Raw genomic sequence first — 115,343 nt, 5'->3', positions numbered from 1 at the left:
TATAATCTGCATCCAGGAATTTGTCCAGTTCTTCATTGGTGATCTCCTCACCCAGGTTATAATCTGAAGGCGTAAACACGGGGATTTCTACAGCGACAGCATGCTTAATCAGATTTTCAAGGTTTTCAAGATAGGACGCAGCTATTGCGATCAGCGCATCGGCCGTGAAATGACGCTTGCTAAAACTCCAGCTCATCCGCAATTCACCACCCTGGATAAAACTGTTGACCGATAGCAATTCTCTGATCGGATGACTCTCGGCAGTGGAACGCCCGGTAGATTCAGCAGCACCTGATAAAAGTGTGTTTCCTTCTTCCTGAACCAGGTTATCCAGCTGCCCCAAATAGTTGAATTCTACTTCCCATGGATCAATACCCTGTAAAGCACTGGCTTTATCTATATATTTTAAAACACCATATCCCAGACCTTTATCTGGTATTTGGCGAAGTTGTTCTTTAATATGCTTCAATTGTAAACCATAATCAGCGTCAGGATCAACAGACAGCATAACCGGGTATAAACTAGTGAACCAGCCAACGGTACGGCTGATATCAATACCCGGAATAAAGTCTTCCCTGCCATGACCTTCCAGACCAACAACTACCTGCGCGTGATTGTTCCATCTGGCTAAAGTCAATGCCAGTGCAGTTAACAATACATCATTAATTACGGTATGATACGCACGCGGTACATCCTGCAGTAACTGGCGGGTAAGTGTAGCATCCAGAACAGCGGTATGCTGCTCAATGTCTGCAATGGTCAGTGTTTCTGACCAGGCATGAACCGTACGCATTGGCCTGGCCGCTGCGACAGCTGTTTCCCAGTAACGGCGCTGATGCTGTACAGCTTTGCGTGCAGCATAGCTTTCCAATGCCTGGTACCATTGACGGTAAGAAGCAGTTTTATAAGGTGGAAGCGGTTCTTTTGACAAGAGTAATTCCAGATCTTCGAGCAGTATACGCCACGAGACCACATCTACAGCAAGATGGTGTACAATAAGCAACAATCTGTTTTTTACTTCCGTATCAGGGGTTAACAGCAATACAGTACGCAAAACAACGCCAGCAGTCAGATCCAGACTGCTTTGATATTGTTCATTGTTTGAAGCAATTGCAGCTGGCAGGTCTTCGGATGATACCTGACGTAAATCGCTTATTTCAAGCGTTCCGGTATGGTTACCATAAGCCTGTTTCCAGCCTTCTGCTGTTTGCTCATAAGTAAAACGCAATACATCATGTGCAGCAACTAACTGACTGATCGCAGAAGAAATGGTCTCTGTTGACACACTTTTATCAATGGAAAGCAGTATATCCTGATTGTAATGAGAAATTGCGGTAGCGCCAGATTCAAAATAGTGTTGCTGAATAGGCAGTAAACCACTCTCCCCTTCTAATAAACCTTGTTCACCAGAAGAAGCACTCTCTGCTTCGGTTAACAGACAAGCCGATAAACCAGCTATGGTCTGATGCACAAATAAATCACGCGGATGCAGACTGAAACCGGCACGACGCGCACGGCTAACTACCTGAATCGTAATAATGGAATCTCCTCCCAGCTCAAAGAAGTTATCATAAATACCCACTTTAGGGATATGCAACAGCTCTTGCCAGATTTCAGCCAGGATAGCTTCCTGCCCGTTACGCGGAGCGGTATAAGCACCCGTCTGTAAAGAACCCATATCAGGATCGGGTAAACCTTTACGGTCTATTTTACCATTTCCTGTTAACGGTAATTCATCAAGCGCAACAAAAAGCCCGGGGACCATATACTCCGGTAAATGATTTTTTAACCAGCTCACAGTCCCTTCACGGTCAAAAACACCTTCTGCTACTACATAAGCGACCAAACGTTTATTCCCACTCTCATCTGTTTTTACAATGACAGCTGCCTGTACGATAGCCTCGTTCTGCTGTAAGACATTTTCGATCTCTCCAAGCTCGATACGGAAACCACGGATTTTAACCTGGTCATCCATACGGCCCAGATATTCAACTGTGCCATCAGGTAACCAGCGGCCTAAATCTCCGGTACGGTACATCCTGCCTGTTTCTTCAAATGGCGTATTTACAAAACGCGAGGCAGTCAGATCAGGCCTGTTCAGATAGCCTCTGGACACACCAATCCCAGCTACGCAGATCTCACCTGGTACACCCACAGGGCAAAGCTGATCGCCGGAAGATAACACATAAATACGCATATTCTGTACCGGTTTACCCACAGGAACACTGATCCGTAATGGCGTCTCATACATGATATGATGACAGATATCATCCGATGCTTCGGTTGGTCCGTAAGCATTCACAACAGGGATACGGCCATAGTGAGGATGGGCAAACCAATGTGCCAGTAAAGGCTGACTGACTGCTTCACCAGTAACCAGTAAGTAAGATAATTTGTTGAGGTGAACTGATATATTCTCCTGTAAAACAGCATTTAAATAAGACGGAACCAATTCCAAAATTGTAACCCCATCAGTTTCAACTGCATCAATCAGTAGCGCTGGCTCCAGGATTCCTGCCGAAGAATAGATCACTGTTTTACCACCGCAAAGCAATGCTGAGAACAACTGCCAGACGGAAATGTCAAAAGTATAAGAAGCGGTAAAAGCAACTACCGTTTCTGCTGTTAATTGTAAATCATTGATTTTAGCATACAGGTGATTCAGCATCCCTGCATGTTCCACCATAACCCCTTTAGGTTTGCCGGTTGAACCAGAAGTATAAATCACATAAGCCAGGTCTGCGGGTTTGGCAGGATTCAATGGTGCGGTAACCGCCCAGGTGCTGATTTTCTCCCAATCAGTATCCAGTAAAACTGTATCTGCTGAAGCAAAAGCCCCGATACTTGTTTTCAGGTCGCTGGTTGTAATTACAACCGAAGCATTCGTATCTTCAAGCATGAAGCTGATCCTGTCTTCAGGATAACCCGGATCAATCGGAACATAAGCCCCTGCTGCTTTGAGAACACCCAAAATCGCTACGGCCATTTCTAACGAACGATCCAGACAAATAGGCACTAATGCGTCAATTGTAATTCCTTTGCTGCGCAGATAGCCCGCAAGCTGGTTAGAACGCTCATTTAATTCCTGATAAGTATAAACCTGATTTTCAAAAACCAGGGCAGGCGATGCAGGGCTTCTTAAAACCTGTGCCTCAAAAATACTGACCGCTGTTTGTTCATGCGGATAAACAGTGGCTGTGTTGTTGAACGTTTTCAGCAATTGCTCCTGTTCTGCACTGCTCAGCAACTCTATATCTGCCAGCGTACCTGTTTCATGGACAAGCAGTTGCCTGAATACCTGTTCTATATGCGCAGCAATAGCAGCTACGTAATTATCTTCCAATAATGTGCTGTTATAACTCAATACCACATTAATTGATGCACCAGAAGAAACAATCAGGCTTAGCGGATAATTTGTCTGTTCACGCATCTGTGCATTTTGCAGCTCAACATTGTCCTCAGAAGAATCTGAAACTACTTTACTGGCCGGATAATTCTCAAATACTAATAAACTATCAAAAAGATCACCCTCTGCCATTGCCCATTTCTGAGTCACGTTTAAAGGGGTATGCTGATACTCTCTGCTTTGCAACTGACTGATCTGCAACTCCTGTAACCATTGTATAATACCCGCAGAACCCTCTACTACGGTATATAAAGGCAGTGTATTGATATACATCCCTACCGCACGTTCTACTCCTGGCAGATCTTCCGGACGGCCGGATACGGTAACGCCGTAAACGATATCCGGACGGCCTGTATAACGGTACAGTAAATAAGCCCATACCCCTTGTATCAGCGTATTCACTGTTACACGGTGTCTTTGTGCAAAACGGGAAAGCTGTGCAGAGAAGGCCGCATTTAAGATTAAAGGCAGTTGACGGTACTCACCGATCCCCTTATTCCGGTTCACAGTTGTGCTGACAAATGGAAGCAAACACCCTTCGCTGATGCCTTTCAGATAACCGCGCCAATACAATTCTTCCTCTTCTTTATCACGGCGCTCCGTGTAACGGATATAATCTTCGTAATTATCTTTAGCAATTACCGGCAATGGATTGCCAGCCACAAGTGCCTCATAAGCAAGCAATAGCTTTTCAAGCAATACCGGCGATGACCACCCGTCCAAAAGCATGTGGTGGAAATTCCAGAGTAAACGGTAACGGTTATCATCCAGACGTGTCAGCGTAATCCGCATTAACGGAGCGACTGTAAAGTCAAATCCATCCAATTTTGCATTTGCTTCAAACTCCTGAATTGCAAGTAACTGTTCAGCTTCATCCAAATGACGATAATCCAGCATGGTTACAGGCAATTCAACTTCATGATAAACACATTGTACCGGAACTGAGAACACATCATAATAAAAACCGCTTCTCAGAATACTGTGATGAGCTAACAGATATTGCCAGCTTTGCAAAAATATTGGCACATTTAAACCCGTCAGTTCACCTGTAAACTGCTCTACATAAGCACTTGCCTGACCATCATAGATACTATGGAACAACATTCCCTCTTGTAAACTGCTTAACCGGTACATACTTTCCAGTTGCGTTCTGCGCGGCATTCCATTAAAATCTTCTTCCAGAAAAACATCCAGTTCCTGGCTGGTAACCACCCCGCTAAGGTTATAATCCGCTGGCGTATAAGAAACATGTACCTGGTTAATACAATGTTCAACAAGATTTTCCAGATGAGACATATACGCATCTGATAACCCGGCAATCGCTTCTGCTGTAAAATGCCTGGTGCTATAGGTCCAGGTGACCAGCAGTACGCCTCCCTGAATCACACTATTGACAGCCAGATTCGTTCTTAAAGGATAAGCCTCATCAATTGCAGCCCCGGTATTTTCGATAGCACCGTCTAATGAATCTTCTGCATTAACCAGATTATCCAGCTGCCCTAAATAGTTGAAAGTAATATCCCAGGGCTCTGAGCCTTGCAAAGTGTCAATTTTGTTGATGTATTTCAATACGCCATACCCAATTCCCTTATCGGGAACCTGACGCAACTGCTCTTTAATAGTTTTTAACAGCGAAGCTGAATCCTGATCCTCTTTAACTTCCAGCAATACCGGGAAAAGACTGGTAAACCACCCTACCGTACGGCTGGTATCTATATCTTTTAAAATATCCTCACGGCCATGCCCCTCTAATCCAATAGAAACCTGACTGTTACCATTCCACTCTGCTAATGTAAGCGCCAATGCACTTAATAAAAGATCATTGATTTCGGTATGATAGGCACGGTTTGCATCTTGTAATAAACTTCGGGTAACCCCGCTATCCAGTTTTGAGGTATAATCAACTGTATCTGCAATCGTAACTATTCCTTTTTCTTCTTTTTCGGTTTTCAGCGGATGAAATGCAGCAGTGATCCTTTCCCAGTAACTTTGCTGACCCATTAAACGGCGACGCTGGCTGTAACTTACCAATGCACTATGCCACTGACGGTAAGAGCTGCTTTTATGCCCTAAAACAATAGTTGCCTGCTGCTCAGGATGTGCAATCAGTAAACCTATATCTTCCAGCAGGATACGCCAGGACACACCATCCACAACAAGGTGATGGCCCACCAGTAAAAGACGGTAATGCACATCTGTTTCAGGAGTCAGCATTAATACTGCACTAAAAAGTATTCCCTGCTCAATATCCAGACTGCGCTGAGTCTGATCACAAACCGCTTCTATCTCATCCTGCAATTGATGAGCTGATAATTTTTGCAGATCAACAATTTTCAAAGCACCGGCAGACTGCCCGTAGTGTTGCTCCCAGCCATGTCCTGTGGATTTATAAGCAAAACGCAAAGCATCATGGTAAGTAACCAGCTGCTCAACTGCTGCAACCAGAGTTGCAGGCTCAATATCCTTATCAATACTCAATAATACCTGCTGATTGAAATGCGATGGATTTGGCCCGGTCGCCTCAAAGAACCATTGCTGAATAGGTAATAAACCTGCTGTTCCAACCAGCTGTCCCTGTTCGGCAGTAACTTCATTACTCTTTCTGGCCAGTAATAATGCAGATAGTTTCTCTACAGTCTGGTAAATAAACAAATCCTTTGGATGAAGATCATAACCAGCACGTTTCGATCTGCTTACAACCTGTATAGTAACAATAGAATCACCACCTAACTCAAAGAAATTATCATGAATACCCACTTTCGGCACACCCAATAAATCCTGCCAGATTGCAGTCAATGTCTGCTCCATCGGGTTTCTCGGAGCAACATAATCACTCGCAGAAACCATCACATCTCCAGGCTCAGGCAGGGCTTTCCTGTCAATTTTACCATTAGGGGTAAGTGGTATACTTTCTATCGGAAGCAAGATAGAAGGAATCATATAATCCGGTAATTTATCTTTCAGATAAGCCACAATTCCTTCTCTGTCAAAAGCACCTTCAGGGATGACATAACCAATCAGCCTGTGAGTTCCATTCTGATCTGACTTCACAGCAATAACAGCTGCATTTACCAGGTCACACAATTGCAATTCGGCTTCAATTTCACCGGGTTCAATACGGAAACCCCTGATTTTTACCTGATCATCAATACGGCCAAGATATTCAATATGTCCGCCAGGCAACCAGCGGGCAAGGTCACCCGTACGGTACAAGCGTGCGCCCGGTTTAGGGAGATAAGTATCCCCGATAAATTTCTCAGCAGTAAGTTCAGGACGGTTCAGATAACCACGGGCTACCCCCGGACCACCAACACATAATTCTCCTGCAACCCCCACAGGGCATAATCTCCCCTGTTCACTCTGAATGTAAACCTGTACGTTTTCTATCGGCTTACCGATAACAACTGTATTATTTTCTAGTATGGGTTCGTCTGTTAAACTTGTACAAACTGTATTTTCAGTAGGGCCGTATGCATTAATTACACGAACACCTTTAGCTTTAATATAACGGGCATCTTCACGGTTTAATGGCTCTCCGGCGGATACCACGGTCGTAACCGGCCCCAGTACATCCTTAACCAGATGCTGATAAGAAGGTGGTAAAGTAACGACTTCGACCTGATGCCTTTTAACCATCACCCCAAAACTTTCAGCCGATAGCAGGTCTTCTTTTTTTGGCAATACCAGTACCCCACCACTCAATAAGGTATTAAATACTTCATAGCAGGATGCATCGAAACCAAAAGAAGCAAACTGCAGGAATCTTGTTCCATGGGTTAAACGGAGTGCATTCCGCTGGCTTACAGCCAGGTTGACCACCCCATTATGTTCAATCAGCACCCCTTTTGGTTTTCCGGTCGAACCAGAAGTATAGATTACATAAGCCAGGTTTTCGTCTGTTAACGAGGTGTTAACAGGCCCTTTGGCATGCGCACCTATTTCATGCCATTCTTCATCCAGTGCAATCACTTCAATGTGACCTGCCAGAGCCGGTAATTTTGGTTTACTATTCCCATCCGTAATAATTACGCTGGCCGCGGTATCTTCTAAAATATAACTGATTCTTGATGCCGGATAGTCCGGATCGATAGGCACATAGGCTGCCCCTGCTTTCAGGACACCAAAAATCCCTATAATCATTTCCAGAGACCTGCCTAAACAGATAGGAACCAGGGTCTCTGTGGTCACCCCTTTAACAGCCAGATAATGTGCAAGCTGGTTAGCCTGCTCATCTAATTCTTTATAACTCAAAGACTGCTCTTCAAACACGATCGCAATCGCGTCAGGCGCATGTTCAACCTGTATCGCAAAGGCATCCAATAAAGTAGTCCCGGGTTCAAGCCCATGATCAGCAGCTGTTTCATTAAAAGAAAGCAGTAATTGTTCTTCAGTTGTACTCAGCATTTCCAGATCGCAAATCCTGGTGACCGGATTCTCTGCTATTGCGTTCAGCAATAGCTCAAGATGACCAACCATACGGGAAATCGTTTCTTCCCGGTAAAGATCTGTACTGTATTCAACTGCCCCCGAAAGGCCTTCTGCAGTTTCTCTGAGCGTAAGTGTAAAATCGAATTGTATTTTGGTCAGCTCCATTGGTTCTGCAGAAAGTTCTACCTCCTGAAGTTTCAAATCACCATCACCAGAGGTATTCACCAAAGTGAAACATACCTGAAACAATGGATTACGGCTCAGATCACGCTCTTTTACAACAGCTTCCACTATCTTCTCTAAGGGAAGGTCCTGATGCTGGTAAGCACTCAGTGTGGTATCTTTGACCTGTTGTAATAAAGCTTCAAACGATGGATTTTCACTCAAATCACTGCGCAATGCCAGTGTATTTACAAAAAAACCAACTAAACCTTCTAATTCCTGCTGTGTCCTCCCCGCAGTAGGTGTACCTACACAAATATCATCCTGCCCGGTATAACGGTATAACAAGACCTTAAATGCAGTCAGTAAGGTCATAAACAAGGTCGTATCATGACTGCGGGACAAGGCCTGCAGTTTTTCTGCCAGTGCTAAGCCAAAACTGAACTCACTTACCGCACCTTTTGAACTTTGTACTGCCGGACGAGGGTAATCAGCAGGTAAAAATAAGGTAGCTACCCCATTTAATTTCTTTTTCCAGTAATCCAGGTGGAATTTTTCTATCTGCGGGGAAACCTTTTCCCGCTGCCATACGGCGTAATCTGCGTACTGTATTTCCAGCACAGGCAATTCTGCCTGCCTTTTTTCTGTACCGGCATTATAAAATTCGATCAGTTCATTCACAATAACCCCCATAGACCAGCCATCTGAGGCAATATGGTGCATCGTAACCAGTAGCACATATTCTTCTTCACCAAGCACAATCAGATAAGCGCGTAACATATGGTCAGCAGCCAGGTTAAACGGTGCATCTGTGAGTTCTTTAATCCCTGCACGCAAAGCTTCCGGATTGTTCTTATAGATCAGATCATCAACAACAGACAGGTTCCAGCCATTTTCAGGCAAAATATGCTGATATGGTTTCCCGTCTTCTGCCAGTATTACGGTTCTTAAGACTTCGTGGCGGTTGACAATCCCGTTGAGCGCAAATTCCAGTGCCTGCTGATCAAGCTTCCCTTTAAGCCTTAAGACCGTTTGGAGATGATAGGCCGTACTGCCTTCCAGCTGATCCAGAAACCAAAGACGTTCCTGGCCAGAAGAAAGCGGGATATGTTTGATTGTACCCCTTTCAAAGGGTACAATTTTATTTTCATCAGCAATAACCGCGGCAGCGCTATGCTTTTTGAAATAAGTAATCAGATGTTCTTTCCTCAGTTTCAACTCATCCATCAAACTGCTATCTATCACCTGATCTTTGTGCATCTTAATTTTTAGCTTGTCGTCATCCAGAGTAATCTTGATACCGACATTATTCGCTTTATTTAGCAGCTCTACTACATCAATTAAATTAAAATTGGGCATAATTATGTTTTTTATGAGGTAAGGGTTCTTAGGTTTATAATTCTATTGTTGTGGAATCTTCATCGTCCAGGTCGTTGTTATTGATCTGGATATATTTAGCCAGTGCATCGATCGTTGTGAGTTCAAATAGCGTCCTTACAGACACTTCTACCTGCATTTCTTTACGGATAGCTGAAATCATACGCATGACCTGCAACGAATGCCCGCCCAGTTCAAAGAAGTGGTCATGAACACCAACCCGCGCTAATCCAAGCAGTTCCTGCCAGATCACGGCCAGATTTTGTTCCAGTTCATTTCGCGGAGCAACATATTCATTCGCCACCATCGCATTCATATCAGGATCAGGAAGCGCCCGCTTGTCGATTTTACCATTGCTGGTTAATGGAAGCTGATCCAATACAACCCATATGGCCGGGACCATGTAGTCGGGCAACCTGCTTTTCAGGAACAGCATTACAGCATCCTGATCAAATGCCACATTTCCAGGAACAACATAACCAACCAGGCGTTTATTTCCATAATCATCCTGTCTGGCGATTACAATTCCCTGGGCCACCAGCCCACTCTGTTCCAGCGCATTAACGATCTCACCCAATTCAATTCTGAAACCACGGATTTTCACCTGATCGTCGTTACGGCCTACATAAGTCAGGTTACCGTCGGGCAGTAACCGGCAGACATCTCCGGTTTTATACATGCGTTCTCCGCTTACAAAAGGATCTGCACTAAAGCTCGCCGCTGTTTGTTCGGGAAGATTCAGATAACCCCTGGTCACCTGTACACCAGCGATATACAGCTCCCCTGTTACCCCTGCCGGAACCAAACGCAATTGATCATCCAGCAGATAAGCCCGCGTATTGCCTACAGGACGGCCAATCGGCACTCCCTCCTGATGCGGTACATCATTTTTCGGATATTCATATCTGAGGGCTGCAATTGAAGTTTCTGTAGGCCCGTAGTGGTTGTAGAATGCTACATAGGGTTTCCATTTTTCTGCCAGTGAAACACGGCAGTATTCTCCACCTGAAATGACGCGTCTAAGCCCGCCATAGCTTCCCGCATTCATGGTCTCCAGGAACCCGGGACTCGCAGCAATCTGGGTAATTTTCTCACTAATCAACAGATTTTCAAGTGCTGAGGGATCTAAACGCGTTGCTTCATCCAGCTGTACCACTGCAGCACCGTTGAATAAGGCAAGGAAGATCTGCTCTACCGAAGCATCAAAATTATAGTTAAAGAACAGCAAAACTTTATCCCTGCTGTCCATACTGTTTTTCTCGCTCAGATAGCTCACCAGATTGACTACTCCGCCATGCTCTACCAATACTCCTTTTGGCAGGCCTGTTGAACCGGAAGTATAGATTACATAAGCCAGATCAGCAGATGAACGCTTAACTGACGGTGCCGTTAAGGCGTATTCCGCCAATAGTGATTCGCTGTCATCCAGTAAGATAACAGGTAAACCTGTTACCGGTAAGGAAGCTGCACTTGCTGTACTGCTCAATACCATCGTTGCGCCTATGTCCGAAAGGATATAAGCAGTACGTTCTGCCGGCGAATCCGGAAGAATTGGCACATAAGCTGCCCCTGCCTTCATTACAGCAAGTATGCCCACCAGCATTTCAGGAGATCTTTCTATAAACAACGGGATCAGCGTATCGTGTTTTGCACCCATACCCACCAGGTGATTAGCCAGTTTATTGGAAAGCTCATCCAATTCACAGTAAGTAAGCTTTCTATCTTCAAAAATCACCGCAGTTGCCGAAGGCAGCCTGAATACCTGTTCTTCAAAAAGATCAGTTATTGTTTTATCAGCAGGATAAGCAAATGAACTACCGGATGAACCTTTTAATAGCTTAGACTTTTCGGCCTCTGATAGTATCTCAACATCGTTTAACGTGGCATTTTCTTGCGCTATAATGTATAGTAATGCCGTTTTAAAATGTCCGGCAATAGCTGCTGCAAAGGCGGTATCCAGCAGCGTACTGTTGTAATTAAAAGTAATATTGGTCACTTCACCACTTCCTATGATCAAACCGAACGGATAATTGCCCTGTTCATTCATGCTCACATCTTCAGTTTCAAGCTTCCATGATTTTGTCGAAAGTGCTTTATCTACAGGATAATTCTCAAATACCAGCAGCGTATCAAATAATTCTCCTGATACCGCAGACCACCTGCGGATATCATTTAATGTGGTATACTGGTAGTTACGGCTGCTGATCTGATCGGACTGTATGTCCTGTAACCAGGCTGAAACTGGCTTTGAGGTTTCTGTAGAGGCACGCAATGGCAGGGTATTGATATACATCCCTACCCGTTGTTCTACTCCTGCCAGATCATCAGGGCGGCCTGAAACAATCACCCCATATACCACATCTTTATTTCCGGTATAACGGGATAACAGGTATGCCCATACCCCTTGCATTAACGTGTTTACGGTAATGTGGTTACGCTGTACATAACGGGTAATTTCGGTGGTCGTTTCCCGGTCAAAGTGAAGCTTTTCATTTTTATACAAACCAATTCCTTTGGTACGGTCTGCGGTCACACTGATAAAAGGCAGTAAGCCCGGCTCGTCCAGACCATTCAGATATTTCTTCCAGTAGGCTGTTGCTTCTTCTTTATCCTGACGTTCTATATACCGGATATAATCTTCATAACGGTCTTCAGCAAATGGTAACGCGGTTTTTCCGGTAAACAGTTGCTCATAAACCTGAACCAGCTCCATCATCAATACAGCAAGCGACCAGCCGTCCAGCAGCACGTGATGATAGGTCCAGAATAACCTGTAACGGTTCTCTTCTAAACGGATCAGATAAATACGCATCAGTGGCGCAGCGGTCAGATCAAAAGCTTGTAAACGGTCGGCCTGTTCATAATTATGAATGTATTCCTCCTGTTCTTCTTTGCTCATTCCTCTGCAATCCACTATATTGACAGGTATTTTCACGTCACGGTAAACGCATTGTACAGGTATTTTGAATTCATTGTAATAAAACCCACTGCGCAGAATGCTATGGTTACGTAGTAGCTGCTCCCAGCTTTTAGTAAAAATTTCTGGTTCAACGCCCGTAAGGACTGTTGTAAATTGTTCAATATAGGCACCCGCATGATCATCATACAGACTATGAAAAAGCATACCTTCCTGTAAACCACTCAAACGGGACATACTCTCCAGCTGCAATTTCCGCGGTGCCCCATGATGGTCTGCATCCAGGAATTTATCCAGCTCCTGGCTGGTGATTTCTTCACCCAGATTATAATCTGACGGAGTGAATACCGGAGTCTCTACTGTGATACAATGTGCAATCAGGTTTTCCAGATTCTCCAGGTAAGCCAATGACATTTCTGCAATGGCATCCGGGGTAAAATGACGGCTGCTAAAACTCCAGTTTACCTGCAATTCCCCATCCTGTACCACACTGTTTATCGACAATAGTTCCCTGACAGGATGACTGTCGGACATGGCTTTACCCGAAGACTCAGAGGCGCCTGACAGCAATGAACTGCCTTCTTGCTGAGCCATGTTATCCATTTGCCCAAGGTAGTTAAACTCAACTTCCCACGGATCGGCCCCCTGTAAGGCAGGAATCTTATCTATATATTTTAAAACTCCGTAACCCAGCCCCTTATCAGGAACTAAACGAAGTTGTTCTTTAATATGTTTCAGCTGTAAACCAGGATCTGCATCTGCAGTAACGGACAACATAACCGGGTATAAACTGGTGAACCAGCCAACCGTACGGCTGATGTCAGCACCCGGAATAAAGTCTTCCCTGCCATGACCTTCCAAACCAATCACCACAGTGGAATGTTTATTCCAGTCCGCTAAAGTTTGTGCTAGTGCGGTTAGTAATAAGTCATTGATTACAGTGTGGTATGCACGGGGTACATCCTGCAATAACCGGCGGGTATGCAAGGCATCTAATTTCGTCGTATGCCGTTTTATTTCTGCTCCGGTTATCACTCCCGGCCAGACATGAGAGGTACGCACCGGGCTGGCAGATGCGGCTACTGTTTCCCAGTACCCGCGTTGATTCTGCACCGTTTTTTTGGCGCTGTAATTCACTAATGCCTGATGCCACTGACGGTAAGAAGCAGTCTTATACTGAGGTAATGGTTTGTGTGCCAATAACTGTTCAAAGTCTTCCAGCAGGATACGCCACGAAACGCCATCTACCGCAAGGTGATGGATCACCAGCAATAAGCGGTTTTGTGGTGTGGTCTGCGGAGTAAGAATATGTACGGCACGTAAAAGTGTGCCCTTTAAGATATTCAGACTGGCCTGATATCTGTCATTATGTGCAGCAATAGTTTGTGCCAGTTCTGACGATTTTAAGCTCCTCAGATCATTGATCTCAAGTGATCCGGATGATATGCCGTAAACCTGTTTCCAACCCTCTCCTGTCTGCTCATAAGTAAAACGCAGGGCGTCATGTGCGGCAACCAGCTGATTGATAATTTCATTTAGCCTTGATGAAGTGACGGTTTTATCGATACTGAAGAAAACGCTCTGGTTATAATGAGACAGTTCCTTGTTTCCAGATTCAAAATAATGTTGCTGAATAGGCAGTAAACCACTCTCCCCTTCTAATAAACCTTGTTCACCAGAAGAAGCACTTTCTGATTCTGCCGCCATACAAGCCGATAAACCAGCTATGGTCTGATGGATAAATAAATCACGCGGATGCATACTGAAACCTGCGCGGCGTACACGGCTAACTACCTGAATCGTAATAATGGAATCTCCTCCCAGCTCAAAGAAGTTATCATAAATACCCACTTTAGGGATATGCAACAGCTCTTGCCAGATGCCGGCCAGGATAACTTCCTGCCCGTTACGCGGAGCGGTATAAGCACCCGTCTGTAAAGAACCCATATCAGGATCGGGTAAACCTTTACGGTCTATTTTACCATTTCCTGTTAACGGTAATTCATCAAGCGCAACAAAAAGCCCGGGGACCATATACTCCGGTAAATGATTTTTTAACCAGCTCACAGTCCCTTCACGGTCAAAAACACCTTCTGCTACTACATAAGCGACCAAACGTTTATTCCCACTCTCATCTGTTTTTACAATGACAGCTGCCTGTAAGATAGCCTCGTTCTGCTGTAAGACATTTTCGATCTCTCCAAGCTCGATACGGAAACCACGGATTTTAACCTGGTCATCCATACGGCCCAGATATTCAACTGTGCCATCAGGTAACCAGCGGCCTAAATCTCCGGTACGGTACATCCTGCCTGTTTCTTCAAATGGCGTATTTACAAAACGCGAGGCAGTCAGATCAGGCCTGTTCAGATAGCCTCTGGACACACCAATCCCAGCTACGCAGATCTCACCTGGTACACCCACAGGGCAAAGCTGATCGCCGGAAGATAGCACATAAATACGCATATTCTGTACCGGTTTACCCACAGGAACACTGATCCGTAATGGCGTCTCATACATGATATGATGACAGATATCATCCGATGCTTCGGTTGGTCCGTAAGCATTCACAACAGGGATACGCCCATAGTGCGGATGGGCAAACCACTGTGCCAGTAAAGGCTGACTGACTGCTTCACCAGTAACCAGTAAGTAAGATAATTTGTTGAGGTGAACTGATATATTCTCCTGTAAAACAGCATTTAAATAAGATGGAACCAATTCCAAAATTGTAACCCCATCAGTTTCAACTGCATCAATCAGTAGCGCTGGCTCCAGGATTCCTGCCGAAGAATAGATCACTGTTTTACCACCGCAAAGCAATGCTGAGAACAACTGCCAGACGGAAATGTCAAAAGTATAAGAAGCGGTAAAAGCAACCACCGTTTCTGCTGTTAATTGTAAATCATTGATTTTAGCATACAGGTGATTCAACATCCCTGCATGTTCCACCATAACCCCTTTAGGTTTGCCGGTTGAACCAGAAGTATAAATCACATAAGCCAGGTCTGCGGGTCTGGCAGGATTCAATGGTGCGGTAACCGCCCAGGTGCTGATTTTCTCCCAATCAGTATCCAGTAAAACTGTATCTGCTGAAGCAAAAGCCCCGATACTTGTTTTCAGGTCGCTGGTTGTAATTACAACCGAAGCATTCGTATCTTCAAGCATGAAGCTGATCCTGTCTTCAGGATAACCCGGATCAATCGGAACATAAGCCCCTGCTGCTTTGAGAACACCTAAAATCGCTACGGCCATTTCTAACGAACGATCCAGACAAATAGGCACTAATGCGTCAATTGTAATCCCTTTGCTGCGCAGGTAGCCCGCAAGCTGGTTAGAACGCTCATTTAATTCCTGATAAGTATAAACCTGATTTTCAAAAACCAGGGCAGGCGATGCAGGGCTTCTTAAAACCTGTGCCTCAAAAATACTGACCGCTGTTTGTTCATGCGGATAAACAGTGGCTGTATCGTTAAACACATTCAGCAATTGCTCCTGTTCTGCGCTGGTGAGCATAGAAAGTTGTCCCAAAAGACTATCTGGTGAAGCAATAACCGCATTCAACAAAGTTTCGAAGTGTATACTTAATCGCTTAATAGTAGCTTCACTATACAGATCAGTACAATAAGTGATATACCCGTTTAACTCTCCGTTGCTTTCCAGCATGTTTACAGTCATGTCAAACTGAGCAGTAGCCGAATCAATGTCTTCTTGTGAGACCATAACTTCTCCCAAACTCAATTCAGGCATTTCAGGTGTATTATGTAATTCAAACATCACCTGGAATAAAGGCGTACGGCTCAGATCTCTTTCTTTCACAACCGCTTCTACTATTTTTTCAAATGGCAGTTCCTGGTTTTCATAAGCATCCAATGTAGTTTCTTTGACCTGCTGAATAAATGTTTTGAAAGAAACATTCATATCAGGGTGACTGCGAAGGGCCAGTGTATTCACGAAGAATCCAATCAGGTTTTCAGTTTCCTGCTGTACCCTGCCTGCAATAGAAGTACCTACACAAACATCTTCCTGTCCGCTGTAACGTGACAACAATACTTTGAAAACAGCCAGCAAAGTCATAAATAGCGTTGCATCCTGTTTACGTGAAAGTAAATGAAGCTGCTCCAGTATCTCAGGTTTAATCACGAAAGCATAGCTGGCGGCATTTTTACTCTGCATTGCCGGGCGTTGAAAATCTGCCGGCAATTGAAGGGGCTCTGTACCACTCAATTGCTTTTTCCAGTAAGCCAGCTGTTTATCCAGTACTACCGGAGTCAGCTGTTCTCTTTGCCAGATCGCGAAATCTGCATACTGGATAGCTAATTCAGGTAATTCAAGCACTTTACCAGAAGTAAAAGCCTCATAATAAGCTGCAAGCTCATTAACCAGGATACTTACCGACCAACCGTCAGCAGCAATATGGTGCATGGTCAATACCAATACAGAATCTTCAGTATCCAGTAAGATCAGATTTGCCCGAAGCATATGGTCTGCAGCCAGATTAAATGGCGTCATAATCAGCTCACGGATATTATCATGCAAGGAATCCTGCTGCTGATTTGTTAAATCTGTTACTTGTAATTGCCATAAATATTCTGCCAGTACATGCTGCCGGGCCTTTCCATCTTCTTCCAGCATCACAGTCCTCAATACCTCATGCCGATTAATCAACTGACGTATAGCCTGTTCCAGAGCTACTCTATTGAGCTGCCCTTTTAATCTCAATGCAGCAGGAATATGATAATGTATACTTCCTTCTAACTGATCAATAAACCATAGTCTTTCCTGATTGAAAGAAAGCGGGATATAATCAGGTCTTATTTTTTTCTCAATAGTTGTTCTGGCTGTGTGCGGAGCCTGTCCGCTGATATGAACAGCTAATTCTGCTATTGTTTTATGTGTGAATAAGGCTTTAACCGTTATTTCGACCTGCAATGTTTTACGAAGTGCCGAAATAACCCGCATAGCAAGCAGGGAATGACCGCCAAGCTCAAAGAAGTCATCATATATACCAACTTTTGATACAGACAGTAAATCCTGCCAGATGAGTGCAAGGTTTTCTTCCAGTATATTTCGCGGGGCAGTATAATTACCTGTTGTTAAAGTATTATTATCCGGCTGCGGAAGGGCTTTCCTATCGACCTTCCCATTAGGGGTTAAAGGTATTTTTGCTATTGGCAACAGCGTAGCAGGTATCATATATTCCGGAAGCTTTTCTTTCAGGTAAGCGATAATAGCTCCCTTGTCAAAGTCACCCTCAGGAATAATATAACCTATTAATCTGCTGTTTCCATTCAGATCAGGCTTAACAGCAACAACCGCTGCATTAACCAAACCGCAGAGTTGCAGTACTGATTCAATTTCACCCAGTTCGATACGGAACCCCCTAACTTTTACCTGGTCGTCAATACGTCCCAGATATTCGATATTACCATCCGGCAAGAAGCGTGCAAGGTCACCTGTACGGTATAAACGGGCACCGGCATGAGCTGAATAAGGATCTGCAATGAATTTTTCGGCTGTTAGTTCCGGGCGGTTCAGATAACCGCGGGCAACACCAATACCACCCACACAAAGTTCACCGGCAACACCTACCGGACATAATTGTCCGTTTTCAGACCTGATATAAGCCTGTACATTTGCTATGGGTTTACCGATCACCACCACATTATCTTCCTGTATAGGCTGATCGGTCAGCGTTGTCACTACTGTATTTTCTGTAGGGCCGTAGGCATTAAGCACACGTACCCCCGTAGCACTGATATAACGTGTATCTTCTCTGTTTAATGCTTCCCCTCCCGATATGATTGTAGTAATCGGCCCTAAAACGTCTTTAACAATATGCTGATAAGACGGCGGTAAAAGAACCACCTCTACACCATGTCTTTGGACGAAAGCACCAAAACTATCCTCAGAAAGCAAGTCTTCTTTTTGTGGTAAAATCAATATCCCTCCGCTCAGCAGGGTATTAAATACTTCATAGCAGGATGCATCAAAACCAAAAGAAGCGAATTGCAGACACCTGGTCCCCTCAGTAAGATGCAGTGCATTTTTCTGACTTAAAGCCAAACTAACCACACCTTTATGCGCTATCAGCACACCTTTTGGTTTACCTGTAGAACCGGAAGTATAAATCACATAAGCCAGGTTATCTGCACTTAAAGGGACATTGACAACCGTGTCATATTTGTTGATCTGCTCCCATTCTGCATCCGGCCTGATCACATGAAGCCCTTCTGCCGGCAATGAATCTGCAGACTGACTGCTGCTGATCATTACAGTCGCAGCAGTATCTTCAAGCATGAAACGGATTCTGTCTTGTGGATAATCAGGATCTATTGGCACATAAGCTGCACCTGCTTTGAGGATGGCCATAATACTGATCACCATTTCCGGAGATCTTTCCAGACATAACGGAACCAGTGTTTCTGCGCCAACACCCCGGTCAAGCAGGTAATTTGCCAGACGGCCCGCCTGCTGATCCAGTTCCTGATAGGTCATTGTGACCTGATCTGTAATAAACGCAGGGGCATTTGGTGTTCGGGCTACCTGGGCATTGAACTGATCGATAATTGTATTTGATTCAGGGAAAACTGAGGCAGTATCATTGAAAGTATGGATCAGTTGCTGTTTTTCAAAGGCAGAGAGTATTTCAATGTCTTTCAACAAGAGATGGTCTGCACTGGTCATAGCCAATATAGCTTTTTCAAAATGACCGGCAATCGCTTCCATATACCCCTGAGCGATCAATGTAGTATTATAACTAAAATGAACTGTGATTTCTTCTGCAACCATTACAGCTATACCAAGCGGATAATTTGTATGCTCTTCTTTTCGTGCATGATCAACCTGTAAACTTAGCGATTGACTTGCTACCGGACTGCTTGGATAATTTTCATATACCAGTAAACTGTCAAAAAGATCTCCCGGAATACCAGCTTTGCGCTGAATCTCATTCAATGCCATATGCTGATATTCACGGCTTTCCAGCTGCTCACCCTGGATCGTTTGCAGCCATGCGGCCACAGCCTGTAATTCGTCCATACGGGCATGGAACGGCAACGTATTGATATACATCCCTACTGCATGTTCCACACCTGCTAAATTATCAGGCCTTCCGGATACGGTTACCCCATAAGTGACTTCAGTACGACCGGTATATCTATACAAAAGGTAAGCCCATACACCCTGTACCAGTGTATTCATCGTGATCCGGTGACGCTGTGCGTATCCCGATAAACGGGAAGCCGTTTGCGTATCCAACACCAGGTGATGCGTACGGTATGCGCCTATCCCTTTGTTACGATCTGTATTTGCACTGATAAATGGCAGCAAAGTACCTTCACTCACATTTGCCAGATAATTGCGCCAGTAATCTTCTCCTTTATCTGAATCACGGCTTTCGATATAACGGATATAGTCTTCATAACGGTCAGTTGCCGGAACAGGCAATTGTTTACCTGCCTTTAGTAGTTCATAGGCTTTCAATAATTCCCCCATCAATACTGACATAGACCATCCATCTACTAGAATGTGGTGATAAGTCCAGCAAAGGTGGTATTTGGTTTCGCTTAGCTTCATCAGGAAGATGCGCATCAGCGGAGCCCCGGTAAAGTCAAATCCTTGTTTCAGATCTGCTTTTTCATAGTTCCTGATAGCTTTCTGTTGTTGTTTAGCGGTCTTATCGCTGTAATCAACCAGTGTAACCGGCATTTCAATTTCCCTGTAAACACATTGAACAGGGATTGCAAAAGCATTGGCATAGAAACCACTTCTGAGTATAGAATGTTGTTTCAGTAAGTAATTCCAGCTTTGGATGAAAGCCTCAGTATCCAGATCGGTTAACTCTCCTGAAAACTGCTCAACATAAGAAGAGCTGGTCTGCTCATCAAATATCCCGTGAAACAGCATTCCTTCCTGTAAACCGCTTAATCTATAAATACTTTCTATTTGTTCCCTGCGCGGTTTCCCTTTGAAATCCAGGTCCAGGAACTGGTCCAGTTCTGCAATACTCACTGATCCTGCCAATCCAAAATCAGCAGGGGTATAATGATTTGTTTGCTGCTGTGCACTGCAGTGATTGATCAGTGACTCCAGGTTTTTCAGATAAGCCGCAGCCATTTCTTCTACGCTTTCGCTGTTAAAATGTTTGTTGCTGTAACTCCAGTATAACGCTAGTTTATCATCCTGAATAATCCCTAACACAGAAAGCGGCTGCGAAACAGGAGTCTGACCGCCTATGGCCGAACCGAATGTTTCCCATTGAGGGTGAGCAAGTTTACCTGTAACTTTGCCCGCACCAGCTTGTCCCAGGTAATTGAATTGCACATCCCAGGGATCATTAGCCTGTAAGGGCTTGTTCTGACTGATGTATTTCAACACCCCATAACCCAATCCTTTATCAGGGATTTGTCTTAATGTTTCTTTTACCTGTTTAATTAACAGGACATGATCATTTGTGGTTTCCAGCAGCACCGGGTAAATGGTGGTAAACCAACCCACAGTACGACTGGTATCGATATCCTGTGTAATTTCTTCACGGCCATGACCTTCCAGTCCGATAGAAATTTTTGAGGTTTTGTTCCAGTCAGCTAAAGTAAGCGCCAGAGCACTTAACAGCAGATCATTGATTTCTGTATGGTAAACTGATGAAATATCATGAAGGAGTTTGCCGGTAGTTAAACTATCCAGCTGAACCACCACAGTATCCATGTCTGAAATACTGATCACCTCTTCTGTTTGATGATCAGTCCTTAAAGGCACGTATTGTCCTGAAACCTCTTTCCAGTAATCCTGCTGACGCTGTAAACTACGGCTGTCGCCATAAGCTGCTAAAGCTGCATACCATTGACGATAAGAACTTGTTTTAGCACCCAATACTGCTACTGCCGGTTGTCCCGGATGCTGCAACAACAATTCAAGGTCATCAGAAAGGATACGCCATGAAACCCCATCTACCGCAAGGTGATGAATAATAAACAGTAACTGATGTTCTGCCAGTGGCGACAGGAATAACACCGCACGGAATAAAATGCCTGTTTCCAGCTCAAGACTTTCCTGATAGCGCGCTGTTTGTTCAGCAAGTGCTAAACTGAATTCCCCTGCATCCTTATCTTGCAGGTCAATAACCTCAAGTCCCGCAGCCTGAGCAGTATAAACCTGCTCCCACCCTGCTGCTGTCTGCTGATAGGCGAAACGAACCGCATCATGATAATTTGCAAGATCAGCGACTGCTGCAGCTAATACCTCAATAGCAACCTCTTTATTTATTGCATACGTGATATGGTGGTTATAGAATGATTTGACAGGATTAAGACCATTCAGGAATTTTTGCTGGATGGGCAGTAACCCACTATTTCCAGAAAGGGTTTCCTGCTCTGCATTTACTTTATTGCTTTCCTGTACAGCAAGCTGTGCCGATAAACGGGCAACAGTCTGACAGGTAAATATATCTTTAGGTGATAACACGTAACCGCTTCTTCTGCTTCTGCTTACTACCTGAATGGTAATAATAGAATCTCCCCCCAGTTCAAAGAAGTTATCGTGCACACCTATTTTATCCAGACGTAATACTTCTTGCCAGATCGCAATTAATGTATTTTCTGTTTCGTTACGCGGCGCTACATAATCATTAGCTATTAAGGTATTGACATCAGGCTCAGGTAAAGCACGTTTATCAACCTTTCCATTAGCTGTCAGCGGAATTTTTTCCAGTTCCACAAAAAGTAACGGGATCATATAATCCGGCAACCTGTTTTTCAGATAAGCGACAATTGCATCTTTGTTATAATCACCCTCAGGCACAATGTAACCCACTAAACGCTTATTACCCGCATCGTCTGGTCTTGCCAGTACAACAGCCTGATGAACATATTCTACGCATCCGGCCAGTGCAGTTTCTATTTCTCCCAGCTCTATCCGGTAACCTCTGATTTTAACCTGGTCATCAACACGTCCGATAAACAGAATATTACCGTCAGCTAAATATTTAACCGTATCTCCTGTACGATAGAAACGGATACCGCTAGTCTCAGAGAATGGGTCATTGATGAACTTCTCTGCTGATAATTCTGTATTGTTCAGATACCCGGATGCAACCCCGTCTCCTCCGATGAGTAATTCTCCGGGTACGCCTACCGGACATAATTGTCCGCTGGCATTCACAACATATACTTTGGTATTAGAGAATGGTTTACCTACCGGGATATTTTCCTGGTATGGATAACCGGCTTTCACTATATGTAATAGCTTACCAATTGTAGTTTCTGTAGGCCCGTAATGGTTAACAACCGTACAATTACTTCCATAATCCCTGATTTTATTAATCAATTCTACTGAAAGTGCCTCTCCTCCAAAAATGAGCAGTTTTTCCGGCAACAATAAGAAATCAGGCATTGCAAGCGCTTTCCAATGCGACGGAACAATTTTAATACAGTCTACCGGGTTTTCAGAAAGATAGCTTTTCAGTTGATATGGATCTGTAATTGCTGCTTTAGAGAATAGATGTAAAGCCCCTCCATTCAAGAATGCAGTAAACAATACTGTATTCCCCAAATCGGTAGCGATACTGGACATCAGACCGAATGAACGGCATTCTGCTATTGGAAGTGCATCCTGTAAACCTGCTAAATAATCTGCAAGATTCCGGTGGGTAAGGATTACTCCTTTTGATTTGCCTGTACTGCCAGAAGTATAAATTACATATACCGGACCGGAAGCATCAACAGATTCCTTTACCGCGGTAACCGGATATTCTCCCAATATAGCCTTATCCAGGATAATTGCCTCAGCATTGCTTTCGATCAGCAAATTCAGACAAGTACTACTGGTTACAATTATAGTAGCAGCGGTATCGGCCAGCATATGGTTAATTCTGTCCTGCGGAAAATCAGGATCAACAGGAACATAGGCAGCACCTGCTTTCAGTATCCCGATAAGCCCGACAATCATATCCAGAGAGCGTTCGATACATAAAGGTACAAATGCCCCTGCCCTTATTCCTTTACTTTGCAGCTGATGTGCAAGCTGATTAGTGCGTTCATCAAGCTCCTGATAAGTAACCGAATCCTTTTCATAAACCAGCGCAGTCGCATTTGGCGTACGGATAACCTGTGCGGCAAATAAACTGACAAAGGTTTCTTCCTCTGCATAAGGGACAGTTTTACTGTTAAATAAAGCAAGTTCACCGCGTTCATTATCCGTTAGTAAAACAAGATCTCCTGGTGTAACCACATCCGGATTTGCCAGTTGTAATAAGACCTGGTCAAAATGACCTGCAATCCTATTCACCTGGTCTTCATTCAGTAACCCGGTATTGTATTCAAAACGGATTGTGATTTCCGCTCCGGCCATAATAACCAGCCATAAAGGATAATTGGTTTGTGAAGTAACCTTCACATCATCCAGTTGCAATTTCCAGGTACGTGCAGCCAGAACCTCACTAACCGGATAGTTTTCAAAAACCAATAAAGTATCAAACAATTCTCCTTCTGCAGCAGCCCAGCGTTTCACCTCGTTCAATGGGGTATACTGGTATTCACGGTTATCCAGTTGGGTCACCTGTAAGGACTGTAACCATTCTGACAGCGGGGATTCAGTTATAGTAGCTGTGAGTATTAATGTATTGATATACATACCTACGGCCTGTTCAATTCCCGGTAATGCTTCCGGACGGCCAGATACGGTTACCCCATAAGATACTTCGTTACGCCCGGTATACTGTGCTAATAAATAAGCCCATACACCTTGCATTAAAGTATTTAAAGTAATATGATTCCGTTGCGCATAAGCAGCTAATAAAGTAGTTGTTTCTGCACTGACAAAGAGTTGTTTTAAACTGGAAGCCCCGATCCCTTTGGTACGGTCAGCGGTAGTATTTACAAAAGGAAGCAAACTACCTGTTGTAATATGCTGTAAGTATTTTTTCCAATGTGCTTCTGCCTTTCCATTATCGTCCTGACGGATATAACGGATATAATCTTCATAACGGTCTTCAGTCAATGCAGGTGTTGCCTGATCTGTCACTAAAGCTTCATATATTTCGAGCAGTTCCTGTAATAAAATTGGCATAGACCAACCATCCAGTAGGATATGATGGAATGTCCAAAGCAGATGTGTGCGGTTATCGTCCAGTTTTGACAGACAAACACGCATCAGCGGAGCTGTTGTAAAATCAAAACCCCCTAAACGATCGGCAGCAGCATATTCCTGAATCGCTGTTTCTTGTGCCGTATCATCCATATGGCGATAGTCAAAAACCGTTAACGGCATAGCTACCTCTTTATAAACACATTGCACAGGGATATTAAAAGTATTCGCATAGAAAGCACTGCGCAGAATCGTATGTCTCTGCATCACCCAATTCCAGCTCTTTATGAAAATTGCTTCATCAACAGCATTCAGTACTGAGGTAAATTGTTCTACGTAGTTACCCGCTTCACCGTCATAAAGACCGTGGAATAACATACCAGACTGTAAACCACTTAATGGATAAATCCGTTCTACCTGATTTCTGCGTGTTGTCTGAAGATAATTTTCATCCAGGAAGCTGTCCAGCTCCTGATAAGTAACTGAGTCACCAAGCCCATAATCTGAAGGCGTATAAATAGTTGTATCCTGAGTTACGCAATGATCAATCAGGGTTTGTAAATAGGACAAATAAGACTCACCCATTTTCTGAATTCCTGCTGCGGTAAAGTGTTTAGCACTATATCCCCAGTCAATAACCAGTTCGCCATTGCGAACCGAACTATTGATAGCGAGTTTATCACGGAAAATGAAGTCATCTCCTGCAGCAGCCCCGGTATCTTCTTTAGCAGCAGACAAATGCCCGTCTCCACCCGCAGCATTATCCCATTGTCCAAGATAATTGAACACCACATCCCATGGGTCTTTGCTTTGCAGCAAAGGAGATTTACTGATATATTTCAAGACGCCATATCCGATACCTTTTACAGGGATCCGGCGTAATTGTTCTTTAATGTTTTTGATTACGCTAGCTGATCCTCTTGCTGTTCCAACTTCCAGTAATACCGGATAAAGCGTCGTGAACCAGCCAATAGTATGACTGGTATCGCTATCTGCACCAATATCTTCACGGCCGTGACCTTCTAAACCAATTGACACCTTACTTTGCCCATTCCATTCCGATAAAGTTAACGCCAGTGCACTTAACAGGATATCATTGATTTCGGTATGATAGGCTTTTGGAACTTCCTGTAATAAACGCTGTGTTTGTTTACTATTTAAAGTAACCACATAGTTTGCAGTATCAGCAGCACTGATTTCACCCGCATCCTGCTGCTCTGTTTTTAAAGGGATAAATTGTTGTGCAGCTGTTTTCCAATAAGCTTCCTGAGCCAATAAACTGCGGCTGGTACTGTATGCCACAAGTGACTCCTGCCATTGTCTGTAAGAATGAGTTTTAGCAGCAGTTAATTCCTGTTTCGGTGACTGAAGTAATAAAGTCAGGTCTTCTAAAAAGATCCGCCACGACACGCCATCTACCGCAAGGTGATGTACCACAACCAATAAACGGTTATAAGGTTCATCTTCCGGTGTCTGCATCAAAACAGCCCTGATCAATATACCTTTTTCGATATTCAAACTCTGCTGTGCAAGATTACTTTCAGTTGTAATCGCATCAGCCAATAAATCAGCAGGTGTTTCTGTGAGATCTGTGATCTTCAATTCTCCTGCATAATCTCCATAACGCTGTTCCCAGCCATTTGCTGTCTGCTGATAAACAAAACGCAGCGCATCATGGTATTCTACCAATTTTTTGACCGCATCAGCAAGTAAAGCTGCAGCTGTATTCTTCGCTATATTTAATAGAATCTGCTGATTGAAATGAGAAGTTACCGTACCGCCATCCTCAAAGAACCATGACTGTATAGGCAGCAGCCCGCTGTTTCCACATAAAACCCCCTCTTCTCCTTTGATCAGCTGTGCTTTAGCAACCTGTAAAAGTGCAGCTAAACGGGCAATAGTCTGGTTTACAAATAAGTCTTTAGGCTGAAATTCTAAACCAGCCCATTTTGCACGGCTAACAGCCTGTATGGTAATAATTGAATCACCACCCAGCTCAAAGAAATTATCATGGATACCTATCTGCTCTATGCGCAGCAAGTCCTGCCAGATTTCTGCCAGTGTTTGTTCTGTTGCATTTCCTGGTGCAACATGGTTCAAACTACGCATGCTGCTTATATTTGGTTCAGGCAGTTTTTTTCTGTCCACCTTACCATTACTGTTCAATGGCAGTTTTTCTAAAGAAACCCATAGCGCAGGAATCATATAATCAGGTAACCTGCCTTTCAGATAGCTGATGATGCTTTCTTTTTCAAAAACATGTTCCGGTACAATATAACCTACCAATTGTTTATTACCTCTGTCGTCAGTTTTAGCCAATACCACAGCCTGTTTCACTGCTGCGTTTTGCTGTAATACGTTTGCGATCTCCCCTAACTCGATACGGTAACCACGGATTTTAACCTGATCATCTATACGGCCCAGAAATTCAATATTCCCATTGGGTAACCATCGGGTCAAATCACCGCTCCGATACATTCTTGCTCCCCAATTTTGATGGAATGGGTTAGCTGTAAATTTCTCATCGGTTAGTGATTTGCGGTTCAGATAACCTGTAGATACACCGATACCACTAATACACAGTTCTCCGGCTACACCAACAGGACAGAGTTTATTTTCTGCGTTTACAATATACAATTGTGTGTTGCTTACCGGGATACCAATTGGAGGCGAAGTTTCTCCATCCGCAGCCCTGAGCACGTAACTGGTAGTGATGACACTATTTTCTGTAGGTCCATAAGCATTCACAACCTGATAACCTAAACCATCCAGGTTGACAGCCGCTAATTTATCTCCGGCCGCAAGCAGGTATTTTAAGGCTAATGAACGATTTCTGCTTGCTGCTACAAATTCGGGGATTAAAACAGTTGAAAGGAAACTATGTGTGATACTTTCCTCCAGGTAATAAGTTACTAAACCTGATGGCGACAATCTTTGTTCATCACTGATTATATACAATGCAGCACCTGCATTCAGCGCAGGCCATATTTCCCAGCCGAAAACATCAAAACCAATTCCCGCTGTTGCGGTCATTCTACTTTCGCTGTTCAGTTCGAAACATTCCAGATGCCAGCTCACCAGGTTGGAAAGTCCGGCATGGGTACTTTGTACACCTTTAGGCTGCCCGGTTGATCCGGAAGTATAAATCACATAAACCAGATCTTCTAAAGTAACAGGAATAACCGGTGCGACGGTAGCATAAACATCCAATTGTAAGTTTTCAGGGTTAATTAACTCCAGATCAGGCATAATTGCAGATAAACCTGTCAATAAGGTTTCGTTAGTGATCAGTAACCCTGCACCGGTATCGGTTAACATATACTGAATACGTTCGGCCGGATAACGCGGATCAATCGGAACATATACCCCTGCTGCTTTTACAATAGCGAGGATAGAGATCACAATACTGGCCGATCTTTCCTGACAAACAGGAACGAAATCCCCTGGTTTTACTCCTTTTTCAATCAGATAATGCGCAAAACGAGACGATTGCTCATCCAGTTCACGGTAACTCCATGAATCTGCTCCCATAATAATAGCCGGGCGGTCATTTTGCAGAATCACTTGTTCAGCAAAACGGGCAATAACAGTTCTGTCAGGTAATGGTGAAATGCCTGTTGCATTGAAATCATTTAACAACTGTCCCTGCTCGGCCGTTGTCAACAGGTTAAGATCGCTAAAATTCAGCTTTCCTGAAGAAACTACCTGGTTCAGTACATTCTTAAAGTGACCAGCTATGAGTTTGATATAGTTCTCCTCTAATAAATCATTATAACTGAAATGGACAGCTATCTCTTTTCCGGCCATTACAATGATACTCAGCGGATAATTGGTATGCTGTTCTCCAACATCCAGGTTTTCGATTTGCAAACTCCATTGTTGCGCGGCCAATGCCTGACTAACCGGATAATTTTCAAAAACCATTAATGTATCAAACAGGTTTCCTGTGATACCTGATAATCGCTGTACTTCGCTCAGGCTGGTATATTGATAAGCTCTGCTTTCTAGTTGTTCTGCCTGTATTTTCTGTAATCCTGCTGCAATATCCTGTGATAAATCAATTTTTCCATGTAGCGGCAAAGTGTTGATGTACATACCTATTGCACTTTCTACCCCTGGCAAATCTTCAGGACGGCCAGATACGACAATACCAAAGGCAACATCTTTCCTGCCCGTATAGTTGTAAAGCAGGTATGACCAGACTCCCTGCATCAGGGTATTGATAGTTACCCGGTTTTGCTGTGCATAACGTGTTAAACGCGTTGTGAATTCAGCATCAAGCTGCAGGATTTCTTCCAGGTATTCTCTGTTACTTTTTGTACGGTCCGATGAGCTATTGATAAAAGGCAGTAAGGTTGCTTCTTCCAGCCCATCAAGATAATTGCGCCAGTAAGCAGTTGCCTGTTCTTTATCCTGACGCTCTATATAACGGATATAATTTTCATAACGGTCTTCTGCAACAACGGGTATAGCCTTTTTACTAATCAGATATTCATAATTAGTCAGCAATTCTTCCATTAATACTGGCATAGACCAGCCATCTAATAAAATATGATGATGGGTTAAGCAGAATTGATAACGGGTTTCATCCAGCTGAATCAGACAGATACGCATCAGCGGAGCGGATACAAAGTCAAAACCTTTTAAAAGGTCTTCTTTTTTATACTCCTGAATAGCTAATTCCTGTTCCTCAGCACTTAAGCCCTGTAAATCCAGCTGGATCACCGGTATTTGCGCTTCTTTGTAAATACATTGCACCGGAATCCGGAATACATCGTAATAAAATGCGCTTCTTAAAATACTGTGCTGTTTCAGCAAATGCTGCCAGCTGTCTGTGAAAGCCAGAATATCTGCTTCTTTCAGTTCACCTGTAAACTGCTGAATGTATGAACCTGCCTGCTGATCATAAAGACTATGGAATAGCATACCTTCTTGTAAACCACTTAAACGTAAAATGCTTTCCAGTTGCAATTTCCTTTGTTTGCCGTTATAATCATCATCCATGAACTGATCCAGCTCATTATAACTGATTACATCACCCAGCCCATAATCAGATGGGGTAAATGAAGCAGTACTTCTTCCAATGCAATGTTTAATGATATCTTCGAGATGGGACAGGTAATCAGCAGCCAGCTGATGGATAGTCTCTGCATTGAAATGACGGTTGCTATAGCTCCAGTACAATACCAGTTCATGATCAATGATCATACTGTTCACAGCAAGTTTGCCTTCAACCGGGAAATCACTGCCTGCTGATGAACCAAATAATTCCCATTGCGGTACGGTATATAATCCTTCAGCTGTGGTATGACCTGATTGTCCGAGGTAGTTAAATAATACTTCCCAGGGATCTTTTCCCTGTAAGGATTCAGTTTTATTGATATATTTTAATAAACCGTAACCAATTCCTTTACCCGGTACCTGTCTTAATTGTTCTTTAATGTTTTTTAGCTGCTGTCCTTTGCCTGCCCCTGTTTCTACTTCGAGTAAAACAGGGAACATGCTGGTCAGCCAGCCAACGGTACGGCTGGTATCAGCGTCTGCGGCTAAATCTTCACGGCCATGTCCTTCCATTCCCACCAATACTTTATTGCTTTTATTGTGTGCAGAAAGTGTGAGTACCAGTGCATTTAACAGGATATCGTTAATTTCGGTATGATAAGCTTTAGGCACATCCTTTAATAAGTTTGCGGTTGAATTACTGCCTAGTTTTATTGTATAGTTTTGTATATCGGCTATGGTTACCGCTTCGTTAAATACATGATCAGTACGAAGCGGGGCCGGCTCTTGTTTAGTTTTTTTCCAGTATGCTTCCTGATTCAGCAAATCTGCACGCTGGCCATAGGCCAACATGGTGTGATACCATTGACGGAAAGAACTTGTTTTATTACCTAATACAGTTAAAGCTGGTTTATCTTCCTGCTGAAGCAGTAATTCAAGATCATCTGTCAGGATACGCCATGATACACCATCCACTGCCAGGTGATGAATAACAAGTAATAACTGATTAACCGGTACATTGGCAGGAGCAATTAATAAAGCTGCCTGTAACAGGTTTCCTTTTGCAATATCTACCTGAGACTGTAAAAGATTCAGATTGGTCTGAACAGCTTCTGTCCATTCATCTGTGTTTTGCGTATAGTCAAATACCCCTATTTTTGATTGAAACCCACTATAGTGCTGTTCCCATTGCGTACCTGATAAATGATAAGCAAAACGCAGCGCATCATGGTGGTTAACCAGTTTATCTATCGCAGTCTGCAATTGTTCAGTGCTGATATTTTTAGCAACAGTTAAAACAATATGCTGATTATAATGTGAGAGGGAATTGGTTTCCGTTTGCAGGAACCATTGCTGAATAGGCAATAAACCACTTCCACCGGTTAAAGTCCCTTGTTCGGCAACAGTTTTGATTTCCTGTTGTAAATCCATGAATGCCGCAAGACGCGAAATGGTCTGACAGGTAAATAAGTCACGCGGATTTAATCCATATCCCGCACGTCTGGCACGGCTGACTACCTGTATTGTAACAATAGAATCACCTCCCAGTTCAAAGAAATTATCATGGATACCTACTTGCGTTAATCCCAATAACTCCTGCCAGATCACAGCCAGTGTTTGTTCTAACTGATTTCCAGGGGCAACGTACTCCTGTGCAATCAAATCGTTTGCGTCAGGATCAGGCAGTGCTTTTTTATCTGTTTTACCATTGCCCGTAAGTGGTAGCTTCTCTAAAATTACCCACCATCCCGGAACCATATATTCTGGTAAACGGGTTTTCAGGAAAACAATCAGTTCTTCTTTACTAAATATTTCTGCATCAGCAGGCACAACATAACCTACCAGACGTTTATTGCCCTGTTCATCGGTTCTCGCCAGGACTACCCCCTGAGAAACCTGGCTATTTTGCCCCAGTACATTTTCTATCTCACCAAGTTCGATACGGTAACCACGGACTTTCACCTGCTCATCATTACGACCTATATAAGTAAGGTTTCCATCAGGTAATAACCTGCAGATATCACCCGTTTTATACATCCGTTCTCCACTTACAAAAGGATCTGACAGGAAACTTTGCGCGGTTTGTTCAGGACGATTCAAATACCCTCTTGCCACCTGTACACCTGCTATATATAGTTCTCCGGCAACTCCTGCTGCAACGGGACGCAATTGTGCATCCAGCAGATAAGTACGTGTATTACCTAAACCACGGCCAATCGGCACTCCTTCGAGCAGATTTTCTTCTGAAGAGACAGGGTATTGATATTCAAGGGCTGTTACGGTAGTTTCAGTAGGCCCGTATTCATTATAAAATGCTGCAAATGGTTTCCATTTTTCTGCCAGCGCAACACGGCAGTATTCACCACCTGATATGACGCGTCTTAAACCACCGTAATTGCCTGCATTAATAGTTTCCAGAAAACCCGGAGTGGCATGGAGATGAGTAATTTGCTCTTTTAAAAGCAATTGCTCTAATGCCGACGGGTCCAGACGGGTTGTTTCATCCAGCACAACCAGTTTTGCCCCATTCAATAAAGCAAGGAAAATTTGTTCTACCGAAGCATCAAAATTATAGTTCGAGAACTGAAGAATTCTATCGGTCTGGTCGATACCAAATTTCTTTCCCTGGTAACTGATCAGATTAACTACACTCCGGTGTTCTATGAGCACACCTTTTGGCTGACCTGTAGACCCCGAGGTATAGATCACATAAGCCAGATCAGATGGATAATATTCCATAACAGGCTCAGTTGAAAAACCTTCGGATAGTAACTTGTTATCGAGCAATATAACCGGCAACTCGGTTTCAGGAAGGAAACCGGAGCTTTCACGGCTGCTCAGTACTAATGGTGCAGCAATATCCGACAGTATAAAAGCTGTTCTTTCAGCAGGGTAATCCGGATGAATGGGTACATAGGCCGCGCCCGCTTTCAGGATACCCAGAATACCAACAGTCATTTCAGCAGACCGCTCTATAAATAATGGAATGAGTGTACCTCTTTTAATACCAAAACTAATCAGTTTATTAGCCAGTTTGTTAGAAAGCTCATCCAGCTCAGTATAGCTTAAAGTTTGATCTTCAAAGCTCAGCGCAGCTGCTGCCGGAGATTTCAATACCTGTGCCGCAAAGAGGCTAACCATAGTCTCCTCAGCCGGATAGGCAAATTTATTGGTATTCAAACCTTCTACTAACCACTGCTTTTCTTCGGTAGTGAGTATATTTATATTTCCAATTTTTGGTACTTTTTGTGTAATGATATGAAACAAAGCAGTTTCAAAATGTCCGGTCATTCTGCTTACATCAGTACCACTCAATAGCTCTGTATTATATTCAAAACGGATATTGATCTCCTCTGCTGCCATGACGGTAATACTGAGCGGATAATTTGTCTGCTCTTTTACATCTGCTCCTGATAATTGTAATTTCCAGGACTGGGCTAATAAAACCCCGTCAACCGGATAATTCTCAAAAACCAGGATGCTATCAAATAATTCGCCTGAAACTGAACTCTGACGCTGAATCTCGTTCAAAGCAGAATATTGGAACTCACGGCTTCGCAACTGATCAGCTTGCAATTGCTGTAACCATACAGAAACCTCCTGGGCCGGATCAATCTGCGTAAATAAAGGAAGTGTATTAATATACATACCTACCGCACGCTCTACCCCTGCCAGGTCTTCGGGACGACCAGATACAGTTACCCCATAAACTACATCAGCACGGCCGGTATAGTGATTTAATAAATATGCCCAAACACCCTGCATCAATGTATTCAGCGTAATCCGGTTGCGCTGAGTATAAGCAGTAAGGCTCGCAGTAATTGCTTTGTCCAGCTGTATTGTTTCTATTTTAAACTGTCCGTTACCCTTTTTCTGTTCCGCAGCTGTCTTGATAAACGGTAATCTGCTGCTCTGTGTAAGCGGCGCCAGGTAATTAGACCAATGTTCTTTTTCTTCCTGTTTATTGCGTCGGTTTATATAACGTATATAGTTTTCATAACGATCTTCTTCTGCACTTAGAACCGGCTGAGCATTGATCAATGACTCATAAGTCTGTAAAAGCTCTTCTATCAGGACAGGTAATGACCAGCCATCCAATAAGATGTGATGGAAACTCCATAATAATCTATATTCATTATCGGCCAGACGGAACAGACAGATACGCATCAGCGGTGCTTCTGCAAAATCAAAACCACGTATACGATCTTTAGCCGTATATTTCTGAATGGCTTTTTGCTGTGCCTTTTGACTAAGTTCACGATAATCCTGTACCTCAATTGGTATTTTTACATCTTTCAATACACATTGTACCGGAATATTGAACACATCATAATAAAAAGCACTGCGCAATATAGTATGCTGCTTCAACAAATATTCCCAGCTCTGAGCAAACACCTGTTCATCTAAAGCGGCAATATCAGCTGTAAGCTGTTCTACGTATGAACCAGTCTGAGTATCTGCTAATCCATGAAAAAGCATACCTGCCTGCAATCCACTCAGTGGATAAATGCTTTCAATCTGATTTCTTCGGATTCCATCCCCGCTATCTAAAAATGCATCCAGCTCCTGGTAACTGATTTCATTCCCAAGTCCATAGTCCGAAGGCGTGAAAGCAGTTTCCGCAAGAGACACGCAATGGTCAATCAGCGTTTCCAGATTAGCCATAAAAGCGGCTGACAAATTCCCGATACCAGCTGATGAAAAATGGTGGTGACTGTATCTCCAGTCTACTTCCAGCTCATCATTTTTAATGATACTGTTGATATATAACTTATCAGGCATCTGGAAAGCATGGCCAACTGAGGTTCCAGCCTCTTCTTCAGCTGTTCCCAGAATTCCATTACCATCCAGCATATTGTTCATCTGGCCTAAGTAATTGAATACGATATCGCCATTAGCATGTTGTAAAGATGGTTCCTTGCTGATATATTTCAGGATACCATAACCAAGTCCCTTTTCTGGAATCTGACGGAGCTGTTCTTTCACACTTTTTACCACATCACCTGCAGGCAGTCCTGAGGATATTTCAAGTGATACCGGGTACAAACTTGTAAACCAGCCAACTGTGCGGCTGGTATCAATATCTGCTGCAATGTCTTCACGGCCATGCCCCTCCATTTTAATGGTAACGGTTTCATTTTCGTTCCATACAGCTAAAGTCATAGCTAATGCAGACAGTAATATATCATTAATCTCTGTATGATAAGCTTTTGGTACCTCCTGTAAAAGGCGGCGTGTTTGTGTACTGTTTAATTTCAATACCTGATTAGTGGTATCAGCATAATTAACTGTACCGGAATATTCAAATTCCGTTTTTAACCTGCCCGCTTGCTGTACTGTTCTTTCCCAATAACCTAATTGAGTAGTTAAAGCACTGCTTTTTGAGTAAACAGTTAAAGCATCATACCATTGACGGACAGAACTGGTTTTCTTACCCAGCACTTCTTCTACCGGCTTATCCATTTTATTTTCGAGAAGTAACTGCAGGTCTTCAACCAGTATACGCCACGAAACACCATCAACAGCAAGGTGATGTACGATAACCAATAAACGGTGTTGCTGCACTTCTTCTGGTGTAAGGATCAGAACTGCACGCAGCAATATTCCTTTTTCAATATCCAGACTGCGCTGATACTGTTCGGCAGTCATCAAAATGGCTTCCTGTAATTTGTCAGGAGCAACTACTTTTAAATCTGCAACACCAAGCTGACCTTCATAACTACCATATTCCTGCACCAGTTCATTTTCATTTGAACGGTAGGTAAAACCAAGGGCATCATGATACTGCATTAATGCACGGACAGCTTCGGTTATTGTATCCTGAGCTATATTTTTATCTATGGTCAGTAAAACATGCTGATTGAAATGAGATTCTTTTTGATCTGCTATTTCAAAAAACCACTGCTGGATAGGGAGCAGACCACTTTTACCAACCAAAACTCCCTGTTCTGCAACCGAACCAGCCTCAGCGGCACCTTTGGTTAGTACAGCAGCTAATACTGCAATAGTCTGGCAGACGAACAGATCACGCGGGTGCAGGTTATAGCCCATGCGTTTAGCACGGCTGACTACTTGTATGGTAATAATAGAATCACCACCAAGTTCAAAGAAGTTATCCTGGATGCCGACTTTTGGAATGCGCAATAAATCCTGCCAGATAGTTACAAGATCCAGTTCCATTGCGTTGCGCGGAGCCTGATAGTTTTCCGTAAACAGTGAACCGGTATCTGCATCAGGCAAGGCTTTTTTATTCACCTTACCGTTATTGGTCAGCGGTAATTTATCCAGCTCTACCCATATAGCAGGGATCATGTATTCTGGCAAACGGCTTTTCAGGAAGACCACTATACCATCTCTGTCAAATTCACCTTCGGGCACTATATACCCGATCAGGCGCTTAGTCCCATTTTCTTCTTTGACGATTACAACTGCCTGATTAACCTGCTCACTCTGTTGCAGGATATTTTCTATTTCCCCCAGTTCGATACGATAACCACGGATTTTCACCTGATCATCTATACGTCCCTGGTATTCGATATTTCCATCGGGAAGCCAGCGGCCAATATCTCCGGTTTTATATATTTTCTGTCCTTTATTAAAAGGATGATCAATGAATTTTTCTGCAGTAAGATCAGGACGGTTCAGGTAACCAAGTGACAAACCAGCACCCCCCAGATATATTTCACCAGGTACCCCTGCAGGCAATAACCTCAATTGCGCATCTAATATATAGGCATTACGGCTATCCAGTGGTTTTCCGATCGGAATAGAACCGCTGTCATCAATTGTAAAAGTAAGCGAGAAAGTAGTATTTTCCGTAGGTCCATACCCATTAATGACTGTTAATTCAGGATATGTTTTCCTGATTTTAAATACATGTTCATCTGATAACTTCTCTCCTCCGGCCAATACCACTGAAAGCCCTTCAAAGACAGTAATATCGGTATCGATCAGCTGATTGAACCAGCTTGAAGTAAACCACATTTTTGTCACCTGGTGTAAACGCACCTGTTCTTTTAACAGAGCGATATCCAGCAGGCTGTCATCAGGGCAAAGGACCAGTTTCCCTCCATTCAGTAACATCCCCCAGTATTCAAAAGTAGTCGCATCAAAAGAAGGTGATCCCGTTGACAGTAATACATCATGCTCATTTAATTCAACATAACTAATATCTTTGACCAGACTGACTACATTACGCTGAGTAACCAGTACCCCTTTTGGCTGCCCTGTAGAACCCGAGGTATAAATCACATAAGCAGGACTATCAGCTGTAATTGTATCCAATTGAATCGTATCATTTACAGCACTTAATTCCAGTTTATCCAGACAAACGAATTCCAGATCAGGAGCCAGTGCGGTAAACAGGGAAAGCCATTCACTATCTGTGATGGCTATTTTACCTGCTGTATCTTCCAGCATAAATGAAATTCTTTCTTGCGGATAATCTGGATCTATAGGTACATAAGCAGCCCCTGCTTTCAAAATGGCCAGGATACCAACCATCATGTTTATACTGCGTTTCGCAGCGACAGGAACTAATGTTCCAGGCTGTAATCCCTTAGCAATCAAAGCATGCGCAAGCTCCTGCGAACGTTTGTCCAGTTCGCGGTAAGTCAATGAAACTGATCCATAGACAATTGCCGTATTTTCAGGAGTCAGGATAACCTGCTCGTTAAAAGCATCTATAATAGTAAGAGGTTGCAGGTATTGATCTGAACTATCATTGAATACATCCAGTAATAAACTACGCTCACGGTCTGATAATATTTCTACGGATGATAATAAACCTTGTCCGATCTTAGTAAACTGCTGTAATACCTGCTCAAAATGTGCTGAAACAGCTGCAGCATATTCAGGTAATAATAAACTTGAATTATAACCAAAATCAATCTGAATAGTATCTGTGGCCAGTATAACTATATTGAGTGGGTAATTGGTATGTTCATGTAATCCGATATTTTCTAAACGTAAAGCCCATGGCTTCTCGTTCAGCACTTTACTTACGGGGTAGTTTTCAAAAACAAGTAAACTATCAAAGATATCACCCGAAATCTCTGATAAATGCTGTATTTCATTCAGTGTGGTATACTGATGTTCCCTGCTTTCCAGCTGATTGATCTGCAGCGCCTGTAACCAACTGGTTAAAGACTGATTTTCATCAACTGCAATATGTAATGGAAGTGTATTGATATACATACCCACTCCTCTTTCTACTCCCGGCAGATCTTCTGGCCTGCCCGATACGATTACACCATAAGTAACCTCACTTTTCCCGGTATAACGGTGTAACAGATATGCCCATGCCCCTTGCATTAAAGTGTTCAGGGTAATGTGATTGCGCTGTGCAAACTGTATCAGAGAAGCTGTAGAATCACTATCAAGGTGTAATTTCACTTTTTCATAAACACCTTTTCCTTTATTACGGTCGGCAGTAGAGTTGATAAAATTGAGTAAGGTTCCCTCAGTCACCCTTTCCAGGTATTTACGCCAGTAATTATTCGCGGCATCTTTATCTTTGCGATAAATGTATCTGATATAATCGTCGTAACGTGTGTTAGGTAAAATAGTCAGGGCTGTTCCTTCTACCTGAGCTTCATAGGCACGTAGCAGTTCTTCCAGGATAATTGGAAGTGACCAGCCGTCTAAGAGAATATGATGATAACTCCATATCATATGATAGTAGTTATCACGCAGCTGGATTAAACAAAGACGCATTAGTGGTAAAACCGTAAAATCAAAGCCTTCTAAACGATCAGCTGCTTCAAATTCACGGATTGCATTTTCTTGTTCAGTACTACTTAAATGGCGGTAATCCAATATAGTTACCGGTATTTCTGCTTCCTTATAAATACATTGTACAGGTACACTAAATACATCATGGTAAAATCCGCTGCGCAAAATGCTGTGCTGGCTAATCAGTTTCTGCCAGCTCTTTATAAATTTGTTTTCATCAAGATTCTCCAGTGTACAATAAAATTGCTGGATATATGTACCTGCCTGACCGTCGTAAAGACCATGAAACAACATACCTTCCTGTAAACCACTCAATCTGGCCAGACCCTCAATCTGATTTTTTCGCAGCGAACCATTAACGGTTTCCCCTAGAAATCCATCCAGTTCGGCCACACTGATTACCTCTCCCAATTCATAATCAGACGGCGTATGTGCTGCTGCTTTCTGAGCCACACAGTGTACAATAATTTCTTCAAGAGCAGAAACAAAAGCTGTCGCTAGCTCTTTAACACTCTTTTTATTAAAATGCAGCGTACTATAGTCCCATTGAATTTCCAGCACCCCTTCCCTGATAATAGCATTTACAGCTATTTTCTCTCTTAAAGGATAATTGGTGGAAACAGAAAGTCCGAATGTTTCCCATAAAGGGCTGATTACCGCTTCTTCATTTATATGATTATCCAGTTTACCCAAATAATTAAACACAATATCCCATGGGTCACGGCTTTGCAAAGTGCCGGCCTGATTGAGATATTTCAATACGCCAAAGCCAATTCCTTTTTCAGGAACCTGCCTTAACTGTTCTTTTATATTTTTAAGGATAAAACCTATATCAGTACCTTTTTTGACATCCAGTAAAACCGGGTATAAACTAGTAAACCAGCCTGTAGTGTGGCTGGTGTCTATCTGGTCTGAAATATCTTCCCGGCCATGACCTTCCAAACCAATTGAAACAATCTGATGATCGTTCCAGTCTGCAATTGTAATGGCAAGTGCACTTAATAGGATATCATTGATCTCTGTATAATAAGCCTGAGAAACTTCCTGCAATAATTGTTTAGTATGTTTTTTATTCAGGCTTACTTTAAAGACACCAGTATCGGCAATGTTTGCAGTCTGTAAGTTATCTTTATTGGTGCGTAGAGGTATATATTGCTGCACTGCATTTTCCCAGTAAGATAACTGGTTTAACAAGCGTTGTTCTTTACCGTATTCTACTAATGCATTGTGCCATTGATAATAAGCACTTGTTTTATCCCCTGTGATTTCTTTAAGCGTTTTAGTCGTCGCCGTCTGTTCTAAAAGTAAAGAGAGATCATCAAGCAGGATACGCCACGATACACCATCAACCGCAAGGTGATGGATGACTAATAACAAGCGGTGATGTGATTCATTTTCAGGAGTCTGTAAGAACACGGAACGCAATAAAATACCTTTTTCCAGATTTAAGCCCTGTTGATATTCGGCAGTGATTGCTTCGAGGTCTTCGTCCGATCCGGAAAAATCCGCTGTTTCAAGCAAACCTTCGTAATCACCGTAAACCTGTTCAATCTGTCCTTCTTTTGTTTGATAGGCAAAGCGAAGGGCATCATGGTATTTCACCAGCTCACGAATAGCCTCAGCTAATTTGTCCTGAGAAATTTCTTTATTCACCTTTAATAAAAGGTGTTGATTATAATGGGAGAAATCTTTGGTATCAGCTTCAAAAAAATGCTGTTGAACAGGCAGTAAACCGCTGCCTACAGTTAAAAATTCCTGCGCTGCCCTGGCAGTTGAAACTACTTGTAAGGCCAGTAAAGTAGATAGTGAAGAAATTGTATAGTTCATGAACAAGTCACGTGGCTGCAAACTTATTCCAGCCCTTCTTGCACGGCTTGATACCTGTATAGTTGTAATCGAGTCTCCCCCAAGTTCAAAGAAATTATCATATATACCCACACGCTGTATACCTAATAATTCCTGCCAGATATTAGCCAGCTCCTGCTCTGTTTCATTTCTTGGTGCTGCATAAGCGGTAGTTAACAATGCTGCTGCATCAGGGTCCGGCAATGCTTTCTTGTCAACCTTTCCATTATCTGTCAATGGCAGGGCCTCCATTTCCATAAAGAAAGTAGGGATCATGTATTCAGGCAATTTTTCTTTCAGACGTAATACTATACGCTCTTTATCAAAATCACTGTTTGCTACAACATAACCAACTAAACGCTTATTACCGTTATCATCAGTTTTCACTAATACTACAGCCTGGTTAATCTCTTCACATTGTTGTAAAGCAGCCTCTATCTCACCTAATTCGATACGGAAACCCCTGATTTTCACCTGATCGTCAATACGGCCAAGATATTCTATATTACCATCAGGCAACCATCGGCCAAGATCACCGGTACGATACATCCGGTACTCAGAAGTGGGGTCAAAAGGGTGCTTAATGAATTTTTCTGCGGTCAGATCAGGACGGTTCAGATAACCTCTTGATACACAAATACCAGAAACACCAATCTCTCCTGCTACCCCAACCGGGCATAACTGCATGTCATTATTAACGATATATAATTGCGTGTTTTGTATCGGTGAACCTAAAGGTACATTTGTACTTACCGGAGTGTCATACATGATATAATGACAGATATCGTCTGATGCTTCTGTTGGCCCATAAGCATTAACTACCGGGATCCTGCCATAAAAAGGATGCTCAAACCAGGACGCCAATACCGGCTGACTTACAGCCTCACCAGTTACCAGCAGATATTTCAGCGCAGTTAATGATGCCACAAACTGCTCCTGCAATACTGCTGCAAGATAGGAAGGTACAACTTCCCATATCGTAACTTTGTCTTTATCAATGGTACGGATCAGTTCTGCAGGCTGCAGGATAAGCGCCGAAGTATAAATAATAGTAGTCCCGCCGCATAATAGTGCAGAGAACAATTGCCATACAGAGATATCAAAAGTATAGGATGCTGTAAAAGCAACAATAGAACTGCTATCGAGTTCCAGGTCATTGACTTTCGAATAAAGGTGATTTAGCATTCCCCCATGTTCAACCATTACCCCTTTAGGTTTACCAGTAGAACCTGAGGTATAAATCACATAAGAAATATCACCCGGCTTAATCTGGCTTGCCGGACTAAAAGGTGATTTTCCGGCTATAGCCTCAGCATCTGTATCGAGCCGGATAATATCGATAGCAGAATCAAATTTCTCCGCCAGTGCAGCTGTAGTTACAACGATTCTGGCTCCGGTATCTTCCAGCATATAGCTGATCCTGTCTTCGGGATATCCAGGATCAATTGGCACGTAGGCACCACCTGCTTTCATAATTCCCAGGATCGCTACAACCATATCTGGTGAACGGTCAAAACAAATAGGTACCAGCGTATCTGTCGTTACCCCTCTTTGCTGAAGATAATGAGCCAGCTGATTAGCCTTTACATTGAGTTCTTCATAACTATATTGCTGATTTTCTAATTGAAGCGCTATTGATCCTGGTGTAGCTATAGCGTGTTCATTAAAAATCCCCACTAAATTCTTTGTATCCGGATAAGCTACGCTGACCTCATTGAAACGCTCCAGAATTTGCAATTCTGATGGCGGGATGATTTCAATTTCACTTGATTTACTATCCAGCTGCGAACTAAACTGTTTCAGAATAAACAGCAGCCTTTGTGCAACAAGCTCCATTTCTTCGGCAGAGAAAAACTGGAGCTGATAATCAATAGTTAATTGTAAAGGCTGCTGTTTTCCATAGTCTTTCCACCAGATCTCAATCGGATAGCGGCCATAGCCACTCGGAAGTTCATAAAATCCGGCTTGCATGCCCTCTCCAAAATCAAGTGCAAAATCTATAATTGCATAATTGATCACGACTTCCAGCAGGTATTCTTCTGCTGCATTAATTTTAAAATAACGGCTTAAATCACCTATCTGGTAATTACTATAACGGTAATCTTCACGCTGAGAGGTCGTGATATGTTTAATTAATTCTTCTACAGAAAGCTCTGGCTGATACACTCCTTTAAAAGGAAGAATACCAGTAAACATCCCAACTATATCACGAACTTTTTTATTTTTTCTTTTATGTAAAGGAGTACCAAAAATGAAATCCTGCTTATCGGAAGTTTTACCAAAGTAAATCATTAAGGCAGCAATGGTTAGTTGCTGGATACTCGATTTCGTTTTTTTCTGTAAATCTTCAAGCAGCGTAATATCTTCGGGTAACAGATTTACCGTTACAGTTTCACATCTCTTTTGCTCCTGACTGCTATCCAGAAATCTTCTTTGCAATAACTGCTGTGGCTTTTTCTCAATCTTATCTTTCCAATATTGTCCTTCTTCTGCATATTCATCAGAATGATAATATGCATCAGCTTTTACAGCTTCATCTTTATAAGACAGATAAGAGAAATCTTCTTCATGGTTATTGATCAGTGCATTATATTTTTTAGCTATATAACGGTTTTGTGAACCCAGGCCAAATCCATCAGATATTAAATGGTGATATCTGAAGAAATACAAATGTTCTTCGTCTTTTAATTTAACCAGATAATGCTCAAAAAGGACGTTGTCTTTTTTAATTTCAAATGGTTTACTGAATTGCTCTTTCATCCAGATCTGTAACAATTCCTCTCCGTTCTGATACATACTGTAATCAAGTTCTTTGATTTCCAATTGCTTATAGGAGTCATCAAAATAGATTTGGGGAGTGTGTTCATCAATATCAAACCTCATCCGGTACGCATCAAATACTTCGGGTACTGAATTGACCGCAGCAATAAATATTGTCTTGATCAGTGGTCCTAAGATTCGGGTGTATCCTCCAATATTATAATAAGGATTACTTACGTTTATCAATTGATCCAGATAAACATCTTTTTGTGCCGGGTGAAGCGGAGATTTATTAATTAGCATAATTTACGTTAATTTTTAAGAGGCAACTGTGTTTTTGTAAATGACAGTTAGCAATAAAATAATGAACATAATAGTTCCATCAGCACGGCATTTAATTACAGCACGCCGCCCCAGAACCTTAATAACATTATTTAGTTTAGGAGTAAATAGATGAGAGACTTATTTGAAGAGTATAAGTTATCGGCGATACTTGAAACATCACAGATAACTTATACTATTTTATTAATCAGGCAGTGAAAAGCCCATATTCTGATGCAAAGCTTCGCGGTAATAATATCCGCCTACTGCAATATCAAAAATGGCCATTCCCATTGGATTGAACATGACTACATCCGTAGCTGCTCTTTTTTCCAAAATACCCTTATTGATTACTTCGGCTATGGTTACTGTATCATTTTCCAAAAGCCCTTTTTCTTTATGCATATTTTCAATGTCTGTATTTTGTCTGCAGACTTCTTCCCAGTTATCTACTATAATAACATCCATAAAATCTTTCATGTCAACGGTATAATCTCTTAAAGAGACATTAAGCTGCAGAGATCCCTTTTTAGGAGAGATATTGATATAGGGCGCATCAGATACTGTACAGGTAATAAATATATCAGCATCCTGATAACTGTCTTCCCAGCTGGCAGCAACTGATACCCGGTCCTGAATTTCGCCGAGAATTGCATTCCGGTCAATCGGATTGAGGTCATGGATCAGGACTTTATCAATTTCATCTCCCAAAATTGAAGTAATCATTCTCAGGTGCATCTGACCAATAGGACCAAAACCGTTGATGCCCACAATTAATTTGCGGTCATTATTCCAGCCTTTCATAAATTCTTTGACTACCAGACCTGATACAGCAGCTGTTCTGATTGCACTGACTGTAGCTGTATTAATTATACAGCGGGGTATTCCGGAATCATGTTCATTCAGAATGGTCACAGAGTTTGCCCTTAATTTATCTTTATAAATATTATCAGGAAAACTGGCAATCCATTTTATACCTGCCCATGGATTATCCCCACCGATATATGCTGGCATAGCAATAATTCTGTTTTTAGGATCTCCGAATCTTAAATAAGGCTTGATTGGCTGTGAATAGTCATTCGCATGAAGCTGCACGACTGCATCTTTGATTACTGCTGTTAATTGTTCCCAATTAAAACCAATCTCTTTAATATTATTCGCATTCAGGTATAACATGTTTTCTATTTTTTCAGCTTAAAAATTAGTGGAAAGAACTTCTTCATTTAACTTAGCCGCCAACTGGCTGCCCCATTCCTGGTTATAAATTGTATCTAAATAAGTGTGACCTTTATCTGGAAAAATCAGCAGAGATGTAGCTTTTGATTCTTCAATATCATTAAATCTGAAATAGTTTTTAGCAGCAAGATAAACGGCTCCGGATGAAGCGCCTGCAAAAATTGCCTGCTCGTTCAGAAGCTCATTGCAGCCCCTGATGATACTCATTTGAGAAACAATAACTACATCATCAATGATTGCGTTCTCCATGATTGGAGGAACCTGACTGGCGCCAATACCGGAGATATAACGTTTAACAGGTTTATCACTAAAGATGACAGAACCTTCCACATCTACCCCCACAATTTTAACTTCTGGCTTATTCCTTTTGATAAAGTCAGAAATACCAGTAATTGCACCACTGGAGCTTACTGCAACAAAAATGTAGTCCAGATTTTCAAAAGAAGAGATAATTTCTTCCCCTAAACCATAGTATCCTTTATAATTATTAGGATCGCCATATTGATCTGCAATAAATGAGTCAGGTGTTTTTGCATGTAATTCATTGACTACATTAATCCTTGTCAGCAAATATCCTCCTGTGTGATCTCTCTCTGTAACTTTCACAACTTTATGAGACATCAGATTTAACAGCGTTTCATAAGCTGAATTAATATTCGGATCAATTACAGGGACAAAATTTAATCTCAGTCTTTTACAGATTGATGCTACAGCTATGGCAAGATTTCCAGAACTCGATGCAATGATTGTTGTGTTCTCTGAAATCTTCCCAGATTTGATACCGTTGTAAATAATGCTGAATGCAGCTCTGTCCTTGGAGCTGCCAGAGAAGTTATTATATTCTAACTTCGCAAAGAGATTGGCATCATTATTCTTTAATTCAATGAGTGGCGTATTACCAATAAAGGCGGCCAGTTTTTGTAGTTCTTTTAACATAGGTAGATAAGTTTAAAGATGTGAGGTGAAAATTTAATTTTAATTTTTCTACATGACCTTACTGACATGATTAAATGCATAGTCATCAGGGCGATATTTAGCAGAGTATATTAAAGAATTTTCCGGGTGGCCTGCCGGTTTATGAAATACATTGTGTTTAACAGAATAAGTATCTAAAAAGCGAATCACGCTTAGACTTTGCCGCAAAACATTGCTTGTCAGACTGTAAAAGACAAAAAAGACAGGAAGTACAATAATTGCTGCTGCAGAACTTATCCATCCAAAAAAGAAAAGGATATATCTTTTTTTCAGCGCATATCCCTGGTTAATGAGGTTGCGTAATTTCAGGTAATTCTGTGCGATCGCTTTTTGCCCTGCATGATGTCCCATTGCAAGAACTAAGACCTTTAATTCCTCGAGTTGAGCTTTGGTTTCAGGGTTTTCCTGTATCCTGATTTCCCAGTCATTGATATCCTGCTTATTTCTCTTTAAACAGTAATTAATGAATGTTTCATTTTTCAACAGTTCATTCAAGTGTTTTTCCTGCATCTGCTTAATTATTTTTCTTAATAGAGTAGGAAACTTTACTTTTTCACTACTGTATTTGAAAAAATAAAAAAAATAAAATCATCGTCCCTATTGCAATCAAAAGATAAGTCTCCTGCTCTTTAGTGATCGTTGATTTTAGTTTATCAATAGCTTTGTAAATAGTATTATAAACTGTATTAATAGAAACTTTATTAGTAATTGCAATTTCCTGATAAGATAAACCAAGATAAAATTTCTGATAAACCATATTGCGCTGCTTGGCTGCGAGCTGATTAATATGATCTTTAACAATTTGAATCACAGTCCCATTCATACCCTGCTGGATATACTGATCTTCTACAGAGGGAGATAGCAACATAATTGGCACATCCTGCAATTCGTCCATTTCCTCAGGAGCTATTATATTTTTACGATATAATTTTCTAAGAAAACAAGTAATAATATAATTGTGGTAATTGTTAACAGTTTGAAGATCTGACTTATTTTCCCATAAATACAGGAAAACATCATTAATTGCATCTTTCACTACATCTTCAGAAAAGTATCTTTTATAGCCTATATAACTAAGATAATGATGATAATGTGAATATATAGTATAAAAATCATCTTCTCCTTCTGATATTGTAAAAGATTTCCAGATATGTTTTAAATCGCTCCCTTTTAACCTGATCATATTATTGAATAATTTATTATATTAATATTTTATATAAAGTAAAGCAATAGATATTAATATATTATTAATTCAATAACTAATTATTATTAACAAATTATATTAACAGAAACAATAGATAAATAAACAAATCAGTAATAATAGCATTTAAATTATAGTTTTCAGCTTATTTTTTCTGAGGCAGGATAATTTTCCAATCGTATTGAAAACATAAAAATGCTGTCAATAATTCATATTAATTTAATGTAATCGTGGAGCGTTAACCTATCAAAAAAAAAGCTTCAAACTAATTCTACCTATAAATAACTTTCAAGCTTTACATCACTCAGAATAAACATTATCAATGACTTACAGAACAGATATATATTTTCAACACCTATCCGGCAAGCACAAATTAACCCTGATAAACCAAGAGATGCCTTAAAGTTAAATCATAAAAAACTAAATCTAATTATTATTACACCAATTGACAGTTGCCTTAGGTGAACGGGCAAAAATTTATCACCGGCCGGTGAATTGAGAAATAGAGATAAAAACACAAAAATATACCGGGAGATAATCCCGGTATATTAGATTAATTGATTTAGCACGTATTTTTTTCCCGCAACTACAGAAATCTCAATCATTCTATTTCTATATTTAACTTTACACATGCCACTATTTTTAGCTTTTAGTACTGCAGAAACTAATTTTCCCTCTTTCCACTCCAAATCCATTAAATACCCACCTCTGGCAACTAATCCTTTCACCTTACCTTCTTTCCATTCTACCGGAATAGCAGGCAGCAAATCGATAAACCCCTGATGACTTTGCAATATCATCTCTGCTATCCCAGCTCCCCCTCCAAAATTCCCATCTATCTGAAATGGCGGGTGCGCGCAAAATAAATTCGCATAAGTACCACCACCCTGCATCTTAACTTCTGCCCCACTCCCAACAAAACGAAGCAGTTTCTTCAATGCATCATATGCCCTTTCTCCATTCTGCATCCTGGCCCATAAATTAATCCTCCATGTAATAGCCCAGCCGGTACCATCATTTGTACGGGCAGTCAATGTCTTACGTACCGCATCTGCTAATAATGGATGCTGTGCTGAGGTAATAGAGTAACCTGGATACGCACCAAACAGATGTGATAAATGTCTGTGTTTTGGATCCTCATCTTTCCAGTCATAGTACCATTCCTGCAAATTCCCTTCTTTTCCAATCTGATAGGGCAGCATTTTTTTTAAAGCACTCTTAACCTTAGTACGCATATCGGGGTCAGCATTCAAAATATCGCTGGCTTTTACGTAATCGTTAAACAATTCTCTGATAATAGCCAGATCTGCTGTACCTCCGTATAATACCGCACCAGTATACCCCCTTGGGGTTATGTAATAATTTTCTGGTGAAGTAGAGGGTGCTGTAATTAAATTACCTCTTTTATCTGTTGTTAGAAAATCCAGACAAAATTGTACAGCCCCTTTCATTAATGGGTACGCCTGCTCTCTAAGGTATTCTATATCTTGTGTAAAGGCATAATGCTCCCAAAGATGGGTGGCCATCCAGTTCCCACCCATCGGCCAGTTTGCCCACGAAGGACTTCCTTTTCCAAAATCCCCAACAGGATTAGTCATTGCCCATATATCTGTATTATGATGCAGGACCCATCCCCCTGCCCCATAGTAATTTCTTGCTGTCACGGCTCCGGTTTTAGCTAAACGCCCTATGAAGTCGAGAAGAGGCTGGTGCATCTCAGGCAGATTTGCTGTCTCAACCCCCCAGTAATTCATTTCTGCATTGATATTTGTTGTATAATTACTGCTCCATGGTGGCTGTACTTTCTCATTCCATATTCCCTGAAGGTTTGTTGACTGACCACCTGCCCTGGAAGAACTTATTAAAAGATACCTGCTATATTGATAATACAAAGCGACCAGAGCATTATCATTTTTACCTGCTGCAAAGGCATTTAACCTATCCACTGTATTCATGCCGGCTTTATCCCCGTCACCCAGACTGATCCCGACACGATCATAATACTTTCTGAAATCACTGATATGATTTTTCAATAGCAAAGCATAACTTCCTGCTTTCTGTAAATAACCTGCAGCTGCTTTTAGCTCATCTTTTCCATGTGTTCCGGGATTCACATCAAATCCATTGTAACTGGTGGCCATAGATAGCAGAATTACCGCTTCTCTACCACCAGAAATAGTCAGGGAACTATCTTTTATAACGACCTCACCATCTGTCTTAAGCACTTTAACCTGTGCGCTGTAACGCATCGCATTTACATCGTCCCAAATGACTTCATTACCATGATTAAGAGGAGAAATATGCACAGGCGAAAAACCCTTCATCAGCAGGCTCTTGCCTGAACGGGAGACACTATGCTTCAGCAGACTGTTTAAACGACAGGTAAAATCAAGCTTATCTTCCCCACTCGCAGTAAACCTGACCACAACTAACTGATCAGGATGTGAAATAAAAGTTTCCCGGGTATAAGTAGTCCCATTAATTACATAACTTATTCTGGTGATTGCATTTTGTATATCCAGTTCCCTTTTATAGCCACTGGTTTCTCCCCTATGCTTAAAATCAAAAAACAGATTTCCTAATGGCGCATAAGATTCTGAAAAACTGCCCTGCATAAAACGTACCAGTGAATCTGCTTTTTTATAGTTTTCAGCAAATAGTGCTTTGCGCACAGGCTCCAGATACGTTTTTGCCTTAGGGTTCATATCCGGATTGATTGGCCCTCCTGCCCACAATGTCGCTTCATTCAGAGAAAACCGCTCCGTATTTACCCCTCCATAAACCATTACGCCAAGCCTCCCATTTCCCAGAGGCAATGCTTCTTCAAACTGCCTGGCGGGTTGATCATATAAAAGTTTATGGTTGTTTTGTTGCGCAAAAAGCTGATTAATGAATAGGATTAAAACAGCTGCAAAAAGAAAGCGTTTCTTCATCTGGGGTCTATTATCTGGTTAGTATTAGCAATTAGAATCGGCCGGTAATATGCAAACCAGCCAGATTTAAAACTAAATTAAGGAATAACTGAACATATTAATTTATATTATTGGCCAATGATTAAACAATATAGCCTTAAACGATTATTAGCAGAAAAGTTTAGCTATTTAAATTCATTATAAAACTTTGTGGCTTAGAGTTAAATCAAATATTCACAAGCAACCCAAAACCAATCATATATAACACTCATTTATAACAAATTAGCTCAAGAGAAATTTTAAAGATAAATTTAAGCACATATTTTAAAACCTTACACCTAATGGAAAATTAACATAATTAACCAGTTATTTATATAATAGGCTTCAAATTTTAAATAATCCAATCTTAAATTCAATATAAAGCAGCTCCTATTCTGCTTTCTATAAATCTTTTCAGAAAAAAAACACAGCATCTTACACAGAAGAAATTGAAATAAAAATGTTTAATTTTAATAGAAAAATATTAAACAGAAATAACATCAACTGATTAAGTCCATAAATTTATATTCCCGCCAGCCGAAGACTAACCGACTGGCAGATTATGATCATGTTTACCTTTTCTATCGAAAAAAACCATGTATACAGGCGACATTCTATGAATTAAGCATTTTTTTAAATATTAAAATTAATATTTTGTTAAACATTGGTTCTGCTTCACTATTTTTAAATAAGCCCCTTATCACAGCAATTTAAATTAGCATAAATGAAGACAATCATCAAGACGACTGTCATTTCAATATTAGTATTATCATTCTTCCCTTTGTTCCTCTATGCTGGTAACAGCCTCCAGGATAAAATAAAAACGGCAGTTAATTCCCCTTCACCCAAGGCAGATGTGCTAATAGAAAACCTGATTACATCTTATATTAAGCTGGCAAGAGAAGAAAGTCTTGCTGATAACAAAGAAATATTATTATCTGAGATTTTAAAAAGCAATCTTTCTGATAAAAAAGCATTAACCTACGAAATTGAAGCTTTATATGCCAAGAGATTATTAAAACTAGAAAAAGCCAGACATTATATTATTAAAGCGCTTGATGAAATTACACAGGAAAACCCCAAATTTATAAGACTGCTCCGGACTTTAGCTTTTATTGATACTGATCTGGAGAATTACATGCGGGCTATGGAAAGTTATCTGATTATACAGAAACACTTACAGAAACCAAAGGACATCAATAAACTGGTATTAAACTACACCCATATTGCCGATCTTTATATCAAAAGTAATTTATTCGAAGAAGCAATAAATGCTTTGGATATGGCTTATAGCCTCGCTGTTCAGCAAGAAAAAAAGTACATTCCTAATCTCCTCTATGAAAATAAAGCTATCGCCTATTTTCATTTAAAAAACCTGGATTCTTTACAGTATTATGCAGCAAAAATAGCAGGAATAAGATCTTCTGACCCAATGGTTGATCATCGCCTCAAATACATGACTCTTTTATTGAAAAATGATAAAGAAGCTATTAACGAAATCAAAATACTTGCTGATAGCCCTGGTGACACTGATAAACTACACTCCTATCTTCATTTAGCTGAAACATACCTGGTATTTAATCAAACAGCAAAGGCTAAAGAAATAATTTTTAAATTATTATGTTCCACAGACCTGAAGAATCTGGGTTATATGAGATCCAGGTTATTCAGTTTAATGGGTGATGCCTATCTGAAGGAGAAACAGTTCGATTTATCTGCTCAGTATTATAAAAAGGGAACAGACCAATCTTCTTTAAATACGCTAAAAACGATGAAGACAGGAAGTATCCTGAACCTTTTAAAATATGATGAGATTAAGAAAAAATATATAGTTGCCCAGGAAAATCTGGAGGTCCGGCAAAATTACCTCTTCTTATTTGCAGCAGTTGCCGGTATGATTATCCTGACTTTTATCTTTCTTTACAGATCTTTGAAAATCAAGAAGAAGTATGATCAGCTGATGTTCAACAAATTAAGCAGTGAAATTTCCTTTATAAATTCTCATGAGATCAGGAGGTACCTGAGCAACATATTAGGAATAATTATGGTGATCAAGGTAAGTGAAGACAGGAATGAAACGTATTTTGAGTTTGAAGATGCGCTCTTTGATTCTGCTGAAAAACTTGATATTTCGATCAAAAGTATTGCAGCCAAACTAAATGAAAAAGCTGAATCATGTACATGATCCAGCTTTTTGGTTAGCACCAGTTAAAATCCTGATCCTTAATAATTCTATTTCAGACTAAAACTTCTGCCGCTGTCTTTGGCTCAGCAACAGTATCATTTTTCAGTTTTTCATTGATTTTTTGAAACTGGTTTCTGGCTTCCGGATGCAGGGCAAGAATCCCGTTAACCTGATCCTGTCTGCCTTCTTCGATTTTAGCATTCAATGCAATTACATCTTGTTCTGATAAACTATCATTTTCAAATTTCGCAGTCCAGTGCTTAATAAATCTGGCCACGTCCTGAGTCTCCATCTCTCTTAGGATAGGAGATAAACTTGCTTTCAACTGAACAGCTTCATTCATTTCCTTTGTATAGAAAGGATTTAGAGCCTTGATGAAAGGAATACTATGGTTCTGTACTTTTCTGATCACATAAATAAAATATGGGATCGCAAGTATAACAATCAATGAGATTATTATTGTGCTGGCATTTAAATTCATTATAAAGCTTTGTTGGTTTGAATTAACTCATCTTTAATTTCTTCTGGATATCAGTTACATATCCTTTGAATTTCTTATCACTATCAATCAGATCTTCTACGGTTTGACAAGCATAGATTACTGTAGAGTGATCTCTTCCGCCATAAAATGCACCGATACTCTTCAATGAAGATTTAGTCAGGCTTTTAGACAGGTACATAGAGATTTGTCTTGCTTGTACGACTTCACGTTTACGTGTAGGTGATTTTACAAGATCAACCGGAACTTCAAAATATTCACAAACTAATTTCTGGATATATTCCATTGAAATCTCTTTGGATGTATTCTTGATAAAGTTTTTCAGCATTGATTTAGCCAGGGCCAGATCAATTTCTTTCTTATTTAAAGTAGCCTGCGCTAATAGAGAAACCATTGCTCCTTCTAATTCGCGGACGTTATTATCAATATTATGCGCTACATATTCTACAACCTCAGCTGGTAAATCGATACCATCAGAAGCCATTTTCTTTCTCAGAATAGCAATTCTTGTTTCTAAATCAGGAATTTGTAAATCTGCCGATAAACCCCATTTGAAACGACTAAGCAAACGTTCTTCCAAACCTGATAAGTCTTTTGGCGCTTTATCTGAAGTAATGATAATTTGTTTACCCGACTGGTGCAAATGATTAAAGATATGGAAGAAAATATCTTGTGTTTTCTCTTTCCCTGCAAAATTATGGATATCATCCATGATAATTACATCCATTGCCTGGTAGAAGTTAACGAAGTCATTGATCGTATTATTTTTCAATGATTCTACAAACTGCTGACAGAATTTTTCGCAGGATACAAAAATGACAAGTTTATCGGGATAAGTACGTTTGATTTCGTTTCCAATTGCCTGAGCCAAATGCGTTTTCCCCAATCCTACGGCACCATAAATCATCAATGGATTGAATGATGTTGCGCCAGGTTTTGCTGCAACTGCGAAGCCCGCAGAGCGCGCTAAACGATTACAATCACCTTCGATATAATTCTCTAAAGTATAATTAGAGTTTAACTGAGGGTCAACGTTCAGTTTTTTCAACCCAGGAATCACAAATGGATTTCTAAGATCCTTGCTGATCGGTGCTGGCGTTGGTATCGCCTGTGCCTTTGAAGCGATAGTATTTGTATTATTCGGACTACTGGCCGCGATATAAGGAGTATTGCTTTTTGAAGGTTTATTGTCTACAACAATATTATATTCCAAACGTCCCTCGTCCCCTAACTCCTGCTTTACAGTTTTACGTAAAAGCCCTACATAATGTTCTTCTAACCATTCATAGAAAAATAAACTTGGTACTTGAACAGTTAAAACATTACCTTCTAATTTTAGTGCTGAGATCGGTTCGAACCAAGTCTTATAACTTTGATTCGGGATATTAGCCTTAATCGTTTGAAGCGAGTTATTCCACACTGTTGTACAAGTATTCTGCATAGTTTTTTTTATTGTTATTGGTAATGTTACTGGCCCGAAAAAAAGCTTCCTTCCTTTTGGGGATTGCGAAGATCCAGAAAATTACCAACAAAAAAACATAAACTTATACCCAGCAGTAAGCAGCTAAAAAGCAATTGTTTAGCTATTTTTTTTTGACCATAATGTGGATAAGTATGGGTTACCAACAGGTGTTGTTAACTAAAGGTCTGTTAACAACTTTATGAGGTTATTAACCACTTGAAGCAGGTAGTAAAAAACTAATAGCTATCAACCAGTTAGGGTAAATTCTGATGGGAAAGAATGGGTTGTTAATAACTTTTAAAAATTCCAATTATTGAATTTGCTCCATCATATTTTGGAAAGAAGGTCAAAAATATGTGCAATTTGTATCGCAAATAATTCAGGTTATACACATCAGTAAATACATGCTTAATTATGGGAAAATAATCAGGAGGCTATCTTCCCATAATTTAACGGCTACTCTTGAATTGTCTTTGCAGGAATGCTTTCTACATTTGTATTTTCATCATACACTTTTGTAGTACTCAGCTTCTTTAACTCATCAGCAGGAATTCTCGGAGTGATTGCAGGAAGCCTGTAGCTATAAGTATTTGCCAAAACCATACCTTTTGGTAAAAGAATGACTAACTTTTGCATGCCTGGTTCTTTACTTATAAAAACAAACTCCTGCTGATTTCCATCCGCAGCAAGTCTGTTTCTGAAAGTACGATCATCAGGAGCAGGCTGAATCTTTAACCTGGTCAGGTTATTTCCTTTATCAAGGTCCATTTTCCGGAGATCAAGAATATGGTATGCTTGAGTGGCCGCAGGCTTATTATCCGTAACAACATCTGTTGTTGCAGCCGAAACGGCACTCATACGCTGCATTTCCTGCCCATATACAGTCACAGATCCAATGGCCATCAAAGCCAAACTTAAAATTTGTTTTTTCATGATGCTGATCAATTAATTTATTTATAAACTAAAGATCCGCCATAGTAATGTTAAGCAAGGTTACACTTTGTTAAAATTTGTGAAGGGTAATTATCCTCAATCCAACGTTTTAAGTAGAAAAAAGGAATAAGATCAGGAGATAATTACCGGATTTAATCAATAAATTGGACCTTTTAAACTATACAATCAGCATATGTATCTATCAGGCGACTATTTTTTCATACTTATACTGGGTGCAGGTGCTGCCGGTATACTGCTTTTAGGCTTGATTCTCTCTATTACTGTATTTTTCACAAATAAAACTGCTGTGGAGATAATCGCCTGGATTTGCGGCGGATTATCATTAATAATATACCTTACAGCCCTTCACCTTGGCCTTTACAAAGATTTTAAATGGTCTGAACTTTATTTTATAGCAGTGCTGCTAACCTTTTTTTTATTGCTTCAGCATCAGCTAAAATCTGCACAGAGCAATAAACTCAGGCTGGTTTTAATCTTCAGAACAGTCCTTATTCTGATAACTTTTGCCACCCTGTGTAAAGCGGTAATAAACCTGCTGATCAATTCACAATTACTGGCCCCGGGAGCCAATAACCTGGTTTCAACATTCTATAGGGTTCAAAGCGTACTATTCTGGTGTATAATGATCGCTTCCTCTATCTGGGCACTACACAAGATAAAACCTCCTTTACTTAAAAACGAAATCTTTAAAACCGCTCTCCTGTTTACGTGGCCAGCATTTTTTCTGGCAGTTACTTTAGGGATGTTATTATTTTTTATAGAATATACGAATATGAACTCCGGAGTAACTGTTTCAATACTTTTTAATCAGAAATTTTTATTGAACCAGTTAGGCTTTCTATTTTTTGGCTGTACAATTTCATCCATCATAGCTTCTTCTATCTATTATTATTACAAGACCGCTATGGATAAAACCAGCACAACTTCTTCATTGAAATAAACAGATCCTGATCAAACATAAAAAAACAATTATGGAAACTGCAAATAGAATAACTGTAAGCACCACAGTTAACAGACCCGTAGACAAAGTATGGGAATCATGGAATAAGCCAGAACATATTACCCAATGGAGCCACGCCTCAGCGGAGTGGCATGCACCATATGCTGAAAATGATTTGCGCAAAGATGGTAAATTCAAGACCACTATGGCTGCCAGAGATGGAAGTTTTAGCTTTGATTTTGAGGGTGTATATACTACTGTGAGGGATCATGAACTGATAGAATATATAATCGGAGATGGCAGAAAAGTAAAAATCTCTTTTATCAGTGAAGGCGATACAACCCGGATCATAGAGGTTTTCGATGCTGAGCAGCAAAATTCAATTGAAATGCAGCAGGGCGGATGGCAGGCAATTCTTGACAATTTCAAAAATTATACTGAAAGAAGCTTTTAAAAGCTTCTTTCAGTATAATCGATTATTTAAACAGCAACTTTTAATAGCACATCCTTACCTGAACTGATCTTGTAAGGTTTTCCTAAGAAATCTTTCAGATTGGTTTCTGCATATTTTTGAATTTGCGCAATAACAAAAGCGGCATATTCTATATCATCTTTATTCAGATAAAAGATAACCTGCTCCAAAAGGTTTACCTTGAAGTGATCATAGGCCTCAGATATCTCAGGATCTCCCAAAAAAGCCTTTAGATTTTCAAAATAAGTTTCTTCCGTTACATTAAAATAAGAGTATTTGACATACATCCAGTTATGGGTAATAGTCCTGTTATAAAATTCAGCTGGCATATCAGCTAAAAATGTCTTAAAAAAATTCAGGACAAAATACCGGTTATCATAATCCTTAGTATTCATTAATGTAGTATTTAATGAAGCTAACTGATTAAATACTGAATCAAGTGCATTTTCCTGTACCAGGGCAACAGCCTTAATCAATTCATAATCCCAATCGTCAATAATCAACCCTTCAACCTTCCCTGAGTAGATAAAAATGATGATATTTCTCAGCAGGTCTGCAGCTTTTTTCAGATCCCCCTTCTTTTGATAAATACGTGAGATATTCTGAATCTGCTCTATTCTCCTGAAAATCAGAATCGGATACCCCTGACGTTCCACTTCAGCACTTAACAGCAATCCCTCTTTCATGAATGCTATGGCTTCATCCCAACGCTCCAGTTTATAATAATAATTCCCCCATGCAGATAATTTGTACATTTTAGGCAAAATATGGCTTTCCGGTAAAGTATCCAGTAAGCCATCAGCCTGTTCAAGAAGCCGGTCTGTCTCTTGAAAATCATTCTTTCTGCAAGCAATCACCGCGTCTAAATAAATATCAATACACCTATGGATCTGTGGCCCTGTAAAAGTGTTCTCTTTATCCTGCTTACCTAACAGGAAGCTGAATACCCCGTTATATTCTGCTTTTTTTTTATTGCCTGCATTGTCATCAGGACTAACGTTTTGCAAAAAACTGATAAAATCATTTAATGTTTCCATAATCATTAATTTCCTAGTTCTAATTGATTCTTAATTAATTGATAGTAATAACCTCTTTGTGCCACAAGTGCAGCATGTGTGCCCTGCTCTGCAATACTGCCATTATCCAGTACAATGATATTATCCGCGTTCTTCACTGTACTTAGACGATGCGCAACGATTACAACTGTTTTTCCTTTTAAAAAGGTATTTAAACGTTCAATAATGATCTTCTCATTAGAAGCGTCCAATGCACTGGTCGCTTCATCCAAAAAAATATATTCGGGATTTTTGTAAACCATGCGGGCAATTAATATCCTTTGTTTCTGACCTCCGCTGATCCCCTTTCCATCTTCGCCGATTTTAGTTTGAAAACCCAATGGCTGGCTAGAGATATATTGCTGGAGATTAGCTATATGGATAGCACGCTGTAAACTTTCCAAACTTAGATTCTCTTTATTAAGGGCAATATTATTTGCGATGGTGTCAGAAAATATAAAACCGTCCTGTAGTACAACCCCACAGTGCTGTCTCCAATAATCAGGGCTCATATTCTCAAAAGAATTGTTTTCCATAAAAATCTCACCCTCAGTTGGCTTGCAGATTCTCAGCATCAATTTCAATAGTGTAGTTTTTCCGCTTCCGCTGGCACCAACAATCGCTGTTGTTTTACCAGATTCGATGGTTACATTCAACTGGTCAATGGTTACTTTATTACCAGCACCCGGATAGACAAAGCTTACCTCCTTAAAAATCAGACTGCGGTCTTCGGGCAATGAATTTATATAACTGTATTGCGCATCCTCTTCTTCTTCCAGCGCCTGGATCTGACCAAGCCGTTCCATACTTATTTTTGCTTCCTGATAAGTCTGTATAAATGACGCGAGCTGTGCTATAGGGTTATTCATCTGACCAACTATAAATTGTATAGCCATCATATCACCAAGTGTCATTTCATTTTTGATCACTAACCGGGCAGCAAGGAATAAAATAAATATGTTTTTTGCCTGGTTAATGAAAGCAGATCCGATCTGCTGGTACTGGCTTAAGGATAAGGTTTGTATATTGAACCTGAATAGTCTTGCCTGCAATTCTTCCCATTCCCATATTTTCTGCGTGCCGCAATTATTGATTTTGATTTCACAAATCCCATTCAACAGCTCCATTGTTTTAGATCTGTTCTGAGAAGTGATATCAAATCTTTTAAAATCAAGTTTCTCTCTCTTGGCCAGAAAAAGTGAAAGCCATCCGAAATACATCAGGCTTCCACTAATAAACACACCACAAATGACAGGATTATATGCAAATAGCACAAAACTAAATACGATAAATGTAACAATAGAAAAGAGGGTATTCAGAGAAGCACCACTCAGCAGGTTTTCTATTCTTTTATGATCTTCTATACGCTGTAAAATATCTCCGCTCAACTTGCTGTCAAAAAATGTCAGCGGCAGGCGAAACAGTTTATGTAAAAAAGCGGACAAAACTTCCACATTAACTCTCGAAGTAATATGCAGTACAATCCATCCTCTGATAAACTCAACCGAAGTTTGCCCTAATACAATAAATAACTGGCCCAGAAGAATAGCATAAATAATATTCATATTCTGGCCTTTAACCCCCATATCGACCAGGGCTTTGGTCAGAAATGGCAAAATCAGCTGGATGAGTGCACCAGCCAGCAGCCCGGCAAACAATTGTCTGATCAGCGCTTTATATTGCATCAGATGTTTAACAAGATAACCAATACCATTCACCTGAACTTTTTTATCTTCTTCCAGATCATAAAACGTAGTAGTTGGTTTAAGCAGCAGTACAATACCGGCCGGCTCATTCTGAATTTTTGTATAAGCCCAGTTATTCAGGAATTCATCTTTGGAATAAGACTGTAAGCCACTCCCAGGATCAGATACATAAACTTTTTTCCTGCTCATTTTATATAAAACGACAAAATGATTTTTCCGCCAGTGTATGATACAGGGTAAAACAGGCCTGCCCTGCAGTTTTTCGTAGGTCATATTCCCCCCAACGGTATGTAAACCCAGATTTTCTGCCGCTCTGCTTATCCCTAACAACGATACACCAGTCTTCCCGATCTCACTTAGTTTGCGGATCTTTTCCAGGTCAAAAAACTTTCCGTAAAATTTGCTGATTATCTTTAAACACGTCGGCCCGCAATCCATCATGTCATGTTGCTTGTAATGAGGAAAACGCAGCGCTTTTACTTGGTTTATCATTATTGTTAGAGTTAAAGGTGTACTGATTGTTGTATTCAGACGATATTAAACATTCGTTTGTATTACAAATAAAAGGAGTACTTTAGAAGTGCAGAATTAAATTCGACAAACACATTACTTTTAATGACCAAAAGCAATTAACGCTACAATGAGGCTAAATAATTATCCGGCATGGATCTCAAAAATAGATTGGAATAAACAATACTCTACCCGGACAAGGATCTTGTTTCACTTACTGATGTGGACCTTTCTATCCATTTTATACTTCAATGGATATAACAGATACGATAAACAACTGGGCTGGCTCTTTGTCATCAAAGACCTGACCAGTATTATACTCATATTTTATACAGTCTCCTATTATGTACTTCCAAGGCTGTTATTTAAAGGAAAAGTTCTCCTCGCGCTTATTGCAGGTTTAATATCCTACCTTCTTTATGGAAGTCTGACCTATCTGCTTTGTGTAATTATCAATGCAAATTTCGAACAGTCAGAGCGGCTGCATAAATATGTAATGTCAGTTTTGGACCATAAGGTTATCGGCATTTTCACCTGGTGGGCAGTTTCCTTTTACTTCCTGGATTTTCTTTACCTGGTTACCCCACCCTTAGCCTTAAAACTGATCAAATTAATTACTGATCAGAGTAATAAAAGGCTTAGTCTGGAAAGAGATAACCTGAATCTTGAAATTAATTTCCTGAAGGCCCAGATCAACCCCCATTTCTTATTCAATACCTTAAATAATATCTATAGAATGGTCAATAAACAGGACCCTAAGACTGGTCCTATGGTCCTGCATTTTGCAGATTTGATGAGATATACTTTGTATGAATCCAATGTAGATAAAATATTATTATCAAGGGAAGTGGAATTCATCAATGATTATCTTGCACTGGAAAGGATCAGGTATGGCAATGATGTAAGTATCAAAACTAATTTCAATGAGGATTTTGGCCGTATGCTGGTTGTTCCTTTAATCCTTTTTCCATTTATTGAAAATGCTTTTAAACATGGTATTGATGCCACCATTGAATCATCCTGGATTGAAATATCATTGGAGGTTATAGACAACGTACTCCATTTTAAAGTAAACAACAGCGTAGGTAATGCGTATCCTACCGAAGAATTTGGTGGTGTCGGTGTAGCCAATGTAAAAAAACGCCTCAATATTCACTACGTAAATAAATACAAACTGATTAACCAGATACAAGATGGAGTTTACAGTATAAATCTCCAGTTAGTATTAAATTAACGATTTTGATATTCTTAAAGGAATAACATATATTGTAACCACATCTAACCTATTCATACAAATGACTATTAAATGCCTGATTATAGATGATGAACCTCTGGCAAGAGAAACCATTGAGGATTATATTAGTAAAATACCAAACCTTGAGCTGATTGCCAGCTGTAAGCATGTTTTTGATGCTTTGGAGCATATGCAGAGCGATAGTGTAGATCTGTTATTTTCTGATATTCATATGCCAGAAGTAAACGGGATTGATTTCATCAGATCTTTACAAAACCCGCCTTATGTAATTTTCATCTCTGCCTATCCGAATTATGCAGTGGATGGATTTGATTTGGACGCACTTGATTATATTGTTAAACCCTTTCCTTTTGAAAGATTCCTGAGAGCTGTCAATAAGGCCTCAAAAATAATCTATCAGAAAGGAAAAATTTCTGATGTACCTAAAAACCAGCATCTTTTTGTAAAAGATGGTCACAAGTTACACCGGGTGATGTTTGATGAGATCTGCTATGTCGAAGGAATGAAGGATTATGTAAAGCTGGTGCTCAAAGACCGGACAATCGTAACACACCTTACGATGAAGCGGATTGAAGACCAGCTGCCTGAAGACAAATTCATCAGGATACAAAAATCATTTATTATCAAAAAGGATGAGATCAAATCATTTAATGGAAATGAAATCGATTTATATACCTTAAAGGAAAAAATCCCAATTGGAAAGCTTTATAAAGACGCTTTGCTAAAACAATTTGGCCTCCAGACCGATTAAAATTATTCTATGAGTGACTGGAGTAATGTTCTCTTTTCACTTTCAAAAATAAGGGTTCCGCCGATCGATTCTATTTCCGGTAATTTACCAGTTAACAGATCGGCGGACTTTTTATCCAGCTTAACCGTATAAGCAATTTTACCGTTTTTTATAGGCGGGATGATATCCAGTAACCTTCCTTTCAAACTTATTTTATCTTGTGAGCTGTTATCCAGCGGAATCTCGACCTGCACAACAGCAGCCTTTTTCAATCCTTCTAACTGACCCGCATCCAAAACACCTTTCACTAAAAATCCCGAAGCCTTTTGAACAGAATCAATATCTTTCCCAGCCGGCTGTCCATATAAAATCACAGGCAGGATATGCTGCTTTGGAATAACAATCAGGGCCGAGCTGGTGACAAAGCCGATAATAATCAACAAAAGGAAAGTCCCTCCTACGCGATGGACCCAATGCGGCGGATTACCTATTATTTCATTTATTTCTGCGGAAAAATGGGGGCGGTCAACGATCATGATATGGTAGATTTAATTGGTGAATGTTTTCTGCGTGCTATTAAGGAAGCATAATATTTAGCCATATGATGATAAACAACCAGTTCATGCATTCTTTGATTTGCTATAAACATTCTATTTAAAAACATATGTATATAACTTGGCATAATACTCCTGAAAATTAAATTAAAGTCAGTTTCGGCCTGATGCTCTGCCGCTAAAAGATAAAATTCAGCCAGCGCATTTTTATTATTCAGTGAACGCTCATTAAATAACTCAACAGCTTCTTCTATTTCCTCACTATCATTTAAGGGGTCCATAAACAAATTCAGTTCTGTACTTACTTCTCTGAATTTATCATTTAACTGTGTATTCAAACTTTTATTCCCTGCAAATTCTGCAAAGAAAGCAGAAAATGCCTGTTCCATTAATTGCTGTCTTTGCTCCAGACTCATTCCAAAATCTGCCATTAAAAGCTCAACACCCCTCATGGCAAACAGCCATCTGTATTTTTCACCTTCAACACCCTCAATCAGATTCAGGAAATTAATAACTGCTTTGCTATCATTATAAAAAATAGTCTCACCAAGCTCCATAGTCTTTTCTCCATAACGCTCTATTTCTCTATCATAAGTATCATATTGCAGTTTACAAACTATTCTCTGGTCGTAGAGTCCATTTAATGCCTGCTGAATACGATTAATAAGCTCTGCGGTAGCTATCGTATTTTGCTGATGCAGAAATCTGACTCTCAGGTGTCCTTCAGGGTCATTGAAGCGAATAAAAAACCACTTTTCTATAAGTTTATCTTCCAGCATGCCATTGATCATTGGAAGTAAATAATCTGTCAGAACAGTATCTGCCCATTTTGAGCCACAATATATTTTCACATATGTCCACTCACTTCCCAGGGGAAAAGAACGTTTTAATACACTTTCTTTCTTAGGAATCAAATGCTGCTGATTATGCTGCTCACTTTGAGTATAAAAAGGAAGGATTACTTCATTTAAATAATTTGCCCCGGAATGATCAGTTGCCAGTTGGCTGTGATCAGTATGTAAAAATTCATAAAATACGGCATCCTTTTTTTTCAGGTGCTGAATCAGTAAAGGCATAACCAGGGGGCAATCAAAATCAAGAAGCAGCTCATTATCTCCTTCCGTCAGCAGAACTTTGGAAGGAAGCTTATACTTATTTCTAAAATCAATAATCTCTTCAGCAGATTTCAGGTCTTTAATCTCATTGTATATAGAGGATTTCAGCTGCCATCTGGCTCTGGAGAGAATAATATGCTTATACTCTACCCTTGGCAAAAATGCCTGCTGAGTTAAGAAGTCCCAATCCCAGAAAATGGAGAAATTACTCCCCTGGCTTTGCAAATCACAAAGAAACTTATAGACGGAAATCCCGTTTGCATAATTATGAGCAGAACTCAGTCTGGGGATAATAATTTTATTCAATCTCTTTGAACGCAGTACAATCTTATCATTCCTGATAGAGATCAACAAATCAGTAACAGGGATCTGATGGTCCCTGTCAGCAGAAGAATTGCCCAAAAAAGGAATTTCAAATGGTCTGATCTGCGGGCGTTGCAGGATATTACCTATCCTGGCTTCTGGAAGATGGACAATTTCTGCTAAAATAGCATCGCCCAAACCTTCCTGCTCCACAACTGCACATTCTTTTAATTTTTGATCCAGCACATCAAGAGATGGGGCAAATCTTCCAAGCAAAGGGGTAGCTGAAGCTCCGCCAAAGACTGTCATATTGAATTTGAAATTACCCTGATCAATTTCATCAGTACTGGCAGCAACAAAGCTTCCCACACTGAATAAAGTTTTCGGCATTTTATTGTTAGTAACAGGGCCTAATTCCTCCAGCTCTGCAGGACTAATAGTAACCTTATCTTTTCCTGTCTGCTGACTTTCAACAAACTTTTTAAAAACCAGTTGTTTGTAAGGTGTTAAACTCACTTTGCCCACTCCTTTTTTACCAGGAAAAACTAATCCGTCAATCAAAGGGGTATAATTGACATGTGCACCGCTAAATTTCGCGTAACCGATCCCTGCTTCAGTATCCAATGCTTCAAGCAGAGGGATTTCCTGTTCCTCATAACGCTTACTGAACTTCTGCTTAAACACCTTCAGATCACTTGAAATATCACTTTTATACAGTCCGCTTAACTCATTCAGTTCTTTAGAAAGAATTCCTATACTTTGTGTATTCAGGGAATTCTTATCCATTTTAATTTCCAGATCAGTCTGTACCAGATCTTTACTTTTTGCCAGGGGGAAATCCTCCTGAAGAATTGATTCTATTTCTTTACAGGATTTAACCAGATTTCCCTTTCTTTTCAAAATACTGTTAATCATCAATAAACCAGGAAGTTTAGTATTTGTACTATCCAGATCCTGCAATTTATCCAACAGCACATCAAAAAATTCTCTGCCAGTTATAGTAGGTTCAAGTTCTGATGTGATGATCTGACTGCTAATAATCTCATCCAAAAATTCTGTGGCTTGCGCTGCAGTAAGTGACAAAGAGATTAATGAATCCTGCAGATCCCGGTACTTTGCTCCATTTTGGGCCGTCCTCAAAATCATCTCTACATATTTTGAGGATTTAATCGACACTAAAAAATATTCCCTTTTTTTATTTTTTAGTCTATATTCATAATAACGGTAAGTATTATTGGTTTTATAAAGACTATTATTAGGATTGAAAGTTAATTTAGTTTTGAGTTCTGACTGCTGTGTCAATGCCGAGGTAATTTCCGCTACATAATTCATATCCAGACGGCTATGCTTCACTGTCTCATTTTTTAAATCCCAGCTGGTTTTCTCTGCTGTGATCAGCCCCATATCAAAACCTGCAAACAAACCATATGGTGTACATCTTGAACTCATCCGCAGCAGATACTTATATAAGGTAAGCATTAACCTTTCATTTCTCACCCCCTGTGGGTTCTCCAGCCATTTGACCAATTCAACATAAAGTTCCGGACTGGCCAGATAAATAGATTCCTGCAAATCTTCAGACTGATAAAGTGTGAAGATTGCCTGTATCAGACTCTCAGAATCAGTTATCTTGTTCAAAGCAAATAAACTATCTATTGACAATGCCGGCATTCTCAGTAAATAAAAATCGAAAGGAGTAATTTTTGCTTTCAGCATATCTTTAATTATTTATTTATTATTTCATATAAAACCTCATCAATACAGCGGTTAAATTTCTCATAAGATACTGGTTTGTAAAGTACATTACTAATCTGGCTCAAATTATAATCACTCAGCTGATCAATGGTATATGCTGTTACAAGTACGATACTGCAATCATTTGAAAAAAGACCTTCTATATCCTTTTTTACATTCCCCCTTATCTTAATGTCCATGAACATTAAATCAATCTTCTCTTCCTTAAATTTAATAAAGTCATTGACATTATTAAATTTACCTAAAAGAGTCAGATCATTTCTTCTATATATATAGTCCTGAAGAAGCTCTTGTGCCAATGGCTCGTCTTCTATAATTATGCAGGTTAGTATCATCTCTTTTAACTAAGGTATCCATGTAAATTCGTTAATTGATAGTGCTCCTTCTGACAGGTGCTGCATGAATACCAAACCTATCCCGGCAAGTCCGTATCCAAAACCCAACTGGCCTTCCGGATATTTTTTAAAGAAATGAGAATTGAAGCCTAAGTATTCATTGTCTGCTGTATTCATTTCACTGATCTGATCAAACCAATAGTTAGCAGCTGTTTTAAATGCTTCTATTCCTGTCAGTTGATAGATCCTGTTATATACCAGATAAGGAGAGCTTACTCCATACTTAATAGAAGCATCTAAAAGCGTTGTATCTTCTTTACGGTGCCTGGTTACCGTATCATAAGCCAGTATAATAGCTTCAGCCAGATATGCAGAATCCTTAAGAATCTGTGCCGCTTTTATGATGGCATACACCGTACCGATATCTCCATAAACAACACAATGATTTTTAGTTTCTTCATTTCTTCCAACCCAGAGCGGGAAATTTGAGCCATACTGAACAGGATCAATTTGATTAAGCAAAAGAAATTTGATGGCATAACGCATCAGTTCTTCACATCTTTCTTTTTCAATTCCTTTAGCATGAATTGAACATAGGAAATTAATGATCATTGCGTTTCCATGCGCTAAACCAGTATATACCCTCGGCTCTTCAAAATAATTCGTCGTCCAGTAATACCCATTCTCTTTATCTCCTTCTGCAGCTTTATAAATGGCTTCGAATAAATCAAGTGTACAACGGTAAACTTCGGGAGAATTGTCAAGCCTTCTCAGCAAATAAGAACTGATACTTAATGCCCCCGTACCAATTCCAAAATTCTTTTGTTCAATATTGGTTTGAACCCTGTCAATCAGCAAATTATCAAATTCATAAAATGAAAATCCAGTATCCTGATTTAAATGTCCATTCTCTTCCAGGTAACTGATCAGTGTTCCAAATTCTGATAAATCGCCATAATAGTTTGATAATATGGCTTTATATTTAACAGGATTGAGTGCATCTATTGATTCAAGCAATAATTTTTCCGCAACTTCATAAAACTCATCATTTCCGGTTAGCCTGGCATAATGACAATTTAATAATATAGCCCCTCCACGTCCTGTTCCCAGACCAAAATTATGCAGTACTGCAGGTGTCAATGCGTTTACATGAGCTACAATATCAGCTAGTAGTGCTTCTATGCTTTTTTGAGCTGGCTCACGATCATATTTTTTCAATAGTTCTTCCATATCATTAAAGTTTTAATCTGTTAATTTCATCTGTGTTTCCCTTTGTATGCTCATTTTGTCTTTTCTTACTTCCATTTCCGCCAAAACTATAACGGAAACTCAATCTCACCCTTCTGGTATCCATCCTGTTTATACCCGAGGTAACAGTGGGAATAATATGGGTTGAGATCACAAGATTATTCTGATAAAAAATATCAGAAACATCAAGTTTAACAGACCCCCTGCCTGCAAAAAGAGTTTTTTTCAACCCTGCACTTACGTTAGAGTAGGCACCATAAGTATATATACCATCTATAGTTGGAGAGTTATAATAGGCTGATAATTCGGCCGAAAGCCCATCTTTAAAAATGAAAGTATTCAGGGTATGGAGTGAATAATAAGTTTTGCTCCTTGTGAGCACTTCATTAGGATCAAATGCTGATGGATACTTTAAATCTTTACTATAAATTGCAGCTCTGTTATTCATATCCCACCACGATGTGATTTTTACAGGTACCGACAGTGCTGCACTAAATAAATTCTGAGTCAGAAAATTACTTTGTGTCTGAATAAACCGAAAATTCTGCTCATCATAAAATAAAGTACTGGTCAGGGCATCAGAAGTTCTTGTATAAGCTAAACGCAAACTATATTTCTTATATAAGTGATTCCAGGAAAATGCCTGTTTGTATTCTGGTCTTAAATAAGCATTACCCCTGCTCACTGTATAATTATCTATATATAGATCGTATGGTATCAGATTATCATAAGATGGCCTGTTGATATTCCTCGAATAAGCAACTGATGAACTATATTCTTTAGAGACTTTATAATCTATTCTTAAGTTTGGAAACAGGTTAAAATAGCTGGAATCAATACCGCCAGTAACTTTATAAGAACTTTGTTCGGCACGAAGCCCTGCCTGAAATGAAAATTTACCGATTTTATGATTAAAATTAAGATAGCCGGCATAAATTTTCTCCGAATACCCCAGTTCCCTTAATCCATTGTTACTTTCAGTCCAGGTTCCATTCTGATATACTTCGGTAAGCTGGTTGCTATGATTTTCGGTCAGGGTATATTTAAGTCCTGCTTCCAGTTTAGAAGAATTCTTAAAATTCCTGGTATAATCAGCTGTTCCTGTATAAATATCATATTTGGCAGGCGCATTATTTCTAAACTGAGAATCAGTCATGCTGCCCGCATTTTCATCTATTGTACGCTGCTTAAATTCCTGCTGTTGTCCGCTCGTATAACGTGCATAGTTGGCAGTAGTCAAAAAATTTGATCCCAATGAATCCAGAACAGCTTTATAAAAAATATTATAGTTAGAGAAACCTACCTGAAGTAAAACATCATTAAATGTATTAGTCGTTATGCGATTTTGATTTTCGTTAATTACCGCATCTAAATTACCCGAACCATTCAATTTAGATCTGATTAAGTTTACATCTGCGCCTAAAGTATTATTTTTATTAATTTGATAACCTATACTGCCATTCAGGCTTTTGTCAGTCATACTGCCTGAAGACAAATCCATATGCTGGGTAAAATCACCAATTCGTGTTTTCCCCAGATAAAGCTCTCTGTCTGAATATCCACGTTCAATATGTCCTTTCTGCACATAACTTGCAGAAACCCCAAAATCCCATTTTTGGGTATTTAATCTAAAATCAGCGTCTCCTCCCCCTCCTGTCCTGTATCCCCTGGCAAGATTTCCACCTGCATTTGCTGTCCATCCCATTTGTGAATTCCTTTTGGTATATATTTCGATTACACCGCCCGATGCACTGGCATCATATTTAGAAGATGGGTTGCTTATAAATTCTATACGCTCAATTTGCTCCCCTGATAAAGAACCCAGGACACTTTCTAATGTAGCGCCAGGAAGACGTTTGCCATTAAGTAAAATCAACACATTAGATTTTCCGTCCATGGTGAGCTTTCCATTCATTAACTGAACTGAGGGCGCCATAGCCAGTATATCGTAAGCATTGTTACCGCTTGCCAGTACGCTACCCTGTACATTCATAATTAACCGATCTGTTTTTTGCTGAATAAGTGGTTTTTTTGCAGAGATAGTAACTCCGCTTAAGGTCTGTCTGTCATCGTGCAGCATAAGCTCAGGAAGATTAGCCAGGTGATTCTGATCAAAATTAATTGTCTGGTTAATGGAAATAAAACCTACGCTTGAAACTGTAAGCTCTACGCTGCCATCCCTGATATCAGCAATAGAAAATTCTCCCGTATTATTACTTATAACATTCCTTTTAGTGAGTGTATCGGCAACTTTGATCTTTAAGGTAATCGTTGCAAATGGAACAGGTATTTTGTTTTCATCTACAACCTTACCTTTAATTGTATTTTGTGCAAAACAAGGGTAAAAAGACAAAAGCAACAAACTCATAAAAATTAGCATCCTAATCATTACACATTTACCTTTTAAGTATTTCATATGATATGTTTTAATAATTTAGCCCTTGTTGGTTTAGATTGGTAATCCAGTTTGGTTAAAGTGATAATCTTTGCTGGGCCTCTTCACAATTTGCCGAAACACAAGATTGATTAGAGAGTGTAATACAAGACATACTGCCTGCTGCTTTACCACCTTCCAGCTCATTTAACTGATCATCGTTCAGTTTTGAAATAATCTCTTTATCCAGTGTTATTTTGTTTGATAGATTTACTTTTTTCATCGTTCCGGGAGCTTAATTATTAAATTCAATAAGAGTAAATGATATAAGGGGCATTCCTGCGAATGCCCCTTATAGTTTGATTATTATAATGCTTCGTCAGCAGCATCCTGAGATTGAACAGTCTTACAAGAGTTTTCTCCGGTAATACAAGAAAGACCTTGCTTAGCTCCGCCTTCTAATTCACTCAATTGATCTTCAGATAATTTTGAGATGATTTCTTTGTCTAATTGTACTCTGTCAGATAGATTTACTTTTTTCATTTTGTTTAATTTTATGGTTAAATGATTGATTTATATTTTAGCTGGACTATAATGCGTCGTCAACAGCATCCTGAGATTTAACAGTTTTACAAGAGTTATCTCCGGTAATACAAGAAAGACCTTGTTTAGCTCCGCCTTCTAATTCACTCAATTGATCTTCAGATAATTTTGAGATGATTTCTTTGTCTAGTTGTACTTTGTCAGATAGATTTACCTTTTTCATTTTGTTTAATTTTAATGGTTAAATGATTGATTTTGATTGACTATAATGCTTCTTCAGCAGCTTCCTGAGGCTGAACAGTTTTACAAGAGTTATTTCCTGTTACACAAGAAAGACCTTGTTTAGCTCCACCTTCTAATTCACTTAACTGATCTTCAGTTAATTTTGAGATGATTTCTTTGTCTAGTTGTACTTTTTCTGATAGATTTACCTTTTTCATTTTGTTTAAGTTTAATAGTTTATAGTTATTATGAATTAATTATTAGTGTTTTTGGGGCGAATTCCCTGGGTTATGACAATTCTTCTTCTTGAGGAGATACTTTACTTACACAGGAATCTTTTCCTCCGATACAAGAAAGTCCTAATTTGCCCGAGCCACCTTCAAGCTCTTTCAATTGATCATCACTTAGTTTTGAGATAATCTCTTTGTCTAGTTGTACTTTTTCTGATAGATTTACCTTTTTCATTTTGTTTAAGTTTATAGTTAATTACTGTTTCTGGTTTAATTAAGTTGTTGTTCACTAATCCGGATTCATTGTATTTATTAAGACCTGCAACCTGGCCGTGGCAACAGGGGGATAATCTTATTTCGGGAGAAAGAGCAGTCTAATTCTCTTCCTCTTTTTCTGCAAACAGGTGCTCTATTTCTAAGAAGCTGGATACATTGGTATCTCCGCCACCACCCATTATCATATTTAATTCGTTTTCATTGAAAACATTAAAGTCATTATTTCCGAGGTCAAAAAAATCGTTTTTCATAGTCGTTAAAATTGAGTTACAATACCTGAGCTTGTGAATGTGTCTGGTTGAGGATAATTTCTGTTCTTCTTATCGTCAAATAAATCAACAGTGAACTTTCCAATTATTTGTTTTTGAATCTTAACGTCTTCAGTTTTGTAAATTTTCTTTTTCATGTTTTGGTTATTTATTGTGAGACAAATCATTTATTCCCTTTTGTTGAAACAAATATGTTCGATTAATTTTTCTGAAAAATATTTCTTCGACCAAAGTGAAAGTTTATAGTACAAAATCACCTTTTAATTATTTTTTCAAAAAAAGAAGACCTGCATAACCCGTAAAATGCAGGTATAAAGCAGTTATATAGAGATGATAAGATGAGTAGGGATCACTCCATAAAGGTTTAAGAAGGCTAATTATCCTTTACTCCCCTTGAGAAGGGGGCATTTAATAAAAAAAGATGGGAATAGAGCTCCGGATGAAATTTCTTATGGATGTGGTTCTTCTGACCGGCATCATTTCTCCAGGATCTTTAAAAAGGATGAGGAAGGTTAATCCTTCCGGTATATAAGGTTATAAAAAGATAGTCTGGTCAGTTTACAAAAACAGCAGGATAATTATTAAATTATCCTGCTGGCTATCCTGAGCTTTATTTTACTGGTGTAATTATAATTTTTCGAAACTCGATTGGGCCATGGTCTCCCTGGAAATAAACCGGACCGGGTTCTCCTTCATTACTATTCAGTGCCCCGCCTGTAATTCCGGGGATCTCCTGATTGCTGATCACAGTTTTACCATTTGCAACTACGGTAACCATTCTGCCAATCAGTGTAATATCAAATACCTGCCATTTATCCGGGCCTAAAGCAGCAATTTCATTGGGGCTAAGGAAACCATATATACCACTAAACAGTACACTTGAAGGATGTGCATCCTTAGGGCTGTCTTCAATCTGTACTTCATAGCGACCTCTTAAATACACTCCGCTATTACTTCCTTTCTGATATTTAAATTCTACGTGCAATTTGAAGTCAGTAAACTTTTGATCAGAGATTAGATTAGCACCTGAATGCGGGCTTGTGAGGACGCCATTTTTAACTACCCATTGATTTTCCCCTAATGCTTTCCATCCTGTAAGGTCTTTTCCATTAAACAATTCAATTGGTTTAGCCCATACCACAGCAGAGGTCCTTTTCAGGTAAGGAGCTTTCACACCTTTCCAGTTATACTTTTTCCCTTCACTGGTAGTTAAAGTTCCATGAATCTCACTTCCGTTTAACTCACCTTCAATAACAAGGTCCTGATCCCCTTTTTCCCATTGCGGAGGAATAGTAAAATTAAACTTTCCATCATTGAAATTCACTTTTGCAATTGGGCGCGCACTCCCAGAGCCAGCTACAAAATATCCTGTTAAAGTACTATAACCTGACAGTTTAACCTCTAACCATGAAGGAACAGACTTCCCATCCTCATCCATAGTAATGTCCCAGCGTCCTATCAGATCTTTTGCCGCAGCGTTATGCTTTATAGGAACAGAACTGAAGTGTGCCGCAGCAGACAAAGAATTTACTGAACCAAGAGTCAACAGCCCTCCTAAACTTAAAACAAGAAATTTCTTATACATAACTTAGAATTAATTATTAATATTTTACGGTAAGATATGAAAAACTACGCTGTCTTTAACCACAAGTCCGCTCATTCCCTGGCCGGTATAACTGAGCGTGTACCTGCCCGGCTTTTGAACGGCATAACCTTTTAAAAGATCTACATCTACAGAAAGACTATCTCCTGGATTTATCTTTTGATAACTGCTTGCAGGTGGTGGCATCATCCTTTTTGCCATAGGCCCCTGATAAGCTGCCTCTTCTCCGTTTGCCTCCTTAATTTCAAGATATTTACTCATTAAAGGCTCAAAAGGAGTATGCCATTTACAAAACTCCTTCACACTATCTGTTGAATTATAAACTGTAAATTTTAGTTTTACCGGCTCACCGGTTTTAAACTCATTTTTAATCTTTAATGTAGCGAAAAGTCCTTTGTCCAATGCTTGTTCTGTTACTTTTGTATTCACAGGATTCTCCTTTACCTTAACATGATTTGTAGTTGTCGTCCGCTGACTGCATGATGATAGTGCCATAATTGCAGCTATTAAACCTGGAATAGTTTGTTTCATTTGATATGTTTTTGTTTTATTAGCTAAAATATTCATTTTATTAATCGGATGCCTGTTTTTTTTCTTATTTCAATAATTATAATTTTATTGGTTTTATTCCGAATCAGTATTTCTTATCATTTCTCTAAAAACAGCTCGCTTTATATATAAAAACATATAAATTGATACAATTTTATTGTATTTCAAGCGTATCATCATATTATCTTTAAGTTTTAATAATTTAATTTTAATTAAATTATATTTTGTTTTATACAATTTTCAGTGTTAGTTTTATGTCAGATCTATAACATAAACCAACTATTATGAAAACCAAAAACAGACTACAATTAATTATCATGCCAGCATTACTGCTTTTATGTATGGCTTCCTGTAAGAAACAAGGCACAGATTATGCTGTTCCTGAAGCTGAGAAAAATGCAAATCAAACCAGCGTTAATGCAATTGCGCCTGCTGATTTTAAAGTGATCGGCTATTTACCTTCCTGGGCTGGTGAAGTAAGCCAGGTACAGTTTAACAAATTAACACATGTCAATTATGCATTTATCCTTCCGACTGCTTCCGGAGGGTTTCAGGCATTAGAAAACCCATCAAAACTTCAGAACCTGGTTTCTACTGCACATGCGAACAATGTAAAGGTACTGGTATCGGTTGGCGGATGGAACAATGGGGATGACAGCGCATTTGAATCATTTGCAGCAAGTGCATCCGGCCGTACAACTTTTACTAATAATGTAATCAACCTGGTGAATCAATACAACCTGGACGGTATTGACATTGACTGGGAATATCCTGACGCCGGAAATTCGGGCAATAACTACAGTGCCTTAATGCAGCAGCTGAGTACTGCTATGCATAGCAGAGGCAAACTGCTTACTGCAGCCGTAGTTTCTTATGATGGACCCGGAGTTCAAAATGCCGTATTTGGCTATGTAGACTTCTTAAATATCATGGCTTATGACGAAGGGGGAGCTAACCACTCTACTTATGATTTAGCTGTCAAATCCTTGAATTACTGGAAAGGAAGAGGACTTCCTGCAAGCAAGGCCAATTTGGGTGTTCCTTTTTATGGCCGTTCTTCGAGTGAATACGTTGACTATAAAACTATATTATCCAGAGGAGGAAGTCCAAATTCTGATTCGTTTGCAGGAATAGGTTACAATGGCATACCTACGATCAAAAACAAAACAAATCTTGCTTTTGATCAGGCTGGAGGTATTATGTTCTGGGAATTATCTCAGGATGCTACAGGAGGCAACTCACTACTTTCGGCAATCGACCAGGTAGTGGTTATCAGAAAAGGCAATTCTGGCAACAATCCGATCCCAATTGGAAGTACAGTTACCCTTAAAGGAATCAACAGTAAATATGTAAGTGGTGAGGATGGTGCTGTTGCAATGACCTGTAACCGCGCTACAGCTTCGCCGGTAGAGACATTTACTGTAGTAGACGCTGGTGGTGGTAAAATCGCATTGAGAAGCAAAGGCAAATATGTTTCGTCCGAAAATGGAGTTCAGGCCATTACCTGCAGCCGCGCCACGATTGGCGACTGGGAAAAATTTGACTGGATAACCAATGCAGATGGAACTGTATCATTCAGAGGAAATAATGGAAAATATATTTCTAGCGAAAACGGCACACAGGCAATGACCTGCAACCGTGCAGCAATTTCAGGCTGGGAAGCTTTCGGTATTAACAAATAAGAATTATCATACACAGCACTTTCCCGACGGAGTGTGCTGTGTATTTTATCCTTGAATAACTGAGCGGTACTATTTAACCAATGCTTTTCTTGAACTTGAAGTATAGGCACTAAATACGCCTAATGCATTATTATCAAAATTAGAAGGAGGATTGGCAGGCGATACAGGCTGTGCTTCTGCTGTGTTTTGTCCCATACTAAAAAAGTATTTGTATACCGCTTTATCTACGCATTGAAACTCAACTGCAATGGTATCTCCAGGAACCATATCTTTTAAATCATAAAAAAGTATATCATTTACTTTATTCCCATCATTAAAACGGTCATCTGTTGCCACATCAAATTTCACCTTACCTTTAAACCTGATAATAGAATGATATTGATTTGGTATACCGGGCGGATCATCATAAATGACCGTAACATATTTTCTGGTTTTGTCTACCAGATTAACACTTTTGAAAGTCAGTAAATTCAGGATAACCTTTTGAGGCATCGTCGAAGAAGCAGTATAAGTTTTCCCTTCTGAATTCACCGTTAATTTATAAGTTGTGCCTGGTTTTCCTTTAAACTTAGGACTCATATATATCCCCGGAGAAGATTCTGTATAATTAACCAGCGTACCGTCACTTGCTGTCAGTACAACTTTTGCACCTCCTACCCCATTAAACCTGTTGGCATCATAAAAATTGTAGGTTTTAGTAATTCTGATCACCTGATTTTCATTCAGATCATTTACCCCGCCCTCAATCACAATTGCCGGAGCCGCGTTATCCAGTTTTAAGTCAATTACTTTTTCACATGCACTGAACAGACTTAAGGATAAAAAACCCGTTAAAAATCCTGCCCCCAGCTTAACATTTCCGTTTTTCGTTTCATAAAACATCATAATACTAGAATTTAAAGTTCCAGGTTGCCGAAGGAATAATACCGAATAAAGTTGTTCTGACCACCTCTGTTTTGGTGACATCATTCGGATCATCCTTAAAATTGATAGCAAAAGCATTCTGGCGGTTATATAAATTGTAAATCCCAAAAGTCCAGCTCGACTGAAATCTCTTGCCTGGTTTCCCTTCGAGTGTTGCCGAGACATCCAGACGATGATAAGCCGGGGTACGATAGCCATTTTTATCTGTATAATAAAAGACAGTCCTTCCATTGACCTGATATTTACCACTTGGATAAGTAACTGCATTACCAGTATTGTAAACAAAAACAGTTGAAAAAGTCCAGCGGAGCCCTGGTTTGTAAATACCGGCCAGAGAAATATCATGTGTTCTGTCTTGTTTAGCATAAAACCACCGGCCAGCATTCAACGCATCAAACTGACGTTCTGTTCTGGAAAAAGTATAACCAATCCAGCCATTAAATTTGCCAAATCTCTTCTTCAAAAACAGTTCAATCCCGTAAGCCCTGCCATCTCCATAAAGCAAATCAGCTTCTACATTATCCTTTTCACGCAGATCTGTACCATTCCGGTATTCAATCTGGTTTTGCATCCATTTATAGTATATTTCTGCAGAGAATTCAAACTGATCCTCTTTAAAATTCCTGAAATACCCCATCGAGACCTGGTCAGCGATTTCCGGCTTCACATTATTACTGTTCATAATGTATAAATCCGTTGGAGAAGTCGAAGTAGAATTCGACATCAGGTGAATATTCTGAGTATTACGGGTATAAGAAGTCTTGATGGAACTATTTCGGTTAAGCCTGTAACTTGCTGAAAAACGAGGTTCAGGATTTATATAATTCTTTACAAATTCTCCAGAACCATATGATCTGGCCTGTGTGATATCGCCGTCCGCATTATAAGTTTTGAAATTACCCGGCCCCAGTAAAGAAAAGCTGCTCAGGCGGAGCCCATATACGATTTTGAGTTTTTCACTGGCCGTCCATTCATCTGTAACATAGCCAGCAAGTTCTAATCCTTTGCGTTTCTCATAAGTAACCGGATTTACACTAGAAGCCCCTGTTGTAGTCATTGTACCAGGAGCAATCGTATGATAAATACCGTTCAGGCCAAATTTAAGTTTATGCTGATTACTGATATTGTACTCGAAGTCCTGTTTTAAATTAAAATCTCTGATAAAAGAATTGACCTCATAATTTGAATCCTCTATCAGATTATGAATAATATAATTGTATTTGCTGTAAATCAGAGAGGTATTAGAGAATAACCTGCTGCTATATAAATGGTTCCACCTGAGTGTTACTGTTGCATTTCCCCAGTCAAAACCAAAAAGCCTGACCAGGTTCAGTTTATCCCGGCCAAAATAACCAGAGAGGAAAAGCGTATTTTTATCATCTATTTTATAATTTGCCTTAGCATTCAGGTCATAAAAATACAAGGTGTTTCTATTCACAGATGGATTAGCTGATAGCTTAAAAAATGCATCTGCATAAGTTCTTCTGGCACTAATCATAAAAGAGCCTTTGTCTTTTACAATAGGTACTTCAACTTTCAGCCTCGAAGAAATCAGTCCAATTCCACCCTCCAGTGTGTTTTCTTTACGGTTTCCATCATTCATCCTAATATCCAGTACCGAAGAAAGCCTCCCTCCATATTGCGCAGGCATCCCTCCTTTATAAACAGTCACATCTTTGATTGCATCAGAATTGAAAGTAGAGAAAAAACCCAGTAAATGGGATGCATTATAAACCGGGGCTTCGTCCAGCAGGATAAGATTTTGATCAGTAGAGCCACCCCTGATATAGAAACCGCTATTCCCCTCACCAGCCAGCTTAATTCCCGGCAACAATTGTAAGGCCTTCATTACATCGCGTTCACCTAATAACATAGGCAGATTATTGATCTCACTGGTATTGATTTTCTGCAGGCCCATTTGGGGGCTGCCAACATTATCATTACTTTTTACTCCGGAAATGACAACTTCATCCAATTGATTTCCCGGTTCAAGTACAAAATTAAGACGCATATCTTTTGATAAGCTGAGCTGCCGGGTGATCGTTTTATAACCAATAAAACTTACCGAGATATCATGTACTCCTTCTAAAGCACTGATTACATAAAAGCCATAGCTATTTGTCATAGCTATGGCAGTTGAACCAATTGTTAATTTAACACTGGCACCAATTAATGTTTCTCCGGTTTTAGAATCGGTTATATTTCCGATGATTGTTCTTTTAATCTGAGCAAATGAGAATTGGAATTGCGCGATCAGTAGAAGCAGTAGTAAAACTCTATAGGTATTTCGCATAAATCCAATTGATTATGTGCATTATTTGACTAGTACAGACATGATTTTAATAAGCGTTATCCTCTCCGTGAAGTACATTGATAATTGTCATAAACAGGATCTTTACATCAAGCATAGCGGTCCAGTTTTCCAGATACCAGATATCATGTTTAACACGTTTTTCCATTGAACCAGCTTCTTTGGTCTCTCCGCGGAAACCATTGACTTGTGCCCAGCCGGTTATACCTGGTTTCATAAAATGGCGCACCATGAATTCGCTGATAATAGCTCTGTACTGCTCCGTATGACTTAACATATGCGGTCTGGGCCCAACAACAGTCATACTTCCTGCAAAAACATTAAAAAACTGAGGTAATTCATCCAGACTTGTTTTTCTCAGGAATTTCCCAATTGGTGTAATACGGTCGTCGTTTTTAGTAGCTTGTTTTTTGTCACTGCTGCTATTCATACGCATACTTCTGAATTTCAGACACCAGAAAGGCTCATCATTCCGGCCACTGCGTAATTGTTTAAACAATACAGGCCCTTTACTCTGCATTTTAATCAGCAGCGCAATGATCGGATACAGCCAGCTTAAAATAAATAAGATAACTAATCCACTGAATATAATATCAAAGGTCCGTTTCTTAAAACGATTACCCATTAATTCCAAAGGTTCGTTACGAAGTGTAATAATCGGGAATTCATCTCCCATATAACTCATTGTATAAGGCGCGTCCAAAGAACCAGCTATATCAGGAATGAATTTTAAACGCAAACATTGTTTGTCCGCTTCCCGGACAAGCGTATGCATCATTCCCATTCTTTCTGGCGGCACTGAGACATATAAATCTTTTACGCCTCCTGCTGCTGCTGCTTTCATCTCAGAAATAGCAAATTCGGAAATCAAACCGGTTTGATCACTGTAAAAATCCTCATCACATTCAGCGATAATTCCATAAAAATCTACGTTATTTTGCTGAGTCAAATAGCTGGCAAGCCGGTTACCGGTAGGATTTCCACCCATTACGGCAACCTTTTTAGTTACATGAAATTTATTGATCAGCAAGAATTGAAGCGCCGTACCAACAAAACGGTTTAGCACAAATGACGCCGAAAGCAATAAATAAAATATAACAATAAAGGTTTTTGAGAATTCTATATTTTTTTCAAGTAACAGATATACCGAGAACAATACACAATGCATCAGAATACTCCTGAATGTACTTCTGTAAATACGCTCAAGCCGCCTGGCCCCATATTCGGTATACATGCCAAATAATAGCGCATTAAATACCCAGATCAGATTACAGATAATCACATAGTGATGCAGCAATTCATAGGAAACAAATTTTCCCATAAATATACTCAGATTGAATGCTGAAAAGTAGATCAGATTGAGCATCAACAGATCCGTGACAGGTAAAACATACCTTAAAAGATATAAATAACGTGTTTGCATAGGTAGATTTTAATATAGATAAACGAATATAGCAAATAAGCGTCAATCGCAAAGTATATTATCAAATATATTGTAAATTTTAACTGAAAAAGTTTTTTAATGTGAAATTATTATTAATAAATCAACATTTGGAAATTATAGAGTAAAAAATAAGCCTTATACTCCCTATGGTTTTAAAAAATTTTTTATCATTTCATTTAACAACAAATACATTAAAAAGACATTAAATAAAGATTAAAACGATCAAAAAAAAATCCTCCGCATATATAGATACACGGAGGATTCTTTCTCCCGGACATTAAGTCCGGCTAAAAACAATTACCTGATCAGCTTTAACAAATACTGACCATAACCACTTTTAACCAATGGCGCAGCGACATCAATCAACTGCTCTGCATTTATAAAACCCATTCTATAGGCTATTTCTTCTATTGCACCGATTTTTAAACCCTGACGCTCTTCAATCACCTGAACAAATTGCCCTGCCTGCATCAGAGAATTAAATGTTCCTGTATCCAGCCAGGCCGTACCCCTGCTTAATACTCCAACTTTCAATTTACCCTGCTCCAGATAAACTTTATTGACATCAGTAATCTCGTACTCTCCGCGAGGAGACGGTTTAATATTTTTAGCAATCTCTACAACACTGTTATCATAAAAATACAATCCCGGAACCGCATAATCAGATTTTGGATTCACAGGTTTTTCTTCAATTGATATTGCTTTCTTATCCCTATCAAATTCCACCACCCCATATCTTTCAGGATCAGAGACCTGGTAAGCAAACACCACCCCTCCATCCGGATCTGTACTTGCCTGCAATAATTTAGACATCCCCTCTCCATAAAAAATATTATCTCCCAACACAAGCGCAACTTTATCCTGACCAATAAAATCAGCACCTATTACAAAAGCCTGGGCCAATCCATTGGGATTTTCCTGAACAGCATAAGAAAATTTACAGCCAAGACGACTTCCATCTCCCAATAATTTTTCAAAGTTCGGCAAATCGTGCGGCGTAGAGATAATCAACACTTCATTTATCCCAGCCAGCATCAGCGTAGACAGTGGATAATATATCATCGGCTTATCATAAACCGGCATCATTTGCTTACTCATTACCAGAGTCAGGGGATGCAAACGCGTTCCGCTTCCTCCTGCCAGAATTATTCCTTTCATACATTAATTTAAATTGCCGCTAAAAAAGCCAGCTGGTTTACACACACGATTAAACTATTTCTCCAATACGGAATTTCCAAACCAAAAGTTTCTTTGATTTTAGCTTTATCCATTACAGAAAATTTTGGCCTTACTGCCCTTGTTGGATATTTAGAAGTTGGAATAGGCGATAATTTCACATCAGTACCACTCAGATCAAAAATCCCCTGTGCAAAATCATACCAGGAAGCCACTCCTTCATTGCTATAATGATAAACACCATAGGTTGTTTTTCCCGATCCGACAATCAACAGGATAACCCTTGCCAGATCCACAGCATAAGTAGGCGTACCAATCTGATCAGCTATAATACTCAGCTCATCCCTTTCTGAACCTAATTTCAACATTGTTTTCACAAAATTATTTCCATACTCAGAATAAAGCCAGCTTGTACGGATGATAAAATGAGCCGGAAGCACGGCTGCAATAGCCCGCTCCCCTTCCAACTTTGTTAAACCATAAACATTTACCGGATTTGCGATATCTGTCTCCTTTAGTAAACCAACACTATCACCGGCAAACACAAAATCTGTAGACACATGAACCATCACAGCTCCAAATTCCTGACAAAGCATAGCAATATTTGCTGCACCTTTTTTATTAATCAAACCACAAAGCTCAACATCATCCTCAGCCTTATCCACAGCAGTATAAGCAGCACAATTAATAACAAACCGGGGCTGTTCTGCTATAAACAATCTTTTCAAGCCTTCAAAATCCAATATATTTCCAGCATTCTCATCAGGAAAAGAGATAGAATCCAGATGAGTTTCAGCGGCTACTTTTTTAATACAACTGCCCAACTGGCCGGCAGCACCCAATACTAATACTTCCATTATCTTTCTGCGTATTGGGTTTCGTAATAAGATTGATAATTTGACGAAGTCACATCATTTAGCCATTGCTCATTTTCAAGATACCAATCCACAGTTTTAGCCAAACCTTCTTCAAATTGCAGACCAGGCACCCAACCCAGATTGTGCTGAAGCTTAGATGAATCAATCGCATATCTTAAATCATGACCCGCCCGATCTGTCACATAAGTAATCAACTGCTCAGAAGCACCAGCCTCACGCCCTAATTTTTGATCCATGATTTTACAAAGCAATTTAATCAGATCAATATTTTTCCATTCATTATGACCACCAATATTATAGGTTTCACCAGTTTTTGCCTGATGAAAAATCACATCAATAGCCCGCGCATGATCTTCTACCCAAAGCCAGTCACGCACATTTTCACCTTTACCATAGACAGGCACAGCTTTATTATTTTTAATATTATTAATAGCTAAAGGAATCAGCTTCTCCGGAAAATGATGAGAACCATAATTATTTGAGCAATTCGAGATGACCACATCCAAACCATAGGTATCATGATAAGCACGTACAAAATGGTCAGAACTCGCTTTAGATGCAGAGTAAGGACTATGCGGATCATAGGAAGTAGCCTCAGTGAACATACCTGTTTCACCTAAAGCACCATAAACCTCATCTGTAGAAACATGATAGAAGCGTTTTTTATCATAATCACCTTTCCAATATTCCTTTGCCGCATTTAAAAGATTAACTGTCCCAATAACATTAGTCATTACAAATTCCATAGGATTCGCTATAGAGCGGTCAACATGCGACTCTGCAGCTAAATGTATCACCGCATCAAACTGATAGACACTAAATAAATCTGCAATAAAACCAGCATCTACAATATCCCCTTTCACAAACTCATAATTCGGCTCATCTTCTATATCAACCAGATTCAAAAGATTGCCCGCATAAGTCAGCTTATCCAGATTTACAATTTTATAACCAGGATAGCTTTTCACGAACCTGCGCACTACATGAGAACCGATGAACCCAGCTCCACCGGTAATTAAAATTCTTTTTTCCATTACAATAGGTTTATATTTTGATCATTCTGATTATCAATTCCACAAATCAACAGGATAGACACCCGCCTTTGTCAGCTCCTGCAACTGCGCTTTTACAATCGACGCATCCTCTTTAAAAGTCACACCAAACCATTTCGCATGAGTAGGAATCATTTTCACCACACCTTTACCTGCATTAATCAATTGATCAGCAACTTCAGGGATCAAAAATTCAGCTTTCAGATTATCTGCATTTGCGATTAGAAACTTAATATACTCAGCTTCACTCCAATTTACAAATTCAGGGGTAAAACAAAAGAAGTTCATACTCACCTTAGTATCCAAAGGCAACTCAATCAGAGAGGAGCCATCTTTAACAATTGCCCTGCCTTCTATTTTACTGATCTCCTTACGTTCTGTAATTCCAACGATATTACCCGCATCACTTACATTAATCTCTCCGCGGGTAACTGAACCATGATCACTCAGGGTATTTTTAAGCTCATATCCCACACAAGCATATTTTCCATCCCCGGCTTCTGTCGTCAGAAAATCATGAGCCTGCTTAAAAGCATCATAACCATAAAAATCATCAGCATTAATCACAGCAAAAGGAGCATCCAGCACATCCTTGGTACATAATAATGCGTGCTGTGTACCGAAAGGCTTTGTACGCGCTGCAGAAATCTGCATACCCCCGCTAAATTTATCCAAAGACTGATACACGTAATCCAATTCGATTTTACCTGCAAGCTTAGGCTCAATAGACGCCTTAAAAGACTCAGCAAACTCCTCACGAATGATGAAAATCACACGGCCAAAGCCTGCTTTAATCGCGTCAAAAATTGAATACTCCATAATGATCTCTCCCGAAGGACCAAAAGATTCAATCTGCTTGTTACCGCCATACCGGCTCGCCATGCCGGCGGCTAAAATTACTAATGAAGGTTTTAATTTAGTCATAAATAGGGATGTTATAGACGCAAATATAGTATTATCAAGCATTTCTCCCTATTAACACAGCATTAAATTTTCATTTAAATATAATACTTTAATAAAAAAAGCCTTTCATTAAACATAAAACACTACAAAAACATAATTATAATAACATAAAAATAAATACATTTGCAACAATAAGCCAATACAAAGGTTAAATAATCATTAAATCCTTAATTTAAACCTGGTTTACATTAATAATTGAATAATTTTAAAGCCAAATAAACATTTACTATGCAAATAGCAGCTATGTTTTCAAATTCCATTTAAATTATTCAAACAGATTACAAACTAAAGATAACAAAGAAAAAAAAACTTTATAAAACACAGAAATACAACAACTTAATCACACAAACATTCAACCAAACAAAATGAAAAACAACAATTTCGTATTAATAATGGCCGGCGGTGTTGGCAGCAGATTCTGGCCTAAAAGCCGTAATGCATACCCTAAACAGTTTCTGGACATCTTAGGAATAGGAAAATCACTACTACAATTAACTTATGATCGTTTTTTGAAATTATGTCCGGCAGAAAACATATATATCGTAACCAACAGTCAGTACAGTGATATTATTGTAAATCAACTAAAAGGAATTAGCTTAGAGCAGTTAATTTGCGAACCAACACGGAATAATACCGCTCCATGCATCGCTTATGCATCATTTAAACTTAATGCTATAAATCCGGAGGCAAATATAGTAGTGGCTCCTTCCGACCATTTCATTCTGCATGAAGACATTTTCATCAAAAAAATTGAGCAAGCATTAAACTATACAGAAAAAAACGAAGCACTGGTTACTTTAGGCATATCTCCAACCCGGCCAGACACAGGCTATGGTTATATCAAATATGAAGATGCAGAAACAGAAGGTGTACATAAAGTAGTCCGGTTCACAGAAAAGCCATCTCTTGACAAAGCAAAAGAGTTCCTGAAAGCCGGCGATTATTTATGGAATGCAGGCATCTTTATCTGGAAAGTCAGCTCTATACTCAAAGGGTTAAAGAAACATGCAGAAGACATGCACACCCTATTCAGCAAAGGCAGCCAATTATACAACACAAGTGACGAACAATCGTTCATCAACGAGCACTATCCAGGTTCACCAAACATCTCTATAGATTACGCCATTATGGAACAGGCGGATAATGTGTATACCATACCGTCAGATTTCGGATGGTCAGATCTTGGGACATGGGCTTCTTTGTATGAATCGGCACCAAGAAATGAAGATAACAATGTATTATCAGCTAAACATCATCATATCAAAGACACCCGGAACAGTATAATTCATATCAACAATGATAAACTGGCTATCATAAGAGGACTTGACAACTTTATAGTGGTAGATGAAGGGAACGCCCTGTTAATTTACCCAAAAAACCAGGAACAGGAAATAAAAGAGGTGGTCAAAGAAATGAGTAACGCTTTCGGAGAGACATTCATCTAAACAACATTGCAAGCTGCTTCCTTATTTTCAACCTGATCCTTTTATGAATTTCGCCAGAACAACCAATATCAGCTTACTACTGATACCTGCCATATTTTTTATTTCCACGATAGAAATAAAAGCACAAACCTTTAGAAATATACACGCTGAAGCAGAGACCCAGGTCACTGGAACATCCAATGGCGAAGTCCCTTTCTGGATGCGCTCCAATCAGTTCGGATCAGTTCCTTCACCCGGTGCATCCGCTAGTTTTACAGGAAGAATTTACCGGGATTACGACACACCCACTATCACAGCTATCAATTCAGGAAAGAAAAAACCGATAGACTGGGGATTTGGCTTTGATGGAAGAGTGAACGCCGGCAAAGAATCCCACCTGCTGCTTATAGAAGCTTATGCCAAGATCAGAGCGGGCATCTTCCAATTAAAAGGAGGCAGAAGCAAAGATGTAATGGGACTGAATGGCGACACCGCTCTAAGTTCTGGTAATTTTGCCGTATCCGGAAACTCATTAGGCATACCTAAAATAGAACTTTCAATTCCAGATTATTACAGAATTCCCGCCTTTGACGGCCTTTTCTCATTTAAAGGGAATTTCGCTCATGGCTGGGTTGGAAAAACAAGAATTCTGGATGTGATCAGTGGCACCCCTCCAAACCCTCCTCTTTATTATATTCAAAACACACATCCTGTAACCTATTTCCACCAGAAATCATTGTACGTACGCCTTGGTAAAAAAGACTGGAAATTAAACCTGTACGGTGGATTTAATCACCAGGTATACTGGGGTAATGAAAGAGAAGCATTTGGCCCAAATTTCAAATTATCGTCCCTGAAATCATTCTTTTATGTCGCCACTGGAAAATCTTACGGATCGAAAGGCATCCCTACCTCTAAAATAGGCAATCAGCTCGGTTCTGTTGACATTGGGGCAACCTACGATTTCAATAACCTGAGCGTCATGATTTACCGCCAGAATTTTTACGATGTAGGTGCACTATCTAAACTCGCAAATATCAGAGACGGGCTAAATGGTATCAGTATAGAAAATAAAAATTACAACCCCGACAACCGGGGTTTTGAATGGAAAAAGGTATTATTTGAATTCCTCTACTCAAAAGATCAGGCAGGTTATCCCTGGTCAGTTCCAACAAAATCTGGTGATGAAGATTATTACAATAATTTCTATTATATGGAAGGATGGTCTTACAAAACCATGGGTGTTGGAACCCCTTTCATCACCACCAGAAATGACGCCAGAACAGGACAAGCTTACCGCTATGCGGATTATTTTATCAATAACAGAATAGTTGCATTTCATTTGGGGCTTTCGGGGAGCCTGTACAACTGGATCTTTTCTTCCAAACTCTCTTACTCCAAAAACTATGGTACTTTTGGAACCAGCATCTATGGCGGATCAACAGGTTCCATCAGAAATCCCCAAACAACAAATATCTTTGTTCCTGTACAGCAATTCTCCTTTTACCTGGAAAGTATGAAAGCAATAAAAAAGGGCTGCAGCATAGGTTTTGCCACAGCCCTTGATCAGGGTAAACTTTTATATAATTCTTATGGTTTGCAATTGAAGCTAAAGAAAAACCTTTAAATTAACGCTTTATCAAACCCTTCACCGCTATAAAGTGTTGCTCATACTGACCGACAATGATTTCCCAGTCATATATTTTCGTGATCTTATCTAAATTGTTTGCAATCATCAATTGATACAGATCACGATCATAATCTACTGTTAATAAGTGCTTGCGAACATCTTCTGCATCCTGAAAATACAGCGCATCTTTTTCCAGGATATACTTATTAAAGGGATTATCATTCGCACAGATCAGACTGCTTGAAGCCATAGCCTCCAAAAGCGACGGATTTGTACCACCAACCGTATGTCCATGAAAATATATTTTAGAATAATATCTTAAACTATTTAAGATATCAATATTATAAATCCCTCCTATAAACTGAATTTGAGAATAAGCTGCAAATTTCTCTTTCAGATAATTTCCGTAAGAAGTTTCATGTTTACCGACAACTAAAAAAGGAACATCAGGATTTGCAAGAGCCACCCCATCAAGAATCACTTCAATACTGTTTTCAGGCTCCAGCCTCGCAATTAACATATGATAACCATAGGGCATCAGTCCATATCCGGAAAGCACACTGATATCCGGGCTTTCAAAGACAGTAGCACCATAAGCTATAAATGTAGAGTCCTTTTGATATTTATCTTTCAGATAGTCCTGAATCCCTATAGAATCTGATATCAAATGATCACTGTATTTCACCCCCAAACTTTCAGCATATCTTAGAAATTTCTTCACCTTCTCTGAATACTTGGTACGTTTCCACTCTAGTCCATCCATGTTAGTGGTAACGACTGCCTTTTTAGGTAACATCCAGCCCCATACAGAACTACTGGTATATCCTAACTGCAAAATAATATCACAATCCCTTTTTCTCACATCCAGAATACAGTTCAGATCATAAATAAACTGTCCGGCAGTACCGATTTTATCTTCAGGATCATAACAATGCACTAATTTAACCCCATTCCATTCTTTCTCCTGATAAGGGTGATGATGAGAATTATAAACAATAACTTCAAAACCTTTTTTAACCAGTCCCAGCGCAAGATATTCCGCACATTGTTCAAAACCTCCATAATAGTTTGGTATACCCCTTGTCCCGACGATCGCTATGCGCATATTGACTGATCTTTACTGATTATATGATAAAAATTATGGGCTATCACCTCCCAGTTATACTTCAGGTTGATGGCTTGCCTAATCTGCTCAAAAGGATAATCCTGATCTTTGAGTACAGCCTGTAACATAGCTTCAAATTCCGGCTGATTATTAGGGTCAAATAAATACTTAAAAAAATCAAATTCTGACATAGCAGTCTGATTTGAACAAATGACTTTACATCCGTTCATCGCCGCTTCTATCGGTGGTATACCAAAGCCCTCTGCCAGCGAAGGAAAAACAAAGACCTCTGCCTGATGATAAAAAGCATTGAGGTCAGGCCAGCTAACTCCCTCCAGGAAATGAATATATTCAGAGTTATTCTCCTGAATAAGTTTTTGCAGCTCATTAAAAGCATTCTGTTCAATTTTTTCTTTTTTACTTCCGATAAAAACTAAACTGTAGCCCTGATCATAAAGCTTTAATTTCAAAAAGGCAGTCAATAATCCAAGATGATTTTTTCTAGGTTCAAAACGGCTGACGTATAAAATATATTTTCCAATTCCATATTTCTCTTTGATGTTCACCACTGGATCAGTAAGAGGACTTACCGCTACTGCATTAGGAGTAACATGAATATGCTGCTGATCGATCAGAAACCTTTTTGACACATCTATTTTTGAGTACTCCGAAACCGTCAGTATAATATCAGATCTTTTTGCTGAAAGTAAAAAAAGCACTTTTCTGCTCATCCGGTAAGTCCAGGGAAAATATTGCTTAAACTCTAAAAAAAGCAGATCATGAATTGTATTGATAAATTTGCAATTTTTGACAAAGGGTACTAAATATTGAAAATGAGCATAGTCATATTTCCCTTCCTTAATTAAACGTGGATATTCTTTCAGCAAACGCTTCATTCTTGAAGAAGAATTCAGTTTAACAAATTGAAATCTAGGATCAGGAAACAAAGTTTTCAGATGATCAATATTATGTGCACATAAAAAAATCTCTAATCCTTCAAATTCTACCAATGCAGAATATAACCCATACATATAGGTTGCAGTACCCTGAAAAGAATGATCAAAAATATGTGCATCCAATAAAATTTTTATTCTCTTTTGTAGCAAACTCATTATTTTTTATTTAATTGTTATTTAAAGCTTTTTGCAGACCCCTCAAAAAATCAGGCCCTTTTACAGAAGGAGTAAGATACGCTCCTTCTCCATTTTCATTCCAGGCATAAAGAATACCTATTTTTTCATGAGTAATTTGAGCAGCATGTTTACCCATCCAACTGACCATACCCGAAACAGATTTGTAAACCGATTTCTCAGAATACCCAACAAAATAAGGCGCTGTATCATATTTATTATTTGGCGCCGACCAAGGCCTGGGGTCCCAGTTTAGCGTTGATACCGGTATATAATTTAAATGACTTGTTTTTACTACCCTACTCCACAATCGCTTCTCAGCGGCCTGCATACTATCAATCGGAATTTGCTGAGTCGTCTTTGATGCCAAACCAGCATTATGTTCATTATAACCAGTTAAAATATCGAAACCACACTCTTCTGCCTGACTTATACTCCGCTTATCACCAGATACACAGGCAGCAATAGTTACCCCATTTAATCCACTGGATATAGCCGCAGTTTTTAAAGTCCGAAAAGCACTCCTCACTGAATCCACAGATCCAAGATTATCAATCAGGCTCTGTACTGAAAACAAAATCAGCAATGGTTTATCGTCCACTTTTAAATAACCAGCAGTTTTGAACTGCCTGATCCATTCTGCCTGAACAATAGCCCAGTCCTCCTTACCGATTTCAAATCCCTTATGATTTGCCACCATCAAACAATACTGCATTTTTCCGGTATAAGCCGATTTTTGAAAAAACTTCAGCGCATTATTTAAAGGCTCGCCTTTATACTTATCTTTCCCACTGTAATACCAGCAAAAACTAAAAAAAGAAAGCCCCGCTCCCGATGCAGCCAGAATTTGCTGGTCAACTATCTTTTGTGAACTTGTAATCCAACCCCATTTAGGCTTTCTCTCTGCAAAAGAATTCATTAGTTTTGGACTGATATGCTGCGTATATCTCCCTGTCCATCCATCAAAATAATAAGCACCCAATTTAATCTCACGGTTCCGGTTCCCCTGAGCATTAGCAAGAGAATGGTCAGCAACAAAAACTATCACAAACCACAGAAATACAATACTTTTTTTTAACGAAAAAAATGATGTCGAGTCCATATATTGATCAGATTATTTATATGTTATTCAAAAACCGTATACTCATCACTAAAATATTTTCTGAGCTGAGCATAGATATAAGTAAATTTCTTTTTTTCTTTTCTTTCCAGTAGCCCAATCATCCCGGGCGTCAGTAAAGAAATCCCCTTCACCCCAAAAAATTCATTTGCATAGATAATTGTATTCGAATAGATACCTACAACTTCTTTAAATCTTCCAGTTAGCAACATATACTCAGCCGGCAGACCATAGTCTTCAAAAAATACAACTTTATCAGAAGTCAGCTTACTTAAAGCCTCAATTTTTTCTGCACATGACCGCGGATGAGGTTTAATAATCACACTTAGCTCTAACTCATTACACCTTTGTATAAATTTCTCATAGAGCCTCATCTCTTCTTGTAATGACACAACCTTATCTTCAGAAAGAGACTGGCATAATAATAACACGTCTTTATCTTTAAATGTATCAGCAGTTATTTGGTAAGCGTCTTTCAAAACTGTCAGAAATGCAGTTTTAAGATAGGACAAAGGAACATAACCTTTTGGGTCAACCTCTTCAACCCTGCAAGACATAATTACTTTATTAAAAATATGATAAGAATTTTTATAGCCATAATATTTTACTTTTGACCGTAAAAACAAATATCCAGCCATTAGTTTTAACAACCCATGCCCTCTTATTCCAGGCAAATAATCTAAAATACCATCCTCCGATTTGATATAAATCTTACGGTCCCCAAAAAGATCATAGATAACTTTAAACAAGACCGTTTGCTCCGAAAACACGAGAATAGTTTCAACTTTTTTAAAATATTCGTGCTTTAAGGATTCAATTATAAAATCAATATATGCTGATGCGCTAGCTGCTTTAGCTCTGGAAAGCACAGATAATTGCCCCCATTCTACTATAAGCCTGATTGCGGTTTCTTCAGCATTGAGTATTTTCACAATCTCTGCATATGATTTTGGAGAAGATTTCTCTATCACATATTGCGGATCAGTTATATTTTCTTTAAGGATATAGCTCTTAGCTAAAAGAGCCTGCCACGGACTTCCTACTATTATCAACATATAGATTTTTGTCTTTATTTAATGCTTCAATGGTTATGAGAATTAATAGTGATAATTCTACATAATAGATTAAGGGTAAAAGGAATGATACAGCGAGATAAACAAGGATAATCACTGTTGAAAGGGACCCTTTTTTATAATGCACCAGCGGAAAAGACAGGAAGATAAAAACGGCCGTTAATAAACCCAGCTCAATAATCACCGACAGGTACCCTGATTCGATAACTAATGCATTATCAAAAAATGCAGCGGTATGCGCCCCCACTTTACCCAGGCCAATTCCGTTGCCTATATTTTCCCAGGCGATCTTAAACCCTCTGTCCAGACTTTCAAAATGACCTGCAGAACTGGTATCTTCCAGAGAAGTACTGTTACTCCAGAAAGTATCAATCGTGCCCAGTTCCATTTCCTGAATAGAAGCAGGAACTACAAAAAACTGGATGATTATAATAAATACCAGTACCAGCAGATATTTCACTGTCTTGCGGGTAAAGAAATTCAAATAAGGGATGACAAAGAAAAACAGATAGGTCGCAATCGTTGAACGGGTAAAAGTAAGCACCAGGCTTATGGTTAAAACCATATTTACAGCTTTCGCAAATCTGGCACTAAACAATTCTTTATATTTAAAAGATAAGACTAAAGCAAGGATCAGATATACACTATAAGGAATTGGCGCAATAAACCCTCCTGCCCCTCTTTGCAAAAGACCGTATCCGATATAAAAAGTAAAGTTGAGCTTTTCATCACTAAAAGTATTGACAGGGTAACCAGCGTTAAGGTATATGCTTTCTCCCAGAAATAATTGCTGAATGATCGTAAATATGGCCATTATGAAAGCCCCGGTTATAAACCATTTCGCAATTTTCTCCCAGTCAATCAGATCTGCCAGCTTATAAAGCGCAATAGTCATCAGAATAGGCAGGAGATAAATCCGGTAACTATAAGCCGCAAGCACACCTATACTATTAAATACCAGATGCGCAGTCAACAGAAAAACCGTACATAAAAGCACAATCAGCTTCATCCCCGCTATTTTAGGCCCTTTATGTGTAATAGCCAATATAAACAAAGCAATAACAGCCAGTTCTTTCCAGAGTACAATCAATGAAAAATACTTTCTCAGGTATCCGTTCACAATCAGCGAATGCCAGGGAAGCAATACTACAAGACTTAAAAACAACCTGTTAACCAATGCTCTCATCCGGTCTTTTTTTGAATATATAACTATAAGAATAGAGTGCGATCAATGATTCTGCAACTAATAGCGATACAATCGAACTGTATCTCAGATAACCCAGAAAATAACTGACAAGATTCAGGACAAGCACGATAATCAAACCATAAACAGTGAGTTTATTAAAGATCCCGCCCCCTTCAAATGCCTGTAAAAAAGTAATGGTAAAAAAGGACATACAAACCACACCTATCAAAGCCACACCGACATTAAAGTTGAACCTGATTATCTCAGAAACCGGCGTTGTTTTAGGGACGATAATATGTATAATCTCATTTGAATAATTCAGGTACACCAGCAGGAACAATATGAATCCTGCCGTTGCACTCAGATTTAAATACAATGATAACTTAAGCGCCTTCTGCCTGTCAAGCTTACAGAAATAAGGATAAACAGAAGTGATCAGTATCGCCCTGCCCATACTAAAGATATTATAAAAAGTAAAAGCATAAGAAATCATTCCCAATGAAGTTTTATCAGTCAGAAATCCCACCAGAATCAATCCTATTGAATTATAGGCCCTGGCACAAAAACTACCGGTAGTAAAAAGCATAGTTTCATTGAACTGGCTTTTTGGCCACGTTTTTTTTATAGCAACCAGTACCAGGTTAGATTTAGTCATCCATTTTAAGAAAAAGCCGGAAATAATAGCAGCAGCCAGTAAAGGGCCGATTTTAGCCACACTTATAATATAGCTGTTACTTAAATCCAGCTTTTTCCAGATCAGCAGATAAAGCACCAGCAAAGCAATACCATTTGTAACCAGGTTAATTAATGCCTGACTGGAAATCTTACCCACCCCTTTTAAAATCCAGTCGCAGTAGTACAGATAAATCAGCCCCCATAAAATCAAAAGGGAGGCAAAAGTAAAAGAGTCTTCGATGAAAAAAGAATAAACGATAGAGAACAGTACCCAGATGGCAAAACCAATAAACCTGAAGGTACTCACTGTCCTGACCATGTCTTTAATCGTTGTAAGATCCTTTAACTTAATCAGCTCCTTTACACCAAAATTTTGTGAGCCAAAATCGATTACAGTCTGCCCGATAGAGGTTATGGTGATAAACAAAGAAAAATAACCATAAGTACTCACCGAAAAATTCCGCGAAACAAGCAAAACAATAACCAGCGTACAAAATCTGTTTAAGGACTCAAATAAAACCGTTTTGAGGATACTTAATTTCATTGGTCAGGATTACAGGTAAACTGCTCAATATAATTTTCAGAAACACGCTTTAATTCCGTGTTATTATAACCCGCAAATGAAATATCATTAAATGAAGCTGCATCAAGATCATTGATAGAATCACCAATTAAAATCACATCCTTTTTATCATACTGATAAGCTGCCAGCACATCTTCAACTAATTGCTTTTTGGGTGTTGGCGAACCATTGATCGTTTTAAAGTATCCGGAAAGACCTACCGATTCATTGATAATCTTAAGTTCTTTGCCATCAGACCCCGATACAATATGCATCTGAAAGTTTTCCTGATTATTTTTGATAAATTCAACGCTATCCTGAATCAGCAATCCCTTATCCATCAGTAAGGACAGCATAATCTCCGAAAATTTAGCCGCCAATACCAAAACCTGCTCCTCAGTGACTGGTTCTTTTCTGATTTCCTCAAAGAAATATCTGAACTTAACATATCTGGACAAACCGCCATTAGCTTCATGGAAAGCCATCAGCTCATCAACCTGTTCTTTTGGATACTTAGCCAGCACCAATTCAAAACCTTTTGACCTGATAGGCATAGAGTCCATAATAACCCCGTCAAAATCCCATAACAAAACCTTATATTTTGATAGCATCTTCTTTTAATCTAGCTAATACATCTGTTAAATCTTCGGGATTATCCACTGCAATTGATTCACTGGAAAGCTCAACCATCCTCACTTCGTAATTCAGCTCCAGAAACCTTAAAATTTCGATATCCTCCTCAGCTTCGAGCGTAGTTTTATCTTTTTCTGAAGCGAAAGCTTTTAAAGCAGCGAAAGGAAATGCGTAAATACAAACCTGCCTCCAGCCTTTGACAAAATCCAATCCTTTATTACCAGGAACAGGGCTTCTGGACATATATAAAAGTCTGCCATCAGGCCTGAAAACAACTTTGGGTACAGATTTACTTCTGTACTGCCTTTCGTCAGTAATGGAACAATATCCATTCAGGATCTCTCCGGGATAGGTATCCAGTCTGGAAATTATTTTTTTAATATCATCCGGATTAAACAAAGGCTCATCTCCCTGAACATTAATATAATAATCTGCTTTGACCAGATCAGCAACCTCAGCTATGCGGTCTGTTCCCGTCAGACAATGATCAGAAGTCAGTAAGACCTGAATATCCAAAAGACGGCAGTGATCAACAATGCGCTGATCTTCTGTAGCCACATAAATTAAACTTTTATCTACAGCCTGAACACATTGTTCATAAGTTCGCTGTAACATGCTCTTACCATCAATAATAGTAAGAGGTTTGCCTGGAAACCGGGAGGATTGGTACCTGGCTGGAATAACTACAATAAAATCCATTAGCATACTAAACTATAAACAGAACCAGACTTTAACATCTTATAGCGGGTTGGCGTCAATGAAACCAGCGCTGTATCATAAGTTTGCTGGAATACCTGGAACAGGAACTCATTTTCTTCAACCAGACTTCTTTCCAGCTGCGAGATCGAAGCTTCCTGATACCCGTCAAATCCAACAATATAAATTTCTTCTGCTTTTAGCTCCACTGCAGTTTGCAAGGCCAGAAGACTATGTGAATCTTTGAATTTATCCGTAAAAGAAATCTGCTCAAATTCAAAGCAGGAGTCATGGATCTGAGCAGGGATATAGGTCCCCATTTTTCTTGGAAAAGGAGGAAAAACACAGGTACCTTTAAAATCACCAAGATCACTGAATACTTTCTCCAGACGGTGACCTTCATTGCCAACCAGACAGTAAAACTGATCTGCCTGAACATCTTTATAATACAAAGCATTTTTTGAGCTGGAATGTACCACAGCAATATCCACCGTCTGATTCGCAAATTCAATAATTGCTTTGGAGTGTTCTGCCGAGTTAGGCCCGCCGCCAACAATCAATACTTTACTATAAGATTTTGCAGGTTTAAAAACCGGCAGCTCTTCATTATCCTTGATATTATTCTTTTGATTCTGCAGTGCCCTCACCATGCTATTAAGCGAGTAGACCCTGGTTGTATACCAATCCATTACATCCTTTTGAGGTAATGAATTTGAGCCTGAGATCATATAAGGTACGTTAGTCCCCCACTCGTATTTTTTCAGTAACTTATCAAAACCATCTACCACATTTCCAATAGCATTAAAATCTATGTCCATGTTATATTTGGTATTTAAAACTGACAACAACAACTCAGTCTTTAGATTTCCCGCTCCGCGGCCCATTCCCAGAATTGTTGAATCAACAATATCTGCCCCATATTCAACCGCAGTCAGTGAATTGATTAAAGCCATCTCCAGGTTATTATGCCCATGAAAACCAATTTTACAATCAGTCTTAGACCTGATCAGGTCCATAGTTTGCTTCACATCATCCGGAAAAACACCACCATAGCTATCTACCATATAAAAATAGTCAGCTAATCCGTCCAGACCACTCAATTCTTCCACAAAATTCCCGTACTGTTTCCATTTAGACATATACATTACATTGAAACCCACTTCAAAACCATATCTCTTGATTTCTGCAGCCAATTTCAATGCCCTGCCTAACTGCTGGGGGTCCAATGCAATTCTGACCATGTCTACAATACCGATAATTGGCTGAAGTAAATCAGCAACATGTTCTACCCTGATATCTTTTTCATTAAAAATGATCACCAGTTTTTTTGTCGTCAGGCTCTTCAGCTCCTGCAATTCATATACTGGAGAATAGAAGTATTTACCATAATAATCTTTGATAGGTATACTTCGGTATCCAACCTCTATATAATCAACCGGCAGGCTGTTTAAAGAATTAAGATAGGTATGGACTAAACTTTTATCGAAGTCCCAGTTCGTGTAATAACCACCGTCCCGTAAGGTACAATCAAGTATTTTAAACATAATTAATTAAGATTTGAACAACTTATTAAACCACTTTTTATTTTTATTTTCTGGAGTATCATAAGAGCCATAGCCGTATCCATAGCCATAACCGTAACCATAGCCGTAACCATGACCATTGATATCGTTGACAACAATTCCGATATTTCTCATCTTTTCATTCCTGCTCAAATCATCAATAATATTCAGTTGCTGTTTAGAAGTAAAGTTTTGTCTGACCATGTACATACACACATCTGCATGAACAGCCATCAGCTGCGCATCAGCAACAATTCCAATTGGCGGGGCATCTATAATGATAAAATCAAACTGCTGCTTGAGTTCTTCAATTAATTCCTTTGTACGATCATCCAGTAACATTTCGGCCGGATTTGGAGGAACCGGCCCAGAACTTACTATAGATAAATTTTTATGGATACTCAATGGCTTTACAATATCCCCGGCCGTTAGATTAGAGTCTATAATATAATTCGTAAAACCTACATGATTTGAAATATCCAGCTTGGCAGATAAGCCGGGTTTACGCAAATCCAACTCCATTAACAGAACTTTTTTGTTCGATAAAGCCAGGATATTAGCCAGGTTAATTGCTGCAAAAGACTTCCCTTCACCAGACATACTTGAAGTAATCAGGATCACTTTTTCTTCCTTAGTTTTCATATAAAAGGAAAGATTAGTTCTTAAAGCCCTGAACTGCTCTGATACTGCAGACCTGGAGCTATTGGCAACGACCAGATTACTGTCTTCTTCATTATGACTGATCTCTCCGATTACAGGCACACTGGTCAGCCTGCTGATATCTGCTTTGGTTTGAATCTTATCATTTAAAACATCTTTTAAATAAAGAACCGATACCGGTATCAATAAGCCCATAAAAAGACCTACTACATAAATCATTGCCTTTTTAGGGTTAAACGGCTTAACCTCAGATTTAGGCGGATCTATCGTTCTGGAATTCGAGATGTTTGAAGTTTTAGAAATCGCAGTTTCTTCACTTTTCTGCATTAAAAAAAGATAAAGCTCCTGCTTAATTTGCTGCTGACGGGCCAGATTCAGGTAATTACGTTCAATTTCAGGAACACCACGAACCTGGGTTTCCGCCTTTTTCATTTGATTGCTTAACCTATTCCTGGTGATCGTAAATGCATCCAGTGTCGTAACCAGATTGGCTTCAATATCTGCTCTCGCATTCGCAATTTCTTTATCAATTAATATAATTGCAGGGTTAGCCTCAGTAACACCGATTAATCTTCTGGCTCTTTCGAGTGTTAAAGTATTGAACTTTTCTACGGCACTGCTAAACACTAAATCGGCAGGAACTAAAGAACTGGGTAAAACCCTCTTATTTTTAGTACCGTCTTTCAGGTATTCCTGTAAACTTTTAAGAATACTGATCTGCGTTTCTGTCTTACTCAGATCACTCACATACTGACCAGTAGTCTGCACCAGCAATTTCGACTGCTCGGTCATATCAGCAAGATTATTCTTCTGTTTAAAGCCCTGGATATTACCTTCCAGATCTCCCAGTTCCCTGCCAATAAAACTTAAACGGTTCTGAATAAATTTAACTGTGCTATCCGCTATTTCGTTCTTATCCTTTACATTTTCCTGAACATAATTCTGAATCAGTTTATTCAGAATATCCTCCCCTTTTTTAGGGATAGGATGATTCAGGGAAAGATCTACAATCGTTATCAATTTATTCTTCACCTCAACCGTAAGGTCTTCCATTAAATCAGCAACCCTGGAATCAACAGAAGTAATATTCGCCCTGTATTTACTATACAGATCTTTAACAGCCGCATCCCTTGAAATCAGGATTGTACCTACATGCGGGATTTTAAATGGCCGGTCAGGATTAACCAGTGTATCCAGTTTTTTAGAACTGATAGCCACCTGATTATTTTTTAAAAATTCGATATCAACATTAGTCTCTTTAATTGTATCCTCTGCACTTACTATTTTAACAATAACAGGCGATTGATAAAGCTCCGTGTTTTTAACCCGTCCTTTTCTGTAATAGGTTATATTCAAACCCATATCTTTTACGACCTGCTCCATCAGATACCTGGTTCTTAAGATTTCAGCCTCATTATCTACAGTACTTTTAGCACCTAATAAACCTCCCAGATCACCTAATATATCACTGCCAGCCATCATGCCACTGCCCTTTTTCTCGTCATTTACCAGAACTCTTGCAGATATTTTATAGGCCGGTGTTTTATATCTTGCATATAAAACAGACAGCGTTACACAAATTACCACAGAGAATAAAATCCAATACCAATTATATAATAAACGTGATAGTATTTGCTTAATATCTAAAGGCTCGTCTTTATTTGATATTCTATTTTCAATTTGATTGTTCATTGATTTAAACTAAGAGATTATTAACTAAAGCCTTGAAAATAAGACAATTAAAACTGAGAGCGCAGTTCCAATAATTGCATAAGTCTGCGTTCTTGCCTGATTTAAAGAAGCAGCTTTTCCTTTATTAGGCTCGACATAAATCACATCGTTCTGTCTGAGATAATAAAAAGGACTGTTAAACACTTCAGAAGAGTTTAAATTGAGACGGGCGAATTCTTTTTTACCATTATTTTCCCGGATCAGCAGTACATTTTCACGTCTGCCAAAAATAGTCAGGTCACCAGCTAAACCTAAAGCGTCCAGCACGCTTACCCGCTCATTTGGCAATACATAAGAAGCAGGTCTTCCAACTTCACCCAAAACAGTTACTTTAAAATTCGCATAGCGCACCTGTACATTCGGATCCTTGTAAACAACAGCAGCCTTTTCCTTAATTAAATCCCTGGCCTGAAAGGTTGTCAAGCCCCCTATTTTCACCTTACCAATGATAGACAGATCGATTTCACCATTTTTATCTACTAAAAATCCAGCGGCTGCAGCTGTTGAAGCAATCCCCGGCACTTGCCCCGGAACACTGCTTAAAGCTTGCGTACCTACCTGATTTACAACCATTGAGGTAGCAGGATCAATGGTAAAAATAGAAATGGAAAGGATATCATCCGGCTGAATAGCTGGTTCTGTGAATGCAGCTGTATTTGCTAATACAGATTTTTCGGCAGACGTAATGTCCTGGAAATAAGGCACATTTTTTGTACTTGCACATGATGCAAAAAGCAAAGCCAAAAACAGCATTGCGCTGTTTTTGATTTTACCGTTTTTAAAACTTCTTCTCATAGGTGGATAAGGCGTTTTTAACAGGTTTTAATTTTATAATTGTATTCGGGTTATTTTAATTTTCAAAACATATTCTTTCTATGTCTACGGAATATTTAAATCGTTTTATCTGAATTGAAATCGGTATTAATCAATACTCAGGATCTTCGGGCTTTAATTCAATAATTGTAACAGCTATAAAAAAGAATCAGGAGAATAACTCCTTGTTCCTGAAGTTATAACCACCTAATTTCCTAAATAAAAAACCGCTGGTAATCGCAGCCGAAAGCCCGTGTAAATGCCTGTTATGATGCAAATCGGTAGCCGCAAGATCATAAAGTGAATTTTCCAGTAAATAATCAGCAGCACGCTTAACCTCTTTACCATAATAACCACAAACAGACAATAAGTTTAACTGGAACAGCACACCAATTTCCTTATACCTATTGAAGCGGCCAAGGTTATCATGGTTAAAACTGTAACGCTCAGGATGTGCAAGGATCACATGATAACCACGAATTTTCAGTTCAAAGATGACCTGATCTATACCAGGGGTTTCCGAGAGATAAGACATTTCAATCAAAACATATTTACCCGGCAAACAAAGCAATTCATCAGTGATTTTAAAATTCTCATCAACCATATATTCAGCAGCAGCATCAACACAAACATCTAAACCTCTGTTTTTCAATTCATTCCTGACTTCATCCAAAGCAGTTCCAATTGTATTAGAATTATTAGGATATAATTCTTCAAAAATATGCGGTGTACACAAAAATTTACTAAAACCCAAATTATTTAACCCTTTGATTAATTTCAAAGACTGCTCCAGGTCAGGCGATCCATCATCAATTCCCGGCAGCAAATGCGAATGGATATCAACACCCAGCCACTCTATATCTTCAACTTGATTTTTTCTCTTAAAAAAGGTAAACATTCTTTATAATATGGTATTTCGTAAAGCAATAAAATCTAAATTCTTCAATAGAAGATCAACACTGTATGTTTTTTAACGAAAGTACAAATTTATTGATACATAAAATGATTTAAACATTAAATTATTGTGTTTTTTTTGTCAACTGCAATTTTTAAGGTCAAAAAACCCAGGATTTTAAAACCAGGTAAAAACCGTTTTTTTGAGATCAAAACACAAAAACATTCATTATAAGACTGGAATTTTTATAATCAAAAACAGTCAATAAAAAGAATAAAATAGCCTTTAAAGCAATTTAAACACCATAAAAACACAAAACAACGACAACAAAAAACAAGCATCAAACTCAGTTAATTTAATGTAACAAACATAAGACAAAAACACATCACAACTTACAGGAATACGCTTTAAGCACACAAAAACGCTGTTCAAACTGAGCTTTAAAATTAAAAAACCACTCAAAAAGACACTTTTAATTAATTTATTACACCAAAAACACAAAATAAAACACACTATAAACATATAAAATCAATAATAAATAAATAAAAAGTATAAATAAAATCACATAAATTAATACAATTCCCCTAACACAAATAGTGAAATTTATTAATTGAAATACCCGATCAATGTGGATTTAAGCGTATAAAACAATTGGTTTAGCTGTATTACACAGAAATCCGGCTGTAAAACTGCAGGCTCACAGACCAGCTGGCTTATACAAAACAGTAGGAAGAAATGAAAAAAGATACAAGGTATTGTACCTGCAAGGAGTGCGGTTTTATGTGATAGCATACCTTACCCTAATTAAATAATAAAACATTCTGCCTGTTTTTGGGTTTAAATTCTACACCTAACCATTATAAAACACCTATCAATTGGAATTTAAAAATCTAATACAACAGACAAACTGGTACAAATACAGAAGATCATCTATCCTGTCAGGTATAGTTTTTCTGGCTGCATTTATAAGTATTTCAAATAAAACCTATAGCCAGACCATAACTTCTGTTGATTCTACTTATAAAAAGCCGGTTGATTCTACTTATAAAAAACCTGCCGACTCTACTTACAAACAATATGATGTTGCTGACTTAATCCGTCATATCCTTCATCCCAACAGGAAGACCAATCCACTTCGCAAAAAGTCAGGCATCACAGCCATGCCTAATGTTGCTTACAACCCCAGTATTGGTGCTCAGATAGGTATTAAAGCAGTGGCTGGAAGAATACTAGGCAGCGACCCGAATACATTCATGTCAGTTGCAGCCACATCAGCTTCTATCACTACAAAAGGGATTATTTATTTTTATATCAGCCATAATATTTTCACTCCTGGTAATAAATGGAATTTCCAGGGGAGTCTGGTTGCTGCAAAAACTGTTACACCCGATTTTGGTCTGGGAATTGGCCAGGGAGCAACCGGGAGTGAAGCAGACCGGATTTTAACAGATCCGGACCGCAAAGGTTATGTGCTTCATGCAGAATTTTACAATTTCAAAGAAAAAGTGTACAAACAGATACAGGATAATTTGTTTGTTGGCGCCGGGGTATCATTTGATATCAGAAGAAAGATAGAAGACAGAAATACTCCAGAAGGCCAGTTAACCCCTTATAACATCTACAGTGACAGGCATGGCTTTGACCGCGATCATTATATGGCAAACGGCCTTCTTTTCAATCTGCAATATACTACCCGTGATAACCAGAACCGGGCATACAAAGGTATGTATGCCGATGCTGGTATCCGGGTCAATCAAAGCTGGATGGGAAGTTCTAAAAATGCCGTACAATTCACTACCGATTTCAGAAAGTACTGGAGCCTTTCGGCGCAGAATCCAGAACACGTGATTGCATTCTGGAATTGGGGATCATACCTTGTTAGCGGTGCCCTACCCTATCTGGAGCTGCCTGGTTCAGGAAAAGATCCTGCATTCCGTAGCGGAAGAGGTTATACGATTGGTTATTTCAAAGGCACAAAATATTTTTATTCTGAGGTAGAATATCGTTTTCCAATCACAAAAAACAAATTTTTAAGTGGTGCTACATTCTTTAATGTGCAAACAACCAATGATGATTTGGGAACAAAGTTATTTCAGAAATGGCAGCCCGCAGGAGGCGCAGGTTTACGTGTGCTCTTTAACAAAGCAACAAGAACCAATCTTTGTCTGGATTATGCTTTTGGTAATTACGGATCAAGGGGCTTCTTCTTAGGTTTAAATGAAGCGTTTTAAATAAAAAAACAATTATCCTTATCGGATAAAAGAACATTTTGATATCATATCATATGGAAGATCATAAACAATTGCTTTTTAGCAAATCCTATATCAATGGCGAATGGGTTTCGGGAAGTCCCGAAAATTTTGATGTACTGAATCCGGCAGATGGCAGTCTGGTTACAAAAATAAGCAATGGCGACGGTCAGACCGTTAGCCTTGCAATTGATGCTGCGCACACTGCATTTAAACCCTGGAGTAAAAAATCTGCCAAAGACAGATCTGTGATTATGCAGCGCTGGTATTCACTGATTATAGAAAACAAAGAGCATATCGCTAAAATCATGACGCTCGAAAGTGGCAAACCAATAAATGAAAGCCGTGGTGAAGTAGATTATGGCGCATCATTTATCCAGTGGTTTGCTGAAGAAGCCAAAAGACTTTATGGTGATATTATCCCCGGATATACTGCCGACCGCAGAATTATGGTGATCAAGCAGCCAATTGGTGTTGTAGGTGCAATTACCCCCTGGAACTTTCCATTGGCTATGATCACAAGAAAGGTCGCTCCTGCCCTGGCAGCCGGCTGTACGGTTGTTGTCCGTCCAAGTGAAGAAACACCGCTTACAGCACTCGCTATTGCCCACCTTGCAGAAAAAGCAGGCTTTCCCAATGGCGTATTTAATGTCGTGGCCGGAACCGATGCTGCAGCAATGGGAAAAGTTTTATGTGAAAGCCCTTTAGTATCAAAAATATCATTTACAGGCTCTACCAAAGTTGGACAGATATTAAGTACGCAATGTGTACCTACTTTAAAAAAATTAAGTCTGGAATTAGGTGGAAACGCACCCTTTATTGTATTCGAAGATGCGGACATCGATGCAGCTATCAAAGGTGCCATAGCCGGTAAATTCAGGTTTTCGGGTCAGACCTGCGTTTGCGTGAACCGTATTCTGGTTCATGAAAAAATATATGAGTTATTTACCACTAAGTTTGTAAAGGCAGTTTCGGAATTAAGGCTGGGCAACGGAATGCGCGAAGAAGTAAATATCGGTCCGCTTATCAACAAAAAAGCAATTAACAGGGTTGAATCCTTTATTCAGGATGCAGTAAAAAAAGGAGGTAAAATCCTGATTGGAGGAGATAAAATAGATGATCACTTTTTCTCTCCGACTGTTATTGGAGATGCAACAGCAACTATGGATTTTGCAAAAGAGGAAATTTTTGGCCCGGTAGCACCTATTTTCAAATTTTCGAGTGATGAAGAAGCGATCCATTTGGCCAATGACACTATTTATGGACTTGCCTCTTATTTCTATACCAATGATTTAAAAAGAAGCTGGAAAATCAGCGAGGCCCTTGAATATGGTATTGTAGGAATCAATGAAGGATTAATTTCTTCAGAAGTCGCCCCTTTTGGCGGCGTCAAATATTCAGGTTCAGGCAGAGAGGGCTCTAAATATGGTATAGAGGATTATATTGAAATTAAATACATCTGTATCGGAAATATAGACTAGTAAATCATTAAAATTTATTATTCATCCGAAATTTATTTAATTTCACACACAACATCTAACTACCCTATGAAATCATCATCTATTTATTTATTCAGCCTTGCGATAGTCATCGCCGGCTGTCACTCTTCTGAGAAAAAAGCAGCCTCAGCTGATTCTGCCATAACTGCAGTAGTAACCAGAAAGGTTGCAGTTCAGGAACATTTGCCCGAGAATTTTTACAAAAGGTTCCAGGGAATAATCGGAGACCACAATGTGGTTATCAATCTCAGTAAAATCGGAAAGAACTTTACCGGGACTTATGATTATAATGGTACACAGGTAAACCTTGTGACCGATAAAATTGTCAATCAGGACAGCATTATTTTAATAGAAAAAGAGCTTGCTGATCATTATACTGAGGATGCCATTCCTGCCAGTGCAAAACTCCACTTAAAATGGACAGGCACTGTTTTCAGCGGAACAAAGGCTGATGGCAAAGAAAATTCGAGCATCCGTCTGGAAGAAAGTTATCCTGATGGAAGTTATGCCTTTAAAATTGCCACCTATGCAGACTCGGCCAAAGTGTTTCCGAAAAAGAAAGATTCTCCACAGGCTAATATCAGTTATGAATATTTAATGCCTGCAGGCCATACACCACAAGAGCAATGGCTTGATAAACAACTCAAAAAGGCAATGGATCTGCAAAAGCCAGCCGCTTCATGGACTACAAGCATAAAGAACGATGCAACAGCATATCTCAACGCTTATAAAGCTGAAATCCGTGAACTGGCAGGCGAAGCCGGCGAACCAAGCGCCACCCTGAATTATAATAAAACACAAAATCTGGATCTCCACTATAATAGCAATGGATTTGTGATTATTAAACATTTGTTTGATGATTATTCTGGCGGTGCACATAACAATTACGCAACAACACTGTATTGTTTTGACGTTAAAAACCAGAAACATCTGGTACTTTCTGATCTGATTAAAATAGATTCTGTTTCACTGCAAAAACTGGTAGAAAAGAATTTCAGGACACAATATAAGGTCAAATCCGGTGAGGCACTATCCACACAGTTATTCGAAGATCATCTGGCAGCAAACAAGAACTTCTTTTTTGATACCACAGGTATCTCATTTTTATACAATCCTTATGAAGTAGCCAGTTTTGCACAGGGACAAATTATAGTTTCTATTCCTTATAAAGATCTAAAGAAATATCTGAACCCTGCTTTTGCTAAAAGAATGGAGAACTAAGCACCGGTGACCATGAATTATAAACAATTATTTAATGAAGCGAGAGTCTTTGCTGTAAAGTCACACGGTGATCAAAAATATGGCGTATCCCCTTATGAAATACACTTAGGAAATGTAGTCAGTGTACTGATGAAGTTTAATATTGACCTGAGTACTACATATAATCTTAACTTATTAATTGCTGCCTGGCTCCATGACGTATTAGAGGATACTGAGATTACCAAAACTGAGCTGGAAGAAAAATTCGGAGCTGTTGTTGCAGAAATTGTCGATACCCTGAGTGACGACAAAGGAGCAAGCAGGGCAGAAAGAAAAGCCAGCTTTTACAAGAAAATTGCCCGGAATGAACAGGCAATCATTGTTAAACTTGCAGATCGGATCTCAAACGTTGAATTCAGTATCATCCACGGCAATGATAAAAAATATGCCATGTACAAAGTTGAACAGGTAAAATTAGAAGAAGTTCTGGTTCCTGTATTAAAATCAAAACCAGGCCTTGAACTTTTGACTTATCTGAGAAAATTATTTGCTGATTATCAGTAATTATTAAATCCGGTGCAGTTCATTCACAGCACATTATCCGCTCAGGCGCTTTAATTTCCTTAATCAAAAAATTATTTCAATCGTTTGAATCTTCCTTTAACGCCCCTTTTCAAAGGTTCAGGAAGATTCATGCGATTTTTTTGTTACACGTTTTCTTAAATTCATTATATCCTACTGAATACTAACCAGATATAATGAATACCATGAAAAACAGAATTGTTATCATATTCCTCAATTTATTGCTATTGAGCTTAATTGCCTGCAAAAAGGAAAAGATTATAACCCATCAATTTTCTGTTGAGCGGATTGAGGAGCTTCACAACTATCTCCTGCAGGTCAGACAAGCCTATGCCATTCCGGGTTTATCGGTAGGTATTGTGCATAAAGACTCCGTTTTCAATACGACGCTTGGTATTGCCGATCAGGATCACCATGCAATAGATGCGCTAATCCCATTCTCTGCGGGTAGCATTTCTGAACCAATGCTGGCAACAGCAGTTTTAAAAATGCTTGATTCAGGGCTGATTCAACTTGATGATCCTGTACAAAAATACCTGCCTTATTTCAAAACAGCAGATAAGATCAATAAAAAGATAACAATAAGACATTTATTATCACATACTTCCGGCATCCAGCATTACCCGGTTTTATGGGATACGCCCGATACTTCTGCTAATGCCCCCGAAAATACAACCCGCAGTATTTCTTCTCAGCAGTTAAAGTTTCCGGTTCCAGGCAGCCGTATCCTCAGGTCCCCTTACAACTATGATATCCTGGCCGATCTGATCACTAAAGTTACCCGGGCACCATTTGAGCAATACATCAGACAGCATGTATTTGAAAAACTGGGGATGAAATCTTCCAGCTTCTCAAAACCAAAACGTTATGTTCAGCCATTCAGTATTGATAACTGGCTGACATTTACTTCAAAAACAGACAGTCTTTATCCTTATAACCGGGAAAACGGAGGTAGTAACGGATTACATACTACTGCCGCCGATTTGTCCCAATGGATGGAAATGCTCTTAAATAAAGGAAAAACAGCTACTGGAATTTTCGTCAAAAGATCTGTCTTTGATGATTTTTTCTCAATACAATATAGGTCAGGCAAATCTTCTGGTATAACCTTAGGCTGGGAATTGAGTAAAGATGATGACCAGGAATTACTGATCAAAAAGAGTGAGATCACCAGTTTCCAGAATCAGGTAATCCTGATTCCCAAACAAAAAACCGGCATCACTTTTTTGAGTAATATTTCAGCACAGCCCGTTAGCTCAGAGATCATTAAAAACATTACTAACTGGTTAAACGGGGCAAGCCTACCTGTTGTAAAAATCCCGGTAAGCCTGGCTATGGGAAATAAACTTCAGGAAACCGGCAGTATTGATTCTGCTATCAACCTCTACCATTTATTAAAAAAGACCAGAAAGCCCCGCTACGACATGAGTTTGAATGCGTTAAATTCTTTTGGAAATACACTGTTTAAACGAATAGGTGACAAGACTAATGCACTGAAAATATATCAGTTGTGCACACAGGAATTTCCAAAATCTGCATTGCCTTATCTGGGCATTGCAGACATCTATATCAAGAGCAGGTCTTATGCGAATGCAGTGAGTGCCCTTGAAAAATCCAGACCGCTCATGAATAAAATCCAGCTTGACTACGCCCTCAGTATGGAACAATATATCAGAGAAAGAACCACAGATCAGGACCCCGGATAACCATTAAAAAGCTCAACAAAAACCAAAATATAAACATCTACTTATGAAAACCAATTTACAAAAATCGAGATTCCTTTTTGCAGCACTGGGAATTTCTCTTGCAATTGCAGGATGCAAAAAAGACCTGCAGACCAATCAGATCATTGACGAAGATGCGACAACAACAGCCAGGGCAGTTTATGAAAGCAGAACAGTCGATTTCACGCATAGCGATGGTGCTTATAGCAAAGCCACTGCAGCATCAGATATGGGAGATATTATCGGCAACTGGCAAGCCGGAAATGTCAATATATCAAGTAACCAGGTGAGCGTAAGAATTCCTGCTAACTCCATCTCCTCTGTCCCTGCAGCCGCAGGAAGCGGAAATACAGTCCAGATTGATGTGCCCGATGGCTCTGAATATGAATTAAGCTTCAAAGTACGTTTTGCTTCCAATTTTCAATGGAGCAGAGGCGGAAAAACAGGATTTGGATTCCTTATTGGCGATGGTTTTACAGGCTGTAATAAAGCGGATAGCGGAACTGGCGGCAGTGCGAGAATTATGTGGTATAACCCAACAAACCAAAAGGATGACAGTGGTACGGATAAACCATATTTCAGACCCTATGTATATTATAAAGATATGCCTGAGGATTGCGGAAATAATTTTGGAAAACAGAGTAAACAGCTTTCTAAAAACACATGGTATACCATTAAGATCAAGATAAAGAGCAATACCGGATCAAATTTTGACGGACAAATCTCTTATACTGTTGACGGTGCAGACTTGCTGACCAAAAATGATATCCGCTGGACAACTGACACTTCTAAACGATTAATCAAATCAATTACCTTCCATACTTTCAGAGGTGGAAGCCAGGACTACTGGAGTTCAGCAACTGACGGCCTGATTTATTACGATGACCTGACCTGGAAAAGGTTAGCCAGCTAAAGAACAGTATTCCTTTAAAGGGCTGTAAAGTTGAGTACAGCCCTTTATAATTCACAGGCCAGCCAGAGTTTACCCACCAGCTGCCCAGAGAATAGCATTTCCAAACATCTTTTTAAACTCGTTGGATTTTAACAGATCAGCATGATGGCCAATCAGGAAATAAACATTCCTGGCTTTCATTTTTTCATTCATCCAGATCACAGGATGATCTCCCATTTTTATAGCCGAAGCAGGTTGATAACTCGATTCATCTACGCTGGCCAGTACTTTAACATTGGGTCTTGGATTTTTATCAAAAGTATACCACTCATCATTAGTAACTGTAAATGAAGCAGGTAACCCTTTCATGACCGGATGTGTTTTGTCCTCTACATAAACTTTCCCAGATGCCAGTCCGGCGATATAGTTTTTAAAACGTATCCCGCCCATGAAATCAGAAAACCAGTTCCACATCGGATAACCATCAAATTCTCCCAGTAAGGTAGCATGATGAAAGCCTACCCAGCCTCCTTTACCCTGTTCAATGTATTTCTCAAAAGCAGCTTTGGCCTGATCTGTCCAGGTATAGGGCGGGTAATTCAATTGAATAAATAATTTATACTTTGATAAATAAGCTTCATCAATAGCTTTAGTATCATTGATTACAGTGATTTCAATATTATTCTTTGCAGCAAAAATATGGAGCCAATCCAGTGCAGCTACAACAAAACCTTCGTGTAAACCACCCCTTTCTGTCAATACCAGGGCCTTAAAAGCAGGCGCTTTTGCAAATCCACTTGTAGATACGATCATCAGCAGGGTGATTAAAAACCCTAAAAATCTTATTTTCTTCTTCATAAATGAGTTATTTTTTTTATTTCTGCACCCGATTATCAGACATCGCCGTAATTGCCTGTAAAAACCAGCTTGTATGCGGTATCCACTGTTCGCTCCAACGCCATTCGTTTCCATGGTCTTCTACTTTAAAATCAATACCAGATCCATCTGCATTTCCGTCCCTGCCGGTAATTCCATTGGAGATACCACCTTTTCCGGAACCATGCCCATACATAGAGCTCATATAGGGCACATTATTTTTTCCATAACCATACATCATACACATGTTATAAGGGTTATTTCCCAGAATCCAGGATACCTGATTGGAAGCATATGCTGCTAATTCCTTTTTCACACCTAAAGGTTTTTTCTCAGGATATACCAGCCTTCCCCCTACCAGTGCAGCAGCAGCCAACGAGCCCAAACGTGCATCTTCTCCCTGCCACCACCAGCCGCTTTCATTTTCATGCGGAATAAAAAAACCTTCTTTAACTTTTCCCTGATATAGGAAATTCTGTCTGGCATAACCAAAAGGATTGGTCACGTTCCGGGTAACTTTCAAATTATAATCCAGCGCTGTTTTAATTGTAAGCAATGCCATTTTACGCCTGTCCGCATCCTTTTCAGCATCCAGATATCTTGCCAATGCAATTACCGGAAGTCCGGCATCCGCAGCATGCCAGAAAGGCCTTCCATTATCGTTAGCCACAAAATAACCATCTGCAGTGAGTCTTTTATTCAAATTACCGGCTCTTTTACGGGCTTCCTCCCGGTATACTGTTTTTCCTGTAGCGATCCAGAGTTCAGTAGCCCCCATCAATGCGCAGTAATCATCAATAATATTATCTTTTCCATCGTCAGCGTATTGCGTACTGAATTTTTGCAAATGTGCAAAAGCACGCTCTGCTGCTGCAAGATATTGTTCAGAAGAAAATGTACCGTGTTTTTTCCATTTGGAAATACGCGCCAGCGAAGCAATTGCCATACCACCGCCCTCCCTGTAGGCACATTGATAATCACTGGTTGTTTTACTATCAGCCAGTAAACCCACAATCCTTCTTGCATTCGGATCTTTATCAAAATAACTAAAAACAGTCATATAAAAATAACCATCCGGAGATAGGGACCGCATGATATAATCAGCTCCGTAAAGGGCCTCATCTACCAGTGCCTCTTTGATTTTTACTGCATCCAGCAATACCGGAACACGCTCTACAGTATTGATCATAGACCAGTCTACCATTGGGATCTGTTGCGGCAACATGTAATTGGTATAAGCCAGGTGAGAAAAGTATTTACTGATATCACCAGAAGCATCACACCACCCTCCCCTGAGATCTACAGTTTGATCACTGCCAAAAAGCCTGATATGCTGATCGGCTTCCAGCTCCTGTTTAGAATTGGCACGCTGATGATTAAAAAAGTTTACCATTGCAGGGATACCTATTTTACCTAATGCCTGATCTTCAATTTTAAAAGGATAAGATTGATAATTTTCTCCATTAACGATCAATTGAATTTTAAAGGTTCCGGGCTTCTGAAAAGCAGAGAAATCGGCAGGGCTATACCAATTTGCAGCATCCCATTCCTTTACCTTTTCTGCTTTAGCCAGTTTACCAGAAAAAACCGGTTTTGATGTAGCTGCATCCAGAATTTCAAACGTCAGTCTTTCCGCTAATATTTGCTGATGTTTAATCATCGCAGATTTATGGCCGTACAAATTATAGGCTACCTGATTTGATAATACAATGACTTCTTTGTCTAAAGAATCCTTTGATTGGTGAAGATTAGGGTGATTTGATGCAGCTATCAATGGCACTGTCAGGGACGAAACAGGAACAGGTTTGAAAGTTGCAGCAACCAGACTGGAAGTGACCAGCAAATAAAATAATATAGACAGTACCGCCATAGACGGACTTGCTGTGCAGAATAAACGTTTTATCATCAGAGCGCATTTTAAACAGGTTAAATCTTCTTCATGAATCAAACATTATCATTGATGTACTTAAAATAGATTTCCCCTACTGCTCAGCTCTTCTAAATCCAATCGTTTTTCTTCCTCCCTGATAATATCATCATCATAATTTTTATCATTTTTTAAAAGATGTAATTCATGGCGTTGTACCTGAATTAAATCCAGCATAATTTCCCGGTAGGCTTTCAATTCCTGCTTATCAATTTTACCCGCTCTGAAAGCTTCCAGATTATCCTTTTTTCCCTTCAATGAGTTTTCCAGTTCTACTTTAAAATTAGCCATCAGCTCATTGTGTATACATTGAAACTGATAGTTCTGCTGTATTCTGATCAGCGATTTATCAATTAATTTCAGCTTGATCTGCGCACTTTGTTCCTGCTCTGGTATTTTATAAGTGTTCTCGGGTATCTTTAATAAACGGATCACATAAGGCAATGAAAGCCCCTGAATCACCAGGGTGACTAAAATGACTACAAAAGTGATAAACAGAATCAGGTTTCTTAAGGGAAAATGCGTCTGGCTGTTGAGCATTAAGGGAATAGATAAAGCAGCGGCCAGCGATACCACACCACGCATACCAGCCCAAACGATGACTACAGAAGAATGCCAGGTCATTCCCTGGTAACGGATCCTTGTTTTTTTATTAACCAGACTGGTAAGTCTACTGGTGGAAAACAGCCAGATAAATCTGACTGCCAGGGCCAGTATACTAATTCCAATACCGTATGATATAGCGGTTTGTAATGGATATTCAGATCCTAAGTCCGCTACAATATCTGGTAATGCCAATCCAATCAATATAAAAACGACCCCATTCATCATAAATGTGATTGCAGACCATACCGAATTAACTTTAACCCTGGAATTCGGGGTTAGAATAACATGTGACTGACTACATAAAAACAAACCTCCGGAAACTACAGCCATTACCCCCGAAACTTTAAAATGTTCGGCCACGATATACATGAAATAAGGGGTAAGCAGCGTTAATACCGTATCAATGTTATCATTGGTAGGCAGCCACTTATGCAAAGCATAAAATATACCGCCTATAGCCAGTCCGATCAGAATTCCACCACCTGCAACGACAAAAAAATTCAAAGCTGCTTCCTGCAGTACAAAATGCCCGGAAACTACTGCCACCAGTGCAAATTTAAAAACGATTAAACTGGAAGCATCATTGACCAGGCTCTCTCCTTCTAACAAAGAATTGATAGTTTTGGGAATCTTAATCCCTTTCAGAACTGAAGATGCAGCAATCGCGTCCGGCGGAGAAATAATCCCACCCAGTAAGAAACCCAAAGCTAAAGTAAAACCAGGTATGAAAGCAACTGAGGCATAGGCAACGGCCACAGAAGTAATCAGGACCAGACCTACTGCCATTAAAAAAATGGCTCCTTTATATTCCCAAAAATCTTTCCATGAAGTTGTCCACGCCGCTTCATATAATAAAGGGGGCAGGAAAAGTAAAAATATAATATCAGGATCAACGGTGAAATGCGGCATACCGGGGATAAACCCGATCATTAAACCAGCTAAAACTAAAAATATAGGATACGATATCTTTAGTTTTTGCCCAACCATTACCAGAATGGTAACCCCTAAAAGTAAAACGAGTATTAAAATAAGGTTGTCATGGAGCATCATTTCATCAATTGGTAGAACCTAAATATAATTATTATTCTTAAAGTCCATTGATATCTGTAGTCAATACTTCACTCATATAGTCAAAAAACGGACGCATATTTTTAAATGTCTCGCCTGCTTTTTCCAAAAAACTTTCATCGAGAACTTCTGCATCAGAGAATTTCCGGATTAAAAGAAACTGTTTATAACGCAATAAGTCAATAGCTTCGTCATTGGCATCAAAACCTTTCGGCGTGGTTTTTAGCTGTTCACCTTTCAAGGTTCCAAATGCTGACACAAATGATTCACTGTTTAATATGGTCCTTAGCGGTTTACTATCAAAAGATATATCTTCTCTTATCAGTTTAAGATCTGCTGTGGATGGTCCGAAAAAACCTCCGGCAATATAATTATTACCTGTTTCCAGATGAAAATGATATCCGCCCCTGCGCTGTTTACTGGCCCGTCTAAAGCTCCCGCTCCAATGGGTTTTATAAGGGGTTTTATCTTTTGAGAAACGGGTATCTCTGTAAATGCGGTACAGGCTCTTTTTTCCTGAAGGTGTTTCAATCACATCGTGCGTATTAAGCTCCTGTAACAAGGCATCTGCGAAATCTTCTATCTGTTCGTGTTCCTTTTGAAATGCATCTTTATTAGCGTTGAACCATTCTCTGTCATTGTTTTTCTTTAAAAGCCCGAGAAAGTCAAAATTAGAAGATTGTAATCGTAGTTGTTGTAAATTCGAATTTGCCATATTTGCTGTGATCTTTTGATAGTATTAAAATCAATCCAAGCAAAGATAGTACCTGTAATAAGTTATATTTAAATCTGACGCTGATAAGATTTTTATGTCTGATGATTTTTTTAGGTTTACCCCTATGGATCATATATTAGATAATCCGGTATGGAACGCATTAATTACTGGAAATAAGCAATTTTCAAACAGCGATGGGCAGGTTAAATATTTCGATGAAAAGATTTCCCCTTTTATAGGACTAAAAGAATATTCAGCAGAGAATTTCCAAAGACTCCATGAACTGATCCCGCATGACAACCCGATAGGTTTTGTCAGTCCTGTAGCCGTAAAAATCCCTGAAACCTGGAAAGTATTGGGTAATATTTCCGCTTTTCAAATGGTTTATGATCAACCTGAGCCACCTGCTGAAATAGAAGCAGTCATGGTTCCTTTAACCCGGGAACATATTCCTGAAATGCTGGCATTAACCAGGCTGACCAACCCGGGGCCATTTACAGAAAGGACAATTGAGTTTGGACATTACCAGGGAATCTTTCAGGATGGCAAACTGGCAGCTATGGCAGGACAGCGTCTCAATCCTTCACCATATGCAGAAATCAGTGCGGTCTGTACACATCCGGATTATTTGGGCAAAGGTTACGCAAAACAATTGATGTTAAGCCAGATCAGGCGCATTAAAACTGCATCGGGCACTCCGTTTCTACATGTACGTACGGATAATGAACGTGCAATTAAAATTTATGAGCACTCCGGATTTTCGACAAGAAAAGAAATGTATATTTATTTTATAAAAAAAATACAGTAATCAAATGCAGAACCCAATTTTTAATCATTTTTCCGATATTCCAACTAAAGAGTTAACACCGGGTTATTTATCGAAGATTATCCATACAGAAAACAATACAATCAACTTTCTTGAAGTCAAAGCAGGAAGTGTATCAGCGATACATCAGCATATCAATCACCAATGTGTATTTGTCATCGAAGGTCAGTTTGAACTTACTGTAGATGGGATTGCAAAGGTATTGGACACAGGTACTTTTGCTGTTATTCCTCCAAATATCCCTCATGGCGGTACTGCAATTACCGACTGCAAACTGATTGACATATTCGATCCTGTCCGTGAAGATTTCAAACTTCTTTAGACTGGAAAATAACCTCAAAAGACACCTTAACTCCGGATCATATAATTGCTCCGGACAACTATAAACAAAGACCTTTCTGCCAAAAATCCGGCAGAAAGGTCTTCTCATTTATCATATAATCTTATCATTTAATTTTCACTTCGGGATCACCATCACGCAGCTTATACTTTTTTAAATAACTGATTAAATCGCCAGGGTGATCAGTTTGTACGCCCTGTACCCCTTTGCGCATCGCAGCTTTCCACTTAGCCGGGTTTTCATCCGTACTTTGAACATCCAGAAAAACACTTATTCCCTTTTCTCTCAAAGCAGCCAGAATAACCGGATCAGTAATATTATCAACGGCTTGCAAAGCATGTTGAGCAAGACTGGCTTCTAATTCTTCCTTCGTTTTGATAGCTTTTGACAAAGAACTCATTAAAGGCATCTCAGGAGCTGTTCTTTTCCAGTCCACATACTGATCAGCCTTATTCAGATAAACCAGGATTTGATTTTCCATTGCTGCTGCTTTGATTTCCCGATAGCTCAATTCAGCATCCGCATCTTTAAAATCAAGATAAATATTAATCCTGTTTTTACAGATTTTCAGAACCTCAGTAAATGAAGGAATGCGATAAACATCCCCATCCCTGCTTTTTACCAAAAGGTTTTTGATTTCCTCCAGCTTCAAATCTCTTACCCTGCCGATACCATTGGTTTGCTGATCTACAGTTTCATTGTGACTCAATACCAGAGCGCCATCTTTGGTTGTACGCAGATCTATTTCAACGTAATCTGCACCAAGCTGAATGGCTTCTTCAATTGCCGCTAAAGTATTTTCGGGTTTCACCAGGTGACTGCCCCGATGGGCAATCACGATAAAACCATTTTTACATTTTGGCAGTGGCAAAGGTTTTTCCTGTCCCTGCACCAGGGAAACCAGGCAGATCAGCGTCGTTGTGAGTATTATTTTACAAGAATTCATCAAACATATTAGTTATCAATTATTTAC

66 protein-coding genes (1 of these 66 only partly in view) are annotated in these 115,343 nt (G+C 39.4%); 16 read left to right on the top strand and 50 right to left on the bottom strand.

What is annotated here, in order from left to right; translation table 11 throughout:
* The 7 genes from HDE68_RS05575 to HDE68_RS05545 form a co-directional block, all read right to left on the bottom strand.
* Positions 1–9,355 carry the 5' portion of a non-ribosomal peptide synthase/polyketide synthase gene (locus HDE68_RS05575; RefSeq protein ID WP_183879705.1) on the bottom strand. It extends 8,570 nt beyond the left edge of the window, so the window shows 9,355 of its 17,925 coding nt (coding positions 1–9,355); its start codon is at positions 9,353–9,355; its stop codon lies beyond the left edge, outside the window.
* Positions 9,356–9,389: 34 nt separating this feature from the next.
* Positions 9,390–43,016 carry a non-ribosomal peptide synthase/polyketide synthase gene (locus tag HDE68_RS05570; RefSeq protein WP_183879704.1) on the bottom strand — a complete coding sequence of 11,209 codons (33,627 nt, stop codon included), beginning with the start codon at positions 43,014–43,016 and terminating at the stop codon, positions 9,390–9,392.
* A 222-nt stretch (positions 43,017–43,238) separates the two neighbouring features.
* The gene (locus HDE68_RS05565) at positions 43,239–44,210 is read right to left on the bottom strand and encodes a 2,3-diaminopropionate biosynthesis protein SbnB (RefSeq protein WP_183879703.1); all 972 of its coding nucleotides are present in this window, start codon (positions 44,208–44,210) and stop codon (positions 43,239–43,241) included.
* A gap of 18 nt (positions 44,211–44,228) precedes the next feature.
* Positions 44,229–45,206: a 2,3-diaminopropionate biosynthesis protein SbnA gene (gene sbnA / locus HDE68_RS05560; RefSeq protein WP_183879701.1), complete on the bottom strand. Its 978-nt coding sequence runs from the start codon at positions 45,204–45,206 to the stop codon at positions 44,229–44,231.
* Positions 45,207–45,254: 48 nt separating this feature from the next.
* Positions 45,255–45,755 (bottom strand): hypothetical protein, encoded by a 501-nt coding sequence (locus tag HDE68_RS05555; protein ID WP_183879700.1) that lies wholly within the window; start codon positions 45,753–45,755, stop codon positions 45,255–45,257.
* A gap of 46 nt (positions 45,756–45,801) precedes the next feature.
* Positions 45,802–46,428 (bottom strand): RNA polymerase sigma factor, encoded by a 627-nt coding sequence (locus HDE68_RS05550; RefSeq protein ID WP_183879698.1) that lies wholly within the window; start codon positions 46,426–46,428, stop codon positions 45,802–45,804.
* A gap of 566 nt (positions 46,429–46,994) precedes the next feature.
* Positions 46,995–49,379 carry a glycosyl hydrolase family 95 catalytic domain-containing protein gene (locus HDE68_RS05545; RefSeq protein ID WP_183879696.1) on the bottom strand — a complete coding sequence of 795 codons (2,385 nt, stop codon included), beginning with the start codon at positions 49,377–49,379 and terminating at the stop codon, positions 46,995–46,997.
* Between the two features lie 742 nt (positions 49,380–50,121).
* Between HDE68_RS05545 and HDE68_RS05540 the strand changes: the two genes are divergently transcribed.
* The gene (locus HDE68_RS05540) at positions 50,122–51,582 is read left to right on the top strand and encodes a tetratricopeptide repeat protein (RefSeq protein ID WP_183879694.1); all 1,461 of its coding nucleotides are present in this window, start codon (positions 50,122–50,124) and stop codon (positions 51,580–51,582) included.
* Between the two features lie 52 nt (positions 51,583–51,634).
* Here the strand turns inward: HDE68_RS05540 and HDE68_RS05535 are convergent, their stop codons facing one another.
* The 3 genes from HDE68_RS05535 to HDE68_RS05525 all read right to left on the bottom strand — a co-directional run bounded on the left by HDE68_RS05535 (position 51,635) and on the right by HDE68_RS05525 (position 54,476).
* Positions 51,635–52,030: a hypothetical protein gene (locus HDE68_RS05535; protein ID WP_183879693.1), complete on the bottom strand. Its 396-nt coding sequence runs from the start codon at positions 52,028–52,030 to the stop codon at positions 51,635–51,637.
* Between the two features lie 55 nt (positions 52,031–52,085).
* Positions 52,086–53,522 (bottom strand): chromosomal replication initiator protein DnaA, encoded by a 1,437-nt coding sequence (gene dnaA, locus HDE68_RS05530; RefSeq protein WP_183879691.1) that lies wholly within the window; start codon positions 53,520–53,522, stop codon positions 52,086–52,088.
* A 477-nt stretch (positions 53,523–53,999) separates the two neighbouring features.
* Complete coding sequence (locus tag HDE68_RS05525) at positions 54,000–54,476, bottom strand: hypothetical protein (protein WP_183879689.1); 477 nt, start codon at positions 54,474–54,476, stop codon at positions 54,000–54,002.
* 193 nt (positions 54,477–54,669) lie between these two features.
* Between HDE68_RS05525 and HDE68_RS05520 the strand changes: the two genes are divergently transcribed.
* Both HDE68_RS05520 and HDE68_RS05515 read left to right on the top strand, forming a co-directional pair.
* Positions 54,670–55,437 carry a hypothetical protein gene (locus HDE68_RS05520; protein WP_183879688.1) on the top strand — a complete coding sequence of 256 codons (768 nt, stop codon included), beginning with the start codon at positions 54,670–54,672 and terminating at the stop codon, positions 55,435–55,437.
* Between the two features lie 31 nt (positions 55,438–55,468).
* Positions 55,469–55,891, top strand: coding sequence for an SRPBCC family protein (locus HDE68_RS05515; protein WP_183879685.1), 423 nt, complete (start codon positions 55,469–55,471; stop codon positions 55,889–55,891).
* Positions 55,892–55,917: 26 nt separating this feature from the next.
* On the opposite strand, the gene HDE68_RS05510 is transcribed toward HDE68_RS05515, so the two are convergent.
* Together HDE68_RS05510 and HDE68_RS05505 are read right to left on the bottom strand one after the other, a co-directional pair.
* On the bottom strand, positions 55,918–56,946 hold the full coding sequence (locus tag HDE68_RS05510; RefSeq protein WP_183879683.1) for a tetratricopeptide repeat protein: 1,029 nt from the start codon (positions 56,944–56,946) through the stop codon (positions 55,918–55,920).
* Between the two features lie 5 nt (positions 56,947–56,951).
* A complete protein-coding gene (locus tag HDE68_RS05505; RefSeq protein WP_183879681.1) occupies positions 56,952–59,162 on the bottom strand; it encodes a peptidase domain-containing ABC transporter in 2,211 nt (736 codons plus the stop codon).
* A gap of 148 nt (positions 59,163–59,310) precedes the next feature.
* Here HDE68_RS05505 and HDE68_RS05500 point away from each other — a divergent pair, with 148 nt between their 5' ends.
* Together HDE68_RS05500 and HDE68_RS05495 are read left to right on the top strand one after the other, a co-directional pair.
* Entirely contained in the window at positions 59,311–60,414 is a 1,104-nt protein-coding gene (locus HDE68_RS05500) for a sensor histidine kinase (RefSeq protein ID WP_183879679.1), read from the top strand.
* A gap of 61 nt (positions 60,415–60,475) precedes the next feature.
* Positions 60,476–61,186 carry a LytR/AlgR family response regulator transcription factor gene (locus HDE68_RS05495; protein ID WP_183879677.1) on the top strand — a complete coding sequence of 237 codons (711 nt, stop codon included), beginning with the start codon at positions 60,476–60,478 and terminating at the stop codon, positions 61,184–61,186.
* Positions 61,187–61,188: 2 nt separating this feature from the next.
* On the opposite strand, the gene HDE68_RS05490 is transcribed toward HDE68_RS05495, so the two are convergent.
* The 14 genes from HDE68_RS05490 to HDE68_RS05425 form a co-directional block, all read right to left on the bottom strand.
* Positions 61,189–61,701, bottom strand: a complete 513-nt coding sequence (locus HDE68_RS05490) for a hypothetical protein (protein ID WP_183879675.1) — start codon at positions 61,699–61,701, stop codon at positions 61,189–61,191.
* Complete coding sequence (locus HDE68_RS05485) at positions 61,698–64,853, bottom strand: lantibiotic dehydratase (RefSeq protein WP_183879673.1); 3,156 nt, start codon at positions 64,851–64,853, stop codon at positions 61,698–61,700. The genes HDE68_RS05490 and HDE68_RS05485 overlap by 4 nt, the downstream gene beginning before the upstream one ends.
* A gap of 8 nt (positions 64,854–64,861) precedes the next feature.
* On the bottom strand, positions 64,862–65,227 hold the full coding sequence (locus tag HDE68_RS05480) for a hypothetical protein (protein WP_183879671.1): 366 nt from the start codon (positions 65,225–65,227) through the stop codon (positions 64,862–64,864).
* Positions 65,228–65,236: 9 nt separating this feature from the next.
* Positions 65,237–66,457 (bottom strand): lanthionine synthetase LanC family protein, encoded by a 1,221-nt coding sequence (locus HDE68_RS05475; protein ID WP_183879669.1) that lies wholly within the window; start codon positions 66,455–66,457, stop codon positions 65,237–65,239.
* 4 nt (positions 66,458–66,461) lie between these two features.
* Positions 66,462–68,891, bottom strand: a complete 2,430-nt coding sequence (locus HDE68_RS05470; protein ID WP_183879667.1) for an outer membrane beta-barrel family protein — start codon at positions 68,889–68,891, stop codon at positions 66,462–66,464.
* A gap of 55 nt (positions 68,892–68,946) precedes the next feature.
* A complete protein-coding gene (locus tag HDE68_RS05465; protein WP_183879665.1) occupies positions 68,947–69,132 on the bottom strand; it encodes a class I lanthipeptide in 186 nt (61 codons plus the stop codon).
* 83 nt (positions 69,133–69,215) lie between these two features.
* A complete protein-coding gene (locus HDE68_RS05460) occupies positions 69,216–69,392 on the bottom strand; it encodes a class I lanthipeptide (RefSeq protein WP_183879663.1) in 177 nt (58 codons plus the stop codon).
* A gap of 46 nt (positions 69,393–69,438) precedes the next feature.
* Entirely contained in the window at positions 69,439–69,615 is a 177-nt protein-coding gene (locus tag HDE68_RS05455; RefSeq protein WP_183879661.1) for a class I lanthipeptide, read from the bottom strand.
* A 40-nt stretch (positions 69,616–69,655) separates the two neighbouring features.
* Positions 69,656–69,832 carry a class I lanthipeptide gene (locus HDE68_RS05450; protein ID WP_183879658.1) on the bottom strand — a complete coding sequence of 59 codons (177 nt, stop codon included), beginning with the start codon at positions 69,830–69,832 and terminating at the stop codon, positions 69,656–69,658.
* A 70-nt stretch (positions 69,833–69,902) separates the two neighbouring features.
* Positions 69,903–70,079, bottom strand: coding sequence for a class I lanthipeptide (locus HDE68_RS05445; protein WP_183879656.1), 177 nt, complete (start codon positions 70,077–70,079; stop codon positions 69,903–69,905).
* A gap of 139 nt (positions 70,080–70,218) precedes the next feature.
* Positions 70,219–70,371, bottom strand: coding sequence for a hypothetical protein (locus HDE68_RS05440; RefSeq protein ID WP_183879655.1), 153 nt, complete (start codon positions 70,369–70,371; stop codon positions 70,219–70,221).
* 5 nt (positions 70,372–70,376) lie between these two features.
* The gene (locus tag HDE68_RS05435; protein WP_183879653.1) at positions 70,377–70,526 is read right to left on the bottom strand and encodes a hypothetical protein; all 150 of its coding nucleotides are present in this window, start codon (positions 70,524–70,526) and stop codon (positions 70,377–70,379) included.
* A 473-nt stretch (positions 70,527–70,999) separates the two neighbouring features.
* Complete coding sequence (locus HDE68_RS05430) at positions 71,000–71,974, bottom strand: DUF1080 domain-containing protein (protein WP_183879651.1); 975 nt, start codon at positions 71,972–71,974, stop codon at positions 71,000–71,002.
* A gap of 24 nt (positions 71,975–71,998) precedes the next feature.
* Positions 71,999–72,523, bottom strand: a complete 525-nt coding sequence (locus HDE68_RS05425; protein ID WP_183879649.1) for a protease — start codon at positions 72,521–72,523, stop codon at positions 71,999–72,001.
* 302 nt (positions 72,524–72,825) lie between these two features.
* Here HDE68_RS05425 and HDE68_RS05420 point away from each other — a divergent pair, with 302 nt between their 5' ends.
* The gene (locus tag HDE68_RS05420; protein ID WP_221300671.1) at positions 72,826–74,223 is read left to right on the top strand and encodes a glycosyl hydrolase family 18 protein; all 1,398 of its coding nucleotides are present in this window, start codon (positions 72,826–72,828) and stop codon (positions 74,221–74,223) included.
* 69 nt (positions 74,224–74,292) lie between these two features.
* Here the strand turns inward: HDE68_RS05420 and HDE68_RS05415 are convergent, their stop codons facing one another.
* The 7 genes from HDE68_RS05415 to HDE68_RS05385 form a co-directional block, all read right to left on the bottom strand.
* Positions 74,293–75,108, bottom strand: a complete 816-nt coding sequence (locus HDE68_RS05415) for a DUF4249 domain-containing protein (protein ID WP_260171627.1) — start codon at positions 75,106–75,108, stop codon at positions 74,293–74,295.
* Positions 75,109–75,112: 4 nt separating this feature from the next.
* Positions 75,113–77,440: a TonB-dependent receptor gene (locus HDE68_RS05410; protein ID WP_183879647.1), complete on the bottom strand. Its 2,328-nt coding sequence runs from the start codon at positions 77,438–77,440 to the stop codon at positions 75,113–75,115.
* A gap of 46 nt (positions 77,441–77,486) precedes the next feature.
* On the bottom strand, positions 77,487–78,881 hold the full coding sequence (locus HDE68_RS05405; protein ID WP_183879644.1) for an undecaprenyl-phosphate glucose phosphotransferase: 1,395 nt from the start codon (positions 78,879–78,881) through the stop codon (positions 77,487–77,489).
* Between the two features lie 318 nt (positions 78,882–79,199).
* Complete coding sequence (gene rfbA / locus HDE68_RS05400; protein ID WP_183879642.1) at positions 79,200–80,060, bottom strand: glucose-1-phosphate thymidylyltransferase RfbA; 861 nt, start codon at positions 80,058–80,060, stop codon at positions 79,200–79,202.
* 8 nt (positions 80,061–80,068) lie between these two features.
* The gene (gene rfbD / locus HDE68_RS05395) at positions 80,069–80,935 is read right to left on the bottom strand and encodes a dTDP-4-dehydrorhamnose reductase (protein WP_183879640.1); all 867 of its coding nucleotides are present in this window, start codon (positions 80,933–80,935) and stop codon (positions 80,069–80,071) included.
* Positions 80,935–81,990, bottom strand: a complete 1,056-nt coding sequence (gene rfbB / locus HDE68_RS05390) for a dTDP-glucose 4,6-dehydratase (RefSeq protein ID WP_183879638.1) — start codon at positions 81,988–81,990, stop codon at positions 80,935–80,937. The genes rfbD and rfbB overlap by 1 nt, the downstream gene beginning before the upstream one ends.
* A 33-nt stretch (positions 81,991–82,023) precedes the next feature.
* On the bottom strand, positions 82,024–82,932 hold the full coding sequence (locus tag HDE68_RS05385) for an NDP-sugar synthase (protein WP_183879636.1): 909 nt from the start codon (positions 82,930–82,932) through the stop codon (positions 82,024–82,026).
* Between the two features lie 404 nt (positions 82,933–83,336).
* Here HDE68_RS05385 and HDE68_RS05380 point away from each other — a divergent pair, with 404 nt between their 5' ends.
* On the top strand, positions 83,337–84,416 hold the full coding sequence (locus tag HDE68_RS05380) for a mannose-1-phosphate guanylyltransferase (RefSeq protein ID WP_183879635.1): 1,080 nt from the start codon (positions 83,337–83,339) through the stop codon (positions 84,414–84,416).
* A gap of 43 nt (positions 84,417–84,459) precedes the next feature.
* Entirely contained in the window at positions 84,460–86,022 is a 1,563-nt protein-coding gene (locus HDE68_RS05375) for a capsule assembly Wzi family protein (RefSeq protein WP_183879633.1), read from the top strand.
* A 1-nt stretch (position 86,023) separates the two neighbouring features.
* Here the strand turns inward: HDE68_RS05375 and HDE68_RS05370 are convergent, their stop codons facing one another.
* The 12 genes from HDE68_RS05370 to HDE68_RS05315 all read right to left on the bottom strand — a co-directional run bounded on the left by HDE68_RS05370 (position 86,024) and on the right by HDE68_RS05315 (position 99,869).
* On the bottom strand, positions 86,024–87,130 hold the full coding sequence (locus tag HDE68_RS05370) for a DUF1972 domain-containing protein (protein ID WP_183879631.1): 1,107 nt from the start codon (positions 87,128–87,130) through the stop codon (positions 86,024–86,026).
* A complete protein-coding gene (locus HDE68_RS05365) occupies positions 87,121–88,242 on the bottom strand; it encodes a glycosyltransferase family 4 protein (RefSeq protein WP_183879628.1) in 1,122 nt (373 codons plus the stop codon). The genes HDE68_RS05370 and HDE68_RS05365 overlap by 10 nt, the downstream gene beginning before the upstream one ends.
* Positions 88,243–88,252: 10 nt before the next feature.
* Positions 88,253–89,362, bottom strand: coding sequence for a glycoside hydrolase family 99-like domain-containing protein (locus HDE68_RS05360; RefSeq protein WP_183879626.1), 1,110 nt, complete (start codon positions 89,360–89,362; stop codon positions 88,253–88,255).
* 23 nt (positions 89,363–89,385) lie between these two features.
* On the bottom strand, positions 89,386–90,435 hold the full coding sequence (locus HDE68_RS05355) for an alpha-2,8-polysialyltransferase family protein (RefSeq protein ID WP_183879624.1): 1,050 nt from the start codon (positions 90,433–90,435) through the stop codon (positions 89,386–89,388).
* Positions 90,392–91,639 (bottom strand): hypothetical protein, encoded by a 1,248-nt coding sequence (locus HDE68_RS05350; RefSeq protein ID WP_183879622.1) that lies wholly within the window; start codon positions 91,637–91,639, stop codon positions 90,392–90,394. Before HDE68_RS05350 ends, HDE68_RS05355 begins: the two co-directional genes overlap by 44 nt.
* Positions 91,623–92,858 (bottom strand): hypothetical protein, encoded by a 1,236-nt coding sequence (locus tag HDE68_RS05345; RefSeq protein WP_183879620.1) that lies wholly within the window; start codon positions 92,856–92,858, stop codon positions 91,623–91,625. Before HDE68_RS05345 ends, HDE68_RS05350 begins: the two co-directional genes overlap by 17 nt.
* Positions 92,855–93,487 (bottom strand): HAD family hydrolase, encoded by a 633-nt coding sequence (locus HDE68_RS05340; protein ID WP_183879618.1) that lies wholly within the window; start codon positions 93,485–93,487, stop codon positions 92,855–92,857. The genes HDE68_RS05345 and HDE68_RS05340 overlap by 4 nt, the downstream gene beginning before the upstream one ends.
* On the bottom strand, positions 93,471–94,214 hold the full coding sequence (locus HDE68_RS05335) for a 3-deoxy-manno-octulosonate cytidylyltransferase (RefSeq protein ID WP_260171626.1): 744 nt from the start codon (positions 94,212–94,214) through the stop codon (positions 93,471–93,473). Before HDE68_RS05335 ends, HDE68_RS05340 begins: the two co-directional genes overlap by 17 nt.
* Positions 94,208–95,749, bottom strand: coding sequence for a hypothetical protein (locus HDE68_RS05330; protein WP_183879617.1), 1,542 nt, complete (start codon positions 95,747–95,749; stop codon positions 94,208–94,210). Before HDE68_RS05330 ends, HDE68_RS05335 begins: the two co-directional genes overlap by 7 nt.
* A gap of 6 nt (positions 95,750–95,755) precedes the next feature.
* Entirely contained in the window at positions 95,756–98,119 is a 2,364-nt protein-coding gene (locus HDE68_RS05325) for a GumC family protein (RefSeq protein WP_183879616.1), read from the bottom strand.
* A 24-nt stretch (positions 98,120–98,143) separates the two neighbouring features.
* A complete protein-coding gene (locus tag HDE68_RS05320; protein ID WP_183879615.1) occupies positions 98,144–98,953 on the bottom strand; it encodes a polysaccharide biosynthesis/export family protein in 810 nt (269 codons plus the stop codon).
* A 187-nt stretch (positions 98,954–99,140) separates the two neighbouring features.
* Positions 99,141–99,869, bottom strand: a complete 729-nt coding sequence (locus HDE68_RS05315; RefSeq protein WP_183879614.1) for a tyrosine-protein phosphatase — start codon at positions 99,867–99,869, stop codon at positions 99,141–99,143.
* A gap of 872 nt (positions 99,870–100,741) precedes the next feature.
* Here HDE68_RS05315 and HDE68_RS05310 point away from each other — a divergent pair.
* From HDE68_RS05310 to HDE68_RS05285, 6 genes are all read left to right on the top strand, one after another.
* Entirely contained in the window at positions 100,742–102,097 is a 1,356-nt protein-coding gene (locus tag HDE68_RS05310; RefSeq protein ID WP_260171625.1) for an outer membrane protein assembly factor, read from the top strand.
* Between the two features lie 53 nt (positions 102,098–102,150).
* Positions 102,151–103,596, top strand: coding sequence for an NAD-dependent succinate-semialdehyde dehydrogenase (locus HDE68_RS05305; RefSeq protein WP_183879613.1), 1,446 nt, complete (start codon positions 102,151–102,153; stop codon positions 103,594–103,596).
* A gap of 66 nt (positions 103,597–103,662) precedes the next feature.
* Positions 103,663–104,835 (top strand): RsiV family protein, encoded by a 1,173-nt coding sequence (locus HDE68_RS05300; RefSeq protein WP_183879612.1) that lies wholly within the window; start codon positions 103,663–103,665, stop codon positions 104,833–104,835.
* 12 nt (positions 104,836–104,847) lie between these two features.
* Positions 104,848–105,378: an HD domain-containing protein gene (locus tag HDE68_RS05295; protein ID WP_183879610.1), complete on the top strand. Its 531-nt coding sequence runs from the start codon at positions 104,848–104,850 to the stop codon at positions 105,376–105,378.
* A 203-nt stretch (positions 105,379–105,581) separates the two neighbouring features.
* Complete coding sequence (locus tag HDE68_RS05290) at positions 105,582–107,102, top strand: serine hydrolase domain-containing protein (RefSeq protein ID WP_183879608.1); 1,521 nt, start codon at positions 105,582–105,584, stop codon at positions 107,100–107,102.
* A gap of 43 nt (positions 107,103–107,145) precedes the next feature.
* Positions 107,146–108,033, top strand: a complete 888-nt coding sequence (locus HDE68_RS05285) for a polysaccharide lyase (RefSeq protein WP_183879606.1) — start codon at positions 107,146–107,148, stop codon at positions 108,031–108,033.
* Between the two features lie 69 nt (positions 108,034–108,102).
* Here HDE68_RS05285 and HDE68_RS05280 read toward each other — a convergent pair whose 3' ends face one another.
* From HDE68_RS05280 to HDE68_RS05265, 4 genes are read right to left on the bottom strand one after another with little or no spacing between them, the layout of a single operon-like run.
* Entirely contained in the window at positions 108,103–108,870 is a 768-nt protein-coding gene (locus HDE68_RS05280; RefSeq protein ID WP_183879604.1) for a ThuA domain-containing protein, read from the bottom strand.
* A gap of 16 nt (positions 108,871–108,886) precedes the next feature.
* Complete coding sequence (locus HDE68_RS05275; protein ID WP_221300670.1) at positions 108,887–110,794, bottom strand: glycoside hydrolase family 9 protein; 1,908 nt, start codon at positions 110,792–110,794, stop codon at positions 108,887–108,889.
* A 60-nt stretch (positions 110,795–110,854) separates the two neighbouring features.
* Positions 110,855–112,471 (bottom strand): Na+/H+ antiporter, encoded by a 1,617-nt coding sequence (locus HDE68_RS05270; RefSeq protein ID WP_260171624.1) that lies wholly within the window; start codon positions 112,469–112,471, stop codon positions 110,855–110,857.
* 37 nt (positions 112,472–112,508) lie between these two features.
* On the bottom strand, positions 112,509–113,204 hold the full coding sequence (locus tag HDE68_RS05265) for a DUF2461 domain-containing protein (protein ID WP_183879602.1): 696 nt from the start codon (positions 113,202–113,204) through the stop codon (positions 112,509–112,511).
* Positions 113,205–113,328: 124 nt separating this feature from the next.
* Between HDE68_RS05265 and HDE68_RS05260 the strand changes: the two genes are divergently transcribed.
* Both HDE68_RS05260 and HDE68_RS05255 read left to right on the top strand, forming a co-directional pair.
* Positions 113,329–114,012, top strand: coding sequence for a GNAT family N-acetyltransferase (locus HDE68_RS05260; protein WP_183879600.1), 684 nt, complete (start codon positions 113,329–113,331; stop codon positions 114,010–114,012).
* Between the two features lie 4 nt (positions 114,013–114,016).
* Positions 114,017–114,352 (top strand): cupin domain-containing protein, encoded by a 336-nt coding sequence (locus HDE68_RS05255; RefSeq protein ID WP_183879598.1) that lies wholly within the window; start codon positions 114,017–114,019, stop codon positions 114,350–114,352.
* Between the two features lie 124 nt (positions 114,353–114,476).
* On the opposite strand, the gene HDE68_RS05250 is transcribed toward HDE68_RS05255, so the two are convergent.
* The gene (locus HDE68_RS05250; RefSeq protein WP_183879596.1) at positions 114,477–115,316 is read right to left on the bottom strand and encodes a glycerophosphodiester phosphodiesterase family protein; all 840 of its coding nucleotides are present in this window, start codon (positions 115,314–115,316) and stop codon (positions 114,477–114,479) included.
* Positions 115,317–115,343 lie beyond the last annotated feature (27 nt).

The organism is Pedobacter cryoconitis, assembly GCF_014200605.1.
Taxonomy (GTDB): domain Bacteria; phylum Bacteroidota; class Bacteroidia; order Sphingobacteriales; family Sphingobacteriaceae; genus Pedobacter; species Pedobacter cryoconitis_B.
This window is presented reverse-complemented; position numbering and strand designations above follow the sequence as displayed.

What these genes read in the sequence shown, in the direction of transcription:
- HDE68_RS05490 (WP_183879675.1), bottom strand. Translation starts at nt 61,701, where the DNA reads ATGATCGTTGACCGCCCCCATTTTTCCGCAGAAATAAATGAAATAATA.
- HDE68_RS05365 (WP_183879628.1), bottom strand. Translation starts at nt 88,242, where the DNA reads ATGAGTTTGCTACAAAAGAGAATAAAAATTTTATTGGATGCACATATT.
- HDE68_RS05370 (WP_183879631.1), bottom strand. Translation starts at nt 87,130, where the DNA reads ATGCGCATAGCGATCGTCGGGACAAGGGGTATACCAAACTATTATGGA.
- HDE68_RS05450 (WP_183879658.1), bottom strand. Translation starts at nt 69,832, where the DNA reads ATGAAAAAGGTAAATCTATCAGAAAAAGTACAACTAGACAAAGAAATC.
- HDE68_RS05435 (WP_183879653.1), bottom strand. Translation starts at nt 70,526, where the DNA reads ATGAAAAAGAAAATTTACAAAACTGAAGACGTTAAGATTCAAAAACAA.
- HDE68_RS05250 (WP_183879596.1), bottom strand. Translation starts at nt 115,316, where the DNA reads ATGAATTCTTGTAAAATAATACTCACAACGACGCTGATCTGCCTGGTT.
- HDE68_RS05495 (WP_183879677.1), top strand. Translation starts at nt 60,476, where the DNA reads ATGACTATTAAATGCCTGATTATAGATGATGAACCTCTGGCAAGAGAA.
- rfbB (WP_183879638.1), bottom strand. Translation starts at nt 81,990, where the DNA reads ATGGAAAAAAGAATTTTAATTACCGGTGGAGCTGGGTTCATCGGTTCT.
- HDE68_RS05555 (WP_183879700.1), bottom strand. Translation starts at nt 45,755, where the DNA reads ATGCAGGAAAAACACTTGAATGAACTGTTGAAAAATGAAACATTCATT.
- HDE68_RS05540 (WP_183879694.1), top strand. Translation starts at nt 50,122, where the DNA reads ATGAAGACAATCATCAAGACGACTGTCATTTCAATATTAGTATTATCA.
- HDE68_RS05440 (WP_183879655.1), bottom strand. Translation starts at nt 70,371, where the DNA reads ATGAAAAACGATTTTTTTGACCTCGGAAATAATGACTTTAATGTTTTC.
- HDE68_RS05325 (WP_183879616.1), bottom strand. Translation starts at nt 98,119, where the DNA reads ATGAACAATCAAATTGAAAATAGAATATCAAATAAAGACGAGCCTTTA.
- HDE68_RS05275 (WP_221300670.1), bottom strand. Translation starts at nt 110,794, where the DNA reads ATGATAAAACGTTTATTCTGCACAGCAAGTCCGTCTATGGCGGTACTG.
- HDE68_RS05505 (WP_183879681.1), bottom strand. Translation starts at nt 59,162, where the DNA reads ATGATAAACCAAGTAAAAGCGCTGCGTTTTCCTCATTACAAGCAACAT.
- HDE68_RS05485 (WP_183879673.1), bottom strand. Translation starts at nt 64,853, where the DNA reads ATGCTGAAAGCAAAAATTACTCCTTTCGATTTTTATTTACTGAGAATG.
- HDE68_RS05515 (WP_183879685.1), top strand. Translation starts at nt 55,469, where the DNA reads ATGGAAACTGCAAATAGAATAACTGTAAGCACCACAGTTAACAGACCC.
- HDE68_RS05345 (WP_183879620.1), bottom strand. Translation starts at nt 92,858, where the DNA reads ATGAAATTAAGTATCCTCAAAACGGTTTTATTTGAGTCCTTAAACAGA.
- HDE68_RS05340 (WP_183879618.1), bottom strand. Translation starts at nt 93,487, where the DNA reads ATGCTATCAAAATATAAGGTTTTGTTATGGGATTTTGACGGGGTTATT.
- HDE68_RS05335 (WP_260171626.1), bottom strand. Translation starts at nt 94,214, where the DNA reads ATGCTAATGGATTTTATTGTAGTTATTCCAGCCAGGTACCAATCCTCC.
- HDE68_RS05420 (WP_221300671.1), top strand. Translation starts at nt 72,826, where the DNA reads ATGAAAACCAAAAACAGACTACAATTAATTATCATGCCAGCATTACTG.
- HDE68_RS05290 (WP_183879608.1), top strand. Translation starts at nt 105,582, where the DNA reads ATGAAAAACAGAATTGTTATCATATTCCTCAATTTATTGCTATTGAGC.
- HDE68_RS05305 (WP_183879613.1), top strand. Translation starts at nt 102,151, where the DNA reads ATGGAAGATCATAAACAATTGCTTTTTAGCAAATCCTATATCAATGGC.
- HDE68_RS05445 (WP_183879656.1), bottom strand. Translation starts at nt 70,079, where the DNA reads ATGAAAAAGGTAAATCTATCAGAAAAAGTACAACTAGACAAAGAGATT.
- HDE68_RS05300 (WP_183879612.1), top strand. Translation starts at nt 103,663, where the DNA reads ATGAAATCATCATCTATTTATTTATTCAGCCTTGCGATAGTCATCGCC.
- HDE68_RS05315 (WP_183879614.1), bottom strand. Translation starts at nt 99,869, where the DNA reads ATGTTTACCTTTTTTAAGAGAAAAAATCAAGTTGAAGATATAGAGTGG.
- HDE68_RS05470 (WP_183879667.1), bottom strand. Translation starts at nt 68,891, where the DNA reads ATGAAATACTTAAAAGGTAAATGTGTAATGATTAGGATGCTAATTTTT.
- HDE68_RS05350 (WP_183879622.1), bottom strand. Translation starts at nt 91,639, where the DNA reads ATGAGAGCATTGGTTAACAGGTTGTTTTTAAGTCTTGTAGTATTGCTT.
- HDE68_RS05425 (WP_183879649.1), bottom strand. Translation starts at nt 72,523, where the DNA reads ATGAAACAAACTATTCCAGGTTTAATAGCTGCAATTATGGCACTATCA.
- HDE68_RS05385 (WP_183879636.1), bottom strand. Translation starts at nt 82,932, where the DNA reads ATGACTAAATTAAAACCTTCATTAGTAATTTTAGCCGCCGGCATGGCG.
- HDE68_RS05500 (WP_183879679.1), top strand. Translation starts at nt 59,311, where the DNA reads ATGAGGCTAAATAATTATCCGGCATGGATCTCAAAAATAGATTGGAAT.
- HDE68_RS05360 (WP_183879626.1), bottom strand. Translation starts at nt 89,362, where the DNA reads ATGGACTCGACATCATTTTTTTCGTTAAAAAAAAGTATTGTATTTCTG.
- HDE68_RS05285 (WP_183879606.1), top strand. Translation starts at nt 107,146, where the DNA reads ATGAAAACCAATTTACAAAAATCGAGATTCCTTTTTGCAGCACTGGGA.
- HDE68_RS05415 (WP_260171627.1), bottom strand. Translation starts at nt 75,108, where the DNA reads ATGATGTTTTATGAAACGAAAAACGGAAATGTTAAGCTGGGGGCAGGA.
- HDE68_RS05475 (WP_183879669.1), bottom strand. Translation starts at nt 66,457, where the DNA reads ATGGAAGAACTATTGAAAAAATATGATCGTGAGCCAGCTCAAAAAAGC.
- HDE68_RS05405 (WP_183879644.1), bottom strand. Translation starts at nt 78,881, where the DNA reads ATGCAAACACGTTATTTATATCTTTTAAGGTATGTTTTACCTGTCACG.
- HDE68_RS05410 (WP_183879647.1), bottom strand. Translation starts at nt 77,440, where the DNA reads ATGCGAAATACCTATAGAGTTTTACTACTGCTTCTACTGATCGCGCAA.
- HDE68_RS05375 (WP_183879633.1), top strand. Translation starts at nt 84,460, where the DNA reads ATGAATTTCGCCAGAACAACCAATATCAGCTTACTACTGATACCTGCC.
- HDE68_RS05270 (WP_260171624.1), bottom strand. Translation starts at nt 112,471, where the DNA reads ATGATGCTCCATGACAACCTTATTTTAATACTCGTTTTACTTTTAGGG.
- HDE68_RS05255 (WP_183879598.1), top strand. Translation starts at nt 114,017, where the DNA reads ATGCAGAACCCAATTTTTAATCATTTTTCCGATATTCCAACTAAAGAG.
- HDE68_RS05265 (WP_183879602.1), bottom strand. Translation starts at nt 113,204, where the DNA reads ATGGCAAATTCGAATTTACAACAACTACGATTACAATCTTCTAATTTT.
- HDE68_RS05570 (WP_183879704.1), bottom strand. Translation starts at nt 43,016, where the DNA reads ATGCTAATTAATAAATCTCCGCTTCACCCGGCACAAAAAGATGTTTAT.
- HDE68_RS05260 (WP_183879600.1), top strand. Translation starts at nt 113,329, where the DNA reads ATGGATCATATATTAGATAATCCGGTATGGAACGCATTAATTACTGGA.
- HDE68_RS05330 (WP_183879617.1), bottom strand. Translation starts at nt 95,749, where the DNA reads ATGTTTAAAATACTTGATTGTACCTTACGGGACGGTGGTTATTACACG.
- HDE68_RS05510 (WP_183879683.1), bottom strand. Translation starts at nt 56,946, where the DNA reads ATGGAAACATTAAATGATTTTATCAGTTTTTTGCAAAACGTTAGTCCT.
- HDE68_RS05460 (WP_183879663.1), bottom strand. Translation starts at nt 69,392, where the DNA reads ATGAAAAAAGTAAATCTATCTGACAGAGTACAATTAGACAAAGAAATC.
- HDE68_RS05280 (WP_183879604.1), bottom strand. Translation starts at nt 108,870, where the DNA reads ATGAAGAAGAAAATAAGATTTTTAGGGTTTTTAATCACCCTGCTGATG.
- HDE68_RS05480 (WP_183879671.1), bottom strand. Translation starts at nt 65,227, where the DNA reads ATGATACTAACCTGCATAATTATAGAAGACGAGCCATTGGCACAAGAG.
- HDE68_RS05545 (WP_183879696.1), bottom strand. Translation starts at nt 49,379, where the DNA reads ATGAAGAAACGCTTTCTTTTTGCAGCTGTTTTAATCCTATTCATTAAT.
- HDE68_RS05295 (WP_183879610.1), top strand. Translation starts at nt 104,848, where the DNA reads ATGAATTATAAACAATTATTTAATGAAGCGAGAGTCTTTGCTGTAAAG.
- HDE68_RS05465 (WP_183879665.1), bottom strand. Translation starts at nt 69,132, where the DNA reads ATGAAAAAAGTAAATCTATCAAACAAAATAACACTGGATAAAGAGATT.
- HDE68_RS05380 (WP_183879635.1), top strand. Translation starts at nt 83,337, where the DNA reads ATGAAAAACAACAATTTCGTATTAATAATGGCCGGCGGTGTTGGCAGC.
- HDE68_RS05550 (WP_183879698.1), bottom strand. Translation starts at nt 46,428, where the DNA reads ATGATCAGGTTAAAAGGGAGCGATTTAAAACATATCTGGAAATCTTTT.
- HDE68_RS05455 (WP_183879661.1), bottom strand. Translation starts at nt 69,615, where the DNA reads ATGAAAAAGGTAAATCTATCTGACAAAGTACAACTAGACAAAGAAATC.
- HDE68_RS05320 (WP_183879615.1), bottom strand. Translation starts at nt 98,953, where the DNA reads ATGAGAAGAAGTTTTAAAAACGGTAAAATCAAAAACAGCGCAATGCTG.
- rfbA (WP_183879642.1), bottom strand. Translation starts at nt 80,060, where the DNA reads ATGAAAGGAATAATTCTGGCAGGAGGAAGCGGAACGCGTTTGCATCCC.
- HDE68_RS05565 (WP_183879703.1), bottom strand. Translation starts at nt 44,210, where the DNA reads ATGTTATACCTGAATGCGAATAATATTAAAGAGATTGGTTTTAATTGG.
- sbnA (WP_183879701.1), bottom strand. Translation starts at nt 45,206, where the DNA reads ATGTTAAAAGAACTACAAAAACTGGCCGCCTTTATTGGTAATACGCCA.
- HDE68_RS05355 (WP_183879624.1), bottom strand. Translation starts at nt 90,435, where the DNA reads ATGTTGATAATAGTAGGAAGTCCGTGGCAGGCTCTTTTAGCTAAGAGC.
- HDE68_RS05525 (WP_183879689.1), bottom strand. Translation starts at nt 54,476, where the DNA reads ATGAAAAAACAAATTTTAAGTTTGGCTTTGATGGCCATTGGATCTGTG.
- dnaA (WP_183879691.1), bottom strand. Translation starts at nt 53,522, where the DNA reads ATGCAGAATACTTGTACAACAGTGTGGAATAACTCGCTTCAAACGATT.
- HDE68_RS05430 (WP_183879651.1), bottom strand. Translation starts at nt 71,974, where the DNA reads ATGTATAAGAAATTTCTTGTTTTAAGTTTAGGAGGGCTGTTGACTCTT.
- rfbD (WP_183879640.1), bottom strand. Translation starts at nt 80,935, where the DNA reads ATGGAAGTATTAGTATTGGGTGCTGCCGGCCAGTTGGGCAGTTGTATT.
- HDE68_RS05520 (WP_183879688.1), top strand. Translation starts at nt 54,670, where the DNA reads ATGTATCTATCAGGCGACTATTTTTTCATACTTATACTGGGTGCAGGT.